Genomic DNA, 98130 nt, shown 5'->3' on the forward strand with positions numbered 1-98130 from the left:
GCTTATACGGTTCAACACTCCGGCCTTCGAGTCGGATCACTGCCAGGCAGTGCATAGCCCTTCCTTCTTCGGAGTCAGGCTAGGCCGCAGGCAGCAGGACATCGCTCAAGCCGACATCAGATCGAGCGCAGGTGATCTGCGCCCGGTCTTCTGGCGTGAGTTGAAAACGAAACAGCGGCTACCTATGTGTAGTGCGGCATCGGCCGGTAGTCCGGCCGGTGCAGAACGCGTCCAATGCGACTCGTCCGAGAGGGCGGGGCGTACGACGCCCGACAAGAGAGCGAGACAGCGATGGCGGGGCAGAAGATCCGCATTCGACTGAAGTCGTATGACCACGAGGTCATCGACACCTCGGCGCGCAAGATCGTCGACACCGTGACCCGCGCGGGTGCAACGGTCGTTGGCCCCGTGCCGCTTCCGACGGAGAAGAACGTGGTGGTCGTCATCCGTTCGCCGCACAAGTACAAGGACAGCCGCGAGCAGTTCGAGAAGCGCACGCACAAGCGCCTCATCGACATCATCGACCCGACCCCCAAGGCCGTCGATTCGCTCATGCGCCTCGACCTCCCGGCCGAGGTCAACATCGAGATCAAGCTGTAGGGGGGCGGATCCGATGTCTGCGCACACCAAGAACGTCAAGGGCCTGCTCGGCAAGAAGCTCGGCATGACCCAGGTCTGGGACGAGAACAACAAGCTCGTCCCGGTGACCGTCGTCGAGATCACTCCGAACGTCGTCACGCAGATCCGCACGCCCGAGCGCGACGGCTACAGCGCCGTCCAGATCGCTTACGGCCAGATCGACCCGCGCAAGGTCAACAAGCCCGCCTCCGGCCACTTCGAGGCCGCCGGCGTGACTCCGCGCCGCCACCTGACCGAGGTCCGCACCGCCGACGCCGGCTCGTACGAGCCCGGCCAGGAGCTCACGGTCGACGCGACCTTCGCTGCGGGCCAGCTCGTCGACGTGGTCGGCACCTCCAAGGGCAAGGGCACCGCGGGCGTGATGAAGCGCCACAACTTCAAGGGTGTCTCGTCCTCGCACGGTTCGCACCGCAACCACCGCAAGCCGGGCTCGATCGGCGCGTCCTCGACCCCGTCGCGTGTCTTCAAGGGCATGCGGATGGCGGGCCGCATGGGCGCTGAGCGCGTCACGGTCCTCAACCTGACGGTCCACTCGGTCGACGCCGAGAAGGGCCTGCTGCTGGTCAAGGGCGCCGTTCCCGGCGCGCGCGGCCGCATCGTGTTCGTTCGCAACGCCGTGAAGGGGGCCTAGCCATGACCGCTCTCGATATCGTCGACGCCAAGGGCAAGAAGGCCGGCTCGGTCGAGTTGCCCGCCGAGTTCTTCGACGTCCAGACCAACGTCCCGCTCATCCACCAGGTCGTCGTCGCGCAGCTTGCTGCTGCCCGCCAGGGCACGCACAAGACCAAGAACCGCGGCGAGGTCTCGGGTGCGGGCCGCAAGCCCTTCAAGCAGAAGGGCACCGGCCGCAGCCGCCAGGGCTCGGTGCGTGCGCCGGAGCACACCGGCGGTGGCGTCGTCCACGGTCCGGTGCCGCGCAGCTACGCGCAGCGCACTCCCAAGAAGATGATCGCCGCCGCTCTCCTCGGCACGCTGTCCGACCGCGCCCGCGCCGGCCGTCTCTTCGTCGTCGAGGCCATCGTCGGCGAGACGCCGTCGACCAAGGCGGCCGTCGCGCTGCTGGGCAGCCTGACCGACGCCAAGAACGTCCTCGTCGTGCTCCACGCGGCCGACGAGGCCGGCTGGCTGAGCGTCCGCAACCTCCCGACGGTCCACGTCCTCGACGCCGGCCAGCTCAACGCGTACGACGTCCTCAACAGCGACGCCGTCGTGTTCACGAAGGCCGCCTACGAGACCTTCGTGGCCGCGAAGACCAAGAAGGAAGAGGTGACCGCGTAATGGCTGCCAACAAGGACCCGCGCGATGTCATCATCGCGCCGATCGTGAGCGAGAAGAGCTACGGGCTCATCGACGAGGGCAAGTACACGTTTCTCGTCGACCCGCGCTCGAACAAGACCGAGATCAAGCTCGCCATCGAGTCGATCTTCTCGGTCAAGGTCGCCTCGGTGAACACCCTCAACCGGCCGGGCAAGACGCAACGCACCAAGTTCGGCATCGGCAAACGCAAGGACACCAAGCGCGCCATCGTCACCCTCAAGTCCGGTTCCATCGACATCTTCACGGCCGTCGGCTAGGAGCGAAGGAAGAGAAATGGCTATTCGCAAGTACAAGCCCACGACCCCGAGCCGTCGCGGCTCCTCGGTCGCCGACTTCGCCGAGATCACCCGTTCGACTCCCGAGAAGTCGCTGCTGCGCCCGATCTCCAAGACCGGCGGTCGCAACAACCAGGGTCGCATCACCACCCGCCACATCGGCGGCGGTCACAAGCGCCAGTACCGCGTTATCGACTTCCGTCGAGGCGACAAGGACGGCGTGAACGCCACGGTCGCGCACATCGAGTACGACCCGAACCGCACGGCCCGCATCGCGCTGCTGCACTACGTCGACGGCACGAAGCGCTACATCCTCGCGCCGAACGGCCTCAAGCAGGGCGATGTGATCGAGCAGGGCGCGAGCGCCGACATCAAGCCGGGCAACAACCTGCCGCTGCGCAACATCCCGACCGGTACGGTCATCCACGCGATCGAACTCAAGCCGGGCGGCGGCGCGAAGATGGCCCGCAGCGCGGGCGCCTCGGTGCGCCTCGTCGCCAAGGACGGCCCGTACGCGCAGCTCCGCCTGCCTTCGGGCGAGATCCGCAACGTGGATGCTCGCTGCCGTGCCACCATCGGCGAGGTCGGCAACGCCGAGCAGTCGAACATCAACTGGGGCAAGGCCGGCCGCCTGCGCTGGAAGGGCGTCCGTCCGACCGTCCGCGGCGTCGCGATGAACCCGATCGACCACCCGCACGGTGGTGGCGAGGGCAAGACTTCCGGTGGTCGCCACCCTGTCTCTCCGTGGGGTCAGAAGGAAGGCCGTACGCGCCATCGCAACCTCGAGAGCGACAAGCTCATCGTTCGCCGCCGTACCGCCGGCAAGAAGCGCAAGTAGGAGTTCACGAAGATGCCACGCAGTCTCAAGAAGGGTCCCTTCGTCGACGAGCACCTGCTTCAGAAGGTGGTTCGCCAGAACGAGGCCAGCACCAAGGTCGTCATCAAGACCTGGTCGCGCCGATCGATGATCATCCCGGCCATGCTCGGACACACCATCGCGGTGCACGACGGTCGCAAGCACATCCCGGTGTTCGTCACCGAGACGATGGTCGGCCACAAGCTGGGCGAGTTCGCACCCACCCGCACCTTCCGCGGTCACGAGAAGGACGACAAGAAGGGTCGCCGCCGCTGATAGCGGTGGCGTAAGGAGGAGAGAGAAATGGTGGAGTCGATCGCCCGTGTGCGACACATCCGCATCACGCCTCAGAAGGCTCGTCGTGTCGTCGACCTCATTCGCGGCAAGCAGGCTCAGGAGGCACTGGCCATCCTGAAGTTCGCCCCGCAGGGTGCGAGCGAGCCGGTCTACAAGCTCGTCGCCTCGGCCATCGCCAACGCGCGGGTCAAGGCCGACGCCTCGAACCAGTACCTGGATGAGCAGGACCTCTACGTGAGCCGCGCCTTCGTCGATGAGGGAACCACCCTCAAGCGATTCCAGCCGCGCGCCCAGGGCCGTGCCTTCCGCATCAACAAGCGCACCAGCCACATCACAGTGGTCTTGGCGACTCCCGAAGAGGGGACGAAGTAATGGGTCAGAAGGTCAACCCCTACGGCTTCCGACTCGGAATCACCACCGACCACCGGTCGCGCTGGTTCTCCGACTCGACGAAGCCCGGTCAGCGCTACGCCGACTATGTGGCCGAGGACATCAGAATCCGCCAGCTGCTGCAGTCGACGCTCGACCGCGCCGGCGTGGCGCGCATCGAGATCGAGCGCACCCGCGACCGCGTCCGCGTCGACATCCACACTGCCCGCCCGGGCATCGTGATCGGCCGCCGCGGCGCCGAGGCCGAGCGCATCCGCACCGACCTCGAGAAGCTCACCGGCAAGCAGATCCTGCTCAACATCCTCGAGGTCAAGAACCCCGAGGCCGAGGCCCAGCTCGTCGCGCAGGGCATCGCCGAGCAGCTCTCCGCCCGCGTGGCCTTCCGCCGCGCGATGCGCAAGGGCTTGCAGGGTGCGCAGCGCGCTGGCGCCAAGGGCGTCCGCGTCCAGGTCTCCGGCCGCCTCGGCGGCGCCGAGATGAGTCGTTCGGAGTTCTACCGCGAGGGCCGCGTTCCGCTGCACACCCTCCGCGCGAACATCGACTACGGCTTCTACGAGGCGAAGACGACCTACGGCCGCATCGGCGTCAAGGTGTGGATCTACAAGGGCGACATCACCAACAAGGAACTCGCGCGCGAGCAGGCCTCGAAGCCGAGCGGCCGCACCGACCGCCCCCGTCGCGGCCCGCGTACCGAGGCCCCGATCGCGGAAGGAGCGACGGCATAATGCTGATTCCCCGCAGGGTCAAGCACCGCAAGCAGCACCACCCCGGCCGTGACGGCCAGGCCACTGGTGGCACGAAGGTCAGCTTCGGCGAGTACGGCATCCAGGCCATCACGCCTGCCTACGTGACCAACCGGCAGATCGAGGCGGCGCGTATCGCCATGACCCGCCACATCAAGCGCGGCGGCAAGGTCTGGATCAACATCTACCCGGACCGCCCGCTGACCAAGAAGCCCGCCGAGACCCGCATGGGTTCCGGCAAGGGCTCGCCCGAGTGGTGGGTCGCGAACGTCAAGCCGGGTCGCGTCCTGTTCGAGGTGGCCGGTGTCAACGAGCAGCTCGCTCGCGAGGCGCTCAGCCGCGCCATCCACAAGCTGCCTCTCAAGGCACGCATCATCAAGCGCGAGGAGGGTGACGCGTAATGGCCGTCGGTACCAAGGAGCTCGGTTCCACCGAGCTCGACATGTTTGACGAGGCCCGTCTCGGCGAGGAGCTGAAGAAGGCCAAGGAAGAGCTGTTCAACCTGCGCTTCCAGTCGGCCACCGGCCAGCTCGAGAGCCACGGCCGCCTCCGTGCGGTCAAGCGCGACATCGCCCGCATCTACACGGTGCTGCGCGAGCGCGAGCTCGGCATCCGCGCCGTCCCGATCCCGGCCGAGGCGAAGCCCGCCAAGAAGAGCACCAAGAAGGCCGCTGCCGCCGCTGAGGCGACCGAGAGCGACACTGAGACGAAGGAGGTGTAGCCATGGCTGAGACCGCCACCGGGGCTGCCCCGAAGACCGCGGCGAAGAAGCCGGCCGCCGCGAAGGCGGAGGCCGTGTCCCCCGCTGTCGCGCGTGGCTACCGCAAGACCGTTCGCGGCTACGTCGTCAGCGACAAGATGGAGAAGACCATCGTCGTCGAGGTCGAGGACCGCAAGAAGCACGCGCTGTACGGCAAGGTCATCCGCACGACGAAGAAGGTCAAGGCGCACGACGAGTCCGGCGCCGCCGGCATCGGCGACCTCGTCCTCATCAACGAGACCCGTCCGCTCTCGGCATCGAAGCGCTGGCGTCTGGTCGAGATCCTGGAAAAGGCGAAGTAATGATCCAGCAGGAAACCCGGCTCCGCGTCGCCGACAACACCGGCGCGAAGGAACTCCTCACGATCCGCGTGATGGGCGGCTCGAGCCGCCGCTATGCCGGCCTCGGCGACATCATCGTGGCCACGGTCAAGGACGCCATCCCCGGCGGCAACGTCAAGAAAGGCGAAGTCGTCAAGGCGGTTGTCGTGCGCACCGTGAAGGAGACCCGTCGTTCGGACGGCTCCTACATCAAGTTCGACGAGAACGCCGCCGTCATCATCAAGAACGACGGCGACCCTCGCGGCACGCGCATCTTCGGCCCGGTCGGGCGCGAGCTGCGCGACAAGAAGTTCATGAAGATCATTTCGCTCGCCCCGGAGGTGCTGTAGCCATGGCGAACATCAAGAAGGGCGATCTCGTCCAGGTCATCTCGGGCGCCACGGAGGCTCGTGGCGGCGACCGCGGCAAGCAGGGCAAGGTCCTCGAGGTCCTCGTCGAGCAGAACCGCGTCGTCGTCGAGGGCGTCAACTACGTCAAGCGGCACATCAAGGTCGGCGAGACGCAGCGCGGCTCGAAGACCGGCGGCATCGAAACCGTCGAGGCTCCCATCCACATCTCGAACGTCGCCGTCGTCGACCCTGAGACGAAGAAGCCGACTCGCGTCGGCCACCGCGTCGAGAAGGTCGTCAAGGACGGCGTCACCACGACCGTTCGCGTCCGCTACGCGAAGAAGTCGGGCAAGGACATCTAATGAGCACCGCAACTGCCGCGCAGGCTGGCACCTACCAGCCGCGCCTCAAGCAGAAGTACCGCAGCGAGATCATTCCTGCTCTCAAGGAGCAGTTCGGTTTCGCGAACCCGCACCAGGTTCCCGGCCTGGTGAAGATCGTCGTGAACACCGGCGTCGGCGAGGCCGCTCGCGACGGCAAGATCATCGACGGCGCCATCGCCGACCTCACGAAGATCACCGGCCAGAAGCCGCAGGTGACGCGCGCCCGCAAGTCCATCGCGCAGTTCAAGCTGCGCGAGGGCCAGCCCATCGGCGCCCACGTCACCCTCCGCGGCGACCGCGCCTGGGAATTCCTCGACCGTCTGCTCTCGCTGGCGCTGCCGCGCATTCGCGACTTCCGCGGCCTCAGCGACCGCCAGTTCGACGGCAACGGCAACTACACCTTCGGCCTCCAGGAGCAGTCCGTGTTCCACGAGATCGACCAGGACAAGATCGACCGCGTCCGCGGTTTCGACATCACCGTCGTGACCACGGCCAGGACGGATGACGAGGGCCGCGCCCTGCTGCGCCAACTCGGCTTCCCCTTCAAGTCCAACGACTAGCACCACCTCCATCCACCACAGGTCGCCGTTTCGTGTAACGGCCGGCGAAACCTGGTGAACAAAGGAAACAACCGAAATGATGATGACAGACCCGGTCGCAGACATGCTGACCCGGCTGCGCAACGCGAACTCCGCGTTCCACGACTCCGTGTCGATGCCGCATTCCAAGCTCAAGGTGACCATCGCCGACATCCTCAAGGCTGAGGGCTACATCGCCGACTGGTCGGTGTCGGACGCTCGCGTCGGCAAGACGCTCACGCTGAGCCTCAAGTTCGGCCCCAACCGCGAGCGCTCCATCGCCGGCATCAAGCGCGTGTCGAAGCCCGGCCTGCGCGTGTACGCGAAGTCGACCGAGCTCCCCACGGTGCTCGGCGGCCTCGGCGTCGCCATCCTGTCCACCTCCTCCGGTCTCCTCACGGACCGTCAGGCCGAGAAGAAGGGCGTCGGCGGGGAAGTCCTCGCCTACGTGTGGTGATCTGAGATGTCGCGTATCGGACGACTGCCCATCAGCATCCCGTCGGGTGTCGATGTGAAGATCGACGGCCAGGCTGTCACTGTCAAGGGCCCGAAGGGCGAGCTCTCGCTCACCGTGGCCCAGCCCATCGCCGTGGCGATCGACGAGCATCGTGTCCTCGTCACCCGTCCGGACGACGAGCGCCTCTCGCGCTCGCTCCACGGTCTGACCCGTACCTTGATCAACAACCAGATCATCGGCGTCACCGAGGGCTACAAGAAGGACCTCGAGATCGTCGGCACGGGCTACCGCGTCGCCCAGAAGGGCAGCGCGATCGAGTTCGCGCTCGGCTTCTCGCACCCCGTCACCGTCGACCCGCCCGCCGGCATCACCTTCCACGTTGAGGGCAACAACAAGATCACGGTGAGCGGCATCGACAAGCAGCTCGTCGGCGAAACCGCCGCCAATGTCCGCAAGATCAAGAAGCCGGAGCCCTACAAGGGCAAGGGCATCCGCTACGCGGGCGAGGTCGTTCGCCGCAAGGCCGGAAAGAGTGGTAAGTAACCATGGCTAACGTCAGCAAGTCCGTCGGGCGCGACCGCCGCCACAGCCGCCTTCGCAAGAAGGTCGTCGGCACCCCCGTCCGCCCGCGTCTCGTCGTGACCCGCTCGGCGCGTCACATCTTCGTCCAGGTGGTGGATGACTCGATCGGCCAGACCGTGGCCTCGGCGTCGACCTTCGAGGCCGACCTCCGCGTCTTCGACGGCGACAAGACCGCCAAGGCCCGCAAGGTCGGCGAGCTCGTCGCCGAGCGTGCCAAGAAGGCCGGTGTCGAGAGCGTTGTGTTCGACCGCGGCGGCAACCGGTACGCCGGTCGTGTCGCGGCCATCGCCGAGGGCGCCCGTGAAGGGGGGCTCGAGCTGTGAGCGAAGAAGCCGTTACCAACAACGAGGAGCAGTTTGTGGCTGAGACCACCGAAGAGAAGCCGGTCGAGACCGCTGCAGGCAGCGACACGACCGTGCGCGACGGCCGCGACGGCCGCCGTGGTGGCCGCGACCGCGGTCCGAACCGCGACCGCGGCAGCCGCGAGAGCGAGAAGAGTCAGTTCCTCGAGCGCGTCGTCACGATCAACCGTGTCTCCAAGGTCGTGAAGGGTGGTCGCCGCTTCAGCTTCACCGCCCTCGTCGTCGTCGGCGACGGCAGTGGCCTGGTGGGCGTCGGCTATGGCAAGGCCCGCGAGGTGCCGCTGGCGATCTCGAAGGGCGTCGAGGACGCGAAGAAGAACTTCTTCCGCGTGCCGCGCGTCGGCAACACGATCCCGCACCCGGTGCAGGGCGAGGCCGCGGCCGGTGTCGTGCTGCTTCGTCCGGCCGCGGCCGGTACCGGTGTCATCGCCGGCGGCCCGGTGCGCGCCGTGCTCGAGTGCGCCGGAATCCACGACATCCTGAGCAAGTCGCTCGGGTCGTCGAACACCATTAACATCGTGCACGCCACCGTTGCGGCCCTGAAGCAGCTCGAAGAGCCCCGTGCCGTCGCCGCCCGCCGTGGTCTCGACTTCGACGAGGTCGCCCCGGCCCGTCTGCTGCGTGCCGAAGTCCAGGCAGCCGAGGCTGCCGCTGCAGCGAAGGCAGGTGCCTGATGTCCGCCCGCATCAAGGTGACCCAGATCAAGTCCAAAATCAGTGAGAAGCAGAACCAGCGCGACACGCTGCGCAGCCTCGGTCTCAAGCGCATCGGCGACACGGTGATCCGTGAAGACAACGCGCAGAACCGCGGTTATGTGCGCGCCGTCGCCCACCTGGTGAAGGTTGAGGAGATCGACTAATGGCAGACGAGACGCCGGCGGCAGAGCCCGCCAAGAAGCCTGCCGCCAGGACGGCGGCGCCCAAGGCCGCATCGACGGCCAAGGCTGCCGCCCCGAAGGCCGGTGCCAAAACGGAGCCCACTGCGAAGGCCCCGGCCGCGAAGGCGGCCGCCGAGAAGTCGGTCGAGGCCGCTGCCGAGACGCCGACGGTCAAGGCCGTCGCCCCGAAGGCTGCGCCCAAGACGGCAGCCGAGACGGCGGAGAAGGCGAGCCTGCTCAAGGTCCACCATCTCCGTCCAGCAGCCGGTGCCAGAAAGGACCGCACTCGCGTCGGCCGCGGCGAGGGCTCGAAGGGCAAGACCGCGGGCCGCGGCACCAAGGGCACCAAGGCCCGCTACCAGGTTGCGCCCGGCTTCCAGGGGGGCCAGCTCAACTCCGTGATGCGAGCGCCGAAGCTGCGCGGCTTCAAGAACCCGTTCCGCACCGAGTACCAGGTCGTGAATCTGGCCAAGCTCGCCGAGCTCTACCCGAAGGGCGGCGACGTCACCGTTGCAGACCTCGTGGCGAAGGGCGCGGTCCGCAAGAACGAGCTGGTCAAGGTCCTCGGCGACGGCGACATCGCGGTGAAGCTCACCGTGTCGGTCGACAGGGTCTCGAGCACGGCCTCGAAGAAGATCGTCGCCGCCGGAGGCGAGATCAAGTAGTCGTCGCGGCGACCGGTGCCGTGAGGCCTGGACGCGCTGGGTAGAGTGATCGGCGGGGTGGCCTTTCTGCGGAAAAGCCACGACCGACTCTTATTCGGAAAGCAGGATCGTTCGTTGTTCAGTGCCGTCGCGCGGATCCTGCGCACCCCCGACCTGCGCAGGAAGCTCCTCTTCACGCTTGCGATCATCGCGATCTTCCGCCTCGGCTCGGTAATTCCGTCGCCGTTCGTGAACTTCGCCAACGTCCAGGCCTGCCTCGGCACCAATGCGGGTACGACGGGCCTCTACGAGCTCATCAACCTCTTCAGCGGCGGTGCGCTCCTCAAGCTCTCGATCTTCGCGCTGGGCATCATGCCCTACATCACCTCGTCGATCATCGTGCAGCTCCTGCGAGTGGTCATTCCGCACTTCGAGACCCTGTACAAGGAGGGCCAGGCCGGCCAGGCCCGCCTCACCCAGTACACCCGCTACCTCACGATCGCGCTCGGCGTCCTCCAGTCGACGACGCTCGTCACCGTGGCGCGCAGCGGCGCACTGTTCGGCACGAACAGCACGTACGAGTGCGGGCACATCGTCACCAACAGCAGCTGGTACGCGATCCTCCTCATGGTCATCACCATGACGGCAGGCACCGGCCTCATCATGTGGATGGGTGAGCTCGTCACCGAGCGCGGCATCGGCAACGGAATGTCGCTGCTCATCTTCACCTCGATCGCCGCGCAGTTCCCGACCTCACTCTGGTCGGTCGCGCAGTCCAAGGGCTTCGGCATGTTCCTCATCGTCATCGCCATCGGTCTCGTCGTCGTCGCCGCCGTCGTGTTCGTCGAGCAGTCGCAACGGCGCATCCCCGTGCAGTACGCGAAACGCATGGTCGGTCGGCGCACCTACGGCGGCAACAACACCTACATCCCCATCAAGGTGAACATGGCCGGCGTCGTGCCGGTGATCTTCGCCTCCTCGCTGCTCTACCTGCCGGCGCTCATCGCCCAGTTCAACCAGCCGGCCGCCGGCCAGCAGCCCGCGGCGTGGGTCACCTGGGTGACGAACTACCTCACCAAGGGCGACGGGCCGTTCTACATGGCGCTCTACGCGCTGCTCATCATCGGCTTCACCTACTTCTACGTCGCGATCACGTTCAATCCGGAGGAGGTCGCCGACAACATGAAGACGTACGGCGGCTTCATCCCCGGCATCCGTGCGGGTCGCCCGACCGCCGAGTATCTTGACTACGTGCTCACCCGCATCACGCTGCCCGGTTCCATCTACCTCGCACTCGTGGCGCTCATCCCGCTCATCGCCTTCGCAGTGCTGGGCACGAGCCAGAACTTCATGTTCGGCGGCACGTCGATCCTCATCATCGTCGGCGTCGGCCTCGAGACGGTCAAGCAGATCGACTCGCAGCTCCAGCAGCGTCACTACGAAGGGCTCCTTAGATGACCACCGGCGCGCGTCTCCTCATCGTCGGCCCGCCTGGCTCGGGCAAGGGCACCCAGGCCCAGTTCATCGCCGATCGCTACGGCGTACCGGCCATTTCGACCGGTGACATCTTCAGAGCCAACATCAAGAACGAGACCCCGCTCGGGCTCGAGGTGAAGGCGATCACGGCGCGCGGCGAGTACGTGCCCGACGAGATCACGAACCGGATCGTCGCCGACCGTCTCGCCGAGGCCGACGCGGCGAACGGATTCCTCCTCGACGGCTACCCGCGCACCACCGGTCAGGTGGCGTTCCTCGACGAGCTGCTCGCCGCGAGCGGCGCACGGCTCGACGCGGTCATCCAGCTCGAGGCCGAGACGGACGAGGTCGTGAGCCGGCTGCTCAAGCGCGCCGTGGAGCAGGGCCGCAGCGACGACTCCGAAGAGGTCATCCGTCACCGGCTCGACGTCTACGCGAGCGAGACCGCGCCGCTGCTCTCGCTCTTCGGCGAGCGCGGTCTGCTCGTCGCCGTCGACGGCCTGGGTGCGATCGACGACGTTACCGCGCGGATCTCCGAGGGCCTCGCCGAGCGGGGCATCCGGGCCGCGGAGTAGCCCGTGATCGGCGTGCGCCGCTCCATCTACAAGTCGCCGGCGCAGCTGCGTCTCATGGTCGAACCCGGCCTCGCGACCGCGGCCAGCCTCGACGCCGTCGAGGCGGCGATCCTCGTCGGCGTCACGACGCTCGATCTCGACGCCGCGGCCGAGCGGGCCATCCGGGCGGCGGGGGACAAGCCCAACTTCCCGCTCGAGCGCGGCTACTTCCACACCATCTGCGCGTCGATCAACGACGAGGTCGTCCACGGGATCCCGGGGGCGCGGGTGCTCGAGCCCGGTGACATCGTGTCGATCGACAGTGGCGCGATCTCCCCTGAGGGGTGGAACGGCGACGCCGCGCGCAGCTTCGTGCTTCCCGGCGGTGACTCCGCGACCGCGGCCCAGCGCGAGGAGCTCAACCGGGTCACGGAGCAGTCCCTGTGGCACGGCATCGCGGCGCTGTCGCGGGCGGTGCACCTCAACGAGGTCGGCGCGGAGATCGAGGACTACATCCTGTCGCAGGGCCGGTACGGCATTCTCACCGACTACGTCGGCCACGGCATCGGCAGGCGGATGCACGAGGATCCGCCGGTGTTCAACTACGCGGTACGTGAGCGCGGCCCCGAGGTGAAGCCGGGTCTCGTCGTCTGCATCGAGCCCATGGTGACGCTCGGCGGCGCCGACACCTACATCCGCAGCGACGGCTGGATCATCGTCACCGAGGACGGCAGCGCCGCCTCGCACTGGGAGCACACCGTCGCAGTCCACGCCGACGGCATCTGGGTCCTCACGGCCGAGGACGGCGGTGCGGCCGGCCTCGCGCCCTTCGGCATCGAGCCGGTGCGCCCCGCGTGAGCCCCAAGGTTTTCATGGTCGACGTGGCCGCTGCAGATGCCGCCGAACCGGCGTCGGGCTGGGCGGGAACCATCCAGGAAGTGTCGCCCGGCACGCCGAGCCTGCAGGTGACCGACCTCGGCGCACAGCGCGGCGATGGCATCTTCGAGACCCTCGGCGTCGTCGCCGGGTATCCCCAGGCTGTCGAGACGCACATGGCGCGCTTCGCCGAATCCGCCCGCTTGCTCGATCTTCCCGCTCCGAACCAGGCCCAGTGGCGCGACGCGATCAGGTCCGTCGCCGCCCGGCTCACGACGACGAGCCAGTGGGGCATCAAGACCGTTCTCACGCGCGGCGTCGAGGGCACCGGGGTGCCCACCGGCTGGATCGCCGCGACCGACTCGGGCAGCGAGTTCCCGCTGCGCACTGCGGGGCTGCGCGTCGTCACGCTCGACCGCGGGTACCCGAGCGACGCCGCGCAGCGCGCGCCCTGGTTGCTGCCCGGTGCCAAGACGCTCTCCTACGCCGTCAACATGGCGGCTCTCCGCGAGGCGCGCCGGCGCGGCGCGGACGGCGCAATCTTCGTCACCTCGGACGGGTTCGTCATGGAGGCACCCCAGTCGAGCGTCATCCTCAGGCGGGGCAACCGCATCGTCACCCCGCGCACGGACATCGGCATCCTGCTCGGCACCAGCCAGCTCAGCGTCTTCGCCTTGGTCGCCGAGTGGGGGTTCGAGACCGCCGAGAAGCTGGTCCCGACATCGCAGCTGCGGGATTCGGACGGCGTCTGGCTGCTCTCGAGCGTGCAGCTCGCGACTCCGGTGACACGCGTCGACGAGGCGGATATCGCCGTCGATCGCGATCTCACGGATCGCCTCAACGCCGCGCTCCTCGCACGACGCGACTAGCGGCCCGGGGGTGACGGCCCACCGGGTCGCAGGGTCGTTACCTCGCCAGCGGCAGGCGGCGTGGCTCGGCCCGATTGGAAGCATCGGTCCGAATCGCATAAGATAGCTCTTTGGTGCCTCGCGCCCTTCCAACGGCGCGCGCTTTCGGGCGTGTCGACACCATCATCCCCGCATGAACAGCGGACTCAACCTTTTTAGCGACAGTGAGGCTATGGCCAAAAAAGACGGTGTGATCGAGATCGAAGGGTCTGTGGTCGAGGCTCTCCCGAACGCCATGTTCCGGGTCGAGTTGACCAACGGGCACAAGGTCCTCGCCCACATCTCGGGCAAGATGCGCCAGCACTACATCCGAATCCTCCCCGAGGACCGCGTGATCGTCGAGTTGAGCCCATACGACCTCACCCGCGGCCGCATCGTCTATCGCTACAAGTAAGAGCCCGCTGCACAAGTAACGGCCCCCCGCGGGGCACGAAGACAGCGAAGGAAAGCAACATGAAGGTCAACCCCAGCGTCAAGCGCATCTGCGAGCACTGCAAGATCATCCGCCGCCACGGCCGCGTCATGGTGATCTGCTCGAGCAACCCGCGTCACAAACAGCGCCAGGGCTAGGTCCCCGAAGCTTCACTACTGAACACACCCGGCGACGCCAGAACGCTCCTCGGAGCGGGACACCTCGAGTTGGAGGCTCGGGCACCGGCGCCGTCTCACACCTCCACTTACCCAGAGGAGTAAGTCCCCATGGCACGTCTGGCAGGCGTCGACATTCCGCGCGAGAAGCGCGTGGAGGTCGCACTGACGTACATCTACGGTGTCGGCCGCACTCGGTCTCTTCAGACCCTTGCCGCCACCGGCATCTCCGGTGACATCCGCGTGAAGGACCTCACCGACGACCAGTTGGTCACGCTCCGCGACTACATCGAAGGCAGCTTCAAGGTCGAGGGCGACCTCCGCCGCGAGGTCGCCGCCGACATCCGCCGCAAGGTCGAGATCGGCTCCTATCAGGGTATCCGTCACCGTCGCGGACTCCCGGTCCACGGCCAGCGCACCAAGACCAACGCGCGCACCCGCAAGGGCCCCAAGCGCACCGTCGCCGGCAAGAAGAAGGCCGGCCGCAAGTAATCGCGCGGCACGAGAAGGATTCAGGAGAACACCATGGCTGCACCTAAGACCTCCAGCGCCGCGCGCAAGCCGCGCCGCAAGGAGAAGAAGAACATCGCCGTGGGCCAGGCCCACATCAAGAGCACCTTCAACAACACGATTGTCTCGATCACCGACACGACTGGCGCCGTCATCAGCTGGAAGTCGTCTGGCGGTGTCGGCTTCAAGGGTTCGCGCAAGTCGACCCCGTTCGCTGCTCAGCTCGCCGCCGAGGCGGCTGCCCGAGAAGCGCAGGAGCACGGCATGAAGAAGGTCGACGTCTTCGTGAAGGGTCCGGGGTCGGGCCGGGAGACCGCGATCCGCTCTCTCCAGGCTGCCGGCCTCGAGGTCGGCAGCATCAACGATGTGACTCCGCAGGCGCACAACGGCTGCCGCCCGCCGAAGCGCCGCAGGGTGTGACGCGAAGCGTCGAGCCCGCGCACGGGTAGGCCAGCGCGCTCCAGGCGCGTGTCGAACCCCGACCGGCAGCACCGCGCCCGCCCACTCTTGACAACTCAACAACCCACCTCCCGCAGGGGTCATATATCGGTCCCCTGGCCGAAAGGAATAAACAGTGCTCATTGCACAGCGTCCCACTCTGACCGAGGAGACGATCTCGGAGTTCCGCTCGCAGTTCGTCATCGAGCCGCTTGAGCCGGGCTTCGGTTACACGCTCGGCAACTCCCTTCGCCGCACCCTGCTGTCGTCGATCCCCGGCGCCGCCGTGACCAGCATCCGGATCGACGGCGTGCTGCACGAGTTCAGCACGGTGCCCGGCGTGAAGGAGGACGTCACCGAAATCATCCTCAACATCAAGGGCCTCGTCGTCTCGAGCGAGCACGATGAGCCCATCACCGCCTACCTGCGCAAGCAGGGCGCGGGTGAGGTGACGGCCGCCGACATCTCGGCACCGGCCGGCGTCGAGATCCACAACCCCGAGCTCGTCATCGCGACGCTCAACGACAAAGCGAAGCTCGAGGTCGAACTCACCGTCGAGCGCGGCCGCGGCTACGTCTCGGCCCAGCAGAACCGCAACGAGTTCAGCGAGGCCGGCCAGGTTCCGATCGACTCCATCTATTCGCCGGTCCTCAAGGTCACGTATCGCGTCGAGGCCACCCGCGCCGGCGAGCGCACCGACTTCGACCGCCTCGTCGTCGATGTCGAGACCAAGCCGGCGATCAGTCCACGCGACGCCCTCGCTTCGGCCGGCCGCACTCTCGTCGAGCTCTTCGGCCTCGCTCGCGAACTCAATACCGCCGCGGAAGGCATCGAGATAGGTCCCGCTCCGGTGGACGCCGTTCTCAGCTTCGAGTTGTCGATGCCGATCGAGGATCTCGACCTGTCGGTACGCTCCTACAACTGCCTCAAGCGCGAGGGCATCAACACGGTGAGCGAGCTCGTCTCCCTCTCGGAGAACCAGCTCATGAACATCCGCAACTTCGGCCAGAAGTCGGTGGACGAGGTCAAGGACAAGCTGACCGAGATGGGCCTTGCCCTGAAGGACTCCGTTCCCGGCTTCGACGGCGCGCACTTCTACAGCGGCGCCGACGACGAGAACTACTGATTGAAGACGGAGAGACACCACCATGCCTAAGCCCACGAAGGGTCCCCGCCTCGGAGGCGGCCCGGCCCACGAGCGCCTGCTGCTGGCGAACCTGGCCGCCGCTCTGTTCACGCACAAGTCGATCACGACGACCGAGGCGAAGGCCAAGCGCCTTCGCCCGCTCGCCGAGCGTCTCGTCACCTTCGCCAAGCGCGGTGACCTGCACGCCCGTCGCCGCGTTCTCGCGGTGATCAAGGACAAGAGCGTCGTGCACGAGCTGTTCACGCAGATCGCACCCCTCGTCGCCGAACGCGAGGGCGGCTACACCCGTATCACCAAGATCGGCTTCCGCAAGGGCGACAACGCGCCGCTGGCCGTCATCGAGCTCGTACTCGAGCCGGTTGTGAAGAAGCCGTCGGTGAAGAAGGCCGGTGCGGCGGCCGTCGCGCCGGTCGCCGTCCCCGTCGAGGAGGCGCCCGGCGCGCCGGCCGAGTCGGCGGAGGAGAGCGCTGACGCCGTCGAGACCGAGGCTGCGGAGAACGCGGCCGAGGACGCTGCGGAGGAGAGCGCCGTCGAGGAGGCCGCCGAAGCCGCCGAGGTCGAGGAGACCGCCGAGTAGGCATCCTGCCACCTGATGAAGGCCCCGCCGCCGCAAGGTGCCGGGGCCTTCGCCGTTAACCTGGACGGGTGAGCGAGGCATCCGGCGACGTGCGCATCCGCCTCGACCTCGCCTATGACGGCACCGACTTCAACGGCTGGGCGAAGCAGCCCGGGCTCCGCACTGTGCAGGGCGTGCTCGAGGACGCGCTCGGTGTGCTGCTGCGCAAGGCGGGCGCCCCCCCGCTGCTCGTCGTCGCTGGTCGTACGGATGCCGGTGTTCACGCCCGGGCGCAGGTCGCCCACCTCGACCTGTCGGCAGCGCATCGCGAGGCGCTCTACGCGGTACGCGGCGCGCTGTCCGACGATCCGGGTGCCGCACTCGCCTACCGGCTGAACGGCATCCTCGGCGCGGACAGCGACATCGTCGTGCACCGCGGTTCTGTTGCGCCTGCGGGGTTCGACGCCAGATTCTCGGCGGTCTGGCGACATTACGAGTACCGGATCTCGGATGCGCCGGAGAACCGCGACCCGGTGCAGCGTCGGCGCACCGCCTGGCTGAGCGCCGTGCTCGACGACACCGCGATGTCCGAGGCATCCGGTGCGCTCCTCGGCCTCCACGACTTCGCGGCGTATTGCAAGCCGCGCGAGGGGGCGACGACGATCCGGACGCTGCAGCGCTTCGAGTGGCGTCGCGATGGCGAGGGCACTCTCACGGCCGCGGTGCAGGCCGACGCCTTCTGCCACAGCATGGTCCGCTCGCTTGTCGGCGGTGCGGTCGCGGTGGGCGAGGGTCGTCTGGAACCGGCGCGGCTTGCCGCGATCCTCGCCGGAGGCGAGCGCACGAGCGCGTTCGCGGTCATGCCGGCGCACGGCCTCAGCCTCGTCGAGATCGCTTACCCGGCAGATGACGCGCTCGCCGCCCGTGCCGAGCAGACCCGAGCACGCCGCGGCTGACCGGTACGAGCAAGCGGCTTCTCATCAAATACATTTCTGGACTCGTTTCGCGACGGTATAGCAGCGAAATAATTGAGGCTGTGTTGGCGATCGCGCCGGATGGGGAGCCCGCGTCACCAGATGAATCCATCCTGTTCAAACCTTCCGTCGATGAGAAGTACCGCGGCCGTGATGTCCACGATGCCCACGACGCATCTGCCTCCGGCGCGCGAATCGCAGTACCAGCCGTCATATGCGAATGTCGCAGCCGCTTGCTCCCTTGCGTCCTCGGGCGAAGCAAGCACGACGGATGCGAGCGCCGTGGATGCGAGATCGACGTCAGCCGACTTGGCAGACAGCTTGTATGCCACCCCGCTTCTTTGTGGAACGAGCGACGCAGCAAGCTCAGTCGATGTGCCCTCGGTTGCGGGTTCGGCCGTCGCCGAATCGCTTATTAGCAGTTGGATCAGGTAGACGTCCAGAACAGAGGGCTCTCCTGTCGCAACGCGCGCGGCAAGTGCATGCGTTGAGACGTCAGAGACCCAACCGCGCGAGGGGATTCCGAGCCGGGCGGCAGCAGATACCGCCCGGCCCGCCGAGATAAGGTCGTTCGACGCAATGTCTTGCGCCACGGCCGAACGCAGGAGCGGGGCAAGCTTCTGCTTCATGGTGTCCGAGGGCATATAGCCTGCGTACTCTGCCAGCTCTGACCAGTACGGAAGTTCGGTCGGGCTTGGGGAATCCTTATCAAATTCTTGGCCAAGGGCCTTATCGAGCGATGAGTGACTGACCCCGTAGTCGATACCGCATTTCATAGCAACCCATGCCCAGGCACCGCTCGCAGTGAGCGACGGTGCACTCGGGGCCATCCAGCCTCGTTCGCTGGCGCCGCTTGTCAGGTCGAGCTTGCGCGTATCGCCACCGAGATAGTGCAGGTAGTAGGTGATTTGAGGATCTGGGGCGGTACTCCCGGCGAATCCAAACCAGCCGCCCGGAAACGCGACGATGTTCGATGCGAGGCTTGAGGCTACGAAGTCACTCGATTGCCCTAGCTCGTCATTGAGTTGATGCAGGGCTGCGAGCGCCGGAAGCGTTGTCTCGTCGAGTGGGGTGTCCGTCAATTCCGCGGCCCACTTGCCCGCAAGCATAGACATCTCACTCCGCATCACCGCCGTTGCGTCGTTCTCTTCGATCAAAGCGACGGCCGCGAGAGATGTGCCCTGAATTTGCTCCGGAGTGGAGTGGCCACGGCTGAGCGCAGCCTGGAGCCCGCTCTTGAGGTAGTCCGTCGCTGTCTGCGGGATCGAAACCGAGACTCGCTCCAGTGCAAGCGCTACGCGAGCTGTTGCCAATAGAGATGATTTATCGGAGGGCTGGCCTGCGAAGGCTCCATTCGACGTCAATATCCGAGCCTGTTCGCCTACCAGGCGCGCGAGCTGGGCAGAGGCGTCCTCGGAACTTGTCAGCAGATAGAGAGCAGAAGCCCTATCTCCGATGGAGTCTATGCCGGAGTCGGACCAGTGCTGTTCGAGGAATCGCGAGAGAGCGGACGTGCTGACGATTGGCGGGATCGCGTACCCGTACAGCTTGGAGAGCAAAAGAGTCCATACCGTTTGGTACACGCTTGGGTCCGCGTTGAAATCCTCAACATCTCGATATATCAAGGGGCCGTTCGTCCACGCGGCAACGCTTGCCGCCTGCTGGGCCCGTTCGGCGTTCTGGCATGTGGCGCTGAGAGGCTGGTGGTTGGACGTACCTTGGCTGATCGCGGCAACGGCGGCGCCTGCCGAAGCAAGCACGACCGCCGCCGCCGCAGTCAAAGCAACGAGAACACGTTTTCGCGTGCGCTGCCTTCTCATCCTGGCTAGTTGGTGGTCAGGTGGTAACTGTTGCCCGAGACGGACCAGTCCGCCGTCTCGTTCTCGTTGAAAGTGAAGAGCGGCCCGGACCACACCGCGCCGCTGGCGGTGTCGGTCGTCTTCGTGGAATTTGTTTGATGGCCCTTGTAGTCCACACCTTCGTTGAAGATGTTGCCCGAGGCGCCGAAGGGAACGCTCACCGTCACGAACAAGCCGGTTACCCAGTAATGATTGTCGATGTCGACAGTCCCCTTGCCCGACCCCGTCCATTTGGTCGTTGCCGTGCCGGAAAGAAGTTCAGCATAGGTGCCCCAGTTGGCGATATTGACAGTCGACTTGAACGAGTTACTGATGTGGTTGCCGCTGCTCGAGGCGGAGATGGTGTGGTTTCCATCGGCCATCGAACTGGACACCTGCGGGGTGACCACGCCTGCGGTGGCAGGCTGCGCCTGAGTGCGGATCACGAGGGTGCCGCCGGTTGAGCTTGTGGCGTCGCCGGTGCTGTCCGCCAGCGCGGCTCCTGCCGGCCCCCGATCAGTAGCCCAGTCACTGCGAGTCCGATAACAGCGGCCCCGAAGCCGGATCGCGCCTTCCATTTCGTGTGCATATGTTGACCTTCTTTTCGAGTTTGATCGCACAATTTGTGTGCTTTGTTCAAGTTAGCAAGATAGCCCCGTGCGAACCAGTACTCTGAATACGGTGATACTTTGCGTTACAAGGTACAATGGTGGTGTGGCGAACGGTGACACTACGAATCAGCTTCGTCGTGGTGCTCTGACGCAACTGATTCTGGCGATCGTGAGTAAGGGGCCGACGTATGGGTTGTCGATTGTGAAAGAACTGCGCTCCTCCAGTGCCCTGTCAACGCCAGAAGGTGCTGTTTACCCGTTGCTCAGCCGAATGGAGGAAGCCAACCTCCTCGCCAGTGAATGGTCACTGGCGGAATCCCCACATCCACGTCGCTACTTTTCGCTTACGCCACTGGGGGCACAGGAACTGGCCGACTTTCGAGTCGACTGGGAAGAGTTCAAGCGAGCGCTCGACGGCATTCTGCAGGGTTCGGAAAGGAACTGAAAGTGGAGAACAACACACCCGCAGGGCTTCGGGACAATTACCTGAAGGACTTCGATCGCGCCGCGCGCAGCCTCCCGATCGAACGCCGAGCAGCACTGAGGTCGTCCGTGGTGGAACACCTCGACGACGCGCTAGCGGAATCCGCTGATGCGCGCGACATGCTCAGCGCAATCGCTGGCCTGGGCGAGCCTGATGCGCTTGTGCGCGAGGAGTCACAGAGTTCCATATCGCCGAGGCGATCAGGACGAGCTCGCCACATCATTCTGGTCGCGGTAGCCGTTTTGGCGATCATCTGGGCAGTGCTCGGTCTTGCCGCAATCGTCTGGGCGTTGACGGATGGGCCGTTATGGACGCTCGCTGCCGGCATCGTTCTCGTCGTCTCAGGCGCTGTCCTTACGACGCTCTGCCTTCGCGGAGTAGGTGCGCGAAGGGGCTCCTCCAAGCGGTAGAACTTGCGCCGTCGACTCAGACGTCTTCCGAGTGGACCGCCAGGCAGCAGTAACCTCACTCCATCCTTGGCGGAGGATCCCGAAATACCACGTGCTGCCTCGAACCCTGACCCGCCGCGGTCAGGCCGCGCCGAGCAGACGAGGGATCGTCGCTGAAGGCGGATTTGAGGGTCCGACTCCGCTGGCGTAGGCTATCCCCTTGGTGCCTGCGCCCGCCGCCGACACCCAGGAAGTTGAGCCCTCCACCGAGGCGTTCGCGCGGCGTCGTCGTTCGAATCCCTCACCGGAGCGGGATTCACGACCAACCCAACTCCGACAGAAAGCAGCCACTACTGTGACGCGCACGTACAGCCCCAAGGCAGGCGAGATCCAGCGCGACTGGGTCGTCATCGATGCCACTGACGTGGTGCTCGGCCGCCTGGCCAGCCACGCCGCCGCGATCCTCCGCGGCAAGAACAAGCCGACCTTCGCCCCTCACATGGACACCGGCGACTTCGTCATCATCATCAACGCCGAGAAGGTCGCGCTGACCGGCCAGAAGGCTGCTCAGAAGATCGCGTACCGCCACTCCGGCTACCCGGGCGGCCTCAAGGCCACGTCCTACGCCGAGCTTCTCGAGAAGAACCCGGTTCGCGCCGTCGAGAAGGCGATCCGCGGCATGCTCCCGAAGAACTCCCTCGGCCGCGCCCAGCTCGGCAAGCTCAAGGTGTACACGGGTGAGCAGCACCCGCATGCCGCGCAGCAACCCAAGCCCTACACCTTCACGCAGGTCGCCCAGTAGGCGCCGGAACAGACTTAGAGGACATTTCCGTGGCAGAGATCGCAGACCAGCTCGACCCGACCATCGTCGAGAGCTTCACCACCGAGACCCCGGCCGCCGCGCCGACGGCTCCCCGTGCCCCGCTCACCGTCCCCGGTGCCGCAGTGGGCCGCCGCAAGGAGGCCATCGCCCGCGTCCGTCTCGTCCCGGGCAGCGGCACCATTACCGTCAACGGCCGTGAGTTCGCCGACTACTTTCCGAACAAGCTGCACCAGCAGCTCATCACCGACCCGTTCAAGGTGCTCGACCTCATCGGCTCGTACGACATCGTCGCGCGCATCAGCGGCGGCGGCCCTTCCGGTCAGGCGGGTGCGCTGCGCCTCGCGGTCGCGCGCGCGCTCAACGAGATCGACCGCGAGAACAACCGTGCGGCACTGAAGAAGGCGGGCTTTCTCACCCGCGACGCGCGCGTGACCGAGCGCAAGAAGGCCGGTCTCAAGAAGGCTCGCAAGGCTTCGCAGTTCAGCAAGCGCTGATCACGCGCTAGCGTGCCAGTCATGCCTCGCCTGTTCGGCACCGACGGCGTTCGCGGGCTCGCGAACGGCCCTGTCCTCACTGCCGACCTGGCGCTCGGCCTCGCACAGTCCGCCGCGGTCGTCCTCCTCAGGGGTCGTCATGCGGACGAGCGCCGCGCCCAGGGCAGGAGGCCCACGGCCGTCGTGGCCCGCGACACCCGTATCAGCGGCGAGTTCCTCGTCGCCGCGGTGTCCGCAGGGCTTGCGGCGTCCGGCATCGACGTGCTCGACGCCGGGGTCATCCCGACGCCGGCGACCGCGTTCCTCGTCGCTGACAGCGACGCCGACTTCGGCGTCATGCTCTCGGCCTCGCACAACCCCGCCCCCGACAACGGCGTCAAGATCTTCGCCCGTGGAGGCACCAAACTCCCCGACATCGTCGAGGACCGCATCGAAACAGCCTTGGATGGGCCGAAGCTGCTGCCGACCGGCGGCGATGTCGGGCACATCCGCCGGTTCGCGGATGCCGAGGACCGCTACATCCTGCACCTCATGCGCGCGCTGCCGTATCGACTCGACGGCATCCACATGGTGCTGGACTGCGCCAATGGCGCGGCTTCCGGCGTCTCGCCCGAAGTTTTCACCCTCGCCGGCGCGAAGGTGACGGTCATCGCCAACGAGCCCGACGGGCTCAACATCAACGACGGCGTGGGGGCGACCCACATCGACAACCTCGCCCGGGCCGTGCTCGAGCACGGCGCCGACGTCGGCATCGCCCACGACGGCGACGCGGACCGCTGCCTCGCCGTCGACGCGGACGGTAACGCCATCAGCGGCGACCAGGTCATGGCGATCCTGGCCCTCTCGCTCAAGAAGCGCGGCAAGCTCGCGAAGGACACTCTGGTCACGACCGTGATGAGCAACCTCGGCCTGCACCGGCTGATGCACGAGCAGGGGATCGAGGTCGTCACGACCGGCGTCGGGGACCGCTACGTGCTCGAGAAGATCAACGAGGGCGGCTACTCACTCGGCGGCGAGCAGTCCGGTCACGTGATCCTCAGCGAGTTCGCCACAACGGGCGATGGGTTGCTCACCGGCCTCACGCTGCTCGCGGAGATGGCGCGCACCGGCAAGTCGCTCGCCGAGCTTGCCTCCGTCATGACGGTCTTCCCGCAGGTGCTCATCAACGTGCGCGGGGTCGACCGCCTGGCGCTCGCGGGCGACGAGCGCGTCGCCGCCGCCGTCGCGCAGGCCGAGGCCGAGCTAGGCGACAGCGGCCGGGTGCTGCTGCGCCCCTCGGGCACCGAGCCGATGGTCCGAGTCATGGTCGAAGCGGCGGACCACGACACCGCGAACCGTCATGCCGAGCACCTCGCCGACGTCGTCCGGGAGTGCCTCGCCGCCCCCGTCGTGTAGGCAACGCACCACGACCATCAGCGCGTCGAGGATGCACCCGTGCACGGCAGCTGCAGCCGACCGGGGGCCCGTCCATTGGCTCAGCCATGGCGAGTCGGCGACTGGCTCGCCGCTTCGCGCGACGACCAGCGCCGGGCGGGGACCGGCGCGGCCGCAAGCTCGTCAGAGCTTGCGCAACAGAACAGTGGCGACCGTGTGGTCCGAGGCCTTCCGCAGCACGAGCTTCGCCCGTGAGCGGGTCGGACGGATGTTCGCTTTGAGGTTCGGCTCGTTGATCTCTCCCCAGTAGCCCAACGCGGCCGCCGTGGCCTCCTCCTCAGTGAGGCCGCTGAAGCGGTGGAAGTACGAGGACGGGTCGGTGAACGCGCTCTGCTGGAGCGTCCGGAACCGCTCGACGAACCAGTTCGCGATGTCGCGGGTACGGGCGTCGACGTAGATCGAGAAGTCGAAGAAGTCGCTCACCGAGAGCGATCCGGTCATGGCCGGCTGCAGCACGTTGAGCCCCTCGACGATGAGGACCTCGGGGCGGTGCAGCACGATCTGGGCGTCGGGCACGATGTCGTAGACCACATGCGAGTAGTAGGGCGCGCGCACCTCGGACACGCCGCTCTTCACCTCGGTGAGGAAACGCAGCAGACGACGGCGGTCGTAGGACTCGGGGAATCCCTTGCGGTCGAGGATGCCGCGGCGCTCGAGTTCGGCGTTGGGGTAGAGGAATCCGTCGGTCGTGACGAGCTCGACGCGAGGCGTGCCCTCCCAGCGGCGCAGCAGTTCGCGCAGCACGCGGGACACCGTCGACTTGCCGACCGCGACGGAGCCAGCGACGCCGATGATGAACGGCACCTTCTCGGTGCGCTCGCCGAGGAAGTCGCTCGTCGCGCGATGAAGCTGCTGGGTTCCAGCAGCGTAAAGGTTGAGCAGTCGGGACAGCGGAAGGTAGACCTCGGCGACCTCGCGCATGTCGAGGAAGTCGCCGAGCCCGCGCAGCTGCACGACCTCGATCTCGGTGAGGGGCTGCGGAGTGTTGCGGGCGAGACGGGCCCAGTCGGCGCGATCGAGCGCGACGAAGGGGGTGGCCTGCGCCTGGAGCGCTGAATCGCCCATGAGCCCAATGCTAGGCGCTGCGGCCCGTGCTCCCAGGCAACGGCAGATGCCCGACGTAAACTCGGTCTGGTGTGCGGAATCGTGGGGTACGTCGGCCGCGAGCGTTCCCTCGAGGTGCTGCTCGGGGGCTTGAAACGCGTCGAATACCGGGGTTACGACTCCGCAGGTGTCGCCGTCATCGACCCCTCGGGCGTGCTGCACGCGGCCAAGCGCGCCGGCAAGCTCGGCGTTCTTGAGGACGCGCTGCGGGCGCACCCCATTCCGGATGGAGCGACGGGCATCGCCCACACCCGGTGGGCGACCCATGGTGGCCCCACCGACGGCAACGCGCACCCGCATCTCGGCGATGATGGTCGACTCGCCCTCGTTCACAACGGCATCATCGAGAACTTCACCGAGCTCAAGACCGAACTCCTCGCCGAGGGCTTCGAGTTCGCGAGCGAGACCGACACCGAGGTCGCCGCGGTGCTGCTCGGCCGCGAGTACCGCCGGCTCGGCTCGCTCGTGGAGGCGTTCCGGGCCGTCGTCGGCCGCCTCGAAGGCGCCTTCACGCTGCTCGCGGTGCACCAGGACGAACCCGGCATCGTCGTCGGCGCCCGGCGCAATTCGCCTCTTGTCATCGGGCTCGGCGAGGGCGAGAACTTCCTCGCCTCGGATGTCGCGGCCTTCGTCGAGCACACGCGCAAGGCCGTCGCCATCGGCCAGGACCAGATCGTCGTCATCGCACCGGACTCCGTCACGGTGACGGATTTTGCGGGGAATCCGGCCGAGGTCGAGCCGTTCGATGTGACCTGGGACGCGGCAGCCGCCGATAAGGGCGGCTGGTCGAGCTTCATGCTCAAGGAGATCACCGAAGACCCGACCGCCGTCGCCGACACTCTGCTGGGGCGGGTACACGAGGGCGATGTGCGGATGCCCGAGCTCGACGGGGTGCTCGACGGCGTCGATCGGATCTTCTTCGTCGCCGCAGGGACGGCGGCGCATGCGGGCCGCCTCGGCGTCTACGCGATCGAGAAATGGGCTCGGGTGCCCGTCGACGTCGAGTTCGCCCACGAGTTCCGGTACCGCGATCCGATCCTCACGCCGGGGACGCTCGTCGTGTCGATCAGCCAGTCGGGTGAGACCATGGACACCCTCATGGCGGTGAAGTACGCCAGAGAGCGAGGCGCGCGGACGCTCTCGATCTGCAACACCCAGGGCTCGAGCATCCCGCGCGAGTCCGATGCCGCCCTCTACACGCACGCCGGACCCGAGGTGGCGGTGGCGTCGACGAAAGCATTTGTCGCGCAGATCACCGCGATCTACCTCCTCGGGCTCGAACTCGCCAAGCTGCGCGGCACGCTCACCGCCGCGGAGCGCCAGGCGCTGCTCGTCGAGCTTCAGGCGGTCCCTGGCAAGATGCTGCAGGTGCTCGAGACCCACGAGAGGATCGCGGAGCTCGCGCACTGGATGGCGGACACACGGGCCGTTCTCTTCCTCGGCCGGCACGTCGGCTACCCTGTCGCGCTCGAGGGGGCGCTCAAGCTCAAGGAACTGGCCTACATTCACGCCGAGGGATTCCCGGCGGGCGAGCTCAAGCATGGGCCGATCGCGCTCATCGAGCCCGGTATCCCCGTGTTCGTCGTCGTGCCGAGCCCGCGCGGCGACGCGGAGCTGCACAAGAAGGTCATCTCGAACATCCAGGAGATCCGCGCCAGGGGCGCGCGCGTCATCGCGATCGCCGAGCTCGGCGACGTCGCGGTGCTGCCGTTCGCCGACGAGGTGCTGCCCATTCCGCTCGCCGGCCCGTTCTTCGAGCCGCTGCTCGCCGTCGTTCCGCTGCAGATCTTCGCCCTCGAGCTCGCGAGCGCCAAGGGGCTGGACGTGGACCAGCCTCGCAATCTCGCCAAGAGCGTCACGGTCGAGTAGTGATCGCGGGCATCGGGGTCGACATCGTGGACCTCGCGCGCTTCGAGGAGCAGATCGCGCGGACGCCGAAGCTGCTCGAGCGGCTGTTCGCGGAGAGCGAACGTGCCTTGCCGGTGCGATCCCTCGCGGGGCGATTCGCCGCGAAGGAGGCTCTCGTCAAGGCCCTGGGCCGCCGTGATCAGGGGATGCGCTGGGCCGACATCACCGTCGTCAACAACGAGCACGGCGACCCGGACTTCGAGTTGCGCGGCGACGCGCCTGCGGTGGTCGCCGCGCAGGGCATCCGGAGACTGCACCTCAGCATCACCCACGACGCCGGGGTGGCGTGCGCCTTCGTCGTCGCCGAGGGCGCGGATGCCTGAGCCGGTCTTTCGGGAGGCCGTCATCGACCTCGGTGCCATCGCGGCCAATGTGCGCGCGCTGCGCGCGCTCGTGGGAACCGAGCACCTCATCGCCGTCGTCAAGGCGAACGCGTACGGGCACGGCGCTGTCGCCGCAGCGCGTGCTGCGCTGGCTGGCGGAGCCGACTGGCTTGGAACGGCTGACATCGCCGAAGCGCTCGAGCTGCGCGAGGCGGGCATCGAGGCGCCGATCCTGGCGTGGCTTCACGCCCCGGGCGAGACATTCGCCACCGCGATCGACGCCGGCATCGACGTGGGCCTCTCGTCGCTCGACCAGCTCGAGCAGGTCGCGCGGACCGCGGGCGCAGCGCGACGACCGGCGCGCGTGCAGCTCAAACTCGACACGGGGCTCAGCCGCAACGGATTCCCGCGCGCCGACTGGGAGAGCGCCCTCGCCCGGGCCGCCGAGCTCGGACTCGGCCGCGAGGTCGACGTCGTCGGGCTGTTCACGCACGTCTCCAATGCGACCATCGAGGACGACTCCGAGGCGCTCCGGCGATTCGACGAAGGGATCGCGCTCGCCCGCGAGCTCGGCATCGAGCCCGACCTGGTGCACGCGGCCGCCTCCGCCGCGGCGATCCGGCAACCCGAATCCCGTTACACCGCGGTCCGCCTCGGCATCTCGATCTACGGACTGTCGCCGTTTCCCGCGCAGGCGAGCGCCGCCGACCTCGGGCTGCGCCCCGCGATGACGCTGCGCGGTCGCGTTGCCGCGGTCAAGCGCGTCGCGGCGGGTACCCGCGTCTCGTACGACTACACCTACGAGTGCGAGAAGGACACCACGCTCGCTCTGGTACCGCTCGGCTACGCCGAGGGCGTGCCGCGCGCGGCATCGAATCGGGCCAGGGTCGCCATCGCCGGTGCGACCCATCCCGTGGCGGGGAGGATCGCAATGGACCAGTTCGTCGTCGATGTCGGGGATGCCCCGGTCGCCGTCGGCGACGAGGTCGTGCTCTTCGGCGACGGCGCTCTCGGCGTGCCCACGGCGGAGGACTGGGCCGAGGCGGCCGGAACGATCAACTATGAGATCGTCACACGCGTCGGCGGCCGTGTGGCGCGCAGCTACCGCGGGCTGGAGCCGTGACGGACTCCCTGCTCGGCACCCACTCCGTCGCCACCGCGGCCGAGATGGAGGCGCTGGGCCGCCGTCTCGGCCGGACGCTGGGCGCCGGCGACCTCGTGGTCCTCAGCGGGCCGCTGGGCGCCGGCAAGACCACGCTCACGCGCGGCGTCGGCGAGGCGCTCGGAGTGCGCGCACCCATCACGAGCCCGACCTTCGTCCTCGCCCGCACCCACCCCTCGCTCGTCGGCGGGCCGGCGCTCGTCCACGTCGACGCGTACCGGCTCGCGAGCGCTCGCGAACTCGACGACCTCGACCTCGACTTCGTTGGCTCGGTCGTCGTCGTCGAATGGGGTGCGGGGATGCTCGACGGCATCACCGACGAATGGATCGAGGTGCTCATCGACCGTCCGGCCGGCCAGGCGGCGGGCGCAGCGGTCGAGGTCGGCGGCGACGAACCGCGCACCGTCGCGATCGTGCGGCGCCCCTAGGTAGCGTGGGATCGTGCTGCTCGCGATCGACACCTCCGCCGGGACCTCGGTCGCCGTCGTCGACGGCGGCAGGGTGCTCGCCGAGGTCGGCTCGGCCGAGACCATGCGCCACGCCGAAGTGGTGGGGGATGCCATCGCCGAGGCGCTCGCGGTGTCGGGAATCCCGATCGCGGCCTTCAGCGGGGTCGCGGCCGGTATGGGGCCGGGCCCGTTCACGGGGTTGCGCGTCGGCATCGCCGCCGCGCGGGCCTTCGCCTTCGGCGCGGGCAAGCCGGTCCTGCCGCTCGCCAGCCACGACGCCCTCGCGTTCGAGCGCTACCGCGCCGGCCACGCGGGGCCGCTCCTCGTCGTCACCGACGCTCGGCGCCGCGAGGTGTACTGGAGCCTCTACGGGGGGGTCGACGAGTTCGGCATCCCGCTGCGCAGCGGTGGACCGGGACTCAGCCGGCCCGACGAGCTGCCGCACCGCGATGTGCCGCGGTTCGATGCCGCCGCGTGCTCGGCCGGGTCCCTTGGAGTGCTCGCCGGGCTCACCCACCTGCACCAGCGGGCGTTCGCGAAGGACGAGGCGCTGTACCTGCGCTCGCCGGATGTGACCCCGTCGAATGGACCCAAGCGGGTGACCGGATGACCGCGCTCCGCCCCGCGTCCAGCGCCGACCTCGACGAGATCATGGTCATCGAGAACACGGTGTTCGGCCTCGAAGCCTGGAGCCGCCAGGGGTTCCAGGCCGAATTGGAGAGCGACTTCGGCAACTACCTCGTCGCGGTCGACGACGACGGAGCCGTCATCGGCTACGTCGGACTGCGCGTCGTTCCCGGCAGTGGCGACGGCGACATTCAGACCCTGGCCGTCGCCCAGACCGCTCGCGGCCGCGGGCTGGGCCGCGGCCTGCTCGAGGCCGCGCACGAGCGCGCCGCCGAGCTGGGGGTCCGGCAGATGTTCCTCGACGTGCGCGTCGACAACGCGGTGGCGCAGAGCCTCTACCGCTCCCTCGGCTACGAGGTCGTCGGCACCCGGCCCGGCTACTACCAGCCGTCGAACACGGATGCCTACACGATGAAAGCGACATTGCGGTGAGCGAATCTGATCCGCTCGTGCTCGGCATCGAGACGAGCTGCGACGAAACGGGTGTCGGCATCGTGCGCGGCACCCGGCTGCTCGCCAACGCGATCGCCTCGAGCATGGACGAGCACGCCCGCTACGGCGGCGTCGTCCCCGAGGTCGCCGCCCGTGCGCACCTCGAAGCCCTGATCCCGACGCTGAAGGAGGCGCTGGCGACGGCATCCGTCGACCTCGCCGACCTCGACGCGATCGCCGTGACGAGCGGTCCGGGACTCGCCGGCGCGCTCATGGTCGGCGTCGGCGCGGCGAAGGCGCTCGCCGTCGCCCTCGACACCCCGCTCTACGCGGTCAACCACCTGGTGGGGCACGTCGGCGCCGACGTCCTCGATGCCGGCGGTGGCCCGGGCCACGCGATCGACGCGCCGACCATCGCGCTGCTCGTCTCAGGCGGCCACACCAGCCTGCTGCACGTGCGCGATCTGGTCAGCGATGTCGAACTGCTCGGTGAGACCATCGACGATGCGGCGGGGGAGGCCTTCGACAAGGTCGCGCGCGTCCTCGGCCTGCCCTACCCCGGCGGACCGCAGATCGACCGCGCGGCGCAGGGCGGCGACCCGGCGGCGATCCGCTTCCCGCGCGGGCTCAGCCTGCCGAAGGACCTCGAGAGGCACCGCTACGACTTCTCGTTCTCGGGACTCAAGACCGCCGTCGCGCGCTGGGTGGAGCAGCGCGAGGATGCCGGCGAGAGCGTTCCGGTGGCCGACGTGGCGGCGAGCTTCCGCGAGGCCGTCGCCGATGTCCTCATCTCCAAGGCCGTCGCCGCCTGTCTCGATCGCGGTGTGCCGCGCCTGCTCCTCGGGGGTGGCGTCGCCGCCAACGCCCGGGTGCGCGAGCTCGCACAGCAGCGCGCGGACGCTGCCGGGCTGACCCTGCGCATCCCGCACCTTTCGCTGTGCACGGACAACGGGGCGATGATCGCTGCGCTTGGTGCGCAGCTCGTCATGGCCGGGCACGCGCCGTCGACCCTCTCGTTCGGCGCGGATTCGACCTTGCCTGTCACCGAGATCCAGGTACGGTAAGAGGGTGTCTGACTCGGATCAGCCGCCGCAGTTCCCCGCGTACTCGCCGCCGCCGTATGGCCCGCCGGGCGGGTATCCGCCGCCGCCCGGGTTCTATGGGCCGCGCACCAACCCGCTGGCGGTGATCTCGTTCATCGCTTCGCTCGTCGGGGTCGTCGGCCTCATTCCTATCGCGGCACCTATCGCGGGCGTCATCCTCGGGCATCTCAGCCTCTCCCAGATTCAGCGCACCGGCGAGGGCGGCAGGGGGCTCGCACTCGCGGGCGTCATCATCGGCTACGCCGCGATTGCCCTGGGGATCATCGGGATCTTCCTGCTGCTCTTCGCGTTCGCGGTGTGGATCCCGTGGGCTGCCCTGGAGTCGCCGGGGCCCCCTCCGAACTACGCCACCCCGTAGCAGCCCTCGGTCAGACCCGCGCGACGAGCAGTGCGGTATGCCGTCCGGCGACGCGGGTGAGAATGATCGTCGCGGGCAGGGTGCCGCGCAGCCTGAGGCGCTGCCGCAGCACCGCCGGATCGACGTCGACACCGCGCTTCTTGATCTCGAGAGGCCCGACGCCGCGCGCGCGCAGAGCAGCTCCGAGAGCCTTTTCGGCGAAGGGCAGCTCCTCGACTACCCGGAAAGCTGTGGCGAACGGCGTCGCAGCGAGCGTCTCGCCGCTGAGGTAGGCGATGCCCGCGCCGACCGGGTGGGCGTCGAGCCGGCGCGCCAGATCGCCGATGAGACGGGCGCGGATGACGGCGCCGTCGGGTTCGTACACATACCCGCCGAGCGCGCCGACCTCCTCATCGGGGGCGTCGCTCGCGCCGGTGAGCTCGCTCGCGCCGGATCCCGCCACGACGAGCGCCGCCCGCTTCACACCGCCTCGTGCCAGCGCCCCGAACCAGAGCCCGAGCTCGACGACGGAGCCGTCGACGGATACCCACTGGGCCTCGGCATCCGCCGGGATGGCGTCCCGGTCGAAGGCCGGCCCGAGCTTGACCCCGGTGGGGACGCGCGTGGCGGTGGCGAACACCGAGCCGAGCGCGGGGGAGTAATCGGATGGATCGGTCAACCGTCGGGTGTCGGTGTGCCCGGCGGTGCGCCGGGCCGGGTCGAAGAACACGCCGTCGACCCGCGCGAGGTCGAAGTCGGCAGTGTCGCCGTGCTCGACGACAGCGTTCTCGAAGGGAGCGAGGTTGTACGCCGCGATGGCGGCGGTGACCTCGTCGCGTTCCACCGCGATGACGGAGAGTCCGAGCGCCGCCATCGCGAGCGCGTCGCCTCCGATGCCGCAGCCGAGATCCGCCACGCGTGACAGGCCGGCTGAGCGGAAGCGCGCGGCGTGGCGGCCGGCGACCGCGAGCCTGGTGGCCTGCTCGAGGCCGGTGTCGGTGAAGAGCATCCGTGCGGCGAACTCGCCGAACTTTCCGTGCGGCCCACCCGCCTTGGCGCGCAGCTTCGCCTGGGTGAGAACAGCTGCCACGAGGCCTGGCGGATGTCCGGCGGTGCGCAGCGCGGAGACGAGCTTCACGACATCGGCTTGCGACGAGTAGGGTGGCAGCTCGTCGAGCAGGTCGAGGCCGGTCGGGCTCAGCAGCTCGACGAGCTCATCGCGATCCATCCGACCGCCTCACCTGATGACGTCAACGTTTGGCACTCGCGTTGCGGGAGTGCCAGTCCTCGGCCTACACTCGCTTTAGCACTCTCCATGCGAGTGTGCTAACCCGTGTCTTGAAGTACACCGTACAAGAAAGAGGTCACCGTGTCGGTCTCCATCAAGCCGCTCGAAGATCGCATCGTTGTGAAGCAGGTCGAGGCAGAGACGACCACCGCGTCGGGTCTCGTTATCCCCGACACCGCCAAAGAGAAGCCGCAGGAGGGCGAGGTCGTCGCCGTCGGCCCCGGCCGCATCGACGACAACGGCAACCGCGTTCCGCTCGACGTCGCCGTCGGCGACAAGGTCATCTACTCGCGCTACGGCGGCACCGAGGTCAAGTACGGCGGTGACGACCTGCTGGTCCTCTCAGCCCGCGACGTGCTCGCCATCGTCGTCCACTAGCCGCATCACGCTGCGAAACGCTTCAGGCCCGGGCCATGCGCCCGGGCCTGAAGCGTTTTGGGGATGCCCTCCGACCTGACCTCTCAACGTCGTCCGGGAATCGCGTACGGCCTCGGCGCGTACTTCCTCTGGGGTCTGCTGCCGATCTACTTGCAGCTGCTCGCCCCCGCGGGCGCGTTCGAGATCGTCGCCTGGCGGGTTCTTTGGTCGATCGTGCTCTGCGCGGGGCTGCTCACCGTCACCCGCACCTGGGGCAGCTTCTTCGCCGTCTGGCGCACGCCCAGGCTCTTCGGCCTGCTCGCCGCCGCGGCCGCCATCGTCTTTGTCAACTGGCAGGTGTACGTCTACGCCTCGACAACGGGCAAGGTCACCGAGGCGGCGATGGGTTACTTCATCAACCCGCTCGTCACGATCGTCCTCGGAGTCGTCTTCCTCGGCGAGCGCCTGCGCCGCCTGCAGTGGCTCGCCGTCTCGATCGGCCTCGTCGCCGTGGCCGCGCTCGTCGTCGCCTACGGGCAGTTCCCCTGGATCGCGCTGTCGCTCGCCTTCTCGTTCGGGTTTTACGGATTGCTCAAGAGCAAGGTCGGCGCCAGCGTCGACGCCGTTTCGGGCCTGCTCGTCGAGACGGTGTGGCTCGCCCCGGTGGCCGCCGGGGTGCTGGGCCTCATCGCGGCGTTCGGCGGCGGCGTGACCTTCGGCACGGCGGGGGTTTGGCACGCGGTGCTGCTCATGCTCGCCGGCCCGGTGACGGCCGTCCCGCTCTTGCTCTTCGCCGCGTCGGCGCGCCGCATCCCGCTGGTGTGGACCGGTCTCATCCAGTATCTGACGCCGATCATGCAGCTGCTCGTCGGCGTGCTCCTCCTCCACGAGCCGATGTCGGCGGCTCGCTGGACCGGCTTCGCGCTGGTGTGGGTCGCGCTCGTCTTCATCACGACGGATGCCGCGACGGCGAGCCGGAAAGTCACAACTTAGCCTCACATGACCAGCTGTTACACGATGTCATGCGACCGAAACATAACGTGAGTAACTTGCGAAGAACCGGCGGATGCACCCCGCCTTCCTGCCCATCAATCACATGAAAGGCTCCCCCCAACGTGAGTACTCTCTCCTCGCGCGGCAAGGCGGTGGCCGGCGCAGCCGGTGCCGTCGCCCTTGCGCTCTTCCTGGCGGCGTGTTCGTCGTCGCCGTCGTCCTCGTCCCCCTCGGGGTCGACCGGCGCTGCCGGCGCTGCCCTTCCGGCCGCCTCGGCCCCCGCGGCCGGCGAGGACTCGTCGACCAACTTCGTGCTCGGCACGTTCCTCCCGCTGACCGGCCAGCTGGCCTCGCTCGGCCCGGCCGCCGTCGCCGGAGCCGGCGAAGCCTTGTCGGAGATCAACGCGGCCGGCGGCGTCAACGGCAAGCCGGCCCGGGTCATCTCGGTCGACTCGGGCGACGCGACGGCGTTGCAGACCATCGCCGAGCCGAACATCAAGAAGCTCATCAGCTCGAAGGTCTCCGCCATCCTCGGTGCCGAGTCCTCGGGCGTGACGCTTGACGTGCTGCCGACGGTCGACGCGGCGGGCATCGTCATGTTCTCGCCGGCGAACACCTCGGACGCTCTGACCGGCGCCTCGAAGTGGTACTTCCGCGACCCGGTGCCGAACTCGGTCGAGGGCAACGTCCTCGGCGCGCAGATCGTCGCCGACGGCCACACCAAGATCGCCATCCTGACCGCGAGCGAGGCCTACACGACGAACCTCCGCGACGCGATCCAGAAGGTCCTCGAGTCCAACGGCGCGTCGGTCACCTACGGCGGCACCGGAAAGAACCAGGAGTTCTCGCAGACCGAGACGAACTTCGCCCCGATCGTGTCGGCAGCGCTCGCCACGAAGCCGGACGCCATCGTCATCGACGCTGAGGCGCAGACGACGCAGATCCTCCCGGCGCTCGCGTCGGCCGGGTTCGCCTTCAAGAACGCGTACTTCATCGATGGCAACCTGTCGTCCTACGACAAGACGGTCGGCAACCTCGCGGGTGCTCAGGGCACGGCACAGGGCATCAACCCGACGTCGGACTTCCAGACCCTTCTCAACAACTGGTACAAGGCCAATGAGAACGGCGCGACGATCGACAAGGGCTTCGTCTACGCTCCGGAGTCCTACGACGCGACGATCATCCTGGCCCTCGCGGCGGACGAAGCGGGTTCGAACAACCCGGCCGACTTCGTCAAGTACATCCTTCCGATCACGGGTGCGCAGGATGCCTTCACCAAGAACGGCGTGACTCCGACGGTGACGCCGGCGACGGGCCTCACCGATGTGAAGACCTACGCCGATGGCCTTGCGGCCATCAAGGCCGGCAAGCAGGTCCACTACATCGGTGTCACCGGCATCGGCCCGCTCAACTCGGGTCACGACCCGTCGAGCGGCTACGTGACGCTGTACAAGTTCGACAGCACGAACACGCCGCAGCCGGTGACCTCGGTCAACAGCGCGAAGTAACACGAACCACTGAGCGACGAACCACTGAGCGACACGGGGCGGGGGTCGGCTGGCATGGCCGGCCCCCGCCCCGTGTCCTGAAAGGCCCGTATTCATTGCGAAACCTCAGCACCAGCCTGCTGCGACGCGGGATCGTCGCAGCGGCCGTGGGCATCGCGCTCGTACTCGGCTTCGCGACGGCCTCGTTCGCCGCAGGGGGCGTCACCGCCGGTGCCAGCTGCCAGCCGGATCCCACCACCGCCTGCATCCAGGGCACCCTGCGCGACGACAACGGCAACGCGGTCGCCGGAGTCAAGGTGACCGCCACCGACCCCAGCGGGGCGAGCGCGTCCGTCACCACCGACGCGACGGGCGTCTTCAAATTCGCCGGCACCGCCGCCGGCGACTACCGGATCGCCATCGACCCGGCGACGCTGCCGAGCGGCGTCACCATCGCCTCACCGACGACGACGGCGAAGAACGTCCAGCTCGGCGCGCTGAAACCGGTCATCATCGCGCTCGCCGGCCACGGCACGGGCTCGCAGTCGAACGACATCGGGCCCTCGACGACCGGACAGCTCGTCTGGCAGGCGTTCACCCAGGGCCTGCTGCTCGGCCTGCTGCTCGCGCTCGCCTCCATCGGGCTCTCGCTCGTCTACGGCACGACGGGGATCTCCAACTTCGCCCACGGCGAGCAGGTGACGCTCGGTGGCTTCATGGCGTACATCTTCTCGTTGCAGCTCGGGTGGAACTTCGTCCTCGCCTCCCTCATGGCGGTCGTCGTCGGAGCCGCCAGCGGCTATGTCCAGGATCTCGCGATCTGGGCTCCCCTCAGACGCAAGGGCATCGGAATCAGCCAGCTGATGCTGGTGTCCATCGGGCTCTCGTTCGCCCTGCAGTACCTGTACCAGTTCTTCTTCGGAGCGCTGCCGCTTCCCGTGACGGCCGACATCCAGCAGATCGGCGGCCCGCTCTACCTGACGCCGTCCGGCTACTGGTCGATGGGGGTCTCCATCGTCGTGCTCGTCCTCGTGGGGCTCGCTCTCACCCGCACCCGCATCGGCCGCGCTACGCGTGCCGTCGCCGACAACCCGGCGCTGGCCGCGGCATCCGGAATCGACAACAACCGGATCATCCGCCTGGTGTGGACGGTGTCGATGGGACTCGCCGCGCTGTCCGGCGCGCTGTACGCCCTCGTGAACAACGGCATCAACTGGTCGACCGGCCTCAGCATCCTGCTGCTCATGTTCGCCGCCGTCACACTGGGCGGTATCGGCACCGCCTTCGGTGCTCTGGTCGGCTCCCTCATCATCGGCATCGTGGTGCAGATGACCGGCATCATCCTGCCGGGTGATCTCAAGTACGCGACCGCGCTTCTCGTGCTCATCGTGATCCTCATCTTCCGGCCGCAGGGCATCCTCGGCCGCAGTCAGCGGGTCGGCTAAGGGAGGCACCATGGACTTCGGACAATTCCTCGTACAGCTGCTCACCGATGCCGGCGGCTCGCTGGTCTCCGCGGTCACCGCGGCCTTCGTGCTGGCCGCGATCGGCCTCAACCTGCACTTCGGCTATACGGGCCTCATCAACATCGGCCAGGCGGGCTTCATGCTGCTCGGCGCCTACGGCTTCGCCATCACCGTGGAGTATTCGGGCGACTTCTGGCTCGGCCTGCTCGTGGCCATCGTCGTGGCGATCATCGCGGCACTCATCCTGGGCCTTCCGACCCTGCGGTTGCGCGGCGACTACTTCTCCATCGTGACCATCGCGTTCGCCGAGATCATCCGCATGATCGGCGACAGCCCGGCACTGCAGAGCCTCACCGGCGGCCCGGTCGGCATCCAGGGATTCAAGTTCCAGGGTCCGTTCGTCGCGCTCTCGCCGCTTCCGCACGAGGGCACGCTCAGCCTCGGCCCACTGACGGCTCCCTACACGGGCGGCGACAGCTGGTGGCTGCGCATCGTCTCCTGGGGCGCCGTCGTCATCATCGCGCTCATTGCGCTGCTCCTCGTCAAGAGCCCGTGGGGCCGCGTGCTGCGCGGTATTCGTGAGGACGAGGATGCCGTGCGCAGCCTCGGCAAGAACGTCAACCTCGTCAAGATGCAGAGCCTCATCATCGGCGCCGTCTTCGGCGCGCTGGGTGGAGTGTTCTACGTGCTCTCCGGCTCGGTCCAGGCCGACGGCCTGGGGCGCTCGCAGACCTTCCTCATCTACACGTGTCTCCTGCTCGGCGGCGCGGCGACGGTGTTCGGCCCGATCCTCGGATCACTGCTCTACTTCGTCTTCACCACGATCCTCACTGATGTCGTCACGACGTACGTTCCGCACACCGTGATGAACGTGACTCAGATTCCGCAGTTCGTGTGGATCCTCGTCGGCGTCGGACTCATGCTGCTCGTCATCTTCAGACCGCAGGGCATCCTGGGAAACAAGCGGGAGCTGAACTTCATTGGCTGACATGACCGACTACCCCTACGACCGGACTGCGCTGCGCGCGGAACTCGCGACGGTCGACGAACTGCCCGGTTCGGCAAAACCCGAGCCGATCCTCATCGTCGACCGCATCACCAGGCGCTTCGGCGGTATCACCGCCGTCGACGTGGAGCACCTCGAGGTGCAGCGCGGGGCGATCACGGCGCTCATCGGCCCCAACGGCGCGGGCAAGACGACGTTCTTCAACATCATCACCGGATTCGACTCTCCGAGCGCCAAGGAGGCGCGCTGGCGCTTCCAGGGGGAGACGATCGCCTCGGCGAGCTCGTTCAAGGTGGCGCGCGCGGGGATGGTGCGCACGTTCCAGCTCACCAAGGCGTTGTCTGCGATGACCGTACTCGACAACATGCTGCTCGGCTCGCAGGCGCAGGCCGGCGAGCGCCTGCTGAGGTCGGTGTTCTGGCCGAGCTGGACGGGCCGCGAGAAGCAGCTCGTCGAGAAGGCGGACGAGCTGCTCGAACGCTTCACGCTGCACGACAAGCGCGAGGACTACGCGGGGTCGCTCTCGGGCGGCCAGCGCAAGCTCCTCGAGATGGCCCGCGCGCTCATGAGCGACCCGGCGATGATCATGCTCGACGAGCCGATGGCCGGGGTCAACCCGGCGCTCACGCAGTCACTGCTCGGCCACATCCAGGATCTTCGCGATCGGGGCACGACCGTGCTCTTCGTCGAGCACGACATGCACATGGTCCAGCACATCTCCGACTGGGTGGTCGTCATGGCCGAGGGCAAGATCGTGGCGGAGGGTCGGCCGGGCAGCGTCATGAAGAACCAGGCCGTCATCGACGCCTACCTCGGGTCGCATCACGACCAGGATCTCGGCGACGACGCCCTGCTCGAGGAGGATTTCGACGAGCTGGCGAAAGTCGAAGAGACCGAGCGCGAGGTCGAAGAGGAGAAGCTCGAGGAGTACGTGGAAGCGGTCCGCGAGGCAGAAGGCGAGGAGAACTGATGGTCGCCTACACCGGTGGCGGCGCGCCCGTGATCGACGCCCAGGAGCTCGTGGCCGGGTACCTGCCGGGCGTCAACATCCTCGATCGGAGCAGCCTGCAGGCCTATCCCGGCGAACTCATCGGCATCATCGGCCCGAATGGGGCCGGCAAGTCGACGCTGCTCAAAGCGCTGTTCGGCCTCGTGCCGGTCCGCTCGGGGACGGTGACGCTGAACGGCCAGGACATCACCAATCTCAAGGCGAACAAGCTCGTCGAGGCCGGCGTCGGTTTCGTGCCCCAGACCGACAACGTCTTCCCCGGCCTCACCATCGAGGAGAACCTGCAGATGGGCCTCTATCTGCGCCCGCACAAGCTGAAGGAGCGGCTCGAGGTCATCTACGACCTCTTCCCGATCCTCGGCGAGCGGCGTCGGCTGCGCGCGGGCGGGCTCTCCGGAGGCGAGCGGCAGTCGCTCGCCATGGCGCGCGCGCTCATGATGGAGCCGAGCGTGCTGCTGCTCGATGAACCATCCGCCGGTCTGTCCCCGGTTCGTCAGGACGAGGCGTTCATCCGCATCCGCAAGATCAACCGCACCGGTGTGACGGTCGTCATGGTCGAGCAGAACGCGCGCCGCTGCCTGCAGATCTGCGACCGCGGCTACGTCCTCGACCAGGGCCGCAACTCGTACACCGGCACTGGGCGGGAGCTCGCCGACGATCCCAAGGTCATCGAGCTCTATCTCGGCACGCTTGCCGCCGATGTGGACGCGGCTAGGGAGTAGCCGGCGCGAGGGCAGGCGGCGCCGGGCGCGATCCCCGTGAACCGGGGCGCAATCCGGACAGAAGGATGCGTTCGCATGAAATAGATCCGAAGGAGCCCACGTTACGATGAGCTATGGAAGAGCGTGACCCCTTCGGACTCCTCGGTCTCACCTACGACGACGTGATGCTCCTGCCCGGAGCGACCGATGTCATCCCCAGCGAGGCGGACACCGCATCCCGCCTCACCAAGCGCATCTCGGTGCATGCGCCGCTGCTGTCGGCCGCGATGGACACCGTGACAGAGGGACGCATGGCGATCGCCATGGCCCGCAGCGGCGGCATCGGCATCGTGCACCGCAACATGTCGATCGACGACCAGGCCGCGATCATCGACAAGGTCAAGCGCTCCGAGTCCGGCATGATCACGAACCCCGTGACGACCACCGCCGCCGCGACCGTCGCCGAGGTCGACAAGCTCTGCCGCGACTTCCGCATTTCCGGTCTGCCCGTCGTGTCCGACGACGGCACCCTCGTCGGCATCGTCACCAACCGCGACATGCGCTTCGTCTCCCCGTTCGAGGCCGAATCGGTGCGCGTCGGCGACATCATGACGAAGGCGCCGCTCGTCACGGCCCCGGTCGGCATCGACCCCGACCATGCCCTCGCACTGCTCTCGCAGCACAAGATCGAGAAGCTTCCGCTGGTGGACGAGTCCGGCAAGCTTCGGGGGCTCATCACCGTCAAGGACTTCGACAAGAGCGAGAAGTACCCGCTCGCCACCAAGGACGAGGCCGGCCGACTGCGCGTGGGCGCTGGGATCGGATTCTTCGGCGACGCGTGGGATCGCGCGAAGGCCCTCGTCGACGCGGGTGTCGACGTCATCGTCGTCGACACCGCCAACGGCGAGAGCCGCGGCGAGCTCGACATCATCGCGCGCATCAAGTCCGACCCCGCCTTCGCGGGCGTCGACGTCATCGGCGGCAACGTCGCCACCCGCTCCGGCGCCCAGGCGCTCATCGACGCGGGCGCGGACGCCGTCAAGGTGGGCGTCGGCCCGGGCTCGATCTGCACCACCCGAGTCGTCGCCGGCGTCGGCGTGCCCCAGGTCACCGCGGTATACGAGGCCTCTCTCGCTGCGCGCGCGGCGGGCGTCCCGCTCATCGCCGACGGCGGTCTGCAGTATTCGGGCGACATCGGGAAAGCGCTCGTCGCGGGCGCTGACACGGTCATGCTCGGCTCGCTGCTTGCGGGCACCGACGAGGCCCCGGGCGAGCTCATCTACGTCAATGGCAAGCAGTTCAAGGCCTACCGCGGCATGGGTTCGCTGGGTGCGTTGCAGACCCGCGGCGAGAAGACGTCGTACTCGCGCGACCGCTACTTCCAGGCCGACGTGCCGAGCGACGACCAGCTCATCGCCGAGGGCATCGAGGGCAAGGTGCCCTACAAGGGCGGCGTCGGCTCCGTCGTATACCAGCTGCTCGGTGGACTGCGGCAGACGATGTTCTACGTCGGCGCGCGCACGGTTCCCGAACTCAAAGAGCGGGGCCGCTTCGTCCGGATCACTGCGGCAGGCCTCAAGGAGAGCCATCCGCACGACATCCAGATGGTCGTCGAGGCTCCCAACTACAGCAGATAGCGCGCGCCGCAGCACAGGGCCGGCAGCCCAGGGGCCGCGGAAGACTCGGAAACGGGGCGTCTACGAGTCCTTCAGCGCAGCTTTCACAATCGACGCATAGAGCTCGCCCCCCGTCGGCCCGGGATGGATCTCGTCCGGCCCGAGCAGGTCGGTGCGCTTCGCGATGGCGTCGTGCCAGTCGACGAGCACAGCGTGCTTGTCGTGCTCGACGAACGAGGTGAGCAGCGCGTTGTCGGGCTCTTCCCACTGCCGGTCGACGAACAGGTTGACGAAGACGAGCAGGCGGTGAGGACCGGCGATCTTCCGGAGCTGCGCGAGGGTGCCCGGGGTGATGAATCCGTTCGTCCCCAGGCCGATGAGGATGACGGGACGGAGGCCGCCGGATGCCTGCTGCTGGAGCACCGCGGGCGCGGTGTACGGCTGGCGCGAGACGGCGGCATCGATGCGGATGCCGGGGAAGGCGCCGAGCAGCCCACGGGCCGCCGCGAGCATGACCGAGTCGCCGATCGCCGTGATCTGCGAACCCTTCGGCGCACGCCAGTTCATCGCCGGCCGCGCGGGCTGGGGAGCGGGCCTGGGCGCAGGCGTCGGTGCCGTCGGTGTCGTCGGTGCCGGATGCGTGATCGGCACGGCTGTCGCCGTGATGAGATCGGGCAGCGTCTCGGGTGCGGCCATGAGCGCGCTGGGAGCCGGCACCGCGGTGTCGGCCGATGCCGCCTGGATCGCGGTGAGACCGTCGTCGACCTGCTGCTGCGCGGCCGTCTGGCTCGGGGCGGCCGCGCAGGTGAGCAGCGTGGCCGTGCAGGCGACGGCGAGCGCGAGGGCGCCGACCGCGATCGCGGGCTGGTTGCGACGGGCAGGCGCGTCGGCGACACGGCGGTAGGCCTGGCGGAATCCGCCGCGGAGGATCGGCTGCTCGACGAAGGTGAACGACAGCGCTGCCGCGGCCACGGTGAGCGCGAGTGCTAGGGCGCCAGGCAGCCAGGCCGACACACCGGCGTCGCCGGGCAGCGCTGTCTGCGCGAGCAGAAGCACTGGCCAGTGCCAAAGGTAGAGGCCGTAGGAGCGCTCGCCGATCCAGCGCAGCGGCGCCCAGGCGAGCGCAGTCGAGACGGCGCCGGCCCCGCGCGACATCGCGGCGACGAGGGCCACCGCGAGCAGTGTCGCGAACGGGGTCGCAGTGGCGAGGCCGGCAGGGTCACCACCCGAGAGCACCGCGAGGGCGGCCAGCCCGGCGAGGGCGACGGGTGCGACGGCCGACCAGATCCAGCGCTCGGCGCGCGAGGCACCATCGCGGCCGCTCAGCGCGAAGGCGAGGGCGCCGCCGGCGAGCAGGCCGAAAGCGTGGCTGTCCGAGCCGTAGTAGGCGCGGCCCGAGTCGCCGAGGACGAGCGCGTAGAGCAGCATGGCCGCGACGGACGCGAGCGCGCCGGCGGTGACGACGCCCACCCGCACCCCCCGGCGGCGCAGCAGCAGGATGGCGACGACGAGCAGCGGCCAGAGCAGGTAGAACTGCTCCTCGATGGCGAGCGACCAGAGGTTCTGGAAGAGCGGCGGAGCGCTCTGCGCGAAGTAGCCGTTGTCCTGGCCGATGAGGAGCCAGTTGCTGAAGAATCCGGCGGCGGCGAGCACCTGGTAGCCGAAGTGCACCGTCGGGTCGCCCGCGATGACGAGCGCCGCCGTGCCGCAGCACAGCACGAGCAGCCCGAGCGCGGGCAGGAGACGCCGGGCGCGGCGCACCCAGAACCGGCGCAGCGCGCCCGCGGCGAGCGCGCCAGGGCGCAGCAGACCGCCGGTGATGAGGAATCCGCTGAGGACGAAGAACACGTCGACGCCGATGAAGCCCGCGGGCAGCGCCTGAGGGGCGTAGTGGAAGGCGATGACCGCCATCACCGCCAGAGCTCGGATGCCGTCGAACGCGCCCACTCGGGCGGGGGAGGCGGCAGAACGTGGTGCGGTCATGGCAGGCGGAGCAGTTGTCGGAGGTGGGCGGTTTCCATCCCAGTCGCTTGTCGGGGCAGGGTCAAATCCGGCGCGGCGTGTTGCGGATCTTCCGTGGCAATTCGACCGCCGCCTGTCGCGGGGCGCGCGACCGGTCCACTGGATCGATCGCCTTGGCGCACCGCGCGCATACGATTCGACTATGCGCGCAGGAATCTTCGTCCCTCAGGGCTGGCGTCACGACCTCGTCGGCATCGACCCCGCCGAGCAGTGGCAGACGATGCACTCGCTCGCCGCCCGCGCCGACGCGAACCCGCTGTGGGAGTCCATCTGGGTCAACGACCACTTCCACACCGTGCCCGTGCCGAGCGACCAGGCGACCCACGAGGCGTGGACCCTCATGGCGGCCTTCGCCGCGTCCACTTCGCGGGTGCGGCTGGGGCAGATGTGCACCTGCATCCAGTACCGCGAGCCGACCTATCTTGCCAAGGTGGCGACCACCGTCGACATCGTCTCGGGCGGCCGCGTCGAGATGGGCATCGGGGCCGGCTGGTACGAGCACGAGTGGCGCGCCTACGGCTACGGGTTCCCCCAGGCGCCGGAGCGTCTCGTCGCGCTGCGCGAGGGCGTCGAGATCATGCACCAGGCCTGGACGACCGGAACCGCGACTTTCCACGGCACCCGCTACGACGTCGACGGCGCGCTGTTCTACCCGCAGCCGCTGCAGAAGCCCGGCATCCCGTTCTGGATCGCGGGCGGCGGCGAGAAGGTCACTCTGAAGATCGCCGCGAAGTATGCGAGCTACACCAACTTCGACGGCTCGCCCGAGGGCTTTGCGGCCAAGAGCGTGATCCTCAGGGCGCACTGCGACGCGCTCGGCACTGACTTCGACGCCATCGTGCGCAGCGCGAACTACAACGTGCTCGTCGTCGAGAAGGAATCCGATCTCGATGCCGCCCGCCAGCGCCTCGACGCCCGGGTGCGGCCCTATCTCGGCGACCGGGCGGACGGCTTCGTCGCCGAGTATCGGCCGGAGCGCTCGCTCGCCGTGGGCACCCCGGCGCAGATCGTCGACCGGTTGCAGCGCATGCAGGAGCTGGGCCTCGGCTACGGGATCTTCTACTTCCCGAACGCCGCCTACGACACCACCGAGATCGAGCTCTTCGAGCGCGAGGTGCTGCCGCAGCTCTCCTGAAGGGCCGACTTGTCCCGCGCGCGGAGCGCCAGCCCTAGACGAGCGCGGCGACGCGCTGAATCGCCTCGGTGAGCACCTCGGGCGCACAGGCGAGGTTGATGCGGACGTGGCCGCGGCCTTGGGCCCCGAAACCGCCGCCGGCCGAGAGGGCGATGCGCGCCTTCGAGAGGATGACCTTCGCCGGGTCGTCGGTGAGCTGCTCCTCGTAGGCGCCGAGGTCGACCCAGGCGAGGTAGCTCGCCTTCGGCTGACGGTACTTCGCCAGCGGCAGATGCTCCTCGAGCAGGGTCGTGAGCAGCAGACGGTTGTCCTCGATCGCCGCGACGACGCCCGCGAGATAGTCGTCGCCGTCGGCGTAGCCCGCCGCCGTCGCGAGCCGCCCGAAATGCCCGGTGCGGGAGCGCACCTCGCCCCACAGTCCGCGCACGACCGCGGTCATCCGATCGCCCTCGGTGACGAAGAGCGCGCACTTGAGCCCCGCGAGGTTGAACGCCTTGCTCGCCGAGTGCGCGGCGATGGCGTGCTCGGCGGCATCCGGCACGCTGAGGTAGGGAGTGAAGACCGCGTCGCCATGCACCAGCGGGGCGTGGATCTCATCGGAGACGACGAACGCGCCGTAGCGTTCCACGATCTCCGCGAGGGCGGTGAGCTGCTCGCGCGAGTGCACGAGGCCGAGGGGGTTGTGCGGATTGCACAGCAGCACGCCCTTCGCACCCCAGGCGATCGCGCGCTCGATGCCCTCGAGGTCGAGAGACCACCGGGTTCCGGAATCCACCAGTGGCACCTCGACGACTTTGCCGCCTGCCTCGGGGATGAGGTCGAAGAAGGGCGGGTAGACCGGCGGGGTGATGATGACGCCGTCGCCGGGCTCGATGAGCGCGCGCAGCGACTCCACGATGACGACGCTGACGTCGGTGGTGGTGAGGGTGCGGCGGGGGTTGACCTGCCAGCCCCAGTGCCGCGCGGTGAAGCCGGCGAATGCGTCGGCGACGTCGGTGGTGCGCCCGACGTAGCCGGTGTCGTTCCGGTCGACGGCGGCATGCAGGGCGGAGGCGATGGCCGGGGCGAGCGGGTAGTCCGTCTCGGCGACCCAGAGGGGCAGGACATCCGGCGGGTACGTTGTCCACTTGGAGCTGCGGCGCTGCCGCAGCTTCTCCAAAGGCTCCGCCTGCGCCTTCTCAATCGCCATGTCCACGACTCTACGTGCGCTCCTGCTTGGTCCGAGTAGCGTGGAGCATGCACCGTGACGCGCGCTCAGACCCGGCCGTAGCGCGGCCGACACAACTCAGCACGACAATAGGCTAGGCGCATGGAGATCGAGATCGGCAGCTCCAAGCGGGCTCGTCGGGCATACGCATTCGACGACATCGCGATCGTCCCGAGCCGCCGCACGCGCGACCCGGAGAACGTCTCCGTGACATGGACGATCGACGCCTACACGTTCGAGATCCCGTTCCTTGCGGCCCCGATGGACTCCGTCGTCTCGCCCGCGACGGCGATCGCGATCGGCCGCCTCGGCGGCCTCGGCGTGCTCGACCTCGAGGGCCTCTGGGGCCGCTATGACGACCCCGAGCCGCTGCTCGAGGAGATCCGCGACCTTCCGCAAGAATCCGCAACGCGGCGTCTTCAGGAGATCTACTCGGCGCCCATCAAGGCCGAGCTCATCCGCGACCGCCTCGCCGAGATCCGCGCCGCAGGCGTCACCGTCGCCGGCGCCCTCTCGCCGCAGCGCACGCAGGAGTTCTACGAGACCGTGGTCGCCGCAGGCGTCGATCTCTTCGTCATCCGCGGCACGACCGTCTCGGCCGAGCACGTCGCCAAGAACCGCGAGCCGCTCAACCTCAAGAAGTTCATCTACGAGCTCGACGTGCCCGTCATCGTCGGCGGGGCCGCCACCTACACCGCGGCCCTGCACCTCATGCGCACGGGGGCGGCGGGAGTGCTCGTGGGCTTCGGCGGCGGCGCAGCCTCGACGACGCGCGCGACCTTGGGCATTCACGCACCGATGGCGACCGCGATCGCCGACGTCGCGGGCGCGCGCCGCGACTACCTGGACGAGTCGGGCGGCCGCTACGTCCATGTCATCGCCGACGGCGGCCTCGGCACCTCCGGCGACATCGTCAAGGCGATCGCGTGCGGGGCGGATGCCGTCATGCTCGGCACCACCCTCGCCCGCTCCACCGAGGCGCCCGGCGGCGGCTGGCACTGGGGCGCCGAGGCGCGCCACAGCGAACTGCCGCGCGGGCGGCGGATGCCGGTCGGCCAGGTCGGCACGTTCGAGGAGATCCTCTACGGCCCGGCGACGGTGAGCGACGGCACGGCGAACCTCGTCGGTGCGCTGCGCCGCTCGATGGCGACGACGGGCTACTCGGATCTCAAGGAGTTCCAGCGCGTCGAGGTCGTCGTCGCGCCGTACACCCCCCGCTGAACCATGCTGACCTACTCCTCGAAGCTGGGCCCGGACGAGCGCGACGCCGCGATCGCCGCGCTCCAGGCGGATGAGCTCGACGTCCTCGTCGTGGGCGGCGGCATCGTCGGGGCCGGTGCCGCGCTGGACGCTGCGACCCGCGGCCTCACCGTCGGCCTCGTCGAGCAGCGGGACTGGGCGAGCGGCACGTCGAGCCGATCGTCGAAGCTCATCCACGGCGGCATCCGCTATCTCGAGCAGTTCGACTTCCGCCTGGTGCGCGAAGCGCTCGTCGAGCGCGGGCTGCTGCTGGAGCGCATCGCCCCGCACCTCGTGAAGCCGGTGCGCTTCCTCTACCCGCTGACGAAGCCCATTCTCGAACGGGCATACGTCGGCGCCGGGATGCTGCTCTACGACGCGTTCTCGTACACCGGCCTGCGCCCGCCGGGTGTTCCGCACCATCGGCATCTCAGCCGCGGGCAGCTGCGCCGTCTTGCGCCCGGGCTCAGGCCCGATGCGTTCATCGGCGGCCTCGTCTACTACGACGCCCAGGTGGACGACGCCCGCTACGTCGCCACCCTCGTCCGGACGGCGGCGTCCTACGGCGCGCAGGTCGCGAGCCGCGTCGCGGTGGAGGGCTTCCTCAAGGTCGGCGAGCGGGTCGTCGGCGTGCACGCGCGCGACCTGCAGACGGACACCGCCTTCGAGATCCGCGCCCGGCAGGTCATCAACGCGACCGGGGTGTGGACCGACGAGACGCAGTCGCTCGTCGGGGCGCGCGGGCAGTTCCACGTCCGGGCGTCCAAGGGCGTGCACCTCGTCGTGCCGCGCGACCGCTTCCAGTCGAACACGGGGCTGCTGCTGCGCACCGAGAAGAGCGTGCTCTTCGTCATCCCCTGGGGCCGCCACTGGCTCATCGGCACGACCGACACCGACTGGCGCCTCGACAAGGCCCATCCCGCCGCCACTGCGGCCGACATCGACTACCTCCTCGCGCACGTCAACGAGGTACTCGCCGTGAAGCTCACCCGTGAGGACGTCGAGGGCGTCTACGCCGGGCTGCGCCCGCTGCTCGCCGGCGAGAGCGAGGAGACGAGCAAGCTCAGCCGCGAGCACCTCGTCGCCCACTCGGTGCCGGGCCTCGTCGTCATCGCCGGCGGCAAGTTCACCACATACCGGGTGATGGCGAAGGATGCCGTCGACGCCGCCGTCGCCGCGCTCGACTTCCGGTACCGCGTCCCCGCCTCGGCCACGGCCGAGATCGCGCTGGTGGGCGCGGAGGGGTACCCGGCGGCATGGAACTCGCGCGCGCGGATCGCCAAGCGCGCCGGAATCCACGTCAGCCGCGTCGAGCACCTGCTCGACCGCTACGGCGTGCTCGCCGAGGACCTCGTCGAACTCATCGCCGAGCGTCCCGAGCTCGCCGAGCCGCTTCCCGGCGCCGACGACTACCTCGGCGCCGAGATCGTCTACGCGGCGACGCACGAAGGGGCGCTGCACCTCGACGACGTGCTCGCGCGCCGCACCCGCATCTCCATCGAGGCATGGGACCGCGGCGTGAGCGCCGCACCCGTCGCGGCGAAGCTCATGGGCGCCGAGCTCGGCTGGAATCCATCCCGCGTCAAGAAGGAAGTCGACCTCTACCTCAAGCGCGTCGAGGCCGAAATCGCCTCGCAGCAGCAACCTGACGACGCTTCAGCCGACCGGGTGAGGCTCTCCGCCCCCGACTCGTAGACTGGCCGCGAGAGGAGCGCCATGGTCGAGGTCAAACGGGTCAAGCTGCCCGGCGTCGGTGTGCTGCACACCTTTGTCACCGCCGACGGCGGCAAGGTGGGCGTCATCGCGCACCGCAGCGGCCACAGCGATCTCATCAGCTTCAGCGACGACTCCGACAGTGCCGACGTCGCCAAGGTGAGCCTGCGTCTCAGCGAGGACGAGGCGCACACCCTCGCCGAACTGCTCGGCGGCACGCACATCACCGAGACGCTCACCGCCCTCGACCAGATCCCCGGCCTGTCGATCGACTGGTTCACCGTCGACTACGACGACCACATCGCCGGGCAGGCGCTCGGCAGCCCGGCCGACCACGGCCTCGCCGGCCTCACGGTCGTCGCCGTCGTCCGGGGCGAGTCGGCGAACCCGGCCCCGTCCAGCGACTTCAAGGTCTTCCCCGGCGACACGCTCGTCGTCGCCGGAAGTCCCGAGAAGGTCGCCAAGGCATTCAGTTTCTTCCGCACCGGCGAAGTGGTCGCACCCGCGCATCATGTCTGACGACCTGCTCGTACTGGGCGCGCTCTTCGTCATCGCCTACGTCCTGGGTCGTCTCGGCAAACGCATCGGTCTGCCCGCGGTGCCGATCTACATGATCGTCGGCGTCCTTGCGAGCCCGCACACCGAGATCTTCCCCCTGAGCTTCCCGGCGGCCGACGTCGAGCTCGTGGCCGTGTTCGGCCTCATCCTGCTGCTGTTCAACCTCGGGCTCGAGTTCGACCAGGACGCCTTCATCTCGGGTGCCGGCCGCATGCTGCTCTCGGGCGGCGCCTACATCGTGCTCAACGTCGGCCTCGGTCTGCTCTTCGGATTCCTCGTCGGGTGGGGGCCGCGCGAGGCGCTCATCATCGCGGGCATGGTGGGCACCTCGTCGAGCGCCATCATCACGAAGCTGCTCATCGAGCTGCGGCGCCTCGCGAACGCCGAAACCCCGGTGATCCTCGGCGCGACGGTGGTGGGCGACGTCTTCATCGCCGTGTATCTCGCGGTCGTCGCCGTCGTGCTCTCCGGGCGCAGCAACGTGTGGGGGATCGTGCTGCAGCTCGGCATCGCCATCGGATTCCTCGCCGCCATGACGCTGCTCGCCCGCTTCGCCGCCCGCCCGGTGAACTGGCTCTTCACGACGCACGACGACGAGCTCGTCACCGTGCTCTTCTTCGGCCTCGCCGTGCTCTTCGCAGGGCTCGGCGAGGTCACCAGCGTCACCGACGCGATCGGGGCGTTCCTCATCGGCCTCGTCCTCGGCGCGACCCGGAACGCCGCCCGCATCCAGCGCCTGTCCGAGCCGCTGCGCGACGTGTTCGGCGCCTTCTTCTTCCTCAACTTCGGTCTCGCGCTCGACATCGGCAAGTTCGGCTCGGTGGTCGGCGAGGTGGCCATCGCGGTCGTCGGCACTCTGCTGCTCAACGTCGTCTCGGGTCTCGTCATCGCACGGCTCAACGGGCTGCACCGGCGCGAGGGCATCAACATCGCCGCCATCCTCACCAGCCGCGGCGAGTTCACGCTCATTCTTGCCACGCTCGCCGTCGGCGCGGGTCTCGACCCCCGCCTCACCCCGTTCGCCGGCCTCTACGTGCTCGTCATGGCGATCGCGGGTCCGCTGTTCGCGGCGAACTCCGAGCGCATCGGCCACCTCGCCGGGCCGCGCACGTCGACGGCGCAGCGTACCGCCGAGGAACTCCGAGCAACCCGTGCCACTATCGCCCTGGACCCCATCATCGAACAGGCGATGCGGGGCGAGGCTGAAGAGGAGCGCGAATGAGCCCGAGGCATCCCGGCGACCTCCGCCTCGTCAGCGTCATGGTGCGGCCGCGGTGGATCATCGCGCTCCTGCTCGCGCTCGCCGTGGCCGGCATCTTCGCCTGGCTCGGCCAGTGGCAGCTCGGGCGCGCCATCGCGTCGGGCCAGGCCGGGCCGACTGTCACCGAGGCGACCGTCCCGCTGGACTCCGCGCTGCAGCCCGGCGTCGCGATCGCCGACAACCGGGTGGGTCAACTCGTCACGGTATCCGATGTGACCTGGGCGGCCGGTGACTTCGTCGTCTCGACGGGCCGCAACAACAACGGCTCCGACACCGGCTACTGGATTCTCGGGCATGCGATCGTGCCCGACGGGAGCGGCGGCGCGACGGCATCTCTCGCCGTCGCGCTCGGATTCACGAGCGATGCGGCCACGGCGAAGAGCGTGCAGCAGCGGCTCGACGCGGAGCCCGCGTCGCCGAATCCGTCGGGACGGAATCTTCCACTCACCCTCACCGGCCGGCTGCTGCCCACCGACCCGCCCGAGCAGCCTCAGGACTCCCTCGTCGGCGACCCGCCGCGCATGGACGACGTCGCCGTCGCGCTGCTCGTCAACGTGTGGAAGCAGCCCGCGGTGCCGGTCTACGAGGCCTACCTCGTGGCCCGCGACAACATTCCGGCCGGCCTCGATGCGATCTACTCGCCGCCGCCCTACGCGCAGACCGCGATCGACTGGCTCAACGCCTTCTACGCGGCCGAGTGGGCGCTCTTCGCGGGCTTCGCGCTCTACCTCTGGTATCGCGTCACCCGCGATGTGTACGAGCGCGAGCTCGAGGACATGAAACTAAACTCGGAGGGTGACGCAGTTGAGTGATGAGGGCACGTATTTCAGCCGCCTCCTCGAGCAGCTGCGGAGCGTCAAAGGCGCGCGCCCGCGCGACGTCGACCTGCCCAAGATGCCAGCGGCGCTGCGGCTCTACCAGGTCACCGCGTACATCACCGGCATCATGCTGCTGCTGCTCGTGATCGAGATGATCGTCAGGTACGGCTTCGGCTACTGGGTGTACGCCTTCGCGCCCCACGAGCCGCTCGTCGCGCTCCTGCCGGTAGGCCCGAACGACATCTACTACCACGGCGTCAACGTCTCCATCGGGGTGCTCATCGCCCACGGCTGGCTCTACGTGCTCTACCTCTTCGCCGACTTCCGGCTCTGGAGCCTGATGCGGATGCCCTTCACGAAGTTCGTGCAGGTCGCCCTCGGCGGCGTCATCCCGTTCATGTCGTTCATCGTCGAGGCCATCATCAGCAGGCAGGTGCGCGGCTACCTCGCCGAGCACGAGGCAGCGCGGACCGCCGCGGAAGGCGGCGTGTGAGCGAGCGGCACCCCGTCCTCGTCGTCGACTTCGGCGCCCAGTACGCCCAGCTCATCGCGCGGCGGGTGCGCGAGGCGGGGGTCTATTCGGAGATCGTGCCCCACTCGGCTACCGCCGAGGAGATTGCCGCGAAGCAGCCGGCGGGCATCATCCTCTCGGGCGGGCCGTCGAGCGTGTACGAGGAGGGGGCGCCCGCCTTCGACGCGCGGGTGTTCGACCTCGGCATCCCGACGCTCGGCATCTGCTACGGCTTCCAGGTCATGGCGCAGGCGCTCGGCGGCGAGGTCGCGCAGACCGGCGCGCGCGAGTACGGCTCGACCGAAGTGACCGTCACCGAGGGTGGCACGATCCTCGACGGTCAGCCCGGCGATCAGATCGCCTGGATGAGCCATGGCGACTCGGTCGCCAAGGCCCCCGCGGGCTTCTCGGTGCTCGCCTCGACCGCGTCGACGCCCGTCGCGGCGTTCGCCAACGACGCGCGGCGCTGCTACGGCGTGCAGTGGCATCCCGAGGTCAAGCACTCGCAGTACGGCCAGCGGGTTATCGAGAACTTCCTGCACCGCGCGGCGGGCATCCCCGCCGATTGGAACAGCGAGAACGTCATCGAGACCCAGGTCGCGCGCATCCGCGAGCAGGTCGGGTCGGCGCGCGTCATCGCCGGCCTGTCGGGCGGGGTGGATTCCGCCGTCGCCGCCGCGCTCGTCCACCGGGCCGTCGGCGACCAGCTCACCTGCGTCTTCGTCGACCACGGCCTGCTGCGGGGCGGCGAGCGCGAGCAGGTCGAGCGCGACTACGTCGCGGCGACGGGAATCCGCCTCGTCACCGTCGACGCGTCCGAGGTGTTCCTCGCCGAGCTCGCCGGCGTCACCGACCCCGAGGCGAAGCGCAAGATCATCGGCCGCGAGTTCATCCGCGCCTTCGAGCGCGCCCAGGCCGACCTGGTCGCCGAGGCCGCGGCCGAGGGCGGCGATCCGGTGCGGTTCCTCGTGCAGGGCACCCTCTACCCCGATGTCGTCGAGTCGGGCGGCGGGGCCGGCACGGCGAACATCAAGAGCCACCACAACGTCGGCGGATTGCCCGAGGACCTGCGGTTCGAGCTCGTCGAGCCGCTGCGCGCCCTCTTCAAGGACGAGGTGCGCGCCATCGGCCGCGAGCTTGGCCTGCCCGAGGTGATCGTCGCCCGCCAGCCGTTCCCCGGCCCCGGCCTCGGCATCCGCATCGTCGGCGAGGTGACGCGCGACCGGCTCGACCTGCTGCGCGAGGCGGACGCCATCGTGCGCGCCGAATTGACCGCGGCGGGCCTCGACGATGAGATCTGGCAGTGCCCCGTCGTGCTGCTCGCCGACGTGCGCTCGGTGGGCGTGCAGGGCGACGGCCGCAGCTACGGGCACCCCATCGTGCTGCGTCCGGTGTCGAGCGAGGACGCCATGACGGCCGACTGGACGCGCCTGCCCTACGACGTGCTCGCCAAGGTGTCGACCCGCATCACCAACGAGGTCGCCGGGGTCAACCGCGTCGTGCTCGACGTGACCTCGAAGCCGCCGGGCACCATCGAGTGGGAGTGACCGGATCAGGCGAAGGCCGCGCTATCGCCACGCAACGAAGCACGGCTGGTTCAACGAGGTCTTCAGCGATCAGCAGCGGGTCGGCGGCAGCCGGTTTGCCGGGCATTCGCCGTCTTGCGCCTCGCTGAAGCGCGGCTGAGCCGCAGCGAAAGGCGCCGAAAGGCGCGGGATCCGCTCTTCGGCGCCTTTCGCGTGCCGCTTCGCCCTTCTCCGTGCTTCCCCCTGTAACACTCCGTCGCTAGCATCGGCGACATGCGCGGGCACCCCTCACCGATCGTCATCGGACACCGGGGCGCGTCCGGCTACCGCCCTGAGCACACCCGCAGCGCCTACGAGCTCGCCTTCCAGCTCGGCGCCGATGCGGTGGAGCCGGACATCGTCGCGACGAAGGACGGCGTGCTCGTCATCCGCCACGACATCGAACTCTCCGAGACGACCGACGTGGCCGCCCACTCCGAGTTCGCACGCCGCCGCACCACCAAGGAAGTGGACGGCGTGACGCTCACCGGATGGTTCGTCGAGGACTTCAGCTGGCCCGAGCTGGCGCTGCTGCGGGCGAGGGAGCGCCTCGGCGCGCTGCGCCAGGCGAGCTCGAGCTTCGATGGCCAGTTCCCCATCCTCAAGCTGTCCAGCCTCTTCGACATCGTCGACGCCGCCGCCGAGAGGGAGGACCGCCCCTTCGGCCTCGTCGCCGAGCTCAAGCACCCGGCCTACTTCGAGGATCTCGGGCTGCCCCTCGACGACCTCTTCGCCCAGGCCGTGCAGGACGCCGGCTGGAGCGCCGAGACCTCGCGCCTCGTCATCGAGTCCTTCGAGCGACCTGTGCTCGCGAAGGTGAGAAAGCGCGGCGTGCGGGGCACCCGGGTGCTCCTCACCGAGACAGCCGAGGCCCTCGTCGACCTCACCGCAGGCGATCTCGAGGGTGTCAGCGTCGAGAGGGCGTTGCTGCTCGACGCCGAGGGGCACGCGCGTCCCGAACTCGTCGACCTCGCTCACGCGGACGGGCTCGCCGTGTTCGCCTGGACGCTGCGGCCCGAGAACGCCTTCCTCGCCCCGGCCCACCGTCGCGGCGACGCGGATGCCGCGTTCGGCGCGTGGCAGCAGGAGTTCCGGGCCATCCTGACAACGGGCGTCGACGGGGTCTTCGCCGACCACCCCGACCTCGCGGCCGCGGTGCGCGACACCCTTTCGGTCACCGCGTCCTAGGGCCCGGCCGTGGCGTCGGCGCGCAGAACTAGGCTGAAGTGGCAATGTCGACGCCCGCGTTCTTCTCGCCCGATGCCGTGCTCGACGGTCTCAACCCCGAGCAGCGCGAGGCGGTCGAGTACCGCGGCCGGGCACTGCTCATCGTGGCGGGTGCAGGATCGGGCAAGACCAACGTCCTGACTCGCCGCATCGCGAGCCTCATCGGCTCGCGCGAGGCGTGGCCGAGCCAGATCCTCGCCATCACCTTCACCAACAAGGCCGCCGCCGAGATGCGCGAGCGCGTCGAGGGACTGCTCGGCGAGGCTGCAGACGGTATGTGGATCTCGACGTTCCACTCCGCCTGCGTGCGCATCCTGCGCCGCGAGGCGCAGCACTTCGGCTTCACCCAGTCGTTCACCATCTACGACTCCGGCGACACCCGCGCGCTGCTCAAGCGCATCATCCGCGAGCGCGAGGCCGACACCTTCGGCTTCACCCCCGGCAACGTCGCCGCCAAGATCTCGAAGCTCAAGAACGATCTCATGGACTACGAGAGCTACGCGCGCTCGGTGAACACCGACGACCCCAAGGAGGCGCTCTTCCTCGAGCTCTTCCGTGACTACTCGCGCGAGCTCGTCCGCGCCAACGCCTTCGACTTCGACGACCTCATCGGCCAGACGGTGTACCTGTTCCGCGCGTTCCCGCGCGTCGCCGCCCTCTACCAGCGCCGTTTCCGGCACATCCTCGTCGACGAGTACCAGGACACCAACCACGCCCAGTACGCCCTCGTCCGCGAGCTCACCCGGCCGGTCGAGCCGCACATCGTCGCCGAGCTGAAGACCGACGGAGTGCATGTCGACTCGCTCGTCGACGCGTCCGGCGGCATCCCTGGCGCCTCGGTCACCGTCGTCGGCGACTCGGATCAGTCGATCTACGCGTTCCGCGGCGCCGACATCCGCAACATCACCGAGTTCGAGCACGACTACCCGGGCGCCAAGGTCGTCCTCCTCGAGCAGAACTACCGCTCGAGCCAGAACATCCTCTCCGCTGCCAACTCCGTCATCGCCCACAACTTCGACCGCAAGGCGAAGAACCTCTGGAGCGCCGGCGGCCCCGGCGAGAAGATCGCCGGCTACACCGGGTTCAGCGCCCACGACGAGGCGCAGTTCGTCGCCGACGAGATCGAGGCGCTGCACCGCGGCGGCATCCCCTACGACGAGATGGCCGTGTTCTACCGGACGAACTCTCAGACCCGCGCGCTGGAGGAGATCTTCATCCGCGCCGCGGTGCCGTACCGCATCCTCGGCGGCACGAAGTTCTACGAGCGCGCCGAGATCAAGGACGCCCTCGCCTACCTCACGAGCGTGGCGAACCCCGCCGACGACCTCGCGCTCAGGCGCATCGTCAACACCCCCAAGCGCGGCATCGGCGAGGCGACGGTGACGCAGCTCGCCCGTTTCGCCGAGGACAACGACCTCAGCTTCCGCGACGCCCTGCGTGCGGCATCCGATCTCGGCCTCGGCGCCAAGGCGACGGCGTCGATCACCGCCCTCTCCGAGCTGCTCGACGAGGGCGCGCGCCTGATCGACCCCGCGCTGCCGCAGGGGCGGAAGTCGGTCGCCGACCTGCTCGTGCACCTCCTCGAGGGCTCGGGGCTGCTCGCCTCGCTGCGCGCCACTCGCGACGCGCAGGACGAGGCGCGCGCCGAGAACGTCGAGGAGCTCGTCTCCGTCACCCGCGAGTTCGCGCGGGCGAACGCTGGCGGCACGCTCGTCGACTTCCTCACCGAGGTGCAGCTCGTCGCCGCGGCGGACGAGCTGGATTCCGAGGACGGCACCGTCTCGCTCATGACGCTGCACACCGCCAAAGGCCTCGAGTTCGACGCCGTCTTCATCACCGGCGTCGAGGAGGACCTGCTGCCCCACCGCATCTCGGCCGGCGAGCCCGGCGGGCTCGCCGAGGAGCGCCGGCTGTTCTACGTCGGCATCACGCGCGCGCGCCAGCGGCTCTACCTCACCCTCGCGATGACGCGCTCCCAGTTCGGCGACACCGCGGTCGCGATGCCGAGCCGCTACCTTCAGGAGATCCCCGCCGACCTCATCGACTGGCGCCAGTCGCCCGGCCAGGCGAACGGCCGCGGCGGCGCGCAATCCCGTGCCCTCAACGCTCGGCGCCCGGGCGCCGATCAGGGCGCCTCCCTCGCCTCTCCGGCGCTTCCGCCGCGCCCCAAAGCGCAGTGGCCCAATCCGGTCAGCGGGGCGGTGCGCGACAACGGCGACCTCGAGTTGAACCCCGGCGATCGCATCCGGCACGTCGACTTCGGCGACGGCCAGGTGACCGAGGTGACCGGCGCAGGGGCGAAACGCATTGCGCACGTGGTCTTCGATGCCGTCGGTGCGAAGAAACTCCTCATTAGGATCGCTCCAATAGAGAAAATCTGAGAGGTCCTGTGGTTCGGGTCGCTGTCGTCGAAGATCAGCCGCTGTACCGCGACATGATCGTCACGCTGCTGCGTGCGCAGGAGGGGGTCGAGGTCGTGCTCATCGCCGACGGCGCGTCCTCGGCACGGGCCGAGTTCCAGCCCGGCACCATCGACGTCGCCGTCCTCGACGTGCACCTCTCCGATGGCAACGGTCTCGCTCTCGGCGTCTCGCTGTGCCGCAAGGATCCGAACCTCGGCGTGCTGCTGCTCTCGAGCCATGACGTCATGGAGCTCCTCCTCGACCTTCCCGAAGACGTGCGGGCGGGGTGGAGCTACCTTTCGAAGAATTCCACCACGTCGGTCGACGTTCTCATGCGCGCGATCCAGTCGACCGCCCGCGGCATCACCGTCATCGACCCCGCGCTCGCCGAGGGCGCCTTCCCGCGCGCGGGGTCGAGCCTGTCGGTGCTCAGCGATCGGCAGTACGAGGTGCTGCGCCACGTGGCGGCCGGTCTCACCAACGAAGGCATCGGCGAGAAGCTCGGCATCTCGTCGCGCTCCGTCGAGAACCACATCAACGCGATCTACGCCTCGCTGGGCCTTCCGCGGGGGCGCAACCAGCGGGTCTCCGCGGTGCTGCGGTTCATCGAGGAGACCTCGAGGCATGACTTCTGACGCCCAGCGGCGGGATGCGAGGGCGGCGAAAGAGCGGCTGAGCTTCGCCCGTACACTCCGTGCGGCTTCCGCCATCATCGCGGCGTTCTTCGTCCTCGGCGACGCCCTGCAGAGCACGCTCGTCCACTTCAGCGACTTCCCGGCACCCCTCTCCGTCATCGGGTGGTATCTCCTGAGGCGCCTGATCGCCGGCATCGCGGGCCTCGTCGCGCTCATGCTCGTCTTCGCGATCCCGCGCCTCGTCTTCCTGCGCGGCCCGAGCGCCATCCTGCGCAACATCGGCCTCGGCGTGGTCGGCAGCAGCGTCTGGATCCTGCTCGAGTACGCGCTCGGAGTGCTCATCGTCGCGCCGCCGACCGCGCCGGTCATCGAGTTCCTGCTCGGCGTGTTCGCCGACGCCCTCGCCGTCACGTTCGCCGGGATGCTGTCCACGACGAGTCGCAGGCTGCGCGAAGAGCGGGTGCGCAGCGTCTCGCACGAGGCGCGCGCGACGGCGGCGCTCGCTGCCATGCAGTCGGAGGAGCTCCGGGTGCGCCGGGATGTCGCGGAAGGTCTCCACGGCAGCGTGCAGCAGCGCCTCGTGCTCGTCGGCGCCCGCATCGACCAGGTCGTCCGCCAGATCACCGAGGGCGGCTCGCGCAACGGGGCGGTCGCCGACCTCTTCGCGTTGCGCGGCGACCTCGATCAGCTCCGCCAGGTCGATGTGCGCGAGATGAGCCAGATGCTCTACCCCGACGGCCTCGAGGTCGGGCTCGTGCAGGCGGTGCGCATCATGGTCCGGCGAGTGCCGTCGACGATCCTCGTCGACCTCTCGATCGCGCCGGCCGTCAACGAGATCGACACCTACGCGCGCGTCATGACAGAGCCCCAGCGTCTCAACCTCATCCGCATCATCGAGGAGGGGGTCTCCAACGCGCTCCGGCACGGGCACGCCTCGAAGCTGCGGGTCGCCCTGGGCTACGCGGACGGCGCGGTGACCATCGAGGTCGAAGACGACGGCACGGGCCTGCCCGCCGAGCCGCACCTCAACGGACTGGGTCTGCTGGGGCACCGTCTCGACATGCTCGGCGGCCACCTCGAACTGCGCCAGGGCGAGACTCTCGGAGGTGCGCTGCTCACCGCCGAGCTGCCTCTGGACGCGGCGAAAACGGATCAGTCGGAGGGGTAGAGTCGATCGCTGGAAATATCTCGATATCAAGAGAGTGGACAGCCGTGGATCTTTACGAGTATCAGGCCCGTGACCTGTTCGAGAAGTACGGGGTCCCCGTCCTTCCCGGCATCGTCGCCGACACGCCCGACGAGGTGCGTGCGGCCGCGGAGAAGCTGGGAGGCGTCACCGTCGTCAAAGCCCAGGTCAAGGTGGGCGGTCGCGGCAAGGCCGGCGGCGTCAAGGTCGCCAAGACCCCCGACGACGCCTTCACGGCGGCGCAAGCCATCCTCGGCCTCGACATCAAGGGCCACGTCGTCAAGCGCGTCATGGTGGCCGGCGGTGCGGACATCCAGCGCGAGTTCTACTTCTCGGTGCTCCTCGACCGCGCGAACCGCTCCTACCTCTCGCTGAGCAGCGTCGAGGGCGGCATGGAGATCGAGCAGCTCGCCGTCGAGAAGCCCGAGGCGCTCGCCCGCATCGAGGTCGACCCGCTCGTCGGCATCGACGCCGCCAAGGCCGCCGAGATCGCGAAGGCCGCCGGCTTCCCCGACGACCTCGTCGCCAAGGTCGTGCCCGTCTTCGAGAAGCTCTACGACGTCTACCACGGCGAGGACGCCACACTCGTCGAGGTCAACCCGCTCGTCCTCACCGGCTCGGGCGACATCATCGCCCTCGACGGCAAGGTCACCCTCGACGACAACGCCGAGTTCCGCCACCCCGACCACGAGGCGCTCGTCGATGCGGCCTCCGCGGACCCGCTCGAGGCGAAGGCCAAGGAGCACAGCCTCAACTACGTCAAGCTCGACGGAAGCGTCGGCATCATCGGCAACGGCGCGGGCCTGGTCATGTCCACCCTCGACGTCGTCGCCTACGCGGGCGAGAACCACGGCGGCGTGAAGCCGGCGAACTTCCTCGACATCGGCGGCGGCGCCTCGGCCGAGGTCATGGCCGCCGGCCTCGACGTCATCCTCGGCGACCCGCAGGTCAAGAGCGTGTTCGTCAACGTCTTCGGCGGCATCACCTCGTGCGTGGCCGTCGCCAACGGCATCGTCAAGGCCCTCGAGATCCTCGGGTCCGAGGCCAACAAGCCTCTCGTCGTACGCCTCGACGGCAACCAGGTCGAGGAAGGCCGCGCCATCCTCACCGCCGCCGCGCACCCGCTTGTCACTCTGGCTCTCACCATGGACGACGGCGCCGACAAGGCCGCCGCTCTGGCCAACGCATAAGGACGGAAAGAGATATGTCGATCTTCCTCAACAAGGATTCCAAGGTCATCGTCCAGGGCATCACCGGCGGTGAGGGCACAAAGCACACCGCCCTCATGCTCAAGGCCGGCACCCAGATCGTCGGTGGCGTGAACGCCCGCAAGGCCGGAACGACCGTCGCGCACACCGCGAAGGACGGCTCGGCCGTCGAGCTGCCCGTGTTCGGCCGCGTCACCGAGGCCATCGCGGAGACCGGCGCCGACGTGTCGATCGCCTTCGTGCCCCCGGCATTCGCCAAGGACGCGATGATCGAGGCCATCGACGCAGGCATCTCGCTGCTCGTCGTCATCACCGAGGGCATCCCGGTCGGCGACTCGGCCGAGGCCTGGGCGTACGCGAAGGCGAAGGGCGGCAAGACCCGCATCATCGGCCCAAACTGCCCCGGGATCATCACCCCGGGCGAGTCGCTCGTCGGGATCACCCCGGCGAACATCACGGGCAAGGGTCCGATCGGTCTCGTCTCGAAGTCGGGCACGCTGACCTACCAGATGATGTTCGAGCTGCGCGATCTCGGCTTCTCGACCGCCATCGGCATCGGCGGCGACCCGATCATCGGCACGACGCACATCGACGCGCTCAAGGCGTTCCAGGATGACCCCGAGACCGAGGCGATCGTCATGATCGGCGAGATCGGCGGCGACGCCGAGGAGCGCGCCGCGGCGTTTATCACGGAGTACGTGACCAAGCCGGTCGTCGGCTACGTCGCGGGCTTCACCGCCCCCGAGGGCAAGACGATGGGCCACGCCGGCGCCATCGTCTCCGGCTCGGCGGGTACGGCCCAGGCCAAGAAGGAGGCCCTCGAGGCCGCCGGCGTCAAGGTCGGCAAGACGCCGTCCGAGACGGCCGCCCTCCTCCGCGAGATCCTCGCCGCCGCCGCATAGGCGGCGAGGCACCGTTTCGGGCAGCGGTCGCGCGGATACGCTCAGGGCGTGAACCGTGCGACCGTTGCCTCTCTCGCCGGATTCGAAGCGCTCATCGCCGCCGCCATCGGCATCGGCGTCGCACTCGCCCCGCTGAGCATCGTCTGGGCCGTCCAGTTCCACATGGCCGCCGACTGGACCGAATTCTGGCGGGCGTCGGTGGATGCCTGGCTGCTCGGCCACGGCGTCGACCTCACCGTCTCACTCGACAAGACGACCGCGGTCGCCCTCGGCCTCGGGGGGGCGATCCCGCCCTTCACGGCCGGCTTCGCGGCGCTCGGCATCGCCTTCCTCACCTTCGCGATGGGAACGCGCACCGGCCAGCGGGCGGCGGAGGCGGGCCAGGTGCTCGCCGGCGGGATCTCCGCCGTCGCCGTGTTCTTCGTCGTCGCCCAGTTCGTCGGGCTCAGCGCGATCGCACCGCTCGCGGCTCCGGTGTGGTGGCAGGCCGGAATCCTGCCCGCGCTCGTCATGGCGCTCGGCATCGCGTTCGGCGTCGGGCTGGACCGCGCGCGGGGCGCGGGACTGCCCGGCCGCATCCCGTTGCCGGTGCTGGCCCGGACCGTCGTCGGGCAGTCCCTCCGGGCCGGAACCGCGGCGCTCGCCATCGCCGTCTTCGTCGCGGCGTTCACCGTCGCGATGCTGCTCTTCACGCACTTCGGCCAGGTCGTCGCGCTCTACGAGGCCCTCCAGTCCGGCTATCTCGGCGGCACGACGCTGACGCTCGCCCAGCTCGCGCTGCTGCCCAACGCCGTCGTCTGGCAGCTCGCCTGGTTCGCCGGCCCCGGGTTCTCGGTCGGCGCGATGACGGTGACGCCGGGCGCGGTGCACCCGGCGACCCTGCCGGCGTTCCCGCTCTTCGGCATCCTGCCCGACCACGGCTCGGCAGGGCAGTACGCCGGCGTGCTGGTGATCGTGCTCGCCGGGGTGCTGGCGGGAGTGCTGCTGCGCTCGACGGAAGCCCTCTCGACGAGGGCGCTGGCCGCGGTCGGCTCGGGCATCGCCGTCGGCATCGCGGCCGGATTGCTCTCGTGGTGGTCCGGCGGCACGGTCGCGCCCGGCGTGCTCGAGCGCATGGGGCCGGACGGCCTCGTCGTGGGCCTCTTCGCCGCGCTCGAGTCGGCCATCGGCGTCTTCCTCGGCGAACTCGTGCCGCCGGTAGTCTGGGCGGGTGCTTTCCGTCGTGGCGCTCGTGTCGGGGGGCGGGTCCAACCTCCGCGCGCTGCTGGAAGCGGCGGCGACGGCTGACTACCCCGCGCGGGTCGTCGCGGTGGGCTCCGATCGGCCCGACGCGGGCGGCCTGGACGTGGCCGCCGAGTTCGGCATCCCGACCTTCACCGTCGCCCTGGAGGACTTCGGCAACCGCGCGGACTGGGGCGACGAGCTGCTCAGCCAGATCGAGCAGTGGCGGCCCGACCTCACCGTGCTCAGCGGGTTCATGCGCCTGCTGCCGCCTGCGGTCGTCGGCGCGCTCTCTCCGGACCTCATCAACACGCACCCCGCCTACCTGCCTGAGTTCCCCGGCGCGCGCGGCGTGCGCGACGCGCTCGCCGCGGGGGCGACCGAGACCGGGGCATCCCTCATCGTCGTCGACAACGGCGTCGACTCCGGCCCCGTCATCGCCCAGGAGCGCGTCGCCGTGCTGCCGGGCGACACCGAGACCACTCTCCACGACCGCATCAAGCCCGTCGAACGCCGCCTGCTCATCGACGCGGTGCGTGCGATCGCCCTCGGCACCCTCGACCTGAAGGAGCTCGCCCGCTCATGAGCGCTCACGCCGCCGATCCCGCCCTCTACCGCGAGCGCGACCTCGTCCCGGTCACGCGCGCCCTCGTCTCCGTCAGCGACAAGACGGGTCTCGTCGACTTCGCCCGCGAGCTCGCCGGGCTCGACATCGAGATCGTCTCGACCGGCTCGACGGCCGCGACCATCCGCCAGGCGGGCTTCGCCGTCACCGACGTCGCCGCGGTGACCGGATTCCCCGAGTCGCTCGGCGGCCGGGTGAAGACCCTGCACCCCGCCGTGCACGCCGGCCTGCTCGCCGACCTGCGCCTCGAGGCGCACGAGGAGCAGCTCGCCGAGCTCGGCATCGAGCCGTTCCAGCTCGTCGTCGTCAACCTCTACCCGTTCCAGCAGACCGTCGCCGCCGGTGCGGTCGGGAACGACGTCATCGAGCAGATCGACATCGGCGGGCCAGCCATGGTGCGGGCATCCGCGAAGAACTACGCCAATGTCGCGATCGTCGTCTCGCCGGATTCCTACGAGGAGGTGCTCGAGGCCATCCACTTCGGCGGCACCAACCTCGCCCTGCGCGGCCGCCTCGCGGCGAAGGCGTTCCGCCACACGGCGTCTTATGACGCGGCCGTGTCGGCGTGGTTCGAAGAGACCGGCCTCGCCGGCGGCGATTACGCAGAATACGCATTTTGCGATTCCGTCGCGATCGCGGGCGATCTCGGGGCGGTGCTGCGCTACGGCGAGAACGCCCATCAGGCCGCCGCGCTCTACCGCGACGGCGCTGTCGGCCCGCTGCAATCGGGCACGGGCATCGCCCAGGCGATGCAGCTGGGCGGCAAGGAGATGTCGTACAACAACTACACCGACGCGGATGCCGCACTGCGAGCCGCGTACGACTTCGAGACGCCCGCCGTCGCCATCATCAAGCACGCCAACCCCTGCGGCATAGCGACGGCCCCCGACATCGCGGACGCACACCGCAAGGCCCACGAGTGCGACCCGGTGAGCGCGTACGGCGGCGTCATCGCCGCCAATCGCGAGGTCACGCTCGCCCTCGCCGAGACGGTGAAGGGCATCTTCACCGAGGTCATCGTCGCGCCCTCGTACCAGCCCGCGGCGCTCGAGCTGCTGCAGACAAAGAAGAACCTGCGCATCCTGCAGCTGCCTGCGGGCTACGCCCGTGCGCCTTACGAGTTCAAGCAGATCTCCGGCGGCGTGCTCGTGCAGCAGGCGGATGTCCTCCCCGCGGGGTCGATCTCGGCGGGCTGGCAGCTCGTCTCGGGCGACCCGGCCGACGGACAGGCCCTCGCCGACCTCGAGTTCGCCTGGCGCGCGGTGCGCGCCGCGAAGTCGAACGCGATCCTGCTCGCCAAGGACGGCGCCTCCGTCGGCGTCGGCATGGGGCAGGTCAACCGGGTGGATTCCTGCCATCTCGCGGTCGAGCGCGCCAACACCCTCGCCGACGGCGTCGAGCGCGCCCGCGGCGCGGTCGCGGCCTCCGATGCGTTCTTCCCCTTCGCCGACGGCGCGCAGATCCTCATCGACGCCGGCGTCGCCGCGATCGTGCAGCCCGGCGGCTCGATCCGCGACGAGGACGTCATAGCCGCCGCACAGGCCGCCGGGGTAACCATGTACTTCACCGGCGAACGCCACTTCTTCCACTGAGAGTTGAGATGACCCCCCTCTGGATCCGCCGCCTCACCGCCGCCGTCTCCGCCGCATCTGCGGTCGCCGCCGCCTCGCTGGCCGCCGGGGCGATCGCCTGGCTTCCGGCGAGCCAGTTCGAGTTCACGGTCACGGCCAACGCGCTGTCGCTGTACTGGACCGCCGCGCTCTACGGCGCGGTCGTGCTGCTGCTCGCGGGGCTGTTCGGCGCCTACCGGCGGCGCTGGGTCGCCGCCGTCGCCGGGGTCGTCGCGGCGGCGATCGCCTTCGTCCTCGCCGTGGTGCAGCAGGCCGGCAGCCTCAGTGGGTTCCAGTTCACCGTCGAATACCTCGGCTATTACTTCTTCGTGCTCGCCGGGCTCATCGTCGCCACCCCGACGCTCGGCATCCTCGTGCACCGTTGGGTCCTCGGGCTCTTCCGCGGCCAGGGCGGCCGCGTCGTGCTCGTGCGCGCCCCGTCGAGCGTTCTCGGCGAGGGCATCGTCACGAACATCGCGCGCACCGAGGTCGACATCGAGAAGGCCGATGAGCAGTGGGATGCCTACGTCGCTGCCTTCACCATCGCCGGCTGGCAGACCGTCGAGGTCGAGAGCGCCGACCGGCTGCCCGACGGCGTCTTCGTCGAGGACGCCGCCGTGGTCATCAGCCCCGGCATCGCCCTCATCACGCGGCCCGGCGCCCCCGAGCGGCGTGCTGAGACGGCATCCGTCGCCGACAGGCTGCGTTCGCTCGGCCTCACGCTCTATGACGTCGAGGAACCGGCCACACTCGACGGCGGCGATGTCCTCAGGGTCGGCGACGTCTTCTACGTCGGCCGGTCCAGTCGTACCAACGCCGCCGGTGTGCGCGAGCTGCGCGAGCTCGTCGACGATCTCGGCGCGGGCACCGTCGTCGCGGTCCCGGTGGCCGGTGCGCTGCACCTCAAGTCGGTGGCAACCGCGCTGCCGGACGGCACCGTGCTCGTCGCACCGGGCACGATCGACCCGACGTTCTTCGCCGGCGCGCTCGTCGTGCCTGAGGCGGCCGGCGCCAACCTCGTCATCCTCGACGAGTCCACGGTGCTGCTGCCCGCCTCGGCGCCGGGTACCAAAGCGCTTGTCGAGGACCTCGGCTACGCCGTCGTCACGGTCGATCTCTCGGAATTCGAGAAGGTCGAAGGCTCGACGACCTGCCTCTCGATCCGGCTCGGCTGACGCGCGACAGGGGTTTGACGGCGGGATGACGCCGACATAGCCTGTAGGGCTCTGTCTTTTTCCGCTGCCCCACCAGGGCGCCGGATTCCTGTCACCGCACGACGACGACTGCACCACGGATTTTCGCATGCTTACCGAAGACGACTCTCGAACGCGCCCGAACGGCGAGCGGCTCAGCACCTTCCGCTCCCTCGTCCGGCTCTACCCCTACGGCCGCCGGGCGCTGCCGCGCATCGTGTTCGGCATGGTCGCGGCGCTTGCGGCGTCGGTCGTGGCGCTCGTCATCCCACTCGTGCTGCAGACGCTCGTCGACGGCTCGATCAGCAAGGGCCTCACCACCCAGGTGCTTCCGTCGGCGCTGACCATCCTCGGGCTCGGCATCGCCGAGGCCGTCCTCATCTCGCTGCGCCGCTGGTTCGTCCTCACGCCGGGCACCAGGGTCGAGGCGACGCTGCGAGGCGCGCTCTACGCGAAGCTGCAGTCGCTGCCGGTGAGCTTCCACGACCGGTGGCCGAGCGGCCAGTTGCTGTCGCGCTCGATGAGCGATCTCAGCCTCATCCGCCGCTGGCTGTCGTTCGGCCTCGTGCTGCTCGTCGTGAACATGGTCACGATCGTCGTGGGATTCTTCCTGCTCGCCTACTGGCACTGGCTGCTGGCGCTGGTGTTCCTCGCCGTCTCGGCGCCGATGTGGTGGGTGGGGTTCGCGTTCGAGAAGCGGTACCACGTCGTCGCCCGGCGCAGCCAGGACCAGGCGGGCGATCTCGCCACCGCCGTCGAGGAGTCGGTGCACGGCATCCGCGTCCTCAAGGCGTTCGGACGCGGCAGACACGCGCTGGGCCGGTTCCGCGAGCAGGCCGAGGAGCTGCGCGGCACCGAGCTCGAGAAGGCGCGCGCGGTCGCGCAGCTGTGGCTGTGGCTCAACCTCATCCCGAACCTCGCCTTCGCGATCTGCCTCGTCATCGGCGTCTGGCTCGTCTCCGACGGGCAGATGTCGGTCGGCCGCCTGGTGGCGTTCTTCGCGACGGCCACGGCGCTGAGGTTCCCGCTCGACTCCATCGGATTCCTGCTGTCGATGACCGTCGACACCCGCACCGCGGTCGACCGGTTCTTCGAGGTCATGGACACGCCCGTCGACATCCGCGATGCGGAGCAGCCGGCGACGATCGTCGACCCCCGGGGCGAGCTCGCCTTCGCGGGCGTGCACTTCCGCTATGAGGATGCCCCGCAGAACGCCCCCGACATCCTCGACGGGATCGACCTCACGGTGCGCCCCGGCGAGACGATGGCGCTCGTCGGGCTCACCGGCTCGGGCAAGTCCACGCTCACGAGCCTCGCCGCGCGTCTCTACGACGTCACGGGCGGCAGCGTCATGATCGACGGTGTCGACGTCCGCGACCTCACGCTCGGCGAGCTGCGCACGCATGTCGCCATGGCCTTCGAGGACGCCACGCTCTTCTCGGCCTCGGTGCGCGACAACGTGCTGCTCGGCCGGGCTGATCTCGAGGCCGACGACGAGGCGACGCGGAAGGCGACGGAGGCCCAGCTCGCCGAGGCGCTGCGCGTCGCGCAGGCGCAGTTCGCCTACGACCTGCCCGACGGGGTCGACACCAAGGTGGGCGAGGAGGGCCTCAGTCTCTCCGGCGGTCAACGGCAGCGCCTCGCGCTCGCCCGCGCCGTGGCGGCGAAGCCCGCGATCCTCGTCCTCGACGACCCGCTGTCGGCGCTCGACGTCGACACCGAGGCTCTGGTGACGGAGGGCCTGCGCACCGTCCTCACCAGGACGACCGCGCTCATCGTCGCCCACCGGCCGTCGACGGTGGCGCTCGCCGACCGCGTCGCGGTGCTCAAGGACGGCCGCATCGACGCCGTCGGCACCCACAGCGAGCTGCTCGCCGTCAGCGATCACTACCGCTTCGTCATCTCGAGCCTGGAGGAGGAGGAGGAGGAGACATGACCACCGCCACTGTCACCGGCGTGCGCGGCGAGGACCGCGCCGACCTCTCGAAGACCGAGTCCCGCTCCATCCGCCAGCGCTCGCTGCGCCTGCTCGGCTCGCTCGTCAGACCGCTGCGGCTCAAACTCTGGCTCACCCTGGGCGTCGTCGTGGTCTCGACGCTGCTCGAGGTCGCGGGCCCCGCGCTGGTCGGCATCGGCATCGACCAGGGCCTCGCGGCGCTGACGAGCGGCGACTGGTGGCCGATCGCGGCCACCGGCGGCGCCTACGTCGTCACCGCGATCGGTGGCGCGCTGCTCATCGGCTACTACCAGGTCGCGTCGGCGCGGATCAGCCAGGCGATCCTCATCGACCTGCGCACCCGGGTCTTCCAGCACACCCAGCGCCTCAGCCTGGAGTTCCACGAGACCTACACCTCGGGGCGGGTCATCGCCCGGCAGACGAGCGACCTCGACGCGATCCGCGAGCTGCTCGACTCGGGCATCAACCAGCTCGTGCAGGGCATCCTCTACTCGGGATTCATCCTCATCGCGGTCTTCGTCGTCGACTGGGTCTCCGGAGTCGTCGTCGTGTGCTCGCTCGTGCCGCTGTACTTCCTGGTGCGCTGGTTCCAGAACCGGTCGCAGCTGCTCTTCCGCCGCTCGCGCACGGCATCCGCCAAGCTCATCGTCCATTTCGTCGAGACGATGACGGGCATCCGCGCCGTCAAGGCGTTCCGCAGGGAGCGGCGGGGTGAGAAGCAGTACGGCGACCTCGTCGAGGACTACCGCGACGTCAACGCGAAGACCGTGCAGCTCTTCGGGATCTTCGACCCGGCGCTCGTGCTCATCGGCAATGTCACCGTCGTCGTCGCGCTGCTCGTCGGCGGATTCCGCGTCGCCGAGGGCTCTCTCGCCCTCGGCGCGCTGCTCGCGGTCCTGCTCTACGTCCGGCGCTTCTTCGACCCGATGGAGGAGATGGCGATGTTCTACAATTCCTACCAGTCGGCAGCCGCGGCGCTGGAGAAGATCTCCGGCGTGCTCGAGGAGAAGCCGGGCGTGCCCGAGACGGAGGAAGCGGTGGCGCTCCGCCGAGCATCCGGTCACGTCGATTTCGACGACGTGCAGTTCGCCTACCAGGAGGGCCGCGAGGTGCTGCCGCACTTCGACCTCGACATTCCGGCCGGGCAGACGATCGCGCTGGTCGGGTCGACGGGCGCGGGCAAGTCGACGTTCGCGAAGCTCATCGCGCGCTTCTACGACCCCACGCACGGTCGCGTCGCACTCGACGGCGTCGACCTGCGCTCGCTGAGCAACGACGACCTGCGCCGCGCGATCGTCATGGTCACGCAGGAGGCGTACCTGTTCTCGGGTTCGGTCGCCGACAACATCGCGCTCGGCAAGCCGGAGGCGAGCCGCGCCGAGATCGAGGCGGCCGCGCGGGCCGTCGGCGCGCACGAGTTCATCGAGCGGCTGCCCGACGGCTACGACACCGACGTCAACAAACGCGGCGGCCGCCTCTCGGCCGGGCAGCGCCAGCTCGTGTCGTTCGCGCGCGCCTTCCTCGCCGATCCGGCCGTCCTCATCCTCGACGAGGCGACCTCGTCGCTCGACATCCCGAGCGAACGGCTCGTGCAGCGGGCGCTGCAGACACTGCTCGCCGACCGCACCGCGGTCATCATCGCGCACCGGCTGTCGACGGTGGCGATCGCCGACCGGGTGCTCGTGCTCGAGCACGGCCGCATCGTCGAAGACGGGTCGCCCGCCGACCTCATCGGCGGCACCGGGCGCTTCGCCCAGCTGCACGCCGCCTGGCGCGACTCGCTGGTCTGAGCGGCCGGCGAGGGGCCAAACTATCTCGACGTCAAGATAAATCTCGGGGTGACGTTAGGCTGGTAGAGGCACGAGCGAAGGAGCCGATTTGTCCACGATCATCTATACCCGCACCGACGAGGCGCCCCTGCTGGCGACGTATTCGCTGCTGCCGATCATCTCCGCATACGCGGCGAAGGCCGGGGTCGAGTTCGACACCATGGATATCTCACTGGCCTCGCGCATCCTCGGCCAGTTCCCTGAGCGGCTCACCGATGAGCAGCGCGTGCCCGACACCCTGGGGGCCTTGGCCGCCCTCACCGCCGACCCGTCGGCGAACATCATCAAGCTGCCGAACATCTCAGCGTCAGTGCCCCAGCTCAAGGCCGCGATCGCCGAGCTGCAGGCACTCGGATTCGACCTCCCCGACTACCCCGAGGCACCGGCGAGCCCGGAGGAGAAGGACGTCGCGAGCCGCTACGACCGCGTCAAGGGCTCGGCGGTCAACCCGTTGCTGCGCCAGGGCAACTCCGACCGCCGCGCGCCCGGCGCCGTCAAGGCCTACGCCCGCTCGCACCCGCACTCGATGGGCGCGTGGAGCCCCGCCTCGAAGACGGATGTTGCGACCATGGGCCACAACGACTTCTTCTCCAATGAGAAGTCGGTCGTGCTGCCGTCCGCCGACACGCTGCGCATCGAGCACGTCGCCGCTGACGGCACCGTGACCGTCCTCAAGGAGAGCCTGCCGGTGCTCGAGGGCGAGGTCGTCGACGGCACGTTCCTGTCGGCATCCGCCCTGGACGCGTTCCTCGCCGAGCAGATCGCGGCGGCGAAGGCGGCCGGAGTGCTGTTCTCGGTGCACCTCAAGGCGACGATGATGAAGGTCTCCGATCCGATCATCTTCGGCCACGCGGTGAAGGTGTTCTTCGCGCCGGTGTTCGAGGAGTACGGCGCCGATCTGGCCGCAGCGGGCCTGTCGGCCAATGACGGCCTGGGCGCGATCTTCGCCGGTCTCGAGTCACTGCCGAACGGTGCCGAGATCCACGCCGCCTTCGACCGGGGGATCGCCGAGGGCCCCGCGCTCGCGATGGTGAACTCCGACAGGGGCATCACCAACCTGCACGTTCCGAGCGACGTCATCGTCGACGCGTCGATGCCGGCCATGATCCGCATCGGCGGCCACATGTGGGGTGCCGATGGCAAGGAAGCCGACACCATCGCCGTCATTCCGGACGCCTCGTATGCGACCGTCTACCAGACCGTCGTCGACGACTGCAAGGCGCACGGCGCGCTCGACCCGGCGACGATGGGCACGGTGCCCAACGTCGGCCTGATGGCCCAGGCCGCCGAGGAGTACGGCTCGCATGACAAGACCTTCGAGATCACGGCGGCCGGTACGGTGCGCGTGGTGAACTCGGCGGGCGCGACGCTCATCGAGCACCAGGTGGAGGCCGGCGACATCTGGCGCGCCTGCCAGACCAAGGACGCCCCCATCAAGAACTGGATCGAGCTCGCGGTGAGCCGGGCCCGCCTCTCGGGCATGCCGGCGATCTTCTGGCTCGACGAGAGGCGCGCGCACGACGCGCAGCTCATCGCGAAGATCGACGCCTATCTGCCGACCCTCGACACCGCAGGCCTCGACATCAGCATCCTCGCGCCGGCGGCGGCGACCCAGAAGTCGCTCGACCGCATCCGCCAGGGCCTCGACACCATCTCCGTCACCGGCAACGTGCTGCGAGACTACCTCACCGACCTGTTCCCGATCCTCGAGGTCGGCACCTCGGCGAAGATGCTGTCGATCGTCCCGCTGATGGCGGGCGGCGGATTGTTCGAGACCGGCGCCGGCGGCTCAGCGCCTAAGCACGTGCAACAGTTCCTCGAGGAGGACTACCTGCGCTGGGATTCGCTCGGCGAGTTCTTCGCGATCGCGGCGTCGTTCGAGTACCTCGCGCAGCACGGCAGCAATGCCCAGGCGCAGGTGCTCGCCGACACCCTCGACCGCGCCGCCGGCATGTTCCTCTCCAATGACCGCTCGCCGGGCCGCAGGCTCGGCACGATCGACAACCGCGGCTCGCATTTCTACCTCGCCCTCTACTGGGCGCAGGAGCTCGCAGCGCAGAGCGTCGACGCGGAGCTCGCCGCGGTGTTCGCCCCGCTGGCCGTCGCGCTCGCGGCCGACGAGGGCGCGATCGTCGCCGAGCTGCTCGCCGTGCAGGGGCATCCGGTCGACCTCGGCGGCTACTACCGCCCGGACGAGGCCAAGACCACCGCCGCGATGCGCCCGTCGGCGACCCTGAACGCCCTCATCGACACCTTCTGAGCCTCACCGGCCCCGAGGTCCCCCGAATCGACCTTTCTCCGCGTGGGAAGGGTCGATTCGGGGGACCTCGAGCGCGGGATGTCAGCGCGCGGCCTCGGCGGGTCGCCGCGAGTGGCGGCTCGGGCGCCCGAGCACCGGGGTCTCTCAGCGCAGGCGCGCGCCGGCGGCCCAGACGGCGAGCACGTCGCATTCGCCGGTGAGCAGCACGGCATCGGCGGCGTAGCCCGGCGCGAGACGGCCGAGCCGGTGTTCGAGGCCGAGCACGCGCGCCGGAGTCGCCGTCAGCGCCGCGACCGCGACCGGCACGCTCTGACGCGCGCTCGTCGTGGCGATGCGCAGGGCACGGTCGAGCGTGAGCGTCGAGCCGGCGATGGCACCGGTCGTGCCATCGGCGTTCGCGAGCAGGGCGCGGCCATCCGACACGACGACCTCCAAGGACCCCAGCGCATAGCGGCCATCGGATGTGCCCGCCGCCGCCATCGAGTCGGTGACGAGCGCGACGCGGCCGGGCGCGGCATCGAAGAGCAGCCGGGCGACGTGCGGATGCACGTGCACCCCATCGAGGACGAGTTCGAGGGTCACCCGGTCGTCCTGCAGCGCCGCGACGACCGGCCCCGGCGCGCGGTGGCCGATGCCGGGCATGGCGTTGAAGGCGTGGGTGAGCAGGCGGGCGCCGGCGTGGAAGGCATCCTGGGTCTGCGCCTCTGTCGCGTCGGTGTGGCCCACGGCGACGATGACGCCCGCCTCGACGAGAATCTCGATCGCCTCCAGCGCGTTGGGCAACTCGGGCGCGATCGTCACCTGGCGCAGGTGCCCGCGCGCGGCGTCGAGCAGGCGGTCGATCACGGCGGGCGACGGGTCGATGAGGAACTCGGGGTTGTGGGCGCCCCGGCGGCTCGGTGCGAGGAACGGCCCCTCGAGGTGCGCGCCGAGCACGAGCGGGTCGGATTCCGCGAGATCGGCGATCTGCGACAGCGAGGCCGCCAGCGTCTCGACCGGACCCGCGACGAGCGAGACGACCGAGCGCGTCGTGCCGTGTGCGCGGTGCGTCGCCAGCGCGCTCGCGATCGCGGCGGCTCCGTCATCGAACGAGAAGCCGCCCGCGCCGTGGCCGTGCAGGTCGATGAATCCGGGGGCGAGGCAATTGCCGCCGGCATCCACCACGTCCGCCACATCGGCGATGCCGAGTTGCTCCCAGCCGATGCCGGTGCCGGTCGCGGCGATCGAATCGCCTTCGAACGCCACCCAGAAGTCGTCGACCTCGCCGTCGGCGTCGATCGTGCGCGCTGAGTGGATGACGGTCGACGTGGTCACTGGAATTCGCGCCGCCCATTGATGACACCCGAGATCAGCGCGACCACGGCGAACGCGCCGGCAACGACGGGCTGGCCGAGGTTCCACCAGGCGAGCGCCGCACTCGCCATGACGATGATCTCGACGGTGGCCTTGCCATAGGCATCCGCCCGGATCACGGCCCGCGGCGAGCGGAACAGCGCCCAGAGCAGGAGGGCGACGACGCTCGCGCCGATGCCGACCACCCAGTTCCACGGCAGGTCGAACCTCGCGAACCCCCACACCGCGAGTGACACGATCGCAAAGATCTCCAGCAGGAAGCGGACCGCGTCATTCCAGGCGAACGTGTACTGCTCGGGGTTCTGCGCCACATCGTCAAGAGTATCGAGGCGTGGGTTGCGGGACGTTCGCCGGGTGCGGCGGGCGTGTGCCGCATCCGCGAAGCGCATACGGCATGGGCGGGCGAACGCCCCGCAACCCACCCCGATCAGGCCTATTTGAAGATGATGGTGCGTCGCCCGTCGAGAAGGACGCGGTCCTCCGAGAACCACTTGACCGCTTGACGCAGCGTGCGGCTCTCCTCGTCCTGCCCGATCGCGGTGAGCTGCGCGACCGAGTCCGCGTGGTCGACGCGCACGACGTTCTGCTCGATGATCGGCCCTTCGTCGAGGTCCCTCGTGACGAAGTGGGCGGTGGCCCCGACGAGCTTGACGCCGCGCTGGTGGGCCTGCCTGTAAGGGTTCGCGCCCGTGAAGCCGGGCAGGAACGAGTGGTGGATGTTGATCATGCGGCCCTCGAGCCGCTCGCACAGCCCGGGCGACAGGATCTGCATGTAGCGGGCGAGGACGACGAGCTCGATGTCGTGCTCCTCGACGGCGTCGAGCACGCGCGCCTCGAGCGCCGCCTTCGACTCCGGTGACGTCACCGGCAGGTGCTCGAAGGGAACGCCGTAGAACGCGGCGAGATCGCCGAGCGCCTCGTGGTTCGCGAGCACGAGCGGCACGTCGATCGCGAGCTGCCCGGCGCGCTGGCGGAAGAGCAGGTCGGCGAGGCAGTGCGCTGCGGTCGAGACGAGGATCAGCGTGCGGATCGGCCGGCCGACGACGTCGAGGTGCCACTCCATGTCGAAGCGTTCGACGACGGGTGCCAACGCGGCGATGAACCTCTCGCGTGAGGCATCCGACTCGACCTGCAGCCGCATGAAGAAGCGCCCGGTGTCGTCGGAGGCGAACTGCTGCGACTCGGTGATGTTGCCGCGGGCCGCGACGATCGCGCCGCTGACAGCGTGCACGATGCCGGGTCTGTCGGCGCACACCAGTGTGAGCACCCAATGGGTCGAGGTCACTCGCTCAGGCTAGCGGCTTCGATGCGCCGGAGCTGCGGGTGGTCGAAGGCGACGATGACCAGCCGGATCGCGTTGCCGATCCAGGCCGGCGCGATGGGCTCGAGCACGGGATGCGCGTTGAGAAGGGGAGGCGGGCCGCGGCATCCAGTATTCTGGACGCGTCGCGACTGGCGCATGAGGTGGCCACCACCGGGGAGCGGCTCCTACAGGGTCAATCGGTCGAACGCCTGGGCCGATCCAGATTCATCCACACCGTTGTGCCGACAGGCACGAAGACCCTGAGGAGCCCGTCATGGCCGACACCTTCAACGCATCGCTGGCCGAGGTGGACCCCGAGATCGCCGAGGTCCTCCGGCTCGAGCTCGGCCGCCAACGCGACTTCCTCGAGATGATCGCGTCCGAGAACTTCGTCCCGCGCTCCGTGCTCGAGTCGCAGGGATCGGTGCTCACCAACAAGTACGCCGAGGGGTACCCCGGCCGGCGCTACTACGGCGGCTGCGAGTTCGTCGACGTCGCGGAATCCCTCGCCATCGAGCGCGCCAAGGCGCTGTTCGGCGCAGGCTTCGCCAACGTGCAGCCCCACTCGGGCGCCTCGGCGAACGCCGCCGTGCTCGCCTCGCTCGCCGAGCCTGGCGACACGATCCTCGGCCTGGAGCTCTCGCACGGCGGCCACCTCACCCACGGCATGAAGCTCAACTTCTCGGGCAGGCTCTACCACGCGACGTCCTACGGCGTCGACCCCGAGACCTTCCTCGTCGACATGGACGTCGTGCGCGAGAAGGCACTCGAGCACCGGCCGAAGGTGCTCATCGCCGGCTGGTCGGCGTATCCCCGCCAGCTCGACTTCGCCGCGTTCCGCGCCATCGCCGACGAGGTCGGCGCGTACCTCTGGGTCGACATGGCGCACTTCGCCGGGCTCGTCGCGGCCGGAGTGCACCCTTCGCCCGTGCCCTACGCCCACGTGACCTCGTCGACCGTGCACAAGACGATGGGCGGCCCGCGGTCGGGGTTCATCCTCACCGACGATGAGGCGCTCGCCAAGAAGATCAACTCCAGCGTCTTCCCCGGTCAGCAGGGCGGCCCGCTCATGAACGTCATCGCCGCCAAGGCGACGGCGTTCAAGCTCGCCGGCACTCCCGAGTTCGCGGACCGCCAGGAGCGCACCATCCGCGGCGCGAAACTGCTCGCCGCGGCGCTGACGTCGGATGCCTCGCGCGCGGCCGGCGTCAACGTGCTCACCGGGGGCACCGACGTCCACCTCGTGCTCGCGGACCTGCGCGAGAGCGAGTTCACCGGCAAGGACGCCGAGAACCGGCTCCACGAGGTCGGCATCACAGTGAACAAGAACGCGGTGCCGTTCGATCCGCGCCCGCCGATGGTGACCTCGGGCCTGCGCATCGGCACCCCGGCGCTCGCGACCCGCGGCTTCGACGACGCCGCGTTCGCCGAGGTCTCCGACGTCATCGCGCTCGCACTGCGGCCGGATGCCGACATTCCGGCACTGCGCGCGCGGGTGGCCGCGCTCACCGTGGCCTTCCCGCTCTACCCGGGGCTCTAGGCCGATGACGGCGATCCGCCTCGACGGCGTGGAGACCGCCGCGGCCATCAAGTCGGAGCTGGCTCTACGGGTGGCGGCGCTGCGGGCGCGTGGCGTTGTCCCGGGCCTGGCGACCCTGCTCGTCGGCGCGGACCCCGCCTCGGTCTCATACGTCTCAGGCAAGCACCGCGACTCGGTCGAGGTCGGCATCGAGTCGATCCGCGTCGACCTGCCGGCGACCGCGTCCCAGGCCGATGTCGACGCCGCCATCGCCGATCTCAACGCGGCCCCCGAGGTCACCGGCTTCATCGTGCAGCTGCCGCTGCCGACGGGTCTCGACGAGCATCGCGCCTTGGAGCTCGTCGACCCCGCCAAGGACGCCGACGGCCTGCACCCGATGAACCTCGGCAAGCTCGTGCTCGGAGTCGAGGGCGAGCTGGATTCCCCGCTGCCCTGCACCCCCGCCGGCGTCGTCGAACTGCTGCGTCGCTACGACATCCCGATCGCCGGCCGTCGTGTGACGGTGATCGGCCGCGGGCTCACGGTCGGCCGGCCGCTGGGCCTGCTGCTCACCCGCAAGGGCATCGACGCCACGGTGACGCTGACCCATTCGCGCACCCCGGACATCGCCGCGGAGGTGCGCCGCGCCGACATCGTCATCGCCGCCGTCGGCGTACCCGGCCTCGTCAAGGCCGACTGGGTGAAGCCGGGCGCTGCGGTCGTCGACGTCGGCGTCTCGCGGGTCGGTACGACGGAATCCGGTCGCGCGAAACTCGCGGGCGACGTCGACCCGGGCGTCTGGGACGTCGCAGGATGGCTCTCGCCGGTGCCCGGCGGAGTCGGCCTGCTCACCCGGGCGATGCTGCTCGCCAACGTGGTCGACGCCGCAGAGCGCCGCTGAACTTGTTTCCGCGCCGGTCCTGGCCAGGCGTGGGTCTGCCTTCGGCGGCGGCCGGCGCGCGACGGCCCACTGGCCCGTCGCCTTTGAGCGCCATCCGCGCGAATCGGCGCGCAGGCCGCCGGTTCGCTGATGGCTGATTAGCGGGGCGTGTTACCTCGCTACCGTTGGTCACATGACCCGTCTGACTCTTCCCATCGGCTCGCCCGCGGTCGACCCCACTGCCTATGTCGCGCCGGGCGCCGTCCTCATCGGCGCCGTGCGGCTCGCCGCGGACTCGAGCGTCTGGTTCAACGCGGTGCTGCGCGCCGACGACGAGTCCATCATCCTCGGCGAGAGATCGAACCTGCAGGACCTCGTCGCATGCCACGCCGACGACGGCATCCCGCTCACGGTCGGCGCGGGCGTCTCGGTGGGCCACAGCGCGGTGCTGCACGGCTGCACCATCGAGGACGATGTCCTCGTCGGCATGCACGCGACGATCATGAACCGCGCGGTGATCGGGCACGAATCCCTCATCGCCGCGGGCGCGCTCGTCAGCGAGGGCAAGGTCATCCCGCCGCGCTCGCTCGTCGCGGGGGTGCCCGGCAAGGTGATCCGCGAGCTGACGGATGCCGAGGTCGAGAGCATCCACGAGAACGCGCGCCACTACGTCGAGCGGGGCCGCCTCTTTGCGTCGTCGGCAGGCGACTGAGTTGAGCAGCCGCGTGCGCTCGGGCTGAGATCCGGGCAACACGCCGGACCTCCGCGCGGACACGTCGAACCGCGCACCGGATCTCAGTCCGAGCGCACGCGAGGTCACACCGCCGGCTCGACGTCGACCTCGGTGCCGGCCGTGACGAGCAGCAGCTCGTCGTAGCTGAGCGGGACCGACGTGTGCGGGTGGCCCGCGGCGGCCCACACCGTGCCGTACCGTGCGAGCGAGCGGTCGACGAAGGTGCGCACGGGCGCGGGATGCCCTGTCGGCGCGACCCCGCCGATCGTCTGGCCGGTGGCCTCCTTCACCGCCTCCTTTGAGGCGCGCTCGAGCGTGCCGCCGAGCGCACGGCCGAGGAACTCGGTGTCGACCCGGTGACCGCCGCTCGTCATGACGAGGACCGGCTCGCCGTCGAGGGTGAAGACGAGGGAGTTCGCGATGGCGCCGACGTCGATGCCGAGCGCCTCCGCCGCGGCGGCGGCCGACGGCGTGGATTCCTCGTGCCAGATGATCTCGGGGTGCAGGCCGTGCGCGGCCAGCGCCGCGGCGAACCGGTCGACCGCCGGGTGCGACCCTGCCGTCACGCCGACTCCGTCGGCTGCACCGTGTACATCTCGGGTTGGGCGTAGCCGTGCTCGGCGAAGGCACTGTCGACCGAGACCTGCACCTGCGAGACGAGCCCGACCGGCACCAGCGCGATGACGGCGAGCTGGTCGCCGCTGCCGGTGAGACGGGCGCCGAGCGCGCCGTAGTTCTGGGACACTTCGGCCGCGAGGTCGAGCTCCGGGCGTGAGATCTGCACGTCGTCGCGCAGGGAGCGGTGCGACTCGTAGAGCAGGTCTCCGATGCCCTGCGGCCCTTCGTCACGCAGCATCCTGAGCGTGTCGCGCACCCGCTGGTTCTCGGTGACGACGTGGCGCACGACGCGGTAGGTGGGGCCGTCGAGCCGGTCGCGGACACGCGCGAGGTCGGTGACCGAGACATCCCGCAGCGAGGCGACGCCGAGGGTCGCCGTCGCCGAGGTCAGGGCATCCTCCTTGGCGGTGACCTCGTCGCCGAACACCTTCGGCGGCGTGGCGGGCTCGATGACGAGGAGAGTCAGCCCGGCTTCGCGCAGCCCCAGCGGAACGGTCCGAGCTGAGGCGTCGCGGTGGTCGAACAGCACGGCCGGCTCGTCAACGGCGAACGAGAGCGTCAGACCGTCGGTGCCGATCGGCGAACCGAGCAGCGTGATGAGCTCCACGTTCTGAGCGTACCGGCGTGTCGTCACTAGGCTGGCGGGGTGCGGCACCCCACCGGAGAGCAGTACGAGATCGTCCTCGACACCTCGGCGGGGGTGCTGCGGGCCGTCGTCACCGAGGTCGCGGCGGGATTGCGCGAGTTCTCCCTCGCCGGAGTCGACATCGCCGTGCCCTTCCCGGTCGACGCCGCGCCGCCTGGCGCCTCGGGCATCGCGCTGGCGCCGTGGCCGAACCGGGTGCGGGATGCCCGCTGGTCGGCGGTGTCGCCCGACGGGGTGCGCTATGACGAGGCGCTCGCCGTCACCGAGCCTGACAAGGCGAACGCCCTGCACGGGCTGCTGCGGTACACCCCGTACGCGCTCGTCGAGCAGGGCATGGCTTCGGTGGCGCTGGCGGCGACGATCTTCCCGCAGACGGGATGGCCGTTCACCCTCGACACGAGCGTGTCCTACGCGCTCGTCGACGACGGGCTCGTCGTCGAGCACTCCGCGACCAACGTCGGCGCGGCGTCGGCGCCCGTCGCCTTCGGAGCGCATCCGTACCTCGGCATCGGCGATGTGCCGACCGAGACCCTGTCGCTCGCCGTCGCCGCGCAGACCCATTTCAACGTCGACGCCCGGCTCGACCCCGTCGCCGAGGTGCCGGTGGAGGGCACGCGCTTCGATCTGCGCTCGCCGCGGCTCGTCGGCGACCTCGTGCTCGACGATGGCTTCGGCTCGGCCGGGCCCGGCGTGCTGGCGGCGCTGAGTGCGCCGGACGGCCGCAGTGTCGAGCTCTGGGGCGACGAGGCGACGACGTATCTGCAGGTGTTCACGCACCGCAGGCATCCGCCGCTGCCGGAGGGCGCGGTCGCGCTCGCCCTCGAGCCGATGACCGCACCGGCCGACGCGCTGAACTCCGGCACGGGGTTGCGCTGGCTCGCGCCCGGCGAGTCGTGGTCGGCGCGGTGGGGGATCCGTCTCGCCGGCTTCTGAGCGCCGCTGCTGCCGCGCAGCGCGCCGCTGCCAGGCTCCGTGGTTCGGCTGAGCGCAACGTTCGGTTCAGGTGCGTATGGCTGCATTATGCGGCCGACGGCCGTCCTGTCCGAAGCCAGCGGCCCGGTCAGTCGAGCGAGCCGACCCGCCAGAGCCGCGCTGCGCTCGTCAGCTCCCGCGCCGTCGTCGAGAACCGCAGGGCGCGCGTGGTGAGTTCGGTCGCCCGCTCCGGCTCGGTGGCCTCGGCCTCGTCGGCGACGATTGCGCACCCCGACGACTCGATGCGGCAGAACGCGGCGGCCCGGTCGAGCGCGTCGGCGAAATCCCCCACGAACGCCCCGCGGAGGATCCGGTCGGCGAGCTCGGTGATCTCGGCCGGACCTGTCGGCATCTCGGCGCCGGCGATGACAGGGTCGATCGTTGCGTTCGCCTCGGCACCGCGCTCGAAGAGGTAGGCCGTGCCCTCGGGGTCCTGGCGGATGAGCACCCGCACGAGGTAGATGCGCCACAGCGCGCCGGGCAGGCTGCGCGGCAGCGAGCGCGCCCAGAGCTCCGCGATGGCGTCGATGCCGTGGTTGTCGGTGTAGGCGACGAGCCGGTCGACGATCTCGGGCTCGGGGGACTGCCGCACTCGGGCCAGCAGCGCGTGCGCCGTCTCGTGCGCGACGCGGCTGGCCTCTGCGGGGTCGTCGCCCCCGCGGAAGGCCTCGAACACTCGCCCGGGGAACTTCACGGGGCGATCGAACTCGTCGCTCATCGCTCCTACTCTCGCATCGGGGTGCTGCTTTCGCGTCCGGATTCCGTGCGGTTTCACCCGATAGCCTGGATGCCACCGCCCCTGTAGCTCAGTTGGTAGAGCATCGGACTTTTAATCCGCGGGTCGCCAGTTCGAGCCTGGCCGGGGGCACCGCTGGAAGACTGGACCGGTGAGCCGAACCGAACCGACCCGCATGCCCGAGCGCATGTCCCGTGACCGAGCGGACCTCGACGCCCTGTTCGAGAGCACCGTCCTCGCGCACATCGCCTTCATCGACGAGGACGGCTCTCCCGCCGTCGTCCCGACCGCCGTGGCGCGCCTCGGCGACACCGTCGTCGCGCACGGCTCGACGGGCTCGCGCTGGATGCGCCTGATCGCGAGCGGAATCCCGACCGCCGTCTCGCTCGCCGCGGTCGACGGCGTCGTCGTCGCGCGCTCGGCGTTCGAGTCGTCGCTCGTCTACACCAGCGGCGTGCTGTTCGGGTCGTGGGCGGCGCTCGAGGGGGACGCCAAGGAACAGGCGCTCCGGGCCATGACCGATCGCCTCATCCCGGGTCGCACCGCGGAGGTGCGCGCGTCGACCAAGCGCGAGCTCGCGGCGACGACGGTGCTCGGGATGCCGATCGGCGAATGGTCGCTGCGCTCCTCCGACCACTGGCCGGAGGACCCGGACGAGGATATCGCAGGCGATGCCTGGGCGGGCGTGCTGCGCTACGGCCCGTCGGCCGCGACCGTGCGCGTGCACCCGGCGCCTGACCTGCGCTCCGGCATCCCGGAGCCGGCCTCGATCGGCCGAGTTCGCGGCGTCCGCTGAGGCGGAGGAGTCTGCGACGCCGATGCCCGCCGGCGAAGACGGCGGAACCGGGCCGCAGAACGCCTCTCGGCGGAAGGCCGCTCGCGGCGGCGAAAGTTGGAGCCCGGGGTTACTGCGGCCCGGCGCCCACCAGTCTAAACGAGCTGCAGCGTCGCGGATCCCGTGGTTGCCTGATGGGCGAGCCGGGGAACGGGAAACCGGCGGGATCCGCGGACCAGGCGACCGGGATCATCCGAACCGGCCCGACACGTAGTCCTCGGTGGCCTTCACCTTCGGGTTCGAGAAGATCGTCGTGGTGTCGTCGAACTCGATGAGGTGGCCGGGCTTGCCGGTGCCGGCGATGTTGAAGAACGCCGTCTTGTCCGAGACGCGCGTCGCCTGCTGCATGTTGTGGGTCACGATCACGATGGTGTACTCGCTCTTCAGTTCGTGGATGAGGTCCTCGATGGCGAGAGTCGAGATCGGGTCGAGCGCGGAGCACGGTTCGTCCATGAGCAGCACGTCGGGCTGCACGGCGATGGCGCGCGCGATGCAGAGGCGCTGCTGCTGACCGCCCGAGAGGCTCGAGCCGGGTGCACCGAGCCGATCCTTGACCTCGTTCCAGAGGTTCGCGTTGACCAGTGACTTCTCGACCAGATCGTCGGCATCCCGCTTCGGCAGTCGTACGTTGTTGAGCTTCACGCCCGCCAGCACGTTGTCGCGGACCGACATCGTCGGGAACGGGTTCGCGCGCTGGAATACCATGCCCACCTCGCGCCGCACCAGCACCGGGTCGACGCCCGGGGCGTAGAGGTCGTCGCCGTCGATGAACACGTGGCCGGTGACGTGGGCTCCGGGGATGACCTCGTGCATCCGGTTGAGGGTGCGCAGGAATGTCGATTTGCCGCAGCCGGACGGGCCGATGAACGCGGTGACGCTGCGCGGCTCGATCTCGATGGAAACGCCCTCGACGGCGAGGAACTTGTCGTAATAGACGTTGAGGTCGTTGACTTCGATGCGCTTCGACACGGGATTCCTTTGACGAGCTGGGGCGACGCCTGCGGCTACTGCAGACCCTTGGGTTTGAACGCCCAGGCGATGAGCCGGGCGATGAGGTTGAGGATGACGACGAGGATGACGAGCAGCAGCGCCGCGCCCCAGGCGGACTGCAACGATGCGGGGATGTCGCTGCTCGGGAACTTGTAGCCGGTGTAGGCCATGACGGGCAGGGTCTGCATCGCTCCTGAGAACAGGTCGCCGTTGAAGTTGTTGGTGAAGCTCGCCGCGATGAAGATGGGTGCCGTCTCGCCGATGACGCGGGCGATGGCGAGCATGACGCCGGTGATGAGGCCGGCGATCGCGGTGCGCAGCACGATGCGCACGATCGTCGTGAATTTCGTCACGCCGAGCGCGTAGGACGCCTCGCGCAGCTCGGGCGAGACGAGTTTGAGCATCTCCTCGCTCGAGCGCACCACGGTCGGGATCATGAGCACGCACAGCGCGATCGACGCGGAGAAGCCGCTGAACGCCTTCGGCCCGACGACGAGCGTGAAGAGCGCGAACGCGAAGAGGCCGGCGACGATCGACGGGATGCCGGTCATGACGTCGACGAGGAAGGTCACCGTGCGCGACATCCAGTGGCCGGGCGGGCTGTACTCGACGAGGAAGACCGCGGTGAGGATGCCGATCGGCACCGAGATGAGCGTCGCCATGCCGGTGATCTCAAGGGTGCCGATGACGGCCTGCCAGGCGCCGATCGTGTTGGTGATCTTCATCGTCGCCGGGTCGATGATCGTGCCGCCGGTGGTGAAGATGAAGTTCCAGTCGAGCGCCTGCCAGCCCCGGACGATGACCTCGTACAGCGTCGAGACGAGCGGGGCGAGCGCGAGCAGGAAAGCGACGGTGACGAGGCCGCGGACCAGCCGGTCGACGGCTTTGCGGCGGTTCTCGACCACGCCCGAGACCACGCCGGTGAGCATCAGGTAGAGCGCGGCGGCGAGCACGAGGAACCCGGTTGTCGTCCAGCCGATCAGGGCGATGACGATGCCGGAGACCGCGAGTGCGCCGAGAGCGGTGTAGAGCTCGATCAGGCGCGGCAGCCGGGTTGCCGTGAACGAGTTGCTGGCGGTGCGGGCGGTATCGGCGCTCATCAGTCTCGCAGCTCCGGGATGGATGGCTCCTGGCCTTCAGGATGTGCCGAGGAGCCCCGCGGCTCGAGGGCTTCGAGCGGGCTCGCGGCGACGTCGAGGGTCAGAATGCTGGCGGCGTCCGACGGCGGCGCGATCTTCCTGCTGCGGCGCTCCTTCGCGCTGCCGCCGGTGCGTCCCACGATCCAGCGCGCGGCGAAGTTCACTGCGAATGAGATGACGAAGAGCATGAGGCCGGTGCCGATGAGGCCGGCGCGCTGGAGGTCGTTGGACTCGGGGAAGTTCACCGCGATGTTCGCGGCGATCGTCTGCGAGTTCTGGTTCTCGGTGAGCAGCGCGACCGAGAAGACGATCGAGGGCGAGATGATGAGCGCGATCGCCATCGTCTCGCCGAGCGCGCGGCCGAGGCCGAGCAGGATGGCGCTGACCATGCCCGAGCGCGCGTAGGGGAACACGGCGAGGCGGACGGTCTCCCACTTCGTCGCCCCGAGGGCGAGGGCGGCCTCCTCGTGGAGGCGCGGGGTCTGCAGGAAGATCTCGCGCGTGATCGAGGTGATGATGGGCAGCACCATGACCCCGAGGACCACGGCGCCGGCGAGCACGGTCGAGCCGGTCGTCGAGACCTGGCCGCCGAAGGGAGGGAACCAGCCGAGGTATTCGGTGAGGAAGTGGGAGAACGGCAGCAGGTAGGGGCGGATCACCGCGATGCCCCACAGGCCGAAGATGATGGACGGCACCGCGGCGAGGAGGTCGACGAGGTAGCCGAGGATGCCGGCGAGCGAGCGCGGCGCGTAGTGCGAGATGAAGAGCGCGATGCCCACCGCGACGGGTGCGCCGATGAGCAGGCCGATGAAGGACATCCAGAGCGTGCCCCAGATGAGCGGCCCCGAGTAGGCCCAGAAGTTCGCGTACCCCGCGGTCGTGCCCGAGGCGAGGTCGCCGGTCGACCAGCTCGCCGCGATCGCGGGAGCGGCTTTGATGATGAGGAACACGGCGACCCCCGCGAGGATCACCATGATGAGCGCGGCCGAGCCGTAGCTCAATCCGCGGAAGATGCGGTCGGAGGGCCGCGGTCCGCCGACGAGGCGCCGCGCCCCGGAAGAACCGGGGCGCGGCGCGACGTACTGCGTCATGATCGCGAGACTACTTGACCTCGGCGAGGCTCGCCGCGATCTTCGTGAGGGTGCTGTCGGGCAGCGGGGCCGCGCCGGCGTTCGCCGCCGCGAGCTGCTGACCGGCGGAGCTGGTCACGTAGGTGAGGTAGGCCTTCGTCAGCGCGCCCTGGGCGGCGTTCTTGAAGGTCTTGCAGACGACGTCGTACGAGAGCAGTGGGATCGGGTATGCCGAGGTTGCCATGATCTTCGTGTAGTCGAGGCTCACCGTGAGGTCGCCGGCGCCCTGTGAGGCGTCCTGTGCGGCGGCGTCGAACGCGGCGGTCGCACCGGAGGCGCTGTAGTCGACGAAGGTGCCCGAGGTGCCGACCTCGATCTGCGCCGCGGTGGCGGTGCCGATGGCGCTCTGGTCGGCGTAGCCGATCGTGCCGCTGCCCGCGGTCACGGCACCGACCACGCCGGAGCCGCCCTGCTGGCCCGAACTCTTGTCACCGGGGATCGTCGGCCACGCGGTGCCTGCGGCCCAGCTCCAGTCGGTCGGGTCCTGCTGGTGGAGGTAGGTGGTGAAGTTGGCCGTGGTGCCCGAACCGTCCGAGCGGCGCACGACGGTGATCGCGGTGCCCGGCAGGGTCGCGCCCGAGTTGAGCGCGGCGATGGCCGGGTCGTTCCACGTGGTGATCTTTCCGGCGAAGATCTTCGCGATGGTCGTCGCGTCGAGCTTGAGACCGGTCACGCCGGGAAGGTTGTAGATGATCGCGACGCCGGAGAGGTACACCGGGATGTCGAGTGCGCCGTCGGCGCCGCAGGTGGTCTTCGCCTTCGTGAACTGGTCCGGCTTGAGGGAGGCGTCGGTGCCGGCGAAGTCGTAGCTGCCGGCGAGGAAGTTGGTGACGCCGCCGCCGGAGCCCTGCGACTTGTCGTAGTTGACCTTGACGCCGGCGTTTGCGGCGGTGAATCCGGTCGTCCACGCGGTCTGGACGTTGGCCTGCGCGCTCGAGCCGCCGGCGGTGATGGTGCCGCTCAGGGCGGCGCCCGAGCCGGACGTGGAGGTGCCGGACCCCGACGGGCTCGACGATGCGCCGCTGGAGGCGCAGGCGGAGAGGCCGATAGCCGCTGCCGCGATCAGCGCCGCGGTGGCGGCGATGCGAGTGGTCTTCACGTGATATTCCCTTTCAAGGACGTGGTGCTGGGATCAGGGGTGACCCGCGTACGAGCGTAGGTTCGGGGCCTGACCTGCTGCCGACCTCGGGGTAAACAGAAGGTTAACAACCCGGTCCGGTTCAGATGAGCGCCCGGTGCGTCTCGATCGCCAGGATGCCTGTGAACGGGTCCTCGACGCGCAGGTGCGCGATCGAGAAGGCGGCCGGCTCGAGCGCGGCGGCGTCGCGGATGTAGTCGCCCATCGTCGTGTTCGTGGCGAGCGCGAGCTCGAGCAGGAGGTCGGGCAGCACCGGCCGGTGCGAGCACAGCACCGCGGTCTTGCGCCGCTCCAGGCGCTTTGCGACGATGTCGGCCGCCGCCGACTTGCCCTCGTCCCAGGCATCCTGGCTCAGTTCCTCGACGAGCTTCGGCCGACGGCCCAGCGCCCGCGCCAGCGGCTTCACGGTCGAGACGCACCGCACCGCGTTCGAGGTGATGATCCGCTTCGGACTCCACGCCCGCACGGTCGGCACGATGGAGCGCGCCTGGAACTGCCCGCGCGCGGCGAGTGGCCGCTTCCAGTCGGCGCCGGACCATTCCGAGCGCGCCAGCGCCTTGGCGTGCCGGAGCACGATGAGGGCGAAGGTGGGGTGGGCGAGTTCGCCGTGCAGCCTGACGAATTCGTCGACGATGTCGAGATCGTGGGGATACGACAGTGCGGAGCGGGCCTCGTCGAGCGTCACCCACTCGAAGTGCGAGACCTCGTCGTTGGGACGGAACACCGACTTGTCGAGCGCTCGGTCGGTGACCTCGGCCGCCCAGTAGTGCACGAGCTTCTCGCGGCCGCTGCCGATGCGGTAGTGCGTCTGGCCGAGCGGAGTTCCGAGCGCGAGGGTGAGGCCGGTCTCCTCGGCCACCTCGCGCACGGCCGCCTGCGGCAGCGTCTCGCCGACGTCGACCTTGCCCTTGGGCAGAGTCACGTCGCCGTAGCGCGGGCGGTGGATGACGAGAATGCGCGTCACGCCGTCGACGTTGCGCCAGCACACCGCTCCGGCGGCGTACACGGCCTCCGTCACCGGCGCACCGCCAGGCGCGGTCTCGACTGGATGATCTGCATGAGGCGGTCCTGCATGTCGGCCAGCGGTGCGCCGTCCTCGGCGATGCTGCGGCGCAGCCAGGTGCCGTCGGATTCGAGCGCCCACGACGCGGTGGTGTCGCTCATCGCCAGGTCGAACATCTCGTCGATGTCGGCGATGTGCTCGGGCCGGGTGAGGCGCACGAGCGCCTCGATGCGCCGGTCGAGGTTGCGGTGCATCATGTCAGCGCTGCCGATGTAGACGAGAGGCTCGCCGTCGCCCACGAAGCGGAAGATGCGCGAGTGCTCGAGGTAGCGTCCGAGGGTCGAGCGCACCCGGATGTTCTGCGAGTAGTCCTCCTGGCCCGGCCTGATCGCGCAGATCCCGCGCACCCAGATGTCGATCGGAACGCCGGCGCGGCTCGCGTGGTAGAGGGCGTCGATGATTGCCTCGTCGACCAGGGAGTTGGCCTTGATCCGGATCCCGCTGGGCTTGCCCGCCTCGGCGTTGCTCTGCTCGGCGAGGATCGCCTTGAGCAATCCCTTGCGCAGGTGCAGCGGGGCGACGAGCAGGCGCTTGAACTTCCTCTCGATGGCGTACCCGGAGAGCTCGTTGAAGAGCCGAGTGAGATCCTTGCCGACCTGGTCGTCGGCGGTGAAGAGGCCGAGGTCCTCGTAGATGCGGCTCGTCTTGGGGTTGTAGTTGCCGGTGCCGATATGGCTGTAGTGGCGCAGCTGCCCCTTCTCCTGACGGATGACGAGGGCCAGCTTGCAGTGCGTCTTGAGGCCCACGAGACCGTAGACGACGTGGACGCCGGCGCGCTCGAGCTTGCGGGCCCACTCGATGTTGTTCTGCTCGTCGAAGCGCGCCTTGATCTCGACGAGGGCGAGCACCTGCTTGCCCGCCTCCGCGGCGGCGATAAGCGCCTCGACGACCGGGCTGTCGCCGCTGGTGCGGTAGAGCGTCTGCTTGATGGCGAGGACATCGGGATCGTGCGCCGCCTGCTCGAGGAACGCCTGCACGCTCGTCGCGAAGGACTCGTAGGGGTGGTGCACGAGCACGTCCTGGCGGCGGAGGGCGGCGAAGATGTCGGCGGGCTGGTTGGGCTCGCTCGTCTGGAACGCGACCGGCGTCGTCGGCACATAGGGCGCGTACTTGAGCTCGGGGCGGTCGAGGCGGCCGAGGTCGAACAGCCCGCGCAGGTCGAGGGGACCGGGCAGCCGGTAGATCTCCTGCTCGGTGATGTCGAGCTCGCGCACGAGCAGGTCGAGGGTGACCTGGTCGATGCCGTCCTGCACCTCGAGGCGGACGGGCGGCCCGAAGCGGCGGCGCAGCAGCTCCTTCTCGAGCGCCTGCAGCAGGTTTTCGGTCTCGTCCTCGTCGATCTCGACGTCCTCGTTGCGGGTGACACGGAAGAGGTGGTGATCGAGCACCTCCATGCCGGGGAACAGGTCGCCGAGGTGGTTGGCGATGAGGTCCTCGAGGAGGACGTATCTCACGCTGCGCGCGCTCCCCGCACCGACGCGCACGAAGCGCGGCAGCACGTTCGTCGGAACCTTGAGGCGCGCGAACTGCTCCTTGAGGGTCTTGGGGTGCCGCACCCGCACTGCGAGGTTGAGCGACAGGCCCGAGATGTAGGGGAACGGGTGCGCCGGGTCGACGGCGAGCGGCATGAGCACGGGGAAGATCTGTTTGCTGAAGACATCGCGCAGCTGGGCGCGCTCGGCCGCGTCGAGGCTCGCGAACTCGACGAGCGTGATGCCGGCCCTCGCGAGCTCCGGGTAGACGAGCTCGCGGAACGCCGTGGCATGCCTCAGTTGCAGGGCGTGCGCGCGCTCGGCGACGTCGGCGAGGACGTCGAGCGGCGCCTTGCCGACGTTCGTCGGAACCGCGATGCCGGTGATGATGCGCCGCTTGAGACCGGCGACGCGCACCATGAAGAACTCGTCGAGGTTGCTTGCGAAAATCGCGAGGAAGTTGGTGCGCTCGAGGACGGGCAGCGTCTGATCTTCGGCGAGCTCCAGCACGCGCTGGTTGAAGGACAGCCAGCTCAGCTCGCGGTCGATGTAGCGGTCGTGCGGGAGCGTCGCGTCGGCATTCGCCGCCCACGGCTCGAAGTCGTCGTCGATGTCGTAGGCGGGCGTCTCGTCCACGAGGTTCTCGGCGTCCATGCGTTTCATCATGTCATCCCGCCCCGACCGGGCACTGTGGCGCGGGTGAACTGGCGGTGACGCCGGATTCCGGGCTACAGGCTACGGGCGGGCGTACTGCACGTGGGTCTCGGCGACCTCGAAACCCCACCGCCGGTACAGCCGGATGGCGTTGTCGTTATCGCCGTCGACGTAGAGGAACCAGCCGGCCGGCGGCGTCCGCAGCGCGGCGGCGGCGGCGAGCAGGCGGCCGGCGAGGCCTGTTCCGCGGACGCGGCCCTCGACGCCGAGGACGTAGATCTCGCCGGCGTCATCGCCGGGCTCGAACTTGGTCCAGCAGTAGCCGACCATGGCGCCATCCGGGTCGCGGGCGACGAGGAAGTCGCCGGCCTGGAACCACGGCTCGGCCATCCGCTCCTGGAGGTCGGCGAGCGTGACGCCACCCTGCTCGGGATGGTCTGCGAAGACCTGGGCGTTGAGGGCCAGCCACCCCGCGTCGTCGGCGCCGGGGCGGAACGCAGCGATCTCGGCGGCAGGCCCGCTCGGCGCGGCGCGCGGGTCGAGACGAGTGGCCGTCATCCGGTACAGGGTGCGCGCCGCGCGGAATCCGAATCGTGCGGCGAGGGTGCGCGCGGCCGGGTGGTCGCCGTGCGACCAGGCCGTCAGGGCGCCGGTGCCGGCGAGGGCGAGCAGCGACTCGGCAGCGGTCCTGCCGAGTCCGAGGCCGCGCCAGCGGGGCGCAAGCTCCAGGTCGAGCTGGCCGCGGCCGAGCACCCCGTACCCGACGACCTCGCCGTCGATGGCGTGGATCTCGTACGCGAGTCGGCGGCCGGCGGCCACATCGAGCCGGGTCTGCTCGTCGAAAGGGAGGACGGGCGCGATCGCGGCATCCGCCGCGACGAGCCCCTCCCGGGTCACTGGCCGTCTTCGAAGACGTTGAAGCGGTAGCCGACGTTGCGCACCGTGCCGATGAGCGACTCGGAGTCGCCGAGCTTGGCACGCAGGCGCCGCACGTGCACGTCGACCGTGCGGGTGCCGCCGAAGTAGTCGTAGCCCCATACCTCGCTGAGCAGCTGTTCGCGGGTGAAGACGCGCGAGGGATGCGTCGCCAGGAAGCGCAGCAGCTCGAACTCCTTGAAGGTGAGGTCGAGGGAGCGGCCGTGCACTTTGGCCGAGAAGCTGGCCTCGTCGATGACGACGCCGGAGGTCTGGATCTTGGAGCCCTGCGAGTCGCGCGACTGCCGGTCGATGGCGAGCCGGATGCGCGCGTCGACCTCGGCGGGGCCGGCGTCGGCGAGGACGACGTCGCTGATGCCCCAGTCGGCGTTCACCGCCGGCAGGCCGCCCTCGGTGAGGATGAGCAGCAGCGGAGTGGCGGAGCCGGTGGTCTCGAGCAGCTTCGCGAGGGATTTGGCCCCCACGAGGTCGCGGCGGGCGTCGATGAAGATGATGTCGCAGCTGGGAGCGTTGACGAGGGACGAGGCGTCTGCGGGTACGGTGCGGGTGCGGTGGGTGAGGAGCCCGAGGGCAGGCAGCACGTCGTGATCTTGGGCGGACGTCAAGATCAGCAGCTGCGCCATAACACCTCCACCTCGACCGCTTTGCCGAGAATTCTATATGACGGGCAGGTTACAGATCGCCGGGCAGGTGCTGAGCGGCAGAATGGGCGTATGTCCTCCGATTCCCTGCCTGTCGCGGCGGCGAGCGGCACCGTCGCGGCGGTGTGGGCGGCGGCGCTCGCGGCCGGCGTTCTCATCGCGATCTTCTCGCGCGCGTTCGAGGACGCCGCCTGGCTCGGCATCTCGCTCGGCGGGTGCACCGTGCTGTCGTTGTGCATCCAACTCGCCACCCAGGAGAAGCGCGGCTTCGTGCGCCGCCTCGGCGCCTCCGTGACCGGCGCGGTCATCATTCTCGTGGTCGCGACTGGCGTCGTTTTCCTTCTCCACCGGTAGACTCGGTCTCATGCTCGTGACGCTGGAACTCGTCTTCGTCGGTCTGCTGGGCCTTGCGGGGCTCGCGATCGCCGGCACGGCCGTTCTCGTCGTCTACAACCTCTTCCGCGGCCAGCGCTGAGCGGCCGCTCGTGATCGAGCTGCCCATCGGCGTTCCCGCCGAGATCGTGCCGCTGTCGTGGCTGCTCGGCGTGTGGGAGGGCACCGGCGTGCTCGACTACACGATCGGCACCGACCACGTGCAGCGCGAATTCGGCCAGCGGATCAGCTTCAGCCAGGACGGCCTGCCGTACCTCAACTACAGCGCGTACTCGTGGGTGCTCGACGACGCGCACACGCCGCTGGTGGCCGAGACCGGCTACTGGCGACTGTCGCGCCCGCTGCAGCCGGGCGATCCCGGCCCCGGCATGCTGCCCGGAGTGGGGGAGCGCCCCTTCGGCAGTGCGGACGAGGTCGAGACACTGCGCAATGCCGCCGACGGCTTCGACATCGAGGTTTCGCTCGTGCATCCGGACGGTGTCAGCGAGGTGTATCTCGGACAGGTGAAGGGCCCCCGCATCGACCTCGCGACGGACGCCGTGATGCGCACTGCCGGGGCGAAGGAGTACGCTGCGGCGACTCGCCTCTACGGGCTCGTCGAAGGGCACCTGCTCTGGGCGTGGGACATCGCGGCGCTCGGCCAGCACCTGCGCACCCACGCCTCGGCACGCCTCGCGAAGGTGGACTGATGCGGACGCGCTCGCTGACGGCGGTGGTCCGGTGGACCGTCGCGCGCACCTCCGCCGCGGCAGGCAGGTGGCGCGGTGAGCAGTAATCCCTTCCTCCGATTGGCGGGCGCCGTCGCCGCGCCCTGGCCCGACGAGGGTGCCGTCTGGCACTACGGCAACCCGCTCGGCGAGCAGCGCGCTCTCGAACGCGGGGACGCGATCGTCGACCTTTCCTCGCGCGGCGTCATCGCGGTGCCCGGCCCGGACCGGCTCTCCTGGCTCAACTCCATCACTTCGCAGGAACTGCTCGGCCTCGCGCCCGGCGAGTCCACCGAGCTGCTCGTCCTCGACCCGACCGGCCGCATCGAATGGGCGGCGAAGGTCGTCGACGACGGCGCGACGGCCTGGCTCATCGTCGACCGCCCCGAGGTCGACGGGCTGCTCGGATTCCTGACGAAGATGCGCTTCATGCTGCGGGTCGAGCCGCGCGACGCCACCGGCGAGTACGCCGTGATCGGCTCCTCGATCCCGTTGACCGACTGGATCGCGCAGCGATCCGGTGGAGATCACGAGATCGTGGCCGAGTGGCACGACCCGTGGTCGCACGTTACGGCGGGCGGCCACCAGTACGCGCTCGGCGAGCACCCGGCCGCGCAGTGGAGCTGGTACGAGAGCATCGTCAGCCCCGACGAGCAGCAGAGGCTCGCGGAATCTGGTGCACCGCTGGCAGGCACCGCCGCGCTCGAAGCGCTGCGCATCGCCGCGTGGCGGCCTCGCGCCGCCGCGGAGGTGGACGAGCGCAGCATCCCGCACGAGCTCGACTGGCTGCGCAGCGCCGTGCACCTCAGCAAGGGCTGCTACCGCGGGCAGGAGACGGTCGCGAAGGTGCACAACCTCGGCCACCCGCCGCGCCGCCTCGTCATGCTGCACCTCGACGGCAGCGATGCGGTGCTGCCCGCTCACGGCGACCCGGTGCTGCTCGGGGGGGATCCCGTCGGCCTCATCACCTCGGCGGCGATCCACCACGAGCTCGGCCCTATCGCCCTCGCCGTCGTCAAGCGCTCGACGCCGACGGACGCCGTGCTCATGGTGCGCGCCGAGGGCGGCGACGTCGCCGCGGCGCAGGAGGTCATCGTCCCGCCCGGCGCCGGCGCCACCGCCGACGTGCCCCGCCTGCCGCGGCTGGGCGCGCGCACCCGTTAGCCCGTCGTGACGTGACGTGCCGGGTCGCGGTGCGCGTTGCGCGCCTAGGCTCGGAGGATGAGCTCCATCGCGCCGACGATCGCCGCTGCGACCGCATTGGAAGAATCCGAGGTCTACCGCCTTCGCGAGGACTTCCCGATCCTGCGCGAGCAGATGGGCGGCCACCCGCTCGTCTACCTCGACTCCGCGGCGACGGCGCAGCGCCCCGTGCAGGTGCTCGATGCCGAGCGCGAGTTCCTCACTCACCTCAACGCCGCGGTGCATCGCGGCGCGCACACCCTCGCGGCCGAGGCCACCGAGGTGTTCGAGCAGGCGCGCGAGACGGTCGCCGGGTTCATCGGCGCACGGCCGGACGAGGTGGTGTGGACGTCGAACGCCACCGAGGCGCTCAATCTCGTCGCCTATGCGCTTTCCAACGCGTCGGCAGGCCGCGGCGGCCCGGAGGCCGATCGCTTCCGCCTCGGCCCGGGCGACGAGATCGTCGCCACCGAGATGGAGCACCACGCGAACCTCATCCCCTGGCAGGAACTCGCCGCGCGCACCGGCGCGACGCTGCGGATCATCCACCTCGACGATGAGGGCGCGCTGCGTCTCGGCGAGGCCGCCGAGGTCATCGGGGAGCGCACCCGCCTCGTCGCCTTCGCGCACGTCTCCAACGTGCTCGGCACGGTGAACCCGGTCGAGCACCTTGTCTCGCTGGCGCACGCGGCCGGTGCGCTCGTCGTGCTCGACGCCTGCCAGTCGGCTCCGCACCGTCCGCTCGAGGTGAAGGCGCTGGGCGTCGACTTCGCGGCGTTCTCCGGGCACAAGATGCTCGGCCCGAACGGGATCGGCGTCCTCTACGGCCGTGCGGAGCTCCTCAATGCCCTGCCGCCGTTCCTCACCGGCGGCTCCATGATCACCACCGTCACGCTGGAGCGTGCCGAATTCCTGCCCGCTCCCCAGCGCTTCGAGGCGGGCACCCAGAAGGTCTCCCAGGCGATCGCACTCGCCGAGGCGGTCCGCTACCTGCAGCGCGTCGGCCTCGAGCGGATCGAAGCGCGCGAATCGCAGCTTGCGGTGCGCCTCCACAGCGGGGTGGCGAGTCTTCCCGGCATCCGGGTGCTGGGTCCGGGCCTCGGCGTCGAGCGCGCGGGGCTGGTCAGCGTCGTCGTGGACGGCGTGCACGCGCACGATGTCGGCCAGTACCTCGACGACGCCGGCATCGCCGTGCGCGTCGGTCATCACTGCGCCCAGCCGCTGCACCGCCGCTACGGCGTCACCGCGACGACGCGGGCGAGCACGTACCTCTACACCACCGAGGCCGAGGTGGATGCCTTCCTCGAGCGCCTCGCCGGAGTGCGCGGATTCTTCGGGGCGGCGTCATGAGCGACCTTGCCGACCTCTACCGCGACGTCGTCCTCGACCACGCCCGTACCCCGCACGGTTTCGGGCTCCGCGACGGCGCCGCGGCCGAGTCGCATCAGCTCAACCCGACCTGCGGCGACGAGGTGACGGTGCGGCTGCACCTCGGACCGGAGGGCGCCATCGAGGGGATCAGCTGGGAGGGCCACGGCTGCGCGATCTCGCAGTCCTCGGCGTCGATCCTCGCCGACCTCGCCCCCGGGGACAGCCCCGAGCAGCTGCGTTCGCGCATCGCCGGATTCCGGGCGATGATGCGCTCGCGCGGCGAGGTCGAGGGCGACGAGGCCCTGCTGGGCGACGCGGTCGTGTTCCAGAGCGCCTCGCGCTATGTCGCACGGGTGAAGTGCGCGATGCTCGCCTGGGTCGCCGTCGAGGACGCGCTCCTCAAGCTCGGCTAGGCCGGCGCGACGGCCTGCCACGGCACGGTGACCTCGCCGAGCCGCCAGCGGGTCGTGCCGCCGATCACCGGCCAGCCCTCGGCCTTGAGCGTCGAGATCGCGCCCAGCCAGCGCTGGACCACGCCGTAGGCGGACAGCGGCGCGGCGCGCGTCCAGGCGGAATCCAGCGCGGCGACGAAATCGTGTATCCGCTCGCCCGGCACGTTCCGGTGGATGAGCACCTTGGGCAGCCGCTCGGCGACGACGGCCGGCGATTCGAGGCCGGCCAACCTGAGCGAGATGGTGAAGGTATGCGGCCCCTCCGGCCCGAGGGCGACCCACGAGCTCACGCGTCCGATCTCATCGCAGGTGCCCTCGGCGAGGATCCCGTCCGGCTGCAGCCGGGCGGTCATCCGCGCCCAGGCCCCGGCGACCTCGTCCTCGCGGTACTGCCGCAGCACGTTGAACGCCCGGATGACGGCGGCGCGGCGGCCCAGGGGCAGCGGCACCTCGAATCCGCCGCGCTCGAACGAGACCGCCATCCCGGGGTCGAACGGCGTCAGTCCCTCCTTCACCGCGTCCAGCTGGGCGCGCGCGGTCGCCACCCGGCCCGGGTCGATCTCGAGTCCCACGACCGAGACATCCGGCCGCGCCCTCGCCAGCCGCGACCACAGCTCGAACGTCGTGACAGCGCTGGCCCCGTACCCGAGGTCGACGACGAGCGGATCGGATGCCGACCGCAGGGCGCCCTGCGCGGCGATCCAGCGGTCGACGCGGCGCAGCCGATTGGTGTTCGTGGTGCCGCGGGTGATCACCCCGATCGCCCTGCTTCGACCCGCCATTCCCCTATCTTGGCGCCTGGCTAGGCTGGCTCCATGGCTGCCTCCTACACGCTCATCCTGCTTCGCCACGGCCAGTCGCAGTGGAACCGGTCCAACCAGTTCACCGGCTGGGTCGACGTGCGTCTCACCGAGCAGGGCGTCGCTGAGGCGAAGCACGCCGGCGAGCTCCTCGCCTCCTCGGGCCTGCTGCCCGACATTCTCTACACCAGCCTGCTCTCCCGGGCGATCCAGACCGCGAATCTCGCCCTCGACACCGCCGACCGTCTCTGGATTCCGGTGAAGCGCTCCTGGCGCCTCAACGAGCGCCACTACGGCGCCCTCCAGGGCAAGGACAAGGCCCAGACCCTCGCAGAGTTCGGCGAGGAGCAGTTCGCGGTATGGCGACGCTCCTTCGACGTGCCGCCGCCCCCGCTCCCGGACGACAGCGAGTACTCGCAGGTGCACGACCCGCGCTACCTCGGCATCGACGGCGAGGTCCCCCGCACCGAGGCGCTGAAGAACGTCATCGACCGCTTCCTCCCGTACTGGGAGTCCGACATCACCGCGTCGCTCGCGAGCGGCCAGACCGTGCTCGTCACCGCGCACGGGAACTCGCTGCGCGCGCTGGTGAAGCACCTCGACGGCATCTCCGACGCCGACATCGCCGGGCTCAACATCCCCACCGGAATCCCGCTCGTCTACCGGCTCGACAAGGATTTCACCCCCCTCGACCCGGGCGAGTACCTCGACCCCGAGGCGGCGGCGGCGGGTGCTGCGGCCGTCGCGGCGCAGGGTCGGAAGTAGCGGCCGCAGGTGCCGCGGCCCGATAAGGGTAGCCTCGCCTCGCTGGCGCGCGATGATTCCAGCCGGTAGACAGGTGTGCGGGTCCGCCAGATCGGACCGATCAGACGGTGCCGCCTTTTGATCCCCTTCGCGAATCGACGGAGTTATTCGCATGTCCTGGCTTTTCGGCGGACTGCCGCTGCACCCTCTCTTCGTCCACGCGGCGGTGATCTCGGTGCCGGTCGTCGCCCTGCTTGCCCTCGCCGCCGCATGGATTCCGAAGATGCGCAACTGGCTCGGCATCGTCCTGCCGGTGCTCGCTACTCTCGCGTTCCTTGCGACCCTGGTCACCCAGCAGTCGGGAGAGGCGCTCGCGGAGCAGGTGACGCGGACTGCGGCGATCACCGCGCACACCCAGATCGCGGATGTCGCGGTCGCCGGAGCCGCACTGCTGTTCGCCGGCACCTGGGTGCACTGGGCGTGGCCCCGCTACTTCACGCGGCCGCGCCCGGGCCGTTCCGCGGCCCTCGTGGCGGATCCCCGCACCGCCCGCGTCCTCTCCGTCGTCATCGCGATCGCCCTGAGCGTCGTGGCGGTTTTCGCGATTGTCTCGATGATCATCGTCGGCGACACCGGTGCTCGTGCGCTCTGGCGCGGTGCCGCATGAGCCTGGGGCATCCGCAGGAGCAGCATCAGGGTGATATCGGCCCCCGGCTGAACTGGCTGCGCGCCGGGGTGCTCGGCGCGAACGACGGCATCGTCTCGACCGCCGGCATCGTCATCGGCGTGGCAGGGGCGTCCGGCAGCGTGGTGGCGATCGCGACCGCCGGCATCGCGGGCCTCGTCGCCGGGTCGCTCGCGATGGCCGGCGGCGAGTATGTGTCCGTCAGTGCACAGCTCGACTCCGAGAAGGCTGCGCTGGCGAAAGAGAGGTGGGAGCTCGAGAACCTCCCGGAGCACGAACTCGACGAGCTCGCCCAGTTCTACGTCGACAAGGGCATCAGGCCGGAGCTCGCCCGCCAGGTCGCCGAGGACCTCACCGCGAAAGATGCGTTCCGCGCCCACGCCGATGCGGAGCTCGGCATCAACCCGGACGCCCTCACCAATCCGTGGGCCGCAGCACTCTCTTCGCTGGTCTCGTTCGCGGCCGGAGCGCTCATTCCGCTGGCTGCGATCCTGCTTCCCCCCGGCGATTGGCGGGTGTGGGTGTGCGTGATCGCCGTCGCGCTCGGGTTGCTCATCACCGGCCTGCTCAGCGCACGCCTCGGCGGCGCGCCGCGGCTCAAGGCCGTTCTGCGCAACGTCGGCATGGGTCTTATCACGATGGCGGTCACCTACGCGGTCGGACGGCTGTTCGGCACCGCCATCGCCTGAGCCCGGCGCTTGCGCTCAGGCGTCGATCGCCTGCACGACGGCGCGTGCGAGGCGTCGGCCGATCATGTGGTAGCCGCCCGGCACCCGGTGCAGGCTGACGCCCTCGAGCCGGCCGGCGATCTTCATCGCCCCGCTCGACGTGAACTCGTCGTTGGATCCGACGACGATCGCGGCCGGCACCCGCACGTCTGCGAGGTCGCTGAGTGCGGTCTGCTGCTCGACGGAGTTCGCCAGCGACTTCACGAACGGCGTCCAGGTGCGCTCAGTGATGTCGAGCATGCCGCGCACCGGCAGCAGCCTCTGGAGGATGTGCGCATTCCGCAGGGTGAACTCCTGGTTCTCCCTGATGAAGCGATAGGCGCGCAGGTACAGGCCCATCAGTTCCCGCTCGTGCAGACGGCTGAGCTCGGCGGGCAGGATGTAGATGGGCGGCGACACCAGGACGAGGCGGCGGATCCGGTGCGGATTCCTTGCGGCGATGCGCGCGGCGAAGAGCGCCCCCATGGAGTGTCCGACGAGAGTGTACGGTCCCCGGATCCTCAGCGAGCGCAGCGTGCGCTTGATAGCCGCGACGTGCTCCGCCATCGAGTACTCGGCGCCTGCGGGGGCGGGCGACTCGCCGAAGCCGAGGAGGTCGAGGGCGATGACCCGGTGGTGGTCGAGCAGCGGGATGACGTTCTTGAAGGTGACCGACGATGACGCGATCCCGTGCAGCAGCACGACCGCCGGACCTTCGCCCGAGTCGTGCGCGACGTGCAGCTTCGGAG

Annotated in this window: 108 protein-coding genes, 1 tRNA gene and 1 riboswitch; of the genes, 87 read left to right on the forward strand and 22 right to left on the reverse strand. The window is 69.2% G+C overall.

Annotation, left to right across the window (positions count from 1 at the left end):
- Positions 1-291: 291 nt before the first annotated feature.
- The 31 genes from rpsJ (at position 292) to M7D61_RS00745 (ending at position 17839) form a co-directional block, all read left to right on the forward strand.
- Entirely contained in the window at positions 292-600 is a 309-nt protein-coding gene (rpsJ, locus tag M7D61_RS00595) for a 30S ribosomal protein S10 (RefSeq protein WP_298226538.1), read from the forward strand.
- A gap of 13 nt (positions 601-613) precedes the next feature.
- Positions 614-1270 carry a 50S ribosomal protein L3 gene (gene rplC, locus M7D61_RS00600; protein ID WP_298226540.1) on the forward strand — a complete coding sequence of 219 codons (657 nt, stop codon included), beginning with the start codon at positions 614-616 and terminating at the stop codon, positions 1268-1270.
- 2 nt (positions 1271-1272) lie between these two features.
- Positions 1273-1917, forward strand: a complete 645-nt coding sequence (gene rplD, locus M7D61_RS00605; RefSeq protein ID WP_298226541.1) for a 50S ribosomal protein L4 — start codon at positions 1273-1275, stop codon at positions 1915-1917.
- Entirely contained in the window at positions 1917-2213 is a 297-nt protein-coding gene (rplW, locus tag M7D61_RS00610) for a 50S ribosomal protein L23 (RefSeq protein ID WP_298226543.1), read from the forward strand. The genes rplD and rplW overlap by 1 nt, the downstream gene beginning before the upstream one ends.
- Positions 2214-2229: 16 nt before the next feature.
- Positions 2230-3069: a 50S ribosomal protein L2 gene (rplB, locus tag M7D61_RS00615; protein ID WP_298226545.1), complete on the forward strand. Its 840-nt coding sequence runs from the start codon at positions 2230-2232 to the stop codon at positions 3067-3069.
- A gap of 12 nt (positions 3070-3081) precedes the next feature.
- On the forward strand, positions 3082-3363 hold the full coding sequence (gene rpsS, locus M7D61_RS00620; RefSeq protein ID WP_298226547.1) for a 30S ribosomal protein S19: 282 nt from the start codon (positions 3082-3084) through the stop codon (positions 3361-3363).
- A gap of 27 nt (positions 3364-3390) precedes the next feature.
- A complete protein-coding gene (gene rplV / locus M7D61_RS00625; RefSeq protein ID WP_298226549.1) occupies positions 3391-3756 on the forward strand; it encodes a 50S ribosomal protein L22 in 366 nt (121 codons plus the stop codon).
- The gene (rpsC, locus tag M7D61_RS00630; protein WP_298226552.1) at positions 3756-4499 is read left to right on the forward strand and encodes a 30S ribosomal protein S3; all 744 of its coding nucleotides are present in this window, start codon (positions 3756-3758) and stop codon (positions 4497-4499) included. The genes rplV and rpsC overlap by 1 nt, the downstream gene beginning before the upstream one ends.
- The gene (rplP, locus tag M7D61_RS00635; protein WP_298226554.1) at positions 4499-4918 is read left to right on the forward strand and encodes a 50S ribosomal protein L16; all 420 of its coding nucleotides are present in this window, start codon (positions 4499-4501) and stop codon (positions 4916-4918) included. Before rpsC ends, rplP begins: the two co-directional genes overlap by 1 nt.
- Entirely contained in the window at positions 4918-5238 is a 321-nt protein-coding gene (rpmC, locus tag M7D61_RS00640; protein ID WP_298226557.1) for a 50S ribosomal protein L29, read from the forward strand. Before rplP ends, rpmC begins: the two co-directional genes overlap by 1 nt.
- 2 nt (positions 5239-5240) lie before the next feature.
- Positions 5241-5579 carry a 30S ribosomal protein S17 gene (gene rpsQ / locus M7D61_RS00645; RefSeq protein ID WP_298226559.1) on the forward strand — a complete coding sequence of 113 codons (339 nt, stop codon included), beginning with the start codon at positions 5241-5243 and terminating at the stop codon, positions 5577-5579.
- Positions 5579-5947: a 50S ribosomal protein L14 gene (gene rplN / locus M7D61_RS00650; protein WP_298226561.1), complete on the forward strand. Its 369-nt coding sequence runs from the start codon at positions 5579-5581 to the stop codon at positions 5945-5947. Before rpsQ ends, rplN begins: the two co-directional genes overlap by 1 nt.
- A 2-nt stretch (positions 5948-5949) precedes the next feature.
- The gene (gene rplX, locus M7D61_RS00655) at positions 5950-6309 is read left to right on the forward strand and encodes a 50S ribosomal protein L24 (protein ID WP_298226563.1); all 360 of its coding nucleotides are present in this window, start codon (positions 5950-5952) and stop codon (positions 6307-6309) included.
- On the forward strand, positions 6309-6890 hold the full coding sequence (gene rplE, locus M7D61_RS00660) for a 50S ribosomal protein L5 (protein WP_298226565.1): 582 nt from the start codon (positions 6309-6311) through the stop codon (positions 6888-6890). The genes rplX and rplE overlap by 1 nt, the downstream gene beginning before the upstream one ends.
- A 76-nt stretch (positions 6891-6966) precedes the next feature.
- The gene (rpsH, locus tag M7D61_RS00665; RefSeq protein WP_298226567.1) at positions 6967-7365 is read left to right on the forward strand and encodes a 30S ribosomal protein S8; all 399 of its coding nucleotides are present in this window, start codon (positions 6967-6969) and stop codon (positions 7363-7365) included.
- A 6-nt stretch (positions 7366-7371) separates the two neighbouring features.
- Positions 7372-7908 carry a 50S ribosomal protein L6 gene (rplF, locus tag M7D61_RS00670; RefSeq protein WP_298226570.1) on the forward strand — a complete coding sequence of 179 codons (537 nt, stop codon included), beginning with the start codon at positions 7372-7374 and terminating at the stop codon, positions 7906-7908.
- Between the two features lie 2 nt (positions 7909-7910).
- Positions 7911-8270 (forward strand): 50S ribosomal protein L18, encoded by a 360-nt coding sequence (rplR, locus tag M7D61_RS00675; RefSeq protein ID WP_298226572.1) that lies wholly within the window; start codon positions 7911-7913, stop codon positions 8268-8270.
- A 35-nt stretch (positions 8271-8305) separates the two neighbouring features.
- Entirely contained in the window at positions 8306-8983 is a 678-nt protein-coding gene (rpsE, locus tag M7D61_RS00680) for a 30S ribosomal protein S5 (protein ID WP_298226574.1), read from the forward strand.
- Positions 8983-9168 carry a 50S ribosomal protein L30 gene (gene rpmD / locus M7D61_RS00685; RefSeq protein ID WP_298226576.1) on the forward strand — a complete coding sequence of 62 codons (186 nt, stop codon included), beginning with the start codon at positions 8983-8985 and terminating at the stop codon, positions 9166-9168. The genes rpsE and rpmD overlap by 1 nt, the downstream gene beginning before the upstream one ends.
- Entirely contained in the window at positions 9168-9851 is a 684-nt protein-coding gene (gene rplO, locus M7D61_RS00690; RefSeq protein ID WP_298226578.1) for a 50S ribosomal protein L15, read from the forward strand. The genes rpmD and rplO overlap by 1 nt, the downstream gene beginning before the upstream one ends.
- A gap of 114 nt (positions 9852-9965) precedes the next feature.
- Positions 9966-11288, forward strand: coding sequence for a preprotein translocase subunit SecY (gene secY, locus M7D61_RS00695; protein ID WP_298226579.1), 1323 nt, complete (start codon positions 9966-9968; stop codon positions 11286-11288).
- Positions 11285-11881, forward strand: a complete 597-nt coding sequence (locus M7D61_RS00700) for an adenylate kinase (protein ID WP_298226581.1) — start codon at positions 11285-11287, stop codon at positions 11879-11881. The genes secY and M7D61_RS00700 overlap by 4 nt, the downstream gene beginning before the upstream one ends.
- A gap of 6 nt (positions 11882-11887) precedes the next feature.
- Positions 11888-12718, forward strand: a complete 831-nt coding sequence (gene map / locus M7D61_RS00705) for a type I methionyl aminopeptidase (RefSeq protein WP_298226750.1) — start codon at positions 11888-11890, stop codon at positions 12716-12718.
- Positions 12715-13605 (forward strand): aminotransferase class IV, encoded by an 891-nt coding sequence (locus tag M7D61_RS00710; RefSeq protein WP_366083705.1) that lies wholly within the window; start codon positions 12715-12717, stop codon positions 13603-13605. Before map ends, M7D61_RS00710 begins: the two co-directional genes overlap by 4 nt.
- 211 nt (positions 13606-13816) lie before the next feature.
- Positions 13817-14038, forward strand: coding sequence for a translation initiation factor IF-1 (gene infA / locus M7D61_RS00715; RefSeq protein WP_021759551.1), 222 nt, complete (start codon positions 13817-13819; stop codon positions 14036-14038).
- A 59-nt stretch (positions 14039-14097) separates the two neighbouring features.
- A complete protein-coding gene (gene rpmJ, locus M7D61_RS00720) occupies positions 14098-14214 on the forward strand; it encodes a 50S ribosomal protein L36 (RefSeq protein WP_298226584.1) in 117 nt (38 codons plus the stop codon).
- 129 nt (positions 14215-14343) lie between these two features.
- Complete coding sequence (gene rpsM / locus M7D61_RS00725) at positions 14344-14724, forward strand: 30S ribosomal protein S13 (RefSeq protein ID WP_298226586.1); 381 nt, start codon at positions 14344-14346, stop codon at positions 14722-14724.
- A 33-nt stretch (positions 14725-14757) separates the two neighbouring features.
- Positions 14758-15162 carry a 30S ribosomal protein S11 gene (gene rpsK, locus M7D61_RS00730; protein WP_298226588.1) on the forward strand — a complete coding sequence of 135 codons (405 nt, stop codon included), beginning with the start codon at positions 14758-14760 and terminating at the stop codon, positions 15160-15162.
- 154 nt (positions 15163-15316) lie between these two features.
- The gene (locus M7D61_RS00735) at positions 15317-16306 is read left to right on the forward strand and encodes a DNA-directed RNA polymerase subunit alpha (protein WP_298226590.1); all 990 of its coding nucleotides are present in this window, start codon (positions 15317-15319) and stop codon (positions 16304-16306) included.
- 22 nt (positions 16307-16328) lie between these two features.
- Positions 16329-16904, forward strand: a complete 576-nt coding sequence (rplQ, locus tag M7D61_RS00740; protein WP_298226592.1) for a 50S ribosomal protein L17 — start codon at positions 16329-16331, stop codon at positions 16902-16904.
- A 68-nt stretch (positions 16905-16972) separates the two neighbouring features.
- Positions 16973-17839 carry a tRNA pseudouridine synthase A gene (locus tag M7D61_RS00745; RefSeq protein WP_298226594.1) on the forward strand — a complete coding sequence of 289 codons (867 nt, stop codon included), beginning with the start codon at positions 16973-16975 and terminating at the stop codon, positions 17837-17839.
- A 113-nt stretch (positions 17840-17952) separates the two neighbouring features.
- Here the strand turns inward: M7D61_RS00745 and M7D61_RS00750 are convergent, their stop codons facing one another.
- Both M7D61_RS00750 and M7D61_RS00755 read right to left on the reverse strand, forming a co-directional pair.
- Positions 17953-19677, reverse strand: coding sequence for a hypothetical protein (locus M7D61_RS00750; protein WP_298226596.1), 1725 nt, complete (start codon positions 19675-19677; stop codon positions 17953-17955).
- A gap of 5 nt (positions 19678-19682) precedes the next feature.
- Positions 19683-20273, reverse strand: coding sequence for a hypothetical protein (locus M7D61_RS00755; protein WP_298226598.1), 591 nt, complete (start codon positions 20271-20273; stop codon positions 19683-19685).
- Positions 20274-20409: 136 nt separating this feature from the next.
- On the opposite strand from M7D61_RS00755, the gene M7D61_RS00760 reads away from it, so the two are divergent.
- The 5 genes from M7D61_RS00760 to glmM all read left to right on the forward strand — a co-directional run bounded on the left by M7D61_RS00760 (position 20410) and on the right by glmM (position 23891).
- Positions 20410-20751 carry a PadR family transcriptional regulator gene (locus tag M7D61_RS00760; protein WP_298226600.1) on the forward strand — a complete coding sequence of 114 codons (342 nt, stop codon included), beginning with the start codon at positions 20410-20412 and terminating at the stop codon, positions 20749-20751.
- 2 nt (positions 20752-20753) lie between these two features.
- Positions 20754-21200 carry a hypothetical protein gene (locus tag M7D61_RS00765; protein ID WP_298226602.1) on the forward strand — a complete coding sequence of 149 codons (447 nt, stop codon included), beginning with the start codon at positions 20754-20756 and terminating at the stop codon, positions 21198-21200.
- A gap of 334 nt (positions 21201-21534) precedes the next feature.
- The gene (rplM, locus tag M7D61_RS00770; RefSeq protein WP_298226604.1) at positions 21535-21981 is read left to right on the forward strand and encodes a 50S ribosomal protein L13; all 447 of its coding nucleotides are present in this window, start codon (positions 21535-21537) and stop codon (positions 21979-21981) included.
- 29 nt (positions 21982-22010) lie between these two features.
- Complete coding sequence (gene rpsI / locus M7D61_RS00775; RefSeq protein ID WP_298226606.1) at positions 22011-22496, forward strand: 30S ribosomal protein S9; 486 nt, start codon at positions 22011-22013, stop codon at positions 22494-22496.
- A gap of 21 nt (positions 22497-22517) precedes the next feature.
- Positions 22518-23891: a phosphoglucosamine mutase gene (gene glmM, locus M7D61_RS00780; RefSeq protein ID WP_298226609.1), complete on the forward strand. Its 1374-nt coding sequence runs from the start codon at positions 22518-22520 to the stop codon at positions 23889-23891.
- 162 nt (positions 23892-24053) lie between these two features.
- Here the strand turns inward: glmM and coaA are convergent, their stop codons facing one another.
- Entirely contained in the window at positions 24054-24995 is a 942-nt protein-coding gene (gene coaA, locus M7D61_RS00785) for a type I pantothenate kinase (RefSeq protein WP_298226611.1), read from the reverse strand.
- Between the two features lie 69 nt (positions 24996-25064).
- On the opposite strand from coaA, the gene glmS reads away from it, so the two are divergent.
- The 8 genes from glmS to M7D61_RS00825 are packed head-to-tail and all read left to right on the forward strand — an operon-like array spanning position 25065 to position 31396.
- The gene (gene glmS, locus M7D61_RS00790) at positions 25065-26903 is read left to right on the forward strand and encodes a glutamine--fructose-6-phosphate transaminase (isomerizing) (protein WP_298226613.1); all 1839 of its coding nucleotides are present in this window, start codon (positions 25065-25067) and stop codon (positions 26901-26903) included.
- Positions 26903-27265 carry a holo-ACP synthase gene (locus tag M7D61_RS00795; RefSeq protein ID WP_298226615.1) on the forward strand — a complete coding sequence of 121 codons (363 nt, stop codon included), beginning with the start codon at positions 26903-26905 and terminating at the stop codon, positions 27263-27265. Before glmS ends, M7D61_RS00795 begins: the two co-directional genes overlap by 1 nt.
- Complete coding sequence (gene alr, locus M7D61_RS00800) at positions 27258-28388, forward strand: alanine racemase (RefSeq protein ID WP_298226617.1); 1131 nt, start codon at positions 27258-27260, stop codon at positions 28386-28388. Before M7D61_RS00795 ends, alr begins: the two co-directional genes overlap by 8 nt.
- Positions 28389-28432: 44 nt before the next feature.
- Complete coding sequence (gene tsaE, locus M7D61_RS00805; RefSeq protein WP_298226754.1) at positions 28433-28855, forward strand: tRNA (adenosine(37)-N6)-threonylcarbamoyltransferase complex ATPase subunit type 1 TsaE; 423 nt, start codon at positions 28433-28435, stop codon at positions 28853-28855.
- Between the two features lie 13 nt (positions 28856-28868).
- Positions 28869-29486, forward strand: coding sequence for a tRNA (adenosine(37)-N6)-threonylcarbamoyltransferase complex dimerization subunit type 1 TsaB (tsaB, locus tag M7D61_RS00810; RefSeq protein ID WP_298226619.1), 618 nt, complete (start codon positions 28869-28871; stop codon positions 29484-29486).
- Entirely contained in the window at positions 29483-29935 is a 453-nt protein-coding gene (gene rimI / locus M7D61_RS00815; protein WP_298226620.1) for a ribosomal protein S18-alanine N-acetyltransferase, read from the forward strand. The genes tsaB and rimI overlap by 4 nt, the downstream gene beginning before the upstream one ends.
- Entirely contained in the window at positions 29932-30999 is a 1068-nt protein-coding gene (tsaD, locus tag M7D61_RS00820; RefSeq protein WP_298226622.1) for a tRNA (adenosine(37)-N6)-threonylcarbamoyltransferase complex transferase subunit TsaD, read from the forward strand. Before rimI ends, tsaD begins: the two co-directional genes overlap by 4 nt.
- A gap of 4 nt (positions 31000-31003) precedes the next feature.
- Entirely contained in the window at positions 31004-31396 is a 393-nt protein-coding gene (locus M7D61_RS00825; RefSeq protein ID WP_298226624.1) for a DUF4190 domain-containing protein, read from the forward strand.
- Positions 31397-31406: 10 nt separating this feature from the next.
- Here the strand turns inward: M7D61_RS00825 and M7D61_RS00830 are convergent, their stop codons facing one another.
- Entirely contained in the window at positions 31407-32603 is a 1197-nt protein-coding gene (locus tag M7D61_RS00830; protein WP_298226626.1) for a class I SAM-dependent methyltransferase, read from the reverse strand.
- A 141-nt stretch (positions 32604-32744) separates the two neighbouring features.
- Here M7D61_RS00830 and groES point away from each other — a divergent pair, with 141 nt between their 5' ends.
- The 8 genes from groES (at position 32745) to guaB (ending at position 41319) form a co-directional block, all read left to right on the forward strand.
- Positions 32745-33041 (forward strand): co-chaperone GroES, encoded by a 297-nt coding sequence (gene groES / locus M7D61_RS00835; protein ID WP_298226628.1) that lies wholly within the window; start codon positions 32745-32747, stop codon positions 33039-33041.
- A gap of 63 nt (positions 33042-33104) precedes the next feature.
- Entirely contained in the window at positions 33105-34013 is a 909-nt protein-coding gene (rarD, locus tag M7D61_RS00840) for an EamA family transporter RarD (protein ID WP_298226631.1), read from the forward strand.
- A 122-nt stretch (positions 34014-34135) separates the two neighbouring features.
- Positions 34136-35521, forward strand: coding sequence for an ABC transporter substrate-binding protein (locus M7D61_RS00845; RefSeq protein ID WP_298226632.1), 1386 nt, complete (start codon positions 34136-34138; stop codon positions 35519-35521).
- A 95-nt stretch (positions 35522-35616) separates the two neighbouring features.
- Positions 35617-36945: a branched-chain amino acid ABC transporter permease gene (locus M7D61_RS00850; protein WP_298226633.1), complete on the forward strand. Its 1329-nt coding sequence runs from the start codon at positions 35617-35619 to the stop codon at positions 36943-36945.
- A 10-nt stretch (positions 36946-36955) separates the two neighbouring features.
- Entirely contained in the window at positions 36956-37954 is a 999-nt protein-coding gene (locus tag M7D61_RS00855; protein WP_298226635.1) for a branched-chain amino acid ABC transporter permease, read from the forward strand.
- Between the two features lies 1 nt (position 37955).
- Entirely contained in the window at positions 37956-38942 is a 987-nt protein-coding gene (locus M7D61_RS00860) for an ABC transporter ATP-binding protein (protein ID WP_298226637.1), read from the forward strand.
- Positions 38942-39703 (forward strand): ABC transporter ATP-binding protein, encoded by a 762-nt coding sequence (locus M7D61_RS00865; RefSeq protein WP_298226639.1) that lies wholly within the window; start codon positions 38942-38944, stop codon positions 39701-39703. The genes M7D61_RS00860 and M7D61_RS00865 overlap by 1 nt, the downstream gene beginning before the upstream one ends.
- A gap of 113 nt (positions 39704-39816) precedes the next feature.
- On the forward strand, positions 39817-41319 hold the full coding sequence (gene guaB, locus M7D61_RS00870) for an IMP dehydrogenase (RefSeq protein ID WP_298226641.1): 1503 nt from the start codon (positions 39817-39819) through the stop codon (positions 41317-41319).
- A 60-nt stretch (positions 41320-41379) separates the two neighbouring features.
- Here the strand turns inward: guaB and M7D61_RS00875 are convergent, their stop codons facing one another.
- A complete protein-coding gene (locus M7D61_RS00875) occupies positions 41380-43281 on the reverse strand; it encodes an acyltransferase family protein (RefSeq protein WP_298226643.1) in 1902 nt (633 codons plus the stop codon).
- A gap of 181 nt (positions 43282-43462) precedes the next feature.
- On the opposite strand from M7D61_RS00875, the gene M7D61_RS00880 reads away from it, so the two are divergent.
- Positions 43463-44455 (forward strand): LLM class F420-dependent oxidoreductase, encoded by a 993-nt coding sequence (locus tag M7D61_RS00880; RefSeq protein WP_298226645.1) that lies wholly within the window; start codon positions 43463-43465, stop codon positions 44453-44455.
- A gap of 34 nt (positions 44456-44489) precedes the next feature.
- Here the strand turns inward: M7D61_RS00880 and M7D61_RS00885 are convergent, their stop codons facing one another.
- On the reverse strand, positions 44490-45644 hold the full coding sequence (locus M7D61_RS00885) for an aminotransferase class I/II-fold pyridoxal phosphate-dependent enzyme (RefSeq protein ID WP_298226647.1): 1155 nt from the start codon (positions 45642-45644) through the stop codon (positions 44490-44492).
- A 120-nt stretch (positions 45645-45764) separates the two neighbouring features.
- Here M7D61_RS00885 and M7D61_RS00890 point away from each other — a divergent pair, with 120 nt between their 5' ends.
- From M7D61_RS00890 to M7D61_RS00985, 20 genes are all read left to right on the forward strand, one after another.
- Complete coding sequence (locus tag M7D61_RS00890) at positions 45765-46883, forward strand: GuaB3 family IMP dehydrogenase-related protein (protein WP_298226649.1); 1119 nt, start codon at positions 45765-45767, stop codon at positions 46881-46883.
- Positions 46884-46886: 3 nt separating this feature from the next.
- Complete coding sequence (locus M7D61_RS00895) at positions 46887-48596, forward strand: glycerol-3-phosphate dehydrogenase/oxidase (protein WP_298226651.1); 1710 nt, start codon at positions 46887-46889, stop codon at positions 48594-48596.
- A 21-nt stretch (positions 48597-48617) separates the two neighbouring features.
- Complete coding sequence (locus M7D61_RS00900; protein WP_298226653.1) at positions 48618-49133, forward strand: TrkA C-terminal domain-containing protein; 516 nt, start codon at positions 48618-48620, stop codon at positions 49131-49133.
- Positions 49126-50394, forward strand: a complete 1269-nt coding sequence (locus M7D61_RS00905) for a cation:proton antiporter (RefSeq protein ID WP_298226655.1) — start codon at positions 49126-49128, stop codon at positions 50392-50394. The genes M7D61_RS00900 and M7D61_RS00905 overlap by 8 nt, the downstream gene beginning before the upstream one ends.
- Entirely contained in the window at positions 50391-51245 is an 855-nt protein-coding gene (locus M7D61_RS00910) for an SURF1 family cytochrome oxidase biogenesis protein (RefSeq protein ID WP_298226657.1), read from the forward strand. Before M7D61_RS00905 ends, M7D61_RS00910 begins: the two co-directional genes overlap by 4 nt.
- Entirely contained in the window at positions 51229-51744 is a 516-nt protein-coding gene (locus tag M7D61_RS00915) for a DUF3817 domain-containing protein (protein ID WP_298226659.1), read from the forward strand. Before M7D61_RS00910 ends, M7D61_RS00915 begins: the two co-directional genes overlap by 17 nt.
- Complete coding sequence (gene guaA / locus M7D61_RS00920) at positions 51741-53309, forward strand: glutamine-hydrolyzing GMP synthase (protein WP_298226661.1); 1569 nt, start codon at positions 51741-51743, stop codon at positions 53307-53309. The genes M7D61_RS00915 and guaA overlap by 4 nt, the downstream gene beginning before the upstream one ends.
- A gap of 252 nt (positions 53310-53561) precedes the next feature.
- Positions 53562-54515 (forward strand): glycerophosphodiester phosphodiesterase family protein, encoded by a 954-nt coding sequence (locus M7D61_RS00925; RefSeq protein ID WP_298226663.1) that lies wholly within the window; start codon positions 53562-53564, stop codon positions 54513-54515.
- A gap of 44 nt (positions 54516-54559) precedes the next feature.
- Positions 54560-56935, forward strand: coding sequence for a UvrD-helicase domain-containing protein (locus tag M7D61_RS00930; protein ID WP_298226665.1), 2376 nt, complete (start codon positions 54560-54562; stop codon positions 56933-56935).
- Positions 56936-56943: 8 nt separating this feature from the next.
- Positions 56944-57591: a response regulator transcription factor gene (locus tag M7D61_RS00935; RefSeq protein ID WP_298226667.1), complete on the forward strand. Its 648-nt coding sequence runs from the start codon at positions 56944-56946 to the stop codon at positions 57589-57591.
- The gene (locus M7D61_RS00940; RefSeq protein WP_298226669.1) at positions 57581-58759 is read left to right on the forward strand and encodes an ATP-binding protein; all 1179 of its coding nucleotides are present in this window, start codon (positions 57581-57583) and stop codon (positions 58757-58759) included. The genes M7D61_RS00935 and M7D61_RS00940 overlap by 11 nt, the downstream gene beginning before the upstream one ends.
- Before the next feature lie 44 nt (positions 58760-58803).
- Complete coding sequence (gene sucC, locus M7D61_RS00945; RefSeq protein WP_298226671.1) at positions 58804-59967, forward strand: ADP-forming succinate--CoA ligase subunit beta; 1164 nt, start codon at positions 58804-58806, stop codon at positions 59965-59967.
- A gap of 14 nt (positions 59968-59981) precedes the next feature.
- The gene (gene sucD, locus M7D61_RS00950) at positions 59982-60887 is read left to right on the forward strand and encodes a succinate--CoA ligase subunit alpha (RefSeq protein WP_298226673.1); all 906 of its coding nucleotides are present in this window, start codon (positions 59982-59984) and stop codon (positions 60885-60887) included.
- 48 nt (positions 60888-60935) lie between these two features.
- A complete protein-coding gene (locus M7D61_RS00955) occupies positions 60936-62174 on the forward strand; it encodes a DUF6350 family protein (RefSeq protein WP_298226675.1) in 1239 nt (412 codons plus the stop codon).
- A complete protein-coding gene (gene purN, locus M7D61_RS00960; RefSeq protein ID WP_298226677.1) occupies positions 62098-62694 on the forward strand; it encodes a phosphoribosylglycinamide formyltransferase in 597 nt (198 codons plus the stop codon). The genes M7D61_RS00955 and purN overlap by 77 nt, the downstream gene beginning before the upstream one ends.
- The gene (gene purH / locus M7D61_RS00965) at positions 62691-64325 is read left to right on the forward strand and encodes a bifunctional phosphoribosylaminoimidazolecarboxamide formyltransferase/IMP cyclohydrolase (protein ID WP_298226679.1); all 1635 of its coding nucleotides are present in this window, start codon (positions 62691-62693) and stop codon (positions 64323-64325) included. Before purN ends, purH begins: the two co-directional genes overlap by 4 nt.
- An 8-nt stretch (positions 64326-64333) precedes the next feature.
- Complete coding sequence (locus tag M7D61_RS00970; protein WP_298226682.1) at positions 64334-65518, forward strand: arginine deiminase family protein; 1185 nt, start codon at positions 64334-64336, stop codon at positions 65516-65518.
- 127 nt (positions 65519-65645) lie between these two features.
- A complete protein-coding gene (locus tag M7D61_RS00975; RefSeq protein ID WP_298226684.1) occupies positions 65646-67472 on the forward strand; it encodes an ABC transporter ATP-binding protein in 1827 nt (608 codons plus the stop codon).
- Complete coding sequence (locus M7D61_RS00980) at positions 67469-69283, forward strand: ABC transporter ATP-binding protein (RefSeq protein ID WP_298226686.1); 1815 nt, start codon at positions 67469-67471, stop codon at positions 69281-69283. The genes M7D61_RS00975 and M7D61_RS00980 overlap by 4 nt, the downstream gene beginning before the upstream one ends.
- A gap of 88 nt (positions 69284-69371) precedes the next feature.
- A complete protein-coding gene (locus M7D61_RS00985) occupies positions 69372-71582 on the forward strand; it encodes an NADP-dependent isocitrate dehydrogenase (RefSeq protein WP_298226688.1) in 2211 nt (736 codons plus the stop codon).
- Between the two features lie 144 nt (positions 71583-71726).
- On the opposite strand, the gene nagA is transcribed toward M7D61_RS00985, so the two are convergent.
- The 3 genes from nagA to purU all read right to left on the reverse strand — a co-directional run bounded on the left by nagA (position 71727) and on the right by purU (position 74220).
- A complete protein-coding gene (gene nagA / locus M7D61_RS00990) occupies positions 71727-72896 on the reverse strand; it encodes an N-acetylglucosamine-6-phosphate deacetylase (protein ID WP_298226689.1) in 1170 nt (389 codons plus the stop codon).
- The gene (locus M7D61_RS00995) at positions 72893-73246 is read right to left on the reverse strand and encodes a YrdB family protein (RefSeq protein WP_298226691.1); all 354 of its coding nucleotides are present in this window, start codon (positions 73244-73246) and stop codon (positions 72893-72895) included. The genes nagA and M7D61_RS00995 overlap by 4 nt, the downstream gene beginning before the upstream one ends.
- A 122-nt stretch (positions 73247-73368) precedes the next feature.
- Positions 73369-74220, reverse strand: coding sequence for a formyltetrahydrofolate deformylase (purU, locus tag M7D61_RS01000; RefSeq protein ID WP_298226693.1), 852 nt, complete (start codon positions 74218-74220; stop codon positions 73369-73371).
- A gap of 153 nt (positions 74221-74373) precedes the next feature.
- Positions 74374-74460: riboswitch (ZMP/ZTP riboswitch) on the forward strand.
- Between the two features lie 52 nt (positions 74461-74512).
- Between purU and glyA the strand changes: the two genes are divergently transcribed.
- From glyA to M7D61_RS01015, 3 genes are all read left to right on the forward strand, one after another.
- The gene (gene glyA, locus M7D61_RS01005; RefSeq protein WP_298226696.1) at positions 74513-75778 is read left to right on the forward strand and encodes a serine hydroxymethyltransferase; all 1266 of its coding nucleotides are present in this window, start codon (positions 74513-74515) and stop codon (positions 75776-75778) included.
- 4 nt (positions 75779-75782) lie between these two features.
- Positions 75783-76658 carry a bifunctional methylenetetrahydrofolate dehydrogenase/methenyltetrahydrofolate cyclohydrolase gene (locus tag M7D61_RS01010; RefSeq protein WP_298226698.1) on the forward strand — a complete coding sequence of 292 codons (876 nt, stop codon included), beginning with the start codon at positions 75783-75785 and terminating at the stop codon, positions 76656-76658.
- 172 nt (positions 76659-76830) lie between these two features.
- Positions 76831-77349 carry a gamma carbonic anhydrase family protein gene (locus M7D61_RS01015; RefSeq protein ID WP_298226700.1) on the forward strand — a complete coding sequence of 173 codons (519 nt, stop codon included), beginning with the start codon at positions 76831-76833 and terminating at the stop codon, positions 77347-77349.
- Between the two features lie 104 nt (positions 77350-77453).
- On the opposite strand, the gene M7D61_RS01020 is transcribed toward M7D61_RS01015, so the two are convergent.
- Both M7D61_RS01020 and M7D61_RS01025 read right to left on the reverse strand, forming a co-directional pair.
- Complete coding sequence (locus M7D61_RS01020; protein WP_298226702.1) at positions 77454-77936, reverse strand: YbaK/EbsC family protein; 483 nt, start codon at positions 77934-77936, stop codon at positions 77454-77456.
- Complete coding sequence (locus M7D61_RS01025; RefSeq protein WP_298226704.1) at positions 77933-78595, reverse strand: hypothetical protein; 663 nt, start codon at positions 78593-78595, stop codon at positions 77933-77935. The genes M7D61_RS01020 and M7D61_RS01025 overlap by 4 nt, the downstream gene beginning before the upstream one ends.
- A gap of 39 nt (positions 78596-78634) precedes the next feature.
- On the opposite strand from M7D61_RS01025, the gene M7D61_RS01030 reads away from it, so the two are divergent.
- Positions 78635-79567, forward strand: a complete 933-nt coding sequence (locus M7D61_RS01030; protein ID WP_298226706.1) for an aldose 1-epimerase family protein — start codon at positions 78635-78637, stop codon at positions 79565-79567.
- Between the two features lie 127 nt (positions 79568-79694).
- Here M7D61_RS01030 and M7D61_RS01035 read toward each other — a convergent pair whose 3' ends face one another.
- Complete coding sequence (locus tag M7D61_RS01035) at positions 79695-80324, reverse strand: DNA-directed RNA polymerase subunit beta (RefSeq protein ID WP_298226708.1); 630 nt, start codon at positions 80322-80324, stop codon at positions 79695-79697.
- A gap of 77 nt (positions 80325-80401) precedes the next feature.
- Between M7D61_RS01035 and M7D61_RS01040 the strand changes: the two genes are divergently transcribed.
- Positions 80402-80474, forward strand: a tRNA-Lys gene (locus M7D61_RS01040).
- A gap of 19 nt (positions 80475-80493) precedes the next feature.
- Positions 80494-81138, forward strand: a complete 645-nt coding sequence (locus M7D61_RS01045; RefSeq protein WP_298226709.1) for a pyridoxamine 5'-phosphate oxidase family protein — start codon at positions 80494-80496, stop codon at positions 81136-81138.
- 228 nt (positions 81139-81366) lie between these two features.
- On the opposite strand, the gene pstB is transcribed toward M7D61_RS01045, so the two are convergent.
- From pstB to M7D61_RS01085, 8 genes are all read right to left on the reverse strand, one after another.
- Positions 81367-82146, reverse strand: a complete 780-nt coding sequence (gene pstB / locus M7D61_RS01050; RefSeq protein ID WP_298226711.1) for a phosphate ABC transporter ATP-binding protein PstB — start codon at positions 82144-82146, stop codon at positions 81367-81369.
- Between the two features lie 35 nt (positions 82147-82181).
- The gene (gene pstA, locus M7D61_RS01055) at positions 82182-83267 is read right to left on the reverse strand and encodes a phosphate ABC transporter permease PstA (RefSeq protein ID WP_298226713.1); all 1086 of its coding nucleotides are present in this window, start codon (positions 83265-83267) and stop codon (positions 82182-82184) included.
- A complete protein-coding gene (gene pstC, locus M7D61_RS01060; RefSeq protein WP_298226715.1) occupies positions 83267-84397 on the reverse strand; it encodes a phosphate ABC transporter permease subunit PstC in 1131 nt (376 codons plus the stop codon). Before pstC ends, pstA begins: the two co-directional genes overlap by 1 nt.
- Before the next feature lie 10 nt (positions 84398-84407).
- Positions 84408-85535: a phosphate ABC transporter substrate-binding protein PstS gene (gene pstS, locus M7D61_RS01065; RefSeq protein ID WP_298226718.1), complete on the reverse strand. Its 1128-nt coding sequence runs from the start codon at positions 85533-85535 to the stop codon at positions 84408-84410.
- Positions 85536-85656: 121 nt separating this feature from the next.
- Positions 85657-86592 (reverse strand): NUDIX domain-containing protein, encoded by a 936-nt coding sequence (locus tag M7D61_RS01070; RefSeq protein WP_298226720.1) that lies wholly within the window; start codon positions 86590-86592, stop codon positions 85657-85659.
- Positions 86589-88775, reverse strand: a complete 2187-nt coding sequence (locus M7D61_RS01075) for an RNA degradosome polyphosphate kinase (RefSeq protein ID WP_298226723.1) — start codon at positions 88773-88775, stop codon at positions 86589-86591. Before M7D61_RS01075 ends, M7D61_RS01070 begins: the two co-directional genes overlap by 4 nt.
- A gap of 69 nt (positions 88776-88844) precedes the next feature.
- The gene (mshD, locus tag M7D61_RS01080) at positions 88845-89660 is read right to left on the reverse strand and encodes a mycothiol synthase (protein ID WP_298226724.1); all 816 of its coding nucleotides are present in this window, start codon (positions 89658-89660) and stop codon (positions 88845-88847) included.
- Positions 89657-90322 carry a response regulator transcription factor gene (locus M7D61_RS01085; protein ID WP_298226726.1) on the reverse strand — a complete coding sequence of 222 codons (666 nt, stop codon included), beginning with the start codon at positions 90320-90322 and terminating at the stop codon, positions 89657-89659. Before M7D61_RS01085 ends, mshD begins: the two co-directional genes overlap by 4 nt.
- Before the next feature lie 90 nt (positions 90323-90412).
- On the opposite strand from M7D61_RS01085, the gene M7D61_RS01090 reads away from it, so the two are divergent.
- The 5 genes from M7D61_RS01090 to sufU all read left to right on the forward strand — a co-directional run bounded on the left by M7D61_RS01090 (position 90413) and on the right by sufU (position 94406).
- Positions 90413-90694 carry a hypothetical protein gene (locus tag M7D61_RS01090; protein ID WP_298226728.1) on the forward strand — a complete coding sequence of 94 codons (282 nt, stop codon included), beginning with the start codon at positions 90413-90415 and terminating at the stop codon, positions 90692-90694.
- 131 nt (positions 90695-90825) lie between these two features.
- On the forward strand, positions 90826-91422 hold the full coding sequence (locus tag M7D61_RS01095) for an FABP family protein (protein WP_298226730.1): 597 nt from the start codon (positions 90826-90828) through the stop codon (positions 91420-91422).
- 75 nt (positions 91423-91497) lie between these two features.
- Positions 91498-92604 (forward strand): glycine cleavage T C-terminal barrel domain-containing protein, encoded by a 1107-nt coding sequence (locus M7D61_RS01100; RefSeq protein WP_298226732.1) that lies wholly within the window; start codon positions 91498-91500, stop codon positions 92602-92604.
- A 57-nt stretch (positions 92605-92661) separates the two neighbouring features.
- The gene (locus tag M7D61_RS01105; RefSeq protein WP_298226734.1) at positions 92662-93972 is read left to right on the forward strand and encodes a SufS family cysteine desulfurase; all 1311 of its coding nucleotides are present in this window, start codon (positions 92662-92664) and stop codon (positions 93970-93972) included.
- Positions 93969-94406, forward strand: a complete 438-nt coding sequence (gene sufU, locus M7D61_RS01110; protein WP_298226736.1) for a Fe-S cluster assembly sulfur transfer protein SufU — start codon at positions 93969-93971, stop codon at positions 94404-94406. The genes M7D61_RS01105 and sufU overlap by 4 nt, the downstream gene beginning before the upstream one ends.
- Here sufU and M7D61_RS01115 read toward each other — a convergent pair.
- A complete protein-coding gene (locus M7D61_RS01115) occupies positions 94403-95227 on the reverse strand; it encodes a class I SAM-dependent methyltransferase (RefSeq protein ID WP_298226738.1) in 825 nt (274 codons plus the stop codon). The genes sufU and M7D61_RS01115 overlap by 4 nt on opposite strands.
- Before the next feature lie 33 nt (positions 95228-95260).
- Here M7D61_RS01115 and M7D61_RS01120 point away from each other — a divergent pair, with 33 nt between their 5' ends.
- From M7D61_RS01120 to M7D61_RS01130, 3 genes are all read left to right on the forward strand, one after another.
- Positions 95261-96010, forward strand: a complete 750-nt coding sequence (locus M7D61_RS01120) for a phosphoglyceromutase (RefSeq protein ID WP_298226741.1) — start codon at positions 95261-95263, stop codon at positions 96008-96010.
- Between the two features lie 151 nt (positions 96011-96161).
- Positions 96162-96656 (forward strand): DUF2231 domain-containing protein, encoded by a 495-nt coding sequence (locus M7D61_RS01125; protein ID WP_298226743.1) that lies wholly within the window; start codon positions 96162-96164, stop codon positions 96654-96656.
- Entirely contained in the window at positions 96653-97363 is a 711-nt protein-coding gene (locus M7D61_RS01130) for a VIT family protein (protein ID WP_298226746.1), read from the forward strand. Before M7D61_RS01125 ends, M7D61_RS01130 begins: the two co-directional genes overlap by 4 nt.
- A gap of 15 nt (positions 97364-97378) precedes the next feature.
- On the opposite strand, the gene M7D61_RS01135 is transcribed toward M7D61_RS01130, so the two are convergent.
- Positions 97379-98130: alpha/beta hydrolase (locus tag M7D61_RS01135; protein WP_298226748.1), on the reverse strand; the 752-nt coding region annotated here is incomplete at its 5' end.

Source organism: Gryllotalpicola sp., assembly GCF_027352875.1.
Lineage (GTDB): Bacteria > Actinomycetota > Actinomycetes > Actinomycetales > Microbacteriaceae > Gryllotalpicola.

What these genes read in the sequence shown, in the direction of transcription:
- rpmJ (WP_298226584.1), top strand. Translation starts at nt 14,098, where the DNA reads ATGAAGGTCAACCCCAGCGTCAAGCGCATCTGCGAGCACTGCAAGATC.
- rplC (WP_298226540.1), top strand. Translation starts at nt 614, where the DNA reads ATGTCTGCGCACACCAAGAACGTCAAGGGCCTGCTCGGCAAGAAGCTC.
- M7D61_RS01090 (WP_298226728.1), top strand. Translation starts at nt 90,413, where the DNA reads ATGTCCTCCGATTCCCTGCCTGTCGCGGCGGCGAGCGGCACCGTCGCG.
- M7D61_RS00750 (WP_298226596.1), bottom strand. Translation starts at nt 19,677, where the DNA reads ATGAGAAGGCAGCGCACGCGAAAACGTGTTCTCGTTGCTTTGACTGCG.
- purH (WP_298226679.1), top strand. Translation starts at nt 62,691, where the DNA reads ATGAGCGCTCACGCCGCCGATCCCGCCCTCTACCGCGAGCGCGACCTC.
- rpsK (WP_298226588.1), top strand. Translation starts at nt 14,758, where the DNA reads ATGGCTGCACCTAAGACCTCCAGCGCCGCGCGCAAGCCGCGCCGCAAG.
- rplX (WP_298226563.1), top strand. Translation starts at nt 5,950, where the DNA reads ATGGCGAACATCAAGAAGGGCGATCTCGTCCAGGTCATCTCGGGCGCC.
- tsaE (WP_298226754.1), top strand. Translation starts at nt 28,433, where the DNA reads ATGGAGGCGCTGGGCCGCCGTCTCGGCCGGACGCTGGGCGCCGGCGAC.
- M7D61_RS00865 (WP_298226639.1), top strand. Translation starts at nt 38,942, where the DNA reads ATGGTCGCCTACACCGGTGGCGGCGCGCCCGTGATCGACGCCCAGGAG.
- rpsC (WP_298226552.1), top strand. Translation starts at nt 3,756, where the DNA reads ATGGGTCAGAAGGTCAACCCCTACGGCTTCCGACTCGGAATCACCACC.
- M7D61_RS00970 (WP_298226682.1), top strand. Translation starts at nt 64,334, where the DNA reads ATGACCCCCCTCTGGATCCGCCGCCTCACCGCCGCCGTCTCCGCCGCA.
- glmM (WP_298226609.1), top strand. Translation starts at nt 22,518, where the DNA reads ATGCCTCGCCTGTTCGGCACCGACGGCGTTCGCGGGCTCGCGAACGGC.
- rplE (WP_298226565.1), top strand. Translation starts at nt 6,309, where the DNA reads ATGAGCACCGCAACTGCCGCGCAGGCTGGCACCTACCAGCCGCGCCTC.
- M7D61_RS00930 (WP_298226665.1), top strand. Translation starts at nt 54,560, where the DNA reads ATGTCGACGCCCGCGTTCTTCTCGCCCGATGCCGTGCTCGACGGTCTC.
- M7D61_RS00830 (WP_298226626.1), bottom strand. Translation starts at nt 32,603, where the DNA reads ATGGATCGCGATGAGCTCGTCGAGCTGCTGAGCCCGACCGGCCTCGAC.
- rplD (WP_298226541.1), top strand. Translation starts at nt 1,273, where the DNA reads ATGACCGCTCTCGATATCGTCGACGCCAAGGGCAAGAAGGCCGGCTCG.
- M7D61_RS00885 (WP_298226647.1), bottom strand. Translation starts at nt 45,644, where the DNA reads ATGGCGATTGAGAAGGCGCAGGCGGAGCCTTTGGAGAAGCTGCGGCAG.
- M7D61_RS00880 (WP_298226645.1), top strand. Translation starts at nt 43,463, where the DNA reads ATGCGCGCAGGAATCTTCGTCCCTCAGGGCTGGCGTCACGACCTCGTC.
- M7D61_RS01125 (WP_298226743.1), top strand. Translation starts at nt 96,162, where the DNA reads ATGTCCTGGCTTTTCGGCGGACTGCCGCTGCACCCTCTCTTCGTCCAC.
- M7D61_RS01015 (WP_298226700.1), top strand. Translation starts at nt 76,831, where the DNA reads ATGACCCGTCTGACTCTTCCCATCGGCTCGCCCGCGGTCGACCCCACT.
- M7D61_RS00855 (WP_298226635.1), top strand. Translation starts at nt 36,956, where the DNA reads ATGGACTTCGGACAATTCCTCGTACAGCTGCTCACCGATGCCGGCGGC.
- M7D61_RS01120 (WP_298226741.1), top strand. Translation starts at nt 95,261, where the DNA reads ATGGCTGCCTCCTACACGCTCATCCTGCTTCGCCACGGCCAGTCGCAG.
- M7D61_RS00940 (WP_298226669.1), top strand. Translation starts at nt 57,581, where the DNA reads ATGACTTCTGACGCCCAGCGGCGGGATGCGAGGGCGGCGAAAGAGCGG.
- M7D61_RS00700 (WP_298226581.1), top strand. Translation starts at nt 11,285, where the DNA reads ATGACCACCGGCGCGCGTCTCCTCATCGTCGGCCCGCCTGGCTCGGGC.
- M7D61_RS01115 (WP_298226738.1), bottom strand. Translation starts at nt 95,227, where the DNA reads ATGGCGGGTCGAAGCAGGGCGATCGGGGTGATCACCCGCGGCACCACG.
- rpsS (WP_298226547.1), top strand. Translation starts at nt 3,082, where the DNA reads ATGCCACGCAGTCTCAAGAAGGGTCCCTTCGTCGACGAGCACCTGCTT.
- rplO (WP_298226578.1), top strand. Translation starts at nt 9,168, where the DNA reads ATGGCAGACGAGACGCCGGCGGCAGAGCCCGCCAAGAAGCCTGCCGCC.
- pstC (WP_298226715.1), bottom strand. Translation starts at nt 84,397, where the DNA reads ATGACGCAGTACGTCGCGCCGCGCCCCGGTTCTTCCGGGGCGCGGCGC.
- rplQ (WP_298226592.1), top strand. Translation starts at nt 16,329, where the DNA reads ATGCCTAAGCCCACGAAGGGTCCCCGCCTCGGAGGCGGCCCGGCCCAC.
- M7D61_RS00895 (WP_298226651.1), top strand. Translation starts at nt 46,887, where the DNA reads ATGCTGACCTACTCCTCGAAGCTGGGCCCGGACGAGCGCGACGCCGCG.
- M7D61_RS00900 (WP_298226653.1), top strand. Translation starts at nt 48,618, where the DNA reads ATGGTCGAGGTCAAACGGGTCAAGCTGCCCGGCGTCGGTGTGCTGCAC.
- rplB (WP_298226545.1), top strand. Translation starts at nt 2,230, where the DNA reads ATGGCTATTCGCAAGTACAAGCCCACGACCCCGAGCCGTCGCGGCTCC.
- rplR (WP_298226572.1), top strand. Translation starts at nt 7,911, where the DNA reads ATGGCTAACGTCAGCAAGTCCGTCGGGCGCGACCGCCGCCACAGCCGC.
- infA (WP_021759551.1), top strand. Translation starts at nt 13,817, where the DNA reads ATGGCCAAAAAAGACGGTGTGATCGAGATCGAAGGGTCTGTGGTCGAG.
- rplV (WP_298226549.1), top strand. Translation starts at nt 3,391, where the DNA reads ATGGTGGAGTCGATCGCCCGTGTGCGACACATCCGCATCACGCCTCAG.
- M7D61_RS00875 (WP_298226643.1), bottom strand. Translation starts at nt 43,281, where the DNA reads ATGACCGCACCACGTTCTGCCGCCTCCCCCGCCCGAGTGGGCGCGTTC.
- guaB (WP_298226641.1), top strand. Translation starts at nt 39,817, where the DNA reads ATGGAAGAGCGTGACCCCTTCGGACTCCTCGGTCTCACCTACGACGAC.
- M7D61_RS01085 (WP_298226726.1), bottom strand. Translation starts at nt 90,322, where the DNA reads ATGGCGCAGCTGCTGATCTTGACGTCCGCCCAAGATCACGACGTGCTG.
- M7D61_RS00755 (WP_298226598.1), bottom strand. Translation starts at nt 20,273, where the DNA reads ATGGAAGGCGCGATCCGGCTTCGGGGCCGCTGTTATCGGACTCGCAGT.
- rplP (WP_298226554.1), top strand. Translation starts at nt 4,499, where the DNA reads ATGCTGATTCCCCGCAGGGTCAAGCACCGCAAGCAGCACCACCCCGGC.
- rarD (WP_298226631.1), top strand. Translation starts at nt 33,105, where the DNA reads ATGCCCTCCGACCTGACCTCTCAACGTCGTCCGGGAATCGCGTACGGC.
- M7D61_RS00925 (WP_298226663.1), top strand. Translation starts at nt 53,562, where the DNA reads ATGCGCGGGCACCCCTCACCGATCGTCATCGGACACCGGGGCGCGTCC.
- M7D61_RS00910 (WP_298226657.1), top strand. Translation starts at nt 50,391, where the DNA reads ATGAGCCCGAGGCATCCCGGCGACCTCCGCCTCGTCAGCGTCATGGTG.
- M7D61_RS01105 (WP_298226734.1), top strand. Translation starts at nt 92,662, where the DNA reads ATGAGCTCCATCGCGCCGACGATCGCCGCTGCGACCGCATTGGAAGAA.
- M7D61_RS00860 (WP_298226637.1), top strand. Translation starts at nt 37,956, where the DNA reads ATGACCGACTACCCCTACGACCGGACTGCGCTGCGCGCGGAACTCGCG.
- rpmC (WP_298226557.1), top strand. Translation starts at nt 4,918, where the DNA reads ATGGCCGTCGGTACCAAGGAGCTCGGTTCCACCGAGCTCGACATGTTT.
- sufU (WP_298226736.1), top strand. Translation starts at nt 93,969, where the DNA reads ATGAGCGACCTTGCCGACCTCTACCGCGACGTCGTCCTCGACCACGCC.
- rplF (WP_298226570.1), top strand. Translation starts at nt 7,372, where the DNA reads ATGTCGCGTATCGGACGACTGCCCATCAGCATCCCGTCGGGTGTCGAT.
- M7D61_RS00905 (WP_298226655.1), top strand. Translation starts at nt 49,126, where the DNA reads ATGTCTGACGACCTGCTCGTACTGGGCGCGCTCTTCGTCATCGCCTAC.
- M7D61_RS01010 (WP_298226698.1), top strand. Translation starts at nt 75,783, where the DNA reads ATGACGGCGATCCGCCTCGACGGCGTGGAGACCGCCGCGGCCATCAAG.
- M7D61_RS01130 (WP_298226746.1), top strand. Translation starts at nt 96,653, where the DNA reads ATGAGCCTGGGGCATCCGCAGGAGCAGCATCAGGGTGATATCGGCCCC.
- sucD (WP_298226673.1), top strand. Translation starts at nt 59,982, where the DNA reads ATGTCGATCTTCCTCAACAAGGATTCCAAGGTCATCGTCCAGGGCATC.
- M7D61_RS00975 (WP_298226684.1), top strand. Translation starts at nt 65,646, where the DNA reads ATGCTTACCGAAGACGACTCTCGAACGCGCCCGAACGGCGAGCGGCTC.
- rpsM (WP_298226586.1), top strand. Translation starts at nt 14,344, where the DNA reads ATGGCACGTCTGGCAGGCGTCGACATTCCGCGCGAGAAGCGCGTGGAG.
- M7D61_RS01035 (WP_298226708.1), bottom strand. Translation starts at nt 80,324, where the DNA reads ATGAGCGACGAGTTCGATCGCCCCGTGAAGTTCCCCGGGCGAGTGTTC.
- rpmD (WP_298226576.1), top strand. Translation starts at nt 8,983, where the DNA reads ATGTCCGCCCGCATCAAGGTGACCCAGATCAAGTCCAAAATCAGTGAG.
- glyA (WP_298226696.1), top strand. Translation starts at nt 74,513, where the DNA reads ATGGCCGACACCTTCAACGCATCGCTGGCCGAGGTGGACCCCGAGATC.
- rplN (WP_298226561.1), top strand. Translation starts at nt 5,579, where the DNA reads ATGATCCAGCAGGAAACCCGGCTCCGCGTCGCCGACAACACCGGCGCG.
- coaA (WP_298226611.1), bottom strand. Translation starts at nt 24,995, where the DNA reads ATGGGCGATTCAGCGCTCCAGGCGCAGGCCACCCCCTTCGTCGCGCTC.
- M7D61_RS00980 (WP_298226686.1), top strand. Translation starts at nt 67,469, where the DNA reads ATGACCACCGCCACTGTCACCGGCGTGCGCGGCGAGGACCGCGCCGAC.
- M7D61_RS00890 (WP_298226649.1), top strand. Translation starts at nt 45,765, where the DNA reads ATGGAGATCGAGATCGGCAGCTCCAAGCGGGCTCGTCGGGCATACGCA.
- pstA (WP_298226713.1), bottom strand. Translation starts at nt 83,267, where the DNA reads ATGAGCGCCGATACCGCCCGCACCGCCAGCAACTCGTTCACGGCAACC.
- rpsQ (WP_298226559.1), top strand. Translation starts at nt 5,241, where the DNA reads ATGGCTGAGACCGCCACCGGGGCTGCCCCGAAGACCGCGGCGAAGAAG.
- alr (WP_298226617.1), top strand. Translation starts at nt 27,258, where the DNA reads ATGCCTGAGCCGGTCTTTCGGGAGGCCGTCATCGACCTCGGTGCCATC.
- rpsJ (WP_298226538.1), top strand. Translation starts at nt 292, where the DNA reads ATGGCGGGGCAGAAGATCCGCATTCGACTGAAGTCGTATGACCACGAG.
- M7D61_RS01075 (WP_298226723.1), bottom strand. Translation starts at nt 88,775, where the DNA reads ATGATGAAACGCATGGACGCCGAGAACCTCGTGGACGAGACGCCCGCC.
- rplW (WP_298226543.1), top strand. Translation starts at nt 1,917, where the DNA reads ATGGCTGCCAACAAGGACCCGCGCGATGTCATCATCGCGCCGATCGTG.
- rimI (WP_298226620.1), top strand. Translation starts at nt 29,483, where the DNA reads ATGACCGCGCTCCGCCCCGCGTCCAGCGCCGACCTCGACGAGATCATG.
- rpsH (WP_298226567.1), top strand. Translation starts at nt 6,967, where the DNA reads ATGATGATGACAGACCCGGTCGCAGACATGCTGACCCGGCTGCGCAAC.